We start from the raw sequence: 87718 nt of genomic DNA, 5'->3' as shown, positions 1-87718 counted from the left end.
ATCGGGCGTCCCGGCAGAGGCGGCGGCCGCCCCGGGGACGGCGGGTGGGTCAGCGGTGAGCGGCCTGGGACGCGCTCGGGGTGCCGCTCGACCGCTGGGTCGGGACCGTCGGCGATGTGGATTTCGGCGATGTGGATTTCGGCGATGTGGACGTCGAGGACGATGCGCCGGCCGAGGACGTGCCGTGCGTCGTGGCCGCCGTGGCGCCGCTCGAGGCGCCGAACCAGGAGCCGAACAGCGGTTCCACGTCGATCGGGGTCGGATGGAACGGCAGCGCGCCCGTGCCCGGAGACGGGGACGTGGTGGCGGCCGACGGGCTCGCGGCCGGGCCGGTGGCCTCGCCGCCGTCGGACGCCGACGGGGTCGCCGTGCTGGTCGGGGCCGCTGCGGCGGCGGTACCCGCCGTGGTCGAGGTGCCGGCGCTCGGCGCGATGGAGCGCAGGTCGGTGGGCCCGGTGGTGGGCTGGTCCCGCGGGGTCAGCGAGATGATCGGAATCGGGGCGGTGGTGGGGCTCAGCGCGACCGTGGTGACGCCACCCGATCCGCTGCCACCCGACGAGCCGGAGCCGCCGGTCCCGGTGCCCGCCTGGTCGGCGCTCGGCGCGAGCTCGGCCCGCGGCGGCGAGCTCTGCGTGCGGTCCCGCGACGCCTGGGTCTGCGACGCGCCGTAGGCGAACGTCTCCGTGCTGCCGGTGTACTGGATCCGCGGTGCCTCACCGGCGTTCGGGCCCGCCGCGCCGCCACCTCCATCGCCCCCGAAGGCGACCCCGGCGACCAGGGCTGACAGACCGGCCAGCGAGGCGGTGCCGGCGGCGGCCAGGCGCACCCGCCCGTTGCCGCGCCGGACGGGAGCCCGGTGGGCGCCCGGGACACGCCCGGCCGGCGCATGGTCCCGCGCGGCCGCCGGCGCCGGCCCGCCGCGCCGGGGGCCGGTGGGCATCCGGTTGGCGGTGGGCATCCGGCTGGCGGTGAAGGACGCGCCAGAGGCGGGGCTCACCAGCCGCGAGGAGGCAGCGAACCGGGAACCCCGCTCCCAGGACGTGGCGTCGTGGGCAGGGTAGTCCGACCACCGCTCGTCGCCGAACCGGTCATCGTCGCCGAACCGGGCACCTGCATCGAACCGGTCGTCGTCAAGTTCCTCGTCGTCGAACCGGCCGTCGCGGAAACGATCCTCCGCGCCGAATCCGTCCTCCGCGCCGTACCGTTCGTCCGTGTCGTACCGTTCGTCCGTGTCGTACCGTCCGTCCGTGTCGTACCGTCCGTCTGCTTCGTAGCGGAGATCCGAGTCGTACCGATCATCGTCGAACCGGTTCTCGTCGTGCCGATCCGCGTCGAGCTGGTCGTCGTCAAACTGGTCGTCTTCCAACTGGTCGTCGTCGAGCTGGTCGTCGGCGGTGAACCGGTCGTGTCTCGGCCAGCCCCGCCCGAAGGGCGCCCGGCGGAGCGGATCGGTCGGGTCGTCGCCGCGGCCACGTCGCTGCCGGCCCGCGGAATCGCCGTCCCAGGCCGGCACGGACTGCCGGGCCTGGCGGGCGGTGGTGCTGACCGACAGCGGGCCGGTGAGGGTGTCGAGCTCGCCGGGCGGGGCGAACGGGGGGCGCGGCGGGATCCGCCGCGGGGTCGGCGCGGGGCCGTACCAGCTGGAGTGGTCCGAGACGTCCCAGGCCGCGACGGTCCCCGTGGGGGGCGTCGGGGCGTAGGCGCGGTCGTCGATGCCGGTCGAAGTCGGGGCTTCCAGGCGGCGCGGGGTGGCGCCGCGGGAGTGCCGGCCGGCGGAGTGGCTACCCACGGCGGTCTCCGGTGGGCAGGGACGCTGCGGGACGAGCCAGCCGGGCACGGCTCGCCCGGGAGCGGGGCAGTTGGGAACAGGCCGCCTCGGCGGCATGGACGGTGCCCACCGACGAACGCGGACTGGCCGCGGACCGCGGGCTGAGGGCTCGATGACCCCGCACTACGCCTCCGGCTGCATTGGTGTTGTGAGCCCCCCCGGGCCACACGGCACCCCCACGCGCAACATCACCTTACCTGACCTGGTCGGAGCAGCAAATACCGGACTTATCCGAAGTAACTAGTTATTTGTTAGTGCGAGGGGGATGTTCCGTGGCCGGAACGGCATCGTCGGGTGGTCCACGCCGACCCGCGGCGTGCTGGGTACGGTCCGGCTCGCGTAGATCGTGCACAGCACGCCGTATTCCCGCGGCACCGCCGCGTCCCGCCCCGGGGCTGCCCAGGCGCCCTCGGCCCGGGGCCTTCAACCGGCCTGCAGGCGGGCCTACGGCCGCCTCAGGCCGGTCGCCGCGTCGGTGGCCCGGCCCACCCCAAGGCGGGACCTTCTCCCTCGCGCTGGCCTAGCCAGGACGGTCCGCTGCCCTTCGCCTCCACGCCGGGCGCCCAACCAGCCCTCCCGCCGCGCTGCCGGGCTGGCGGGACCGGGGACGGCAACCGCTTTCGGGTGCCCCCGGCGGTCCCCGAGACGGGCATTCGGGGGCCCCCGAGGGGCCCCGGAATGCCGAAAGGCCGGGGCGGCGTCGATGCGCGCGCCCCGGCCTTCACGCCGGTCGGCTGTTCAATCAGACCGTTCGGCTGACCGAGTGGTCCGATCGGTCCAGCGGGTCCGGGTCGTGCATGCCGGTCGACCGGCGGGTGCCGGCCGGCGGCCGACCGGGAGACCCGGACGGCCAGTACCGGGTCAGTCGATGGTCCAGGTCTCCCCGCCGGAGATCAGCGACATGAGGTCGCCCTCACCCTGCCGGGCCCGGGCATCGCTGATCTGCGTGTTGAGCGCCTCGTCGTACGTGGGTGCATCGACGTCGCGGAAGATCCCGATGGGGGTCACCCCGTGCGTGTCCCCGGTGAGCCGGGACAGCGCGAAGGACTGGCTCGGGTCCGTAGCGGTGGCGTCGTGGACGAGGACCCCGGGGCTGCCGGCGGGTACGACCTCCAGGCTGCCGTCATCCGCGCGGCGAATCGCCTTGTCGCCCTCGGCGCCGAAGACGAGCGGCTCGCCGTGCGCCAGCTTCAACGTCACGTCGTCGCGGCTCGACCGGTCCTTGAGCGTGTCGAAGGCGCCGTCGTTGAAGATGTTGCAGTTCTGGAAGATCTCGACGAACGCGGTCCCCGGGTGCTCCGCCGCGGCGCGCAGCACCGAGGTCAGGTGCGCCCGGTCGGAGTCGATCGACCGCCCGACGAAGGTGGCCTCCGCGCCGATCGCCAGCGACACCGGGTTGTACGGCCGGTCCAGCGAGCCGAACGGTGTCGACTTGGTGATCTTGCCGACCTCGGAGGTCGGCGAGTACTGGCCCTTGGTCAGACCGTAGATCCGGTTGTTGAACATGAGGATCTTGAGGTTGACGTTGCGGCGCAGCGCGTGCAGCAGGTGGTTGCCGCCGATGGACAGCGCGTCGCCGTCGCCGGTGACGACCCAGACCGACAGGTCGGGCCGCGAGGTGGCGAGGCCGGTGGCGATCGCCGGCGCGCGGCCGTGGATGGAGTGCATCCCGTAGGTCTGCAGGTAGTACGGGAACCGTGAGGAGCAGCCGATCCCGGAGATGAAGGCGATGTTCTCGCGGGCGACCCCGAGCTCGGGGAGGAAGCCCTGCACGGTGGCGAGGATGGCGTAGTCACCGCAGCCCGGGCACCAGCGCACCTCCTGGTCGGAGGTGAAGTCCTTGCGGCTCTGCTGGGCCGGCGCGGCCGGCACCAGGTCGAGCAGCCGATTGCTGATTCCGGTGTGATTCGTCGTGACGGTCACTGGTTGATCACGTCCTCCAAGACGCCGGCCAGCTCCGCCGCCTTGAACGGCAGCCCGCGGACCTGGTTGTAGCCGATCGCATCGACAAGGAACTCGGCGCGGATCAGCGTCCGCAACTGGCCGAGGTTCATCTCGGGGATCAGCACCTTGTCGTACGACCGCAGGATCTCCCCGGTGTTGGCCGGGAAGGGGTTGAGATGGCGCAGGTGCGCCTGGGCGACATGCAGGCCCTTGGCGCGGACCCGCCGGCAGCCGGCTGCGATCGGGCCGTAGGTGGAGCCCCAGCCGAGCACGAGCACGCGTGCCTGCCCGGAGGGATCCTCCACCTCCAGCGGGGGGATGTCGTTCGCGATGCCGGCGACCTTGGCCGCGCGCAGGCGGACCATCCGGTCGTGGTTGGCCGGGTCGTAGGAGATGTTCCCCTGCCCGTCGGACTTCTCGATGCCGCCGATGCGGTGCTCGAGACCCGGCGTGCCGGGGACCGCCCACGGCCGGGCGAGGGTCTCCGGGTCGCGCAGGTAGGGCCAGAACTCCGGCCCCTTCGGCCCGGTGTGGTTCGGCTCGGTGGTGAAGGCGACCGTCAGGTCCGGCAGCTCCTCGCGCCTCGGCAGCAGCCACGGCTCGGAGCCGTTGGCGAGGTAGCCGTCGGAGAGCAGGAACACCGGCGTGCGGTACTTCGTCGCGAGCCGCGCGGCCTCGACCGCGGCGTCGAAGCAGTCCCCGGGCGAGCGGGGCGCCACGATCGGCACCGGAGCCTCACCGTTGCGGCCGAACATCGCCTGCAGCAGGTCGGCCTGCTCGGTCTTGGTCGGCAGCCCGGTCGACGGCCCGCCACGCTGGATGTCGACGATGACCAGCGGCAGCTCCAGGCTCACCGCCAGGCCGATGGTCTCGCTCTTGAGCGCGACCCCGGGACCTGAGGTCGTCGTGATGCCCAGCGAGCCGCCGAAGGACGCGCCCAGTGCGGCGCCGATTCCGGCGATCTCGTCCTCCGCCTGGAACGTCCGCACACCGAACCGCTTGTGCTTGCTCAGCTCGTGCAGGATGTCGGAGGCGGGGGTGATCGGGTACGACCCGAGGAAGACCGGCAGACCGGTCAGCTCGCCAGCCGCGATCAGCCCGTAGGACAGTGCGAGATTGCCCGTGATGCGCCGGTAGGTACCGGACCTCATCCGGGCCGGAGCCACCTCGTAGGTGACGGTGAAGGACTCCGTGGTCTCGCCGTAGTTGAACCCGGCGCGGAACGCCGCGATGTTCGCGGCGGCGATCTCCGGCCGCTTCGCGAACTTCTTCTCCAGGAAGCCGACGGTGCCCTCTGTCGGCCGGTGGTACAGCCAGCTCATGAGGCCGAGGGCGAACATGTTCTTCGCCCGTTCGGCCTCCTTCTTGTTGACCGCGCTGCCGGTGCCCTCCGCGGCGTGCACCGCGTTGATGGTCATCGAGGTCAGGGGGACCCGATGCACCAGGTAGGGGTCCAGCGTGCCGTCCGTCAGCGGGTCTGTCGCATAACCCGCCTTCTTGAGGTTTCCGCCCGTGAAAGCGTCCGTGTTCACGATGAGATTGGCGCCGGGAGGCAGGTCCTTGAGGTTCGCCTTCAACGCGGCGGGATTCATCGCAACCAGGACGTCCGGTGCGTCACCCGGGGTGAGGATGTCGTGATCGGAAAAATGTAGTTGGAATCCGGATACACCGGCCGGGGTGCCGGCTGGGGCGCGGATTTCGGCGGGAAAGTCCGGGAGCGTCGACAGGTCGTTGCCGAACGTGGCCGTCTCGCTGGTGAACTGCTCTCCGGTGAGCTGCATACCGTCGCCGGAGTCGCCCGCAAAACGCACGACCACCCGGTCGAGCCGGCGGGTCTCCCTCTCCCTGACCTGCTCAGACACCTTCAGTAACCTCCTCGGGTACCACACCAGCCTACCGGCTGTAGCAATGGGACGCGTGCGGCGTGCCGGGCCGACCGATCGCACGCGGTGGCCCGACGATCAGACCCGAATCTGTTGATCTCGGGGTGCTCTGGCATAGAGTGATTGCCTGTCGACTCTGCGTACGTATGCCCCCGTCCTGGCGGTCGGCTGCTGCCACCCGTGTCCGGGTGGTCGGGATGCGTCGCCCGCCCGATGGGTGCGGGCGGTACGGATTCAATACGCTTCCGCGCCGCTTTCCATACAGCTCTGGCCGGGTGGCCTGTCGGCGAATAGACACATTCGCAACTTTGTTTCGATTACTCCATGTGTGCGACTCGCTATCTTCCGTTGCCACCGCGGTGGGAGCCGCACCACGCAGCGTATCGGTCGCAGGGCACTGGCCGGATGGTGCCGAGGTGCCACCGCGACCGGTGCGGGCGCGGGGGAGCAGCATCGCAGCCATGACCTCCGACCCCCGCCCGGCGCCGGATCCGGGTCCCGGCCGCGGCGCGGGTGCCCCGTGGCAGGCGCGGGGCGCGCACCCGCCCGCGCCGGACGCCGTCGACGGGCCGCCCGCACCGGGTCCTCGGGGTGGGCCCGCCGGGGATCCCGGCCGGCCGGAACGAGACCTCGGCGGACGCGGTCGCCGGGAGACGGTCGGGCTCGTCGGGGCGGGTCGGGCCGGCAGTGCCGTCGTGCTCGCCCTGGCCGCCGCGGGTCACCCGGTGGTGGCGGTGAGCACCCGGTCTCCCGCCGGCCGCGAACGCGCGGCGGGCTGGTTCCCGGGCGCGCGGATCGGCTCGGTGCCGCAGGTGGCGGCGCGGCTGCGGGCGGCCGAGGTGGTACTCATCGCCGTTCCGGACGACGCGATCGCGCCGGTGGCGGCCGAACTCGTGGCCGCGGGCGCCGTGCGGGCGGGGCAGACCCTCGCGCACCTCAGCGGCCGGCACGGGCTGGGTGTGCTCGCCGCCGGCGCGCGCGTGGGCGCGGCCCGGGTCGCACTGCATCCGATCATGACGTTGCCCGGGACGGCGGGGGACCCGGGCGTGTTCACCGGGGTGCCGTTCGGCATCACCGCGGACTCCGGCGCCGAGGCCCGGGCCCGGGGGCTCGTCACCGACGTCGGGGGCATCCCGCTGCTGATCGAGGATGGTCGGCGTGATCTCTACCACGCCGCGCTGGTCCTCGGTGGCAACTTCCTGACCAGCCTGACCGTGGCCGCCCGAGAGACGCTCGCGGCGGCGGGCGTCGCCGATCCGGGTGCCGCACTCGCCCCGCTGCTGCGGGCCTCCCTGGACAACGCCCTCACCGGTGGCTGGCCGGCGGCCACGGGACCGGTCCGCCGGGGGGATCTCGGCACCGTCCAGGCCCACCTACGGGCGCTGGACGCCCTGGATCCCACCGTCGCCGACGTCTACCGGGCGCTGGTGACCTACACGACCGGCGGGCTGGAGCGCGCCGGCCTGCTCGATGCGCCCGTGGCCGACCGGCTGCGCGTGGGCGCGGCCACAGACCCGCAGCGGGCGGCCGGCCAGGACGAGACCGGTGGTCCTGGTCGTCCCGGTGGTCCTGGTCGTCCCGGTGGTCCGGTCGACCCCGGCTGACGCGGCGGGGCGGCGGGGCGGCTGGGGAGGCCGCGGGGAGACATCGGGGAGGCGTCGGGGAGGCATCGGCCACACGGAGGCCGGGAACGTTGGTACGGAGTCCCCGCGTTGAACAGCCGTACCGGCTCGACAGGACGGACAACCGATCGCCATGCCACACCGCCACCTCAACGGTCTGAAGACCGCGCTGCTGCTGGGCGTGCTCTCCGCCGCCATCCTGCTGGTGGGGTCGTTGTTCGGGCGGGGTGGACTGCTCATCGCGTTGGTGATCGCGCTCGCGATGAACGGCTTTTCCTACTTCTACTCGGATCGCATCGCCCTGCGGGCGATGCGGGCCTACCCGGTCACGCAGGTCGAGCAGCCCCGCCTCTACGCCATCGTCGGGGAGCTCGCCCGCAATGCCCGGATGCCGATGCCTCGGCTGTACCTGAGCCCGACCCGCTCGCCCAATGCCTTCGCCACCGGTCGCAATCCGCGCAACGCGGCGGTCTGCTGCACCGAGGGCATCATGGAGCTGATGGACGATCGTGAGCTGCGCGGCGTCCTCGGGCATGAACTCAGCCATGTGTACAACCGCGACATTCTCATCGCCTCGGTCGCCGGCGCTCTCGCCAGCGTCATCGTGTACCTGGCGAATATGGCCCAGTTCCTGGCCATCTTCGGCGGACGGGACGAAGAGAACGGTCCGGGCATCTTCGAGCTGCTGCTGCTGATGATTCTCGGTCCGGTGGCGGCGACGATCATTCAGCTCGCCATCAGCCGGTCCCGGGAGTACCAGGCCGACGAGTCGGGCGCGACGCTCACCGGCGACCCGCTCGGCCTGGCCAGCGCGCTGCGCAAGCTGGAGACGGGCACGTCTGCCCGGCCGCTGCCACAGAACTCGAAGCTGGGCCCCGCGGCCGCGCTGATGATTGCCAATCCGTTCCGGGGCGGTGGTGTCGGTCGGTTGTTCTCGACCCATCCGCCCATGAACGAGCGGATCGCCCGCCTGGAACAGCTTGCGCGCATGAATCCGTATCGGTGACCGGGCACCTGATGACGGTGTTGTCCGCCGTGGCATCGACGTATTACAGTCGAGGACTCAGAGTAGGCTTTTACCGTCGACCGCGTATCGCGGGACGGTAGCCGGGAACGGCGTCGTTCCACGGCCATGACGGCGGCGGAGCGAACCCCCCAGGTTCCGCCGCAGGCACCCCGCCCGAAACCCCCCATCGGGCGGGGTGCGCCGTTTCTGGGTACCGGCCTCAGCGGTAGTTGACGAACTGGAGCGGGACCTCGAAGTCCTCGGCCTTCAGCAGCTGGATCACCCGCTGCAGGTCGTCCCGCTTCTTCCCGGTGACCCGGAGCTGGTCGCCCTGGATCTGGGCCTGTACCCCCTTGGGGCCATCCGTCCGGATCTTCTTTGCGATCGCCCGGGCCTTGTCGTCCGAGATGCCCTGCTGGACGGTCACCGACAGGCGGAACTCCTTGCCCGAGGGCTTGGGCTCGTCGAACGACAGCGCCTTGAGCGAGATGCCGCGCTTGACGAACTTCTCCTGCAGGACGTCGAGCACCGCCTTGACCCGCTCGTCCGTGTTCGCTACGAGCAGAATCGACTCGCCGGACAGGGCGGCCGACGCGCCGGTGTCGCGGAAGTCGAAGCGGGTCCGGATCTCCTTGGCTGTCTGGTTGACGGCGTTGTCTATCTCCTGTGCGTCGACTTTGCTGACGATGTCGAAGGACGGGTCTGCCACGTGCGCGGACCTCCAGTTCGGTTCGGTGCGGGGGATGTCTGGCTGGGCGAGGGTGTCGAGTCGGGCACCGTACGTGTTCATCACGGGCGGTACCCGCCTCGGGGGGTGGCTACTCGCCGTTGTATTCGATCGACGACAGCCTTGCAGGACGGTCCGCCGTCCCGGTGGGCCGGCGGGACCGGTATGCTCCTCTACGAAGGCAGGTTGCCCGAGCGGCCAAAGGGAACGGTCTGTAAAACCGTCGGCTCAGCCTACGATGGTTCGAATCCATCACCTGCCACCATCCCCGGGCTCGACCCGGGACTCGCACTGCCAGTCAGGCCCGGAGCGATGCTCCGGGCCTGACTGCGTTCCGGGCTCCGTTGCCGTGCCCGGATCTGGGCCAACGTCCGTCCGGAGGCAGGTCCGGACCGGGTTATCGTGCGGAGAGTGGAGCTGCGCCATCTCCGGTACTTCGTCGCCGTTGCGGAGGAGCGCCACTTCGGCCGGGCCGCTGACCGGCTGCGGATCTCCCCGCCCACGCTGAGCCAGCAGATCAGAGCGCTCGAACGGCGGGTCGGCGCCCCGCTGCTTGTCCGCCACCCCCGCGGGGTCGATCTCACGCCCGTTGGTCGGGTCCTGCTCGACGGAGCCAGGGAAACCTTGCGCAGGGCCGACGATGCGCTGTTGGCGGCCCGCCAGGCCGCCGGGCTCGCCGAGCCGGTCCTTCGGCAGGGCCTGCTCAACGGCGTGCCGCCCGCGCTGCCCGCGTGGCTGGAGCAGGTGCTGGTCGCGGTGGCGCCAGCCGCCCGCACGGTCCTTCTCGGTGGCACCACGACCGACCAGCTGCGTCGGCTTGCCGCGGGCGAGCTGGATCTGGCCCTGGTCCGTTGTCCGGTGGCCGCGCCAGCCGGCACGCGGGTCCATCGGATCGCCCGAGAGGAACTCGGCGTGCTCATGTCGTCCGGCCACCACTGGGCCGGACGGGCCAGCCTCGACCCAGCCGAGCTGGCCGACGTCGAGCTGGTGCTGTTCCCACGTGAGCTCGCGCCCGGCTTCCACGACGCGCTCGTGGCAGCGGTGCGGGACCTGGCCGGGGCGGTGCGCCTCAGCGCAAGCGCGGTCGGGCACGCCCAGCTGCGCACGACGCTCCCGCTGCGCGCTGCCGCGGTGAGCCTGAGCTCGACGCGCGGGGCAGCGGGCACCGACCTGGTCTGGCGGCCGCTCGATGCCCGGCCGCTGTGGGTGAGCTACGCGCTGGCCTGGCGAAGCGACAACCGTAACCCCGCCCTGCGCGACCTGATCGTCGAGCTCGACCGCCAGGCTGCCCGGTTCCGGCCGAAGCGGGCGCCAGTGGAACGCGGCGGCCTGCTTGTCGGGTACTCGCGGAGCGCCGCACCGCCGACCGGCCTGTGAGCCGCGGGCTAACGGGCCTTCGGCAGCACGACATCGACCGATGCCGCCGGCGGTGGTGGGCTCGGTGCACGGCGCCATTCGGCGCCCCAGAGCAGGAAAGGCCTCCACACGTGCCCGATTCCGCATTTCCGTCCAGACCCACGCCGGGCCGCACCTGCGCGCAGCCAGGGTCCGTCGAGCCCGCCTGGATCCCGGCGGGGTCGCCGCGCCGGCCGCCGGCTACCGACGATCTCACCGCTGCCAGCGCGGCCCCGCGGCCGGAGCGGGTGCTCATCGTCGGCGGTTCATCGGGGATCGGACTCGCCCTGGTCACGACGCTTGCGACCGCAGGCTCGGAGGCCATCCTCGCGGGCCGGTCGGCGCGGCGGCTCGCCGAGGCCGTCGAGGCGCTTGCCGGGCTGCCCGGCCCGGTCCGCGCGGCGGTTGCGGACATGGGTGTGGCGGACGACGTCGCCCGACTGTGCGCCGAAGCCGGCCCACTGGACCACGTCGTGGCGACCGCGGCCGACGTCTCCACCGCCTATGGACCCGTCGCCGCCTTCGACCCGGACCGCGCCCGCGGCCTCGTCGACAGCAAGCTCATCGGTTCCCTGCTGCTAGCCCGACACGCGGCACCACACCTTGCGCCGACCGGCTCGATCACCTTCACCTCCGGCATCGCCGCCTACCGGCCGAGCGCGGGCGGGGCGCTCGTGGCTGGTGTCAACGGGGCGCTGGCATCGATCGCCGCGGCACTCGCCGTCGAGCTGGCGCCGATCCGGGTCAACGCCGTCTCCCCGGGCTGGGTCGACACACCGATCTGGGACGTCCTCGCCGGTGCCGCCCGGCCGCAGACCCTCGATGAGATGGGCCGTCGCCTGCCCGCGGGTCGGGTCGGCCAGCCGGCGGACATCGCGGCGGCCTACCTCGCGGTGATGCGCAACCCCTTCATCACCGGCACCGTGGTGCACGTCGATGGCGGTCAGCGCCTTGTCTGACCCGGGGTGGGGTGGCGCCCTGAGGGACCGCCGGCTGGCGGGGGCGTGACGGGGGCCTGTCGGACTCGCCGCTCAGCGGGCTGCGGCGGCGTCCAGCTCGGCGCGGGTCAGCAGCGGGCGAAGGGTCAGGCCGAGTTCGGCCAGTCGCTCCCGGCCGCCCTCGCTGCGGTCGATCACGCAAAGCACGTCCTCGACGACCGCGCCGTCGTCGCGCAGCACCTTCGTCGCGTCGAGCACGGCGCCGCCGGAGGTGACGACATCCTCGACGAGGACGACGCGGCGGCCGGTGACCTCGCCGCCCTCGGCGATCCGCCGCGTGCCGTACTCCTTGGCCTTCTTGCGCACGAACCGTGTGGGCAGGCCGGTGCGCTGGGAGAGCAGAGTGGCCAGGGGCACGCCGCCGAGTTCGAGCCCGGCCAGGACCTCGGTGCCCGCCGGCACCAGCCCGGTCAGGCCGTCGACGATCGCGGCGAGCAGCTCCGGGTCAGCCTCGAACAAGTACTTGTCGAAATACTCGGTGCTCGTCTTGCCCGACCGGAGCAGGAAGGTGCCGGTCAGATGGGAGGCGGCCCGGACCCGGGCGGCCAGCGCCGCGTTGTCGCTCACGTCAGTGCACTCTAGGGCGCGTATTTGATTGTGACCAAAGGGGGTTCGTTTGCGCTCCTTGGTCCGGATCGTCGAGGCGTAGAGGCGGGGATACGCCATGATCACCGGAGCCGGAGCCGGAGCCGGAGCCGGAGCCGGGGCGTGGTGCGGTTCCGCGGAACACCACGATCGTCGGGTTGGGCCGGGTCGGATAGGACGAGTCAGCCCTGGCGTCGTCCTACGCGGCGGCCCTTGCAGCCCCTCTTCTTCTCTTCTTCCGGTTGGCGGCTTGGTCGGCCTTGCGCCGCCTCGCCCGGGTCGACGGGCGTGCCGGTCCCGCCCGCCGGCCGCCCACACCCGGCGCATCGGGACGTCCGGTGCGCAACCGGCGTTACGGTGCTCCCATGTCGCGATCCGCCGCCGAGCGCCGCCCGCCGGTCCCGGCAGACGGCCCCGGTCCACTGCTGTTCGTCTACGGGACGCTGATGTTTCCCGAAGTGGTCTCGACACTGATCGGCCGGGTGCCGCCGATGGAGTCCGCCGCCGCCCCCGGGTGGCGGGCCGCCCGGCTGCGCGACCGCCTCTACCCGGGACTGGTACGCCGGGTGGCCCGGGACGAGGCGCCGGCCGCGGGCCGGGTGCTCGTCGGCCTCGATCCGAGAGAACGGGCCGTCCTCGACGCCTTCGAGGGCTCGGCCTACGAGGCCGGTCCGCTCGTCCTGGCCGACGGGCGCCCGGCGGCCGCCTACCTCTGGCTGGATGTCGCCGAGGTGACCGCCGAGGACTGGGACGCCCGTGCGTTCGCCGACCGGCACCTCGGCGACTACGTCCAGCGGTGCGCGGCCTGGCGGGCCCGACTAGCCGATCCGGTGCCCTGAGCCGCACAGGCGCGCACCTCCTCCTCCGGCGAGCCGGTCGGCCGCCGCCTCAGCCGCCGCCTCAGCCGTTGACGGTGGGCGGAGGACCCTCGTCACCGCGCCCGGCGCCGCCCGGACCTCCCGGGCCACGGCCGGTGAACCCGCCAGAGCCCGGCTGGACACCCGCGGTCTCCGTGTGCCGGCCGCCGACGCCCGCGCCGCGGCCGGCGGCCTCACCGACGCCGGCTCGGTCGCCCGGGTACGGCTCTCCGTAGCCGCCGCGGGCGGTGTCATAGGTGCAGAGGGCGTAGATCACCAGGATGTCGATCGCGATGATGACGATCGACCAGAACGGGAACGCCGCCATGAAGGCAAGCTGGCCGATCGCGTTGATCGCCGCGATAGCGATGCCGGCCCACCGCGCCGTGTCGTTGCGGATGTAGATCCCGTAGGCGATCAGCATCTCGACGACGCCGACCGCGATCCACAGCCAGCCCCAGAAGTTGGTGTCGGCGTACAGCACGTTCGTGTTGCCGTTGAGGTTGTTCACGACCACCGTGTAGTCGCGCAGGGCCGCGATGCCGTAGATCAGATTGTGGAATCCGACGATGAACATGATCACGGCGGCGAAGGTGAGCCATCCGCTCAGCGGGCGTACCGCCCGGTTTCCTGCCATCTTCATCCTCCCCGTTCGACGCCGGCGCCTCGCCCGGCCGGTGTACCGCCACGCCCCGGTGAGGCGGACCACCGGGATAGGGCGGGGCGCGACCTCGTGGTCGCGGCGGGTGGATACCCGCACCGTACGGTCCGGTGTACACCCGGTAGTCAGAAGGCTACCGTCCGCCACTTAGGTGCGATACCCGCCCCGTGCCGACGTCACCCCTCCCGCCTGGACCCCTCCCGCCTGGACCTCTCCCGTCCGGACTGCTCCCGTCCGGACTGCTCCCGTCCGGACTGCTCCCGTGCGGTCCTGGCCTCGGCCGCCGGCTCAGCCCAGGGCGGGCGGCAGCGTTATGATCTTGTTCGTGGCGGCGTCCCAGCGCAGCCGGCCGTGCTGGAAGGCGCTCTCCCGCCCGCCCGGCACCGAGTACTCGTCGCTCGTGGGCAGGCCGAGGCCGGAGGTCGAGCCGCCGAGGGCGAGGTAGGTCTGCAGGATGCGGCCGTGGACCTCGTGGGCGCCGGTCGACGGGTGCCAGTAGATCCAGCCGCCCTGGAAGCGGGCCTGCTGGCCGCCGGGTGCGCCGGCAATCTCGACGTCGCTCACCGGGCGGCGCAGGAAGCTGTTCGACCCGCCGACGCCGAGGTACTTCGTCGCGATCGGGCCGTGCAGCGCGTGCACCCCGGTGGCGACGGACCAGAAGGCCAGGCCGTTGCCGTACTGCTGCCAACGGCCCCCGCCGCCCGCGGGATTCTCGACACCGACCGGGGCGCCGAGGACGACCTGGGTCGGACCCGCGGCCGCATACCACTTCTCGATCTCGCTGTGGGTGCCGTCCGCCTGCACGGCGAGCGCGGTGGACGTGCAGCACAGCACGTTCATGTCCACGTTGCCGGTGATCCCGGGCACCGCGCCGCCCGAGGTGTACTGCCATAGCGCCCAGTTCGACCAGCCGCCGGGTAGCCAGCCGGGGGTCGCCTGGTCGTTGTAGATCGCGAACCAGAACGGGTACTTCGCGAAGTCGTGGGTGTCCGCCATCTTCCCGGTCCAGAACGACCGGTAGGTGTAGAGGATGGGGATCCGTCCAGTCCGGGACTCGACCTCCTCCAGGAACGCCCGGGTCCAGGCCGCGAGTGCCGTGGGGTCCAGGCCGCCGGTGTCCTCCAGGTCCAGCACGGGCGCGAGGTGCCCGGCCGTGCGCGTGAGCCCGGTGACGGCGATGAAGTGCCGGGCCTGGTCCACGGCGGTCGACAGCGGCTGCGCCGGGCGGGCGTAGTGGTAGGCGCCGACCACCAGCCCGGCCTTCGTGGCGGCGGCGCGGTCGGCGGCGAAGAACGGGTTGGTGTAGTTCGTCCCCTCGGTGGCCTTGATGATCACAAAGCTGAGGCCGGAGGCACGGGCCGCGTTCCAGTCGATCGGCCCGCCGCCCGGGTGCTGCCACGAGGCCACGTCAACCCCGCGTGGCCACAGCGGCGAGGGTGTCGCCCCCTGGGCCATGCCGGTGGTGCCGGACATGGTCAGCGCGACGGCGGTGAGCGCAGCGATGCTCAGCAGCCGCCGGGGCAGCGGGATCGCGAGCGCCGGCCGGGCCGGCCAGCCCCAGCGGCGGTGGGCGGGGCCGGTGTTCGCCCGGCGGAGCGGGACGGCGTCCGAGGAGCGGGTCGGCGCGTGGGTCGGTGCGCGGATCGATGCCTGCGCGGCCACCGCCGTCGGTTGGCCCGGTCGGGCGAACACCGTGCCGGGCGGCAGCGGGGTGCCGGGCCGGATCGGGATGCCGACCGGGTCGGCATCGTCGCCGGTGCCGGGGGTTGTCGGATACCGGTCAGGACGATGCGTGGGACGCATGGGCAACCCTCGGATGCTTGGGAGGCGACGGTCGGGGAGGCTCGTGAGCCGGTTGGCCGCGCCAGGCGGGGCGCACCAACGGGTGTGCCACACGCTAAGCATTCAAGGGATTACTTACAGCTATCAAAGGTGCGGGAGTCCGAGTTATTCGCTACGGACAGTTGCTCCCACCGGCAATCTGCGCATCTTCCGGTCGGAACGGTCGTCGGGTCGGACGCGGCGGCGTGCCAGGGGGCAAGGCCGGCGATCGGGATGTTCTGGGCGTCCGATGGCGGGTAGCGGCCGCTGGGAGCCGGTCCGGGGCGGCGCTCGCATGATCGGGGACGAAACGGGCGGGGGTGCCACCCCAACCGCGCCTGCCGTCGTGTAATCTGAGCACCGCGACCTCGCGCCCCTTTAGCTCAGTCGGCAGAGCGTCTCCATGGTAAGGAGAAGGTCTACGGTTCGATTCCGTAAAGGGGCTCCACGTTCCGGTCCTCGGGCGGGTTCGTGTCCGGGATGGGCGGTTCCGCCGGTTCTCCCGGGTAGGCTTGTGGTCGGGTCTCCGGTCATCCTGGGGACCATCCTGGCGGTGTAGCTCAGTCTGGCAGAGCAAGCGGCTCATAATCGCTGTGTCGCCGGTTCAAGTCCGGCCACCGCTACTATCGGGGTGCGGCGTGCCGTGGCCCCCGTAGGGGCTCGCGGCCTGCCGCGTCGCCCGATCAGTCCAGCACCCGACTCAGGAAGAGGCATCACGCCGTGGCCGCCACTGACGTCCGCCCGAAGATCACGATGGCGTGCCAGGTGTGTAAGCACCGGAACTACATCACTCGCAAGAACCGGCGTAACGACCCGGACCGCCTCGAGCTCAAGAAGTTCTGCCCGAACTGCGGCAAGCACACGGAGCACCGCGAGACCCGCTGACGATGCCCGGCGTCGCCGCTTGGGCCACGCCGCCGTCCGCCGGGTGGGCGCCCGGGTGCGCGTTCGGGATCTGTGAGCCCGTCGCCATCACGTCCTCACAACCGGCCAGGGAGCGCCCTGGCCGGTTGTTTGCGTGTCGATCCTGATCAGGCATGTCGGCCTGGTCGGAGGTGTTGGGATGGCGCCGTGACACCCACTCGTCTACCCGCCCCTCGATGGGTCGGCTTACCAGGTTCGTGGTGGGATGCTGCGTGCCGCAGCCCGTCCGGCGCGTCCGCCGGACCGGCACGGCATCCGAGCCTGCCGCGGACGTCGAGATCGGAGCCGTGATGTCGCTGAACCAGGACTTCGTAGGACGGAATTTCGTCTCGCCCGTCCCCTTCCAGGTCGGACGTGAGCACATCCGACAGTTCGCCCAGGCGATCGGGGACGACAACCCGCTGTACCACGACGTGGAGGCCGCCAAGGCCGCCGGCTACCCCGATCTTGTCGCGCCGCCGACGTTCCTGATCAATGCGATCCCCGGGGCGCTGGGGCTGCCCACCGACGATCCGGCGCTCGGGCTGGACTACGCCCTGGTTGTCCACGGCGAGCAGCGCTTCACCCTGCGCCGGCCGGTGGTGGCGGGCGACGAGCTGATCACCACTTCGACCCTGACCGGCATCCGCGCGGTGGGCCGAAACGAGGTTCTCGTCACCACCTACCGTTACGACACCACCAGCGGCGAGGAGATCGCCGTCGGCACGTGCACCCTGGTCTCCCGCGGAACGGCTCCCCCGCGGGGATGAGCGCGCGTCCCACGGCGCCCGGTCGGGACCGGGCCGCCTGTCCGGCCACACCCCCGGGGCCCACCGGGAGTGCCTCACTCTGAGGGAGAGCAACGATGACGGCGACCATCGGCTATGACGACGTCGAGGTCGGCACCGAGCTGCCGGAACGGCTGTTCCCGCTGCGGCGGGTCGATCTCGTCCGCTACGCCGGAGCGTCCGGGGACTTCAATCCCATCCACTGGAGCGAGCGGGCCGCCGCGGAGGCCGGCCTGCCCGGGGTGCTCGCGCACGGGATGCTGACGATGGCCACCGCCACCCGGCTCGTCACCGACTGGGTCGGGGACCCGGGCGCCGTCCTCGAGATCGGCGTGAAGTTCTCCTCGCCGGTGGTGGTGCCGGACGACGACGAGGGCGCCTCGGTGTCGGTGCGCGGCGTCGTGGAGAAGAAGCTCGACGACAACCGGGTGGTGGTGAACCTCACCACCCGGTGCCGCGGCGAGAAGGTGCTGATGGCCGCCCGCGCCACCGTCCGGCTGAGCTGAGCTGAGCTGAGCCGGACGGGACTGGGCTGCGGGTCGATCAGGCGGCCTCGGCGAGCAGGGCGGACAGCCGGCCCACGCCCTTGACCAGGTCCTCGTCGCTGAGCGCGTAGGACAGCCGGGCGAAGCCCGGGGTTCCGAACGCCTCACCGGGGACGATGGCGACCCCGGCCTCCTCGAGGATGAGCTGGCACAGCTCGGCGCTGGTCGTGGGCGTCCGACCGCGCAGGGTGCGGCCCAGCAGGCCCTCCAGCGAGGGGTAGCAGTAGAACGCGCCCTCCGGCAGCGGGCAGCTCACCCCCGGGGTCTCGGTGAGCATGCGGTGCATCGTCAGCCGGCGGCGGTCGAAGGCGGTGCGCATCTGCGCGACGGCGTCGAGGGGTCCGGCGACGGCGGCGAGCGCCGCGACCTGGGAGACGTTGGCGACGTTCGAGGTCGCGTGGGACTGCAGGTTCGCCGCCGCGGCGACGACGTCCGCCGGCCCGATCAGCCAGCCGACCCGCCAGCCCGTCATCGCGTAGGTCTTCGCGACGCCGTTGACGATGACGCAGCGCTCGGCGAGCCCCGGCACCTGCGCGAGGATCGAGGCGAACCGCGCCTCGCCGTAGACGAGATGCTCGTAGATCTCGTCGGCGAGCACCCAGATGCCGGCCTGCTCGGCCCAGCGGCCGATCTCGCGGACCTCCTCCGGCGTGTGCACGGCGCCGGTCGGGTTCGACGGCGAGTTGAACAGCAGCACCTTCGTGCGCTCGGTGCGGGCCGCCTCGAGCTGCTCGACGGTCACCCGGTAGCCGGCCTGCGGCCCGGTGACGACGTCGACCGGCACGCCGCCGGCGAGGCGGATCGACTCGGGATAGGTCGTCCAGTACGGCGCGGGCAGCAGCACCTCGTCACCCGGGTCGAGCAGCGTCGCGAACGCCTCGTAGACGGCCTGCTTGCCGCCGTTGGTCACCAGGACCTGGCCCGCGGAGACGGTGACGCCGGAGTCCCGGGCCGTCTTCTCGGCGATGGCCTCCCGCAGCTCCGGCAGACCACCCGCCGGGGTGTAGCGGTGCATGCGGGGTTCGCGGCATGCCTTCTCGGCGGCGGCGACGATGTGGTCCGGAGTCGGGAAGTCCGGCTCGCCGGCGCCGAAGCCGACCACGTCCTGCCCCGCAGCGCGCATCGCCTTCGCGGTGGCGTCGACGGCCAGCGTCGCGGACGGGGCGATGCCGCCGATGCGGCTTGAGATCCTGCTCATAGTGCCCATGCTGCCATGGCGTCCGGATGGGCGTCGTGCGCAGGCGGCCGGGATCCGGCGTCCGTGCGGACCGGCGCCGGGGTGGCCGGTGGACCCCGGTGCGCGGGTCCTGCGGACGGCGTCCCGCAGGTCCGATGGACGGTGCCCCGAGGGTCCTGAGGACGGTGTTCGGTGGCCCCTGCGGACGGTCCGCGGCGGGCCGTGAGGACAGTGCCCGGACGGTCTCGCGGACCCTGCGGCGGCTGCCGTCCAGACCGGCTGCGCGGCCGGCGGGCACTCGACGCGATCGGTACGCGCGGAGTCCGGGCGATGAAGGGGTATGCTCGATCCGCTCGGGTACCCATTCCGGTAACCGGCTCATGGGCTGGACTGTGCGCTACGGTGCATATACGCAGCATGCGGGTCGGGTTCGGTCGAGGGGATCCGGGCGTGTCCAAGGGGCGTGGCTCAATTGGTAGAGCACCGGTCTCCAAAACCGGCGGTTGCAGGTTCGAGTCCTGTCGCCCCTGCGCTGTTCGACGGTTGGCTGGTTCGGCGACGGAGTGGGTGGAGTTGAGTGGCAACCGATACCCGTGACGCGGCACCGCGTCCCAGGCGGGCCACGCGTACCGCGGGCCGGCGTCGGTATCGGCCTGTTCAGTTCATCCGCGAGGTCATGGCGGAGCTCCGGAAGGTCGTCTATCCGGGCCGGAGCGAGCTGATCACCTACGTGCTGGTCGTGCTCGTCTTCGTCAGCGTGATGACGGCCTTCGTGGCTAGTCTCGACTTCGGGCTCACGAAGGCGGTCCTCGCGATCTTCGGCTGACGGGTCCGCCAGTCGGCGGGGTCGCGCAGGGCAGACGGACGGGTCCGGGCGGATGATTGACGCCGGCCCGCCAGTCGGTCGGCTGCCGCCCGTTCGGCACCACGCCCGCGCAGCGCCCGCTCCGCGGAGTCCACAGCAGCAGAAGTGTCCACGAGAGAAGGATCGTCCGCGTGTCCCAGTCGCCCGAGCACGCCTCCTCCGAGCAGGGGGAGGCCCTCGCCCGTCTCGATCTCCTCGCGGCGTTCGAGCACGACGAGGTGGCGAGCACGGACGCCGGCGCCGAGCTCGATGACCCCCACGCCGACACCGACGAGTCGGGCGCCGAGGCCACCGCCACCGGTGAGACCGGCCCCAGCGTCAAGGCCGACGCGGCTGGTTCCGTCACCGACGCGGGCTCCGAGCCCGCCGCTGACGACGCGCCCGCGAGCGTCGCGCCGGTCGCCGTGGCCGATGACACCGAGGATGACGACGACCTGCGCCGCGCCATCGAGGACGCGCCGGGCGAGTGGTACGTCGTGCACTCGTATGCGGGCTACGAGAACAAGGTCAAGACCAACCTCGAGACCCGTATCTCCAGCCTCAACATGGAGGACTACATCTTCCAGATCGAGGTGCCCACCGAGGAGGTCCCGGTGGTCAAGAACGGCAAGAGGCAGCTCGTCCAGCAGAAGAAGTACCCGGGTTACATCTACGTCCGGATGGACCTGACCGACCAGTCGTGGTCCGCGGTCCGTAACACGCCGGGTGTGACCGGGTTCGTGGGGCTCACCAACCGGCCCTCGCCGCTTCGTCGCGAGGAGGTCCTGTCCATCCTCGCCCCGGCGGCGCCGAAGGAGAAGAAGGTCGAGACCGTCCGGGTCCAGGAGTTCGAGGTCGGGGAGTCGGTCACCGTCATGGACGGACCCTTCGCCACGCTTCCGGCGACCATCAGCGAGATCAACCTCGACGCCCAGCGGCTGAAGGTGCTGGTCTCGATCTTCGGTCGGGAGACGCCCGTCGAGCTGCAGTTCAATCAGGTCGCGAAGATCTGATCCGGTCCGTAGAACCTCGGTAGGAAGACGAGCACATGCCGCCCAAGAAGAAGAAGATCACTGCGATCATCAAGCTCCAGATCAACGCCGGCAAGGCCACGCCGGCGCCGCCGGTCGGTCCCGCGCTGGGTCAGCACGGCGTGAACATCATGGAGTTCTGCAAGCAGTACAACGCGGCGACCGAGTCGCAGGCCGGCAACGTCGTGCCGGTTGAGATCACCGTGTACGAAGACCGGTCGTTCACCTTCGTCACGAAGACCCCGCCGGCCGCGCGGCTCATCCTCAAGGCCGCGGGGGTGGAGAAGGGCAGCGGGACCCCGCACCGGGACAAGGTCGCCAAGCTGACCCCGGCCCAGGTGCGCGAGATCGCCCAGACCAAGCTCCCCGACCTCAACGCCACGACGATCGAGGCGGCCGAGAAGATCATTGCGGGGACCGCCCGCTCGATGGGGATCACGGTCGGCGACTAGCCTTCCGCCCCCGCCACACCGGACCGACGCCGTGGGAGGGCGGTCGGTGCCGGCCACCGCGGCACGGACGAGATCCGTGCGGCGGCGAGTCGGGCCGATCGTCCGCCGGCACCACGAGGAGACAGCATGAAGCGCAGCAAGGCCTACCGGGCCGCCGCCGAAAAGATCAACCCGGAGAACCTCTACAGCCCGCTGGATGCAGTCCGGCTCGCCCAGGAGACCTCGACCACGAAGTACGACGCGACCGTCGAGGTCGCGATCCGTCTCGGGGTCGACCCGCGCAAGGCCGACCAGATGGTCCGCGGGACCGTCAACCTGCCGCACGGCACCGGCAAGTCGCCGCGCGTCGCCGTCTTCGCCACCGGTGAGAAGGCCGCCGAGGCGAGCGCGGCCGGCGCCGACATCGTCGGCAGCGACGACCTGGTCGCCCGCATCCAGGAGGGCTTCCTGGAGTTCGACGCGACGGTGGCGACGCCGGACCAGATGGCCAAGGTCGGGCGGATCGCCCGTATCCTCGGCCCCCGCGGGCTGATGCCGAACCCGAAGACCGGCACCGTCACGCTGGACATCGGCAAGGCCGTCTCCGACATCAAGGGCGGAAAGATCAACTTCCGGGTGGACAAGCAGGGCAACCTGCACATCGTCATCGGGAAGACGAACTTCACCGATGCCCAGCTGATCGAGAACTACACGGCCGCCCTGGACGAGATCGTCCGAGTGAAGCCCTCGGCGGCGAAGGGCCGCTACCTGAAGAAGGTCACCTTCGCCACCACGATGGGCCCGGGCATCCCGGTCGACCCGAACCGCACCCGCAACCTGCTCGAAGAGGGTGTCCCCGCCTGAGCCCGCCGGCCCCGGGGAACCGAGGCCAGCTCGCACGGAACCCCTTGCCTTTCCACAGGCTTACGTGCCCGTTTCATCCCTGTGGAAAGGCAAGGAATCGTGGACGCGAGATCGTCGCGTACACTTCGTACGAACACGTTTCACACCGAAGACCGCTGGTCGCCGTCGTCGCCCAGGTGGGGGATCCGTTTCCTCGCCCGGGCCGAGCGACGGCCGAAGGCCCGAACTTCCCCGGGCGGCCCGCGCAGGTGACGGAAGCAAGGACCGCGCCAGCTCCGAGGCGGTCGGCGCCGGTGCGCCGTCCTCCCCGCCGATGTCGCTCTTCACGCCCCGTGCGCCTGCGCCGGGGCGTTCGTCGTCTCCCGGGGTTGAACGGATGACCGGCCGACACCCCGAAGGAGCCCCATGGCGAAACCTGAGAAGACCGCCGCGGTGGCGGAGATCGCCGAGGAGTTCCGTGGCGCGACCGCCGCGGTCCTCACGGAGTACCGCGGTCTGACGGTGAGCCAGCTCACCGAGCTGCGGCGCACCCTCGGCGAGGGCGCGCGCTACGCGGTGGTCAAGAACACGCTGACCAAGATTGCTGCGGAGCAGGCCGGCGTCACCGGGATCGACGACCTGTTCGTCGGCCCGACCGCCGTCGCCTTCGTCACCGGCGACCCGGTCGAGGCGGCCAAGGGCCTGCGTGACTTCGCCCGCGCCAACCCGGCCCTCGTGGTCAAGGGCGGCGTCGTCGAGGGCAAGGCGATGACGGCCGACGAGATCCGCAAGCTTGCGGATCTGGAGTCCCGCGAGGTCCTGCTGGCGAAGCTCGCCGGCGCGATGAAGGGGTCGCTGGCCGGCGCCGTCGGCCTGTTCGCCGCCCCGCTGTCGCAGGTCGCCCGGCTGGCCGAGGCGCTGCGCGAGCAGCGGGCGAGCCAGCCCGGCGCCGAGGCACCCGCCGCCGAGGCACCCGCCGCCGAGGCGGCCGAGGCCCCCGCAGAGTAACCGCCCGTCCCGCGGGATGACGGTGGCCGGACCGGCCGCCGCCACCCACGGGGCACCCTGCCCCGGCCGGGCCGGCACGCGCCCAGCCGGCACCACCCACGAGCCACCCCGATCACCGGTCGCCCATCCGGCCGGCCGAGATCATCGCCCCTGACGAGGAAGGAAACGCCATCATGGCGAAGCTGTCGACCGAAGAGCTGCTCGACGCGTTCAAGGAACTGACCCTGCTGGAGCTCTCGGAGTTCGTGAAGCAGTTCGAGGAGACCTTCGGCGTGACCGCCGCGGCGCCCGTCGCCGTGGCCGCGGCGCCGGCCGCCGGTGGCGCGGGCGGCGAGGCCCCGGCCGCCGAGGAGCAGGACGAGTTCGACGTCATCCTCGAGTCCGTCGGCGACAAGAAGATCCAGGTCATCAAGGAGGTCCGGGCGCTGACCAGCCTCGGGCTCAAGGAGGCCAAGGACCTCGTCGACGGGGCGCCCAAGCCTGTCCTGGAGAAGGTTGCCAAGGAGGCCGCGGACAAGGCCAAGGCGGCCCTCGAGGGCGCCGGCGCGTCGGTCACCGTCAAGTAACACCGCCCGTCTTTCGGGTCCGGTCCCGGCGGCGTCTGGCTTGCCGCCGCGGGCCGGTGCGGCCGCTCGACGCGGCCGCGGCGCATCCCGCGTGCCGGGGCACCTCCGAGGTGTCCCGGCACGCGGCGTCTGTGCGCCCGAAACGCCCAGACACGCTGCTACGTAAGCGGATGAGCAGGTCGGGTCGTTCGTGACGTTTTCCGAAGGGGGTTGACGACCTCTGTAGATCGGAGTTCCATCATGTCGCGAACCCTCGTCGGGAAGCAGATGCGGTGCGCTACGTTCTCCCCGCGTGGTCCTGCCACGCAGGTCCTTGCCAGCGGTGTGCCCTTCGGCTACACTGCTAGTTTGCGCTGCCCTTTTCGTCGCATCGGCTCCGCCGACACCGGATCTCCGGTGAGGTCGGGCTCTCTGTGGGGGTCCGGTACGCGCCGCTGGGCGGTCCCGACCATGTCGTCGGTGCCGCGCCCGCGGCGGGTTCCGGTTCGACGTGAAGGCGCGCTGGCCGTGCTGGTGCGTGGCACGGCTGTATGGCAGCCACACCGAGGACTCCGAGCAGACCTTTGCCCGTGCACCGACCCGTTGTTCTCAGCGGACACCGGCGTTGCCGCGCGCTTGCGCCGCGACGGCGCTTTGGCGTGCCCGCAGTCAGCCGAACGCCTGCCGCGATGGATATCTGCGGTTCCGCGGACCGACGGACTCCGGACCGACGGACCCGCTGCGGGACGAGGGCCGACTCCGGCCGCGCGACCGGCCGCCGGGATGCCCGGCGCCGCCGCACCTGTGCGCCTCGCGGTCATCCTCTCACCGGCGGGGCACCCCCCGCCGCTGTTCCCGACAACCGTAGCGAGACACTGATCACCTGACCACCCCCCCGACGGATCCTTGACGTCCGCGACGCCAGCCCGACGATCAGGCCACCCGGAAGGACCACCTTGGCCGCCTCGCGCTCTTCCTCCCGCATCTCGTTCGCTAAGATCATCGAGCCTCTCGAGGTCCCGGATCTCCTTGCTCTTCAGACGCAGTCCTTCGATTGGCTGATCGGTAGTGACGCCTGGGCGGAGCGGGTTCAGGAGGCCATCGACTCGGGCCGGGACGATGTTCCGATCACCTCCGGTCTGGAGGAGGTCTTCGAGGAGATCTCCCCGATCGAGGACTTCTCCGGCTCCATGTCCCTGTCCTTCCGGGACCACCGGTTCGAGCCACCCAAGTACTCCGTGGAGGAGTGCAAGGACAAGGACATGACCTTCTCGGCCCCGCTGTTCGTCACGGCCGAGTTCACCAACAACACCACCGGTGAGATCAAGAGCCAGACGGTGTTCATGGGCGACTTCCCGCTCATGACCCCCAAGGGCACCTTCGTCATCAACGGGACCGAGCGTGTGGTGGTCAGCCAGCTCGTCCGGTCGCCTGGGGTGTACTTCGAGCGCAGCCTGGACAAGGCGTCGGACAAGGACCTGTACTCCTGCAAGGTGATCCCGTCGCGCGGGGCCTGGCTGGAGTTCGAGATCGACAAGCGGGACACCGTCGGCGTCCGGATCGACCGTAAGCGCCGCCAGTCGGTCACCGTGCTGCTCAAGGCGCTGGGCTGGGACGAGGCGCGCATCCTGGAGCGGTTCGGCGACTACCCGTCGATGCGCATCACCCTGGAGAAGGACCACACGGCCAGCCAGGACGACGCACTGCTGGACATCTACCGCAAGCTGCGCCCGGGCGAGCCGCCGACGCGGGAGTCGGCGCAGACCCTGCTGGAGAACCTCTTCTTCAACCCCAAGCGCTACGACCTGGCCAAGGTCGGCCGCTACAAGGTGAACAAGAAGCTCACCCTGGAGATCGCCCACGACGTCGGCGTCCTCACCGAGGACGACATCGTGCGCACGATCGAGTACGTCGTCAAGCTGCACGCGGGCGCGGACCCGGCCGAGTACGAGGTCGACGACATCGACCACTTCGGCAACCGGCGGCTGCGCACCGTCGGCGAGCTGATCCAGAACCAGGTCCGGCTGGGGCTGGCCCGGATGGAGCGGGTCGTCCGTGAGCGGATGACCACCCAGGACGTCGAGGCGATCACGCCGCAGACTCTGATCAACATCCGGCCGGTCGTCGCCTCCATCAAGGAGTTCTTCGGCACCAGCCAGCTCTCGCAGTTCATGGACCAGACCAACCCGCTGGCCGGCCTCACCCACAAGCGCCGCCTGTCGGCGCTGGGCCCTGGCGGTCTGTCCCGGGAGCGGGCCGGCTTCGAGGTTCGCGACGTGCACCCCAGCCACTACGGCCGGATGTGCCCGATCGAGACGCCGGAAGGCCCGAACATCGGTCTGATCGGCTCGCTGTCGACGTTCGCGCGGGTCAACCCGTTCGGCTTCGTCGAGACGCCGTACCGCAAGGTCGTCAACGGCCGGGTCACCGACCAGATCGACTACCTGACCGCGGACGAGGAGGACCGGCACGTCAAGGCGCAGGCCAACACGCCGCTGCAGCCCGACGGCGCGTTCGCCGAGGACCGCGTGCTGGTCCGCCGCAAGGGCGGTGAGGTCGAGTTCATCCCGCCGGACGAGGTCGACTACATGGACGTCTCGCCGCGGCAGATGGTGTCCGTGGCCACCGCGATGATCCCGTTCCTCGAGCACGACGACGCCAACCGCGCGCTCATGGGCTCCAACATGCAGCGCCAGTCGGTGCCGCTGCTGCGCTCCGAGGCGCCGCTGGTCGGTACCGGGATGGAGGCCCGCGCGGCCAAGGACGCCGGCGACGTGGTGGTCTGCGTCCAGGCGGGCGTCGTCGAGGACCTCTCGGCGGACTACATCACCGTCATGCACGACGACGGCACCCGGCGCACCTACCGGCTGGCGAAGTTCCGCCGGTCGAACCAGGGCACCTGCATCAACCAGAAGCCGATCGTGTTCGAGGGGGACAGGGTCGAGGCCGGCCAGGTCATCGCGGACGGCCCGTGCACCGACAACGGCGAGATGGCGCTCGGCAAGAACCTGCTGGTCGCCTTCATGCCGTGGGAGGGGCACAACTACGAGGACGCGATCATCCTGTCGCAGCGCCTCGTGCAGGACGACGTGCTGTCCTCGATCCACATCGAGGAGCACGAGGTCGACGCCCGGGACACCAAGCTCGGCCCGGAGGAGATCACCCGCGACATCCCCAACGTCGCCGAGGAGGTCCTCGCCGACCTCGACGAGCGCGGGATCATCCGGATCGGTGCCGAGGTCTCGCCCGGTGACGTCCTGGTCGGCAAGGTCACCCCGAAGGGCGAGACCGAGCTGACCCCCGAGGAGCGGCTGCTGCGGGCGATCTTCGGGGAGAAGGCCCGGGAGGTCCGCGACACCTCGCTGAAGGTGCCGCACGGCGAGTCCGGCAAGGTCATCGGCGTCCGGGTGTTCTCCCGCGAGGACGGCGACGAGCTCCCGCCCGGCGTCAACGAGCTGGTCCGGGTCTACGTCGCGCAGAAGCGGAAGATCACCGACGGCGACAAGCTCGCCGGCCGGCACGGCAACAAGGGTGTCATCGCCAAGATCCTTCCGGCCGAGGACATGCCCTTCCTCGAGGACGGCACCCCGGTCGACATCGTGCTCAACCCGCACGGCGTCCCGCGCCGGATGAACATCGGCCAGATCCTGGAGACCCATCTCGGGTGGGTCGCCAAGACCGGCTGGCAGGTCGACACCGGCGACGAGGAGTGGAAGGAGCGGCTGCGCGGCATCGGCGCGGACGCCGCCCCGGCCGGAACCAACGTGGCCACCCCGGTCTTCGACGGCGCCCGGGAGGAGGAGATCACCGGTCTGCTCGACTCCACCCTGCCGAACCGCGACGGGGTCCAGCTCATCGGCTCCTCCGGCAAGGCCACGCTGTTCGACGGCCGTACCGGCGAGCCGTACCCGTACCCGGTGGCGGTCGGCTACATCTACATCCTCAAGCTGCTGCACCTGGTCGACGACAAGATCCATGCCCGGTCGACCGGCCCCTACTCGATGATCACCCAGCAGCCCCTGGGTGGTAAGGCGCAGTTCGGTGGCCAGCGGTTCGGCGAGATGGAGGTGTGGGCGCTGGAGGCGTATGGCGCCGCCTACGCCCTGCAGGAGCTGCTGACCATCAAGTCCGACGACGTCGTGGGCCGGGTCAAGGTCTACGAGGCGATCGTCAAGGGCGAGAACATTCCGGAGCCCGGCATCCCGGAGTCGTTCAAGGTGCTCATCAAGGAGATGCAGTCGCTGTGCCTCAACGTCGAGGTCCTCTCCAGCGACGGTGTGCAGATCGAGATGCGTGACACCGACGAGGACGTCTTCCGTGCGGCGGAGGAACTCGGGATCGACCTGTCCCGGCGCGAGCCGAGCAGCGTCGAGGAGGTCTGAGCGGGCGCCGGGGGCCCGGCCCACCCGCCCTGACCGGGCGGCGGGCCCCCGGCGGTCCATCCGACTCCAGCGTCCCGACCGAGAAAGAGAGAGCAGGCGACAGTCTTGCTGGACGTCAACTTCTTCGACGAACTGCGCATCGGACTTGCCACCGCGGACGACATCCGTCAGTGGTCGCATGGTGAGGTCAAGAAGCCGGAGACGATCAACTACCGCACCCTGAAGCCGGAGAAGGACGGGCTCTTCTGCGAGAAGATCTTCGGTCCGACCCGGGACTGGGAATGCTACTGCGGCAAGTACAAGCGGGTCCGGTTCAAGGGCATCATCTGCGAGCGCTGTGGCGTCGAGGTCACCCGCGCCAAGGTGCGCCGTGAGCGCATGGGGCACATCGAGCTGGCCGCCCCGGTCACCCACATCTGGTACTTCAAGGGTGTCCCGAGCCGGCTCGGCTACCTGCTGGACCTGGCGCCGAAGGACCTCGAGAAGGTCATCTACTTCGCCGCCTACATGATCACCAAGGTCGACATCGACGCGCGGCACCGCGACCTGCCCACCCTCGAGGCCCGCATCGGCGTCGAGAAGCAGCAGCTCGAGGACAAGAAGAACGCCGACGTCGAGACCAGGCAGAAGCGGCTCGAGACCGATCTCGCGCAGCTGGAGGCCGAGGGCGCCAAGGGCGACGCGCGGCGCAAGGTCCGCGAGTCGGCCGAGCGCGAGATGCGCCAGATCCGCGACCGCGCGCAGCGCAAGATCGACGATCTGGACCGGGTCTTCGACCGTTTCAAGAACATGAAGGTCCAGGACCTGGAGCCGGACGAGCTGCTCTACCGCGAGCTGCGCGACCGGTTCGGCCAGTACTTCGACGGCGGCATGGGCGCCGAGGCGCTGCAGCGCCGGCTCGCCGACTTCGACCTGGCCGCGGAGGCGGAGTCGCTGCGCGAGACCATCCGCAGCGGCAAGGGGCAGAAGAAGGCCCGCGCGCTCAAGCGGCTCAAGGTCGTCTCGGCGTTCCTGAACACCCGCAACTCCCCGATGGGGATGGTGCTCGACTGCGTCCCGGTGATCCCGCCGGACCTGCGGCCGATGGTGCAGCTCGACGGTGGCCGGTTCGCCACCTCCGACCTCAACGACCTGTACCGCCGCGTGATCAACCGGAACAACCGGCTCAAGCGGCTGCTCGACCTCGGCGCGCCCGAGATCATTGTCAACAACGAGAAGCGGATGCTGCAGGAGGCCGTCGACGCGCTGTTCGACAACGGCCGCCGCGGCCGGCCGGTCACCGGCCCGGGCAACCGCCCGCTGAAGTCGCTGTCCGACATGCTCAAGGGCAAGCAGGGCCGGTTCCGCCAGAACCTGCTCGGCAAGCGGGTCGACTACTCCGGCCGGTCGGTCATCGTCGTCGGTCCGCAGCTCAAGCTGCACCAGTGCGGTCTGCCCAAGCAGATGGCGCTGGAGCTGTTCAAGCCGTTCGTGATGAAGCGCCTGGTGGACCTCAACCACGCGCAGAACATCAAGTCGGCGAAGCGGATGGTCGAGCGGGCCCGCCCGGTGGTGTGGGACGTGCTCGAGGAGGTCATCACCGAGCACCCGGTGCTGCTCAACCGGGCGCCGACCCTGCACCGTCTCGGCATCCAGGCCTTCGAGCCGCAGCTCGTCGAGGGCAAGGCCATCCAGATCCACCCGCTGGTCTGCACGGCGTTCAACGCCGACTTCGACGGCGACCAGATGGCGGTGCACCTGCCGCTGTCCGCCGAGGCGCAGGCCGAGGCGCGGATCCTGATGCTGTCGAGCAACAACATCCTCTCGCCGGCGTCCGGCCGGCCGCTGGCGATGCCCAGCCTCGACATGGTCACCGGCGTGTTCCACCTGTCGACGCTGGCCGAGGGCGCCGTCGGTGAGGGGCGGGCGTTCTCCTCGGTCGCCGAGGCCCAGATGGCCTTCGACGCCCGGGAGATCGCGCTGCAGGCGCGGATCAGCGTCCGGCTGCGCGACACCACCCCGCCGTCGGACTGGGTGCCGCCGGCCGACTGGGTCACCGGGGACGTGTTCAACCTGGAGACCACGTTCGGCCGCTGCCTGCTCAACGAGGCGCTGCCGGAGGGCTACCCCTTCATCAACGCCCAGCTGAACAAGAAGGCCCAGGCCGCGATCGTCAACGACCTGGCCGAGCGGTACCCGAAGATCCAGGTCGCGGCGACCCTGGACGCCCTGAAGAGCGCCGGTTTCTACTGGGCCACCCGGTCCGGGGTCACCGTCGCGATCGAGGACGTCGTCGCGCCGCCGAACAAGGCCGAGATCCTCGACGACTACGAGCAGCGGGCCGACCGGGTGCAGAAGCAGTTCGACCGCGGCTTCCTGTCCGACGAGGAGCGCCGCAGCGAGCTGGTCCAGATCTGGACCGAGGCGACGAACAAGATCGCCGAGGCGATGGAGAAGAACTTCCCGCAGACCAACCCGGTCTACGTGCTGGTCAACTCCGGAGCCGCCGGAAACATGATGCAGATCCGGCAGCTCGCCGGCATGCGTGGCCTGGTCTCCAACCCCAAGGGTGAGATCATCCCGCGGCCGATCAAGGCGAACTTCCGCGAGGGCCTCACGGTGCTCGAGTACTTCATCTCGACCCACGGTGCCCGTAAGGGTCTCGCCGACACCGCCCTGCGGACCGCCGACTCCGGCTACCTGACCCGCCGGCTCGTCGACGTCAGCCAGGACGTCATCGTCCGCGAGGAGGACTGCGGCACCGAGCGCGGCATCCTCACCCGGATCGCCCGGCGCGGCGCGGACGGCGTGCTCGTGCGCGACCGCTACGCCGAGACCTCGGCCTACGCGCGGACGCTGGCCTCCGACGCGGTCGACGAGCACGGCGAGATCATCGTGCCCGCCGGCACCGACGCCGGGGACGTCGCGATCGGCCAGATCATCGAGGCCGGCATCGAGTCGGTCCGGGTCCGTTCGGCGCTGACGTGCGAGTCCCGGATGGGGGTGTGCGCCCAGTGCTACGGGCGTTCGCTGGCCACCGGCAAGCTGGTCGACGTCGGCGAGGCCGTCGGCATCGTCGCCGCCCAGTCCATCGGCGAGCCGGGCACTCAGCTCACGATGCGTACCTTCCACAGCGGTGGTGTCGCCGGTGACGACATCACCCAGGGTCTGCCGCGTGTCGTCGAGCTGTTCGAGGCCCGCAGCCCGAAGGGCAAGGCGCCCATCACCGAGGTCTCCGGTCGAGTGAAGATCGAGGAGACCGAGAAGACCTTCAAGGTCGTGGTGGTGCCCGACGACGGCAGCGAGGAGATCGCCTACCCGGTCTCGCGGCGCTCACGCCTGCGGGTCCGCGAGGGCGACCACATCGAGGTCGGCAGCCAGGTCGTCGACGGTGCCGTCGACCCGCACGAGGTGCTGCGCATCCTCGGCCCGCGCCAGGTCCAGCTCCACCTGGTCGACCAGGTCCAGGAGGTGTACCGGTCGCAGGGTGTGTCGATCCACGACAAGCACATCGAGATCATCATCCGCCAGATGCTCAAGCGGGTGAACGTGCTGGAGTCCGGCGAGACCAACCTGCTGCCCGGCGAGCTGTGCGAGCGGGCCCGGTTCGAGTCGGAGAACCGCCGGGTGGTGGAGTCCGGCGGCCAGCCGGCCTCGGCCCGCCCGGTGCTGATGGGGATCACCAAGGCGTCGCTGGCCACCGAGTCGTGGCTGTCGGCGGCCTCCTTCCAGGAGACGACCCGGGTGCTCACCGACGCGGCGATCAACGCCCGGTCGGACTCGCTCGTCGGCCTCAAGGAGAACGTCATCATCGGTAAGCTCATCCCGGCCGGCACCGGCATCTCCCGGTACCGCAACATCCGGGTCGAGCCGACCGAGGAGGCGCGCGCCGCGATGTACTCCGTCGGTGCGTACGAGGACGGCGGCAGCGTGGAGTACGGCGCGTTCGGCACCGGCTCCGGCCAGGCCGTCCCGCTGGACGAGTTCGACTACCGCAGCTCGGGCGACTTCCGCTGACCCTGCCCTGAGCCGATCCCGCCGGCCCGGTGCCCCCCTGTCCGGGGACACCGGGCCGGCGGCGTTCCACGCCCGGTTCCTTGCCGCGTCCTCGCCGGTTCCTGGCCTTTCCAGAGGGATGTTTCGGGCGAGAAGGCCTCTGGAAAGGCAAGGAAGTCGGGACGGGCCGGGTTGATGCCGAGTGATCGATGAGTTGGGGGGCCTCGTGGCCGACTGGGCCGAGATCCGGCGCGTGCACACGATCTACGAGGACGACGCCGTCCTCGTGCTCGACAAGCCCGCCGGCATCTCGGTCATGGGGGAGCGGCACGACACCGACCTCGTCCGGCTCGCTGCCGACGCCGGCGAGGAGCTGTTCCCCGTGCACCGGATCGACAAGGTCACGTCGGGAGTCGTGCTGTTCGCCAAGGAGCTGCGCTTCCACGGCGACCTGACCAGGCAGTTCCAGCGGCGCACGGTCGGCAAGCGCTATCTCGCGCTGACCCGCACCCGCGGCCTGCCCGCGGCGGGGACCATCGATCTGCCGCTGAGCGTGGGCCGCAAGAACCGGGTCCGGGTGGCCGCGAACCGGGCCGACATCACCGCCTCGCGCCGCCGTCCCGGCGACCTGCTCCCATCCGGCGACCTGCTCGCGTCCGGTGAGGCGCCGGACGGGAGGCACTGGTCCGTCCCGCCTGGTGCGGTCTTCGGCCACGTGCGGACCTATCCCTCGGTCACGACGATCGCCCGGGTCTGGGAGGGCGGCGAACACACCCTGCTCGCGGCGACGCCGCAGACCGGGCGGCGTCACCAGATCCGGGTGCACCTGGCCTGGATCGGTCATCCCATCGAGGGCGATCCCCTGTTCGACCGGGCGCCCGTGACCCGCACCTTCCTGCATTCCTGGCGGCTCGCCTTCGACGCCGCCTGGGCCGGCGGTTCGCGCGTCGAGGTCGAGGCGCCGGTCGGAGCGGACTTCCTCGCCCCCCTCGCCGACCGTCTGCCCGACGGCATCCCCACCGACCCGCTGGAGCACGCCCGGCGTTGAGCCGGGCCGGTGATCCCGGTCGCGATCACCCGTCGGGGTAGGCCGCCTCGCGCAGCTCGCCGTACACCCGGACCAGGTCGGGCAGCTGGTAGTGCGCGTTCAGACCGCTCGGGTTGGGCAGCAGCCAGATGCCGGCCGGGCCCAGGGTCTCCGGCTGCCGACCGACCTGCGCACGGCGCCGGCCGAAGCCGACGCGGTAGGCGGCCAGGCCGAGGAAGGCCACCCAGCGCGGCGAGATCCGCTCGACGAGCTCGGTGAGCCGGGTGACGCCGGCCCGCACCTCGTCGTCGCTGATCTCATCGGCGCGGGCGGTGGACCGGTTGACCAGGTTGGTGATGCTGATGCCGCGGCTGGTCAGCTCCCCGGTCTCGCTGGGGTGCAGCCGGCGCGGGGTGAAGCCGGCGAGGTGCAGGACCGGCCACAGCCGGTTGCTCGGCGTGCCGAAGTGGAAGCCGGTCGCCCCGGACTCCAGGGACGGGTTGATCCCGCACAGCAGCACGGTGGTCCGCGGGGCGACGAGGTCGGGGACCGCGGTGTCGTAGGCGGCGAGCAGCTCGGCGCGGGTCGGCCGGCGCCGGCCGGCACCGGAGTCACCGGGAGCCGCGGAGTCGGATGGGACTGCAGAACTGGGTGGGACTGCAGAACTGGGTTGGGCTGCCGGCGGCTGCCCGCCAACTGCGTCAAACATGTCCTCGTGGACCTCCGATGCCGGTATCGTGCTGTCTCGTACAGCGTGCCAGGACCAGGGCCGCGGAGGTCCGCGGGCCCCGGTGCTCGGCCCGCTGCCTTCGGTGAAGATGCCGGAGTCCGGCCGCCCCGTCGTGCGGGTAGTGGATTGTCGGCTCCGGTGAGCCGGTCCGACGCGGGCCGGCGGTTCCCGGACTATGCGAGGTCCGGGCGTGGCGGCGACCGGGCCGTGTCTCGACGAGTCGGCGGATGCCCGCCGGGCGCCGCCGGTGGTGGTCGGTGCCCATGGGCGGGCCGTGGTCGCGCGAGGGCGAAATTCGTCGGGAGCGGGCTCGGTTGGCTCCGATGCGGTCGAGGTCGTGGGTTTGTGGGGCCGCGGTGTCTGCGTCGGACGTCGTCCGATACCCCGTTCGACACGTGACGCGGCCGTGGAGTACTGTTGGTTCCTGTGGCCGGAGTCCACGTGGCTCCGGCGCGCGTCTTGCACTTCGATGTGGCGCCGTGGTGCCTGGCAGGTTGACGTAAAGTCACCGCCTGGGTGTCCGTCGGCGACTGTCGGGCTCGGTTCCGCGAAGCGGCCGGGCGGGCTGGCGCGCTGTCCACCGCAGTTGGATCAGCCGAATTCACGATCCTCCTCGGGCGAAACGGCGCGACACGCCCGACCGCGTGGGTCGGAGATGCCGGTCGAGGCCACCGCGGTGGCTCGGGTGCGATTCGCAAGAGTTAGCAGGTAGGCCGGCGTACCGGTCTGGTTGCCCAAGGCAGTACGACGAGGCGTCACAGGAACGGGAGCGGCGTTGCCCACGATCCAGCAGCTGGTCCGCAAGGGCCGGCAGGACAAGGTCGAGAAGACCAAGACCCCGGCACTCAAGGGGAGCCCTCAGCGTCGTGGCGTGTGCACCCGCGTCTACACGACCACCCCGAAGAAGCCGAACTCGGCGCTGCGCAAGGTCGCGCGTGTCCGGCTGAACAGCGGGATCGAGGTCACCGCCTACATTCCCGGCGTCGGCCACAACCTGCAGGAGCACTCGATCGTCCTGGTTCGTGGCGGTCGTGTGAAGGACCTTCCGGGCGTTCGTTACAAGATCGTCCGAGGCGCTCTCGACACGCAGGGCGTCCGTAACCGCAAGCAGGCTCGTAGCCGCTACGGCGCGAAGAAGGAGAAGGGCTGATGCCGCGCAAGGGGCCCGCGCCCAAGCACGCCGTCGTGGTCGACCCGGTGTACGGGTCACCCCTGGTGACCGCGCTGGTGAACAAGGTGCTGCTGAGCGGCAAGAAGTCGGTCGCGGAGCGCATCGTGTACGGCGCGCTGGAGGGCGCGAAGAACAAGACCGGCAACGACCCGGTCGTCACGCTCAAGCGGGCGCTCGACAACGTCAAGCCCACCCTGGAGGTGCGCAGCCGCCGGGTAGGTGGCGCCACCTACCAGGTGCCGGTCGAGGTCCGCGCCGGTCGCAGCACGACCCTCGCGCTGCGCTGGATCGTCGGCTACTCCCGGGCTCGTCGCGAGAAGACGATGACCGAGCGGCTGATGAACGAGCTCATCGACGCGAGCAACGGCCTCGGCGCGAGCGTGAAGCGCCGGGAGGACACCCACAAGATGGCGGAGTCCAACAAGGCCTTCGCCCACTACCGCTGGTAGCTCGACATGCCATCTGACGTACGTTCCTCGCTGGCCAGTACCCGCAACATCGGGATCATGGCCCACATCGACGCGGGCAAGACCACCACGACCGAGCGCATCCTCTTCTACACCGGTGTGAACTACAAGATCGGTGAGGTCCACGAGGGCGGCGCCACGATGGACTGGATGGAGCAGGAGCAGGAGCGGGGGATCACCATCACCTCCGCGGCCACCACCTGTATCTGGCGCGACCACACCATCAACATCATCGACACGCCCGGCCACGTCGACTTCACCGTCGAGGTCGAGCGGTCGCTGCGCGTCCTCGACGGCGCCGTGGCGGTGTTCGACGCCGTCGCCGGCGTCGAGCCGCAGAGCGAGACGGTCTGGAAGCAGGCCGACCGGTACAACGTGCCGCGGATCGCCTTCGTCAACAAGATGGACCGGGTCGGCGCGGAGTTCCACCGCTGCGTGGACATGATGGTCGAGCGGCTCGACGCGACTCCGGCCGTCATCCAGCTCCCCTGGGGCGTCGAGGCCGACTTCCGCGGCGTCATCGACCTGATCCGGATGAAGGGCCTCCTCTGGCAGTCCGAGGACAAGGGCGCCTCCTACGAGACCGTCGACATCCCGCGCGATCACCTCGAGGCCGCGCAGGAATGGCGCGACAAGCTCCTGGAGACGGTCGCGGAGAACGACGACGAGCTCATGGAGCTCTACCTCGAGGGTGAGGAGCCCTCCGAGGAGCAGCTCGTCGCCGGCCTGCGGCGCGGTACCCTCGCCAGCAAGATCAATCCGGTGCTGTGCGGCTCCGCGTTCAAGAACAAGGGCGTTCAGCCCATGCTCGACGCGGTCGTCGACTTCCTGCCGAACCCGCTGGACATCGGCGCCACCGTCGGTCACTCCGTCAACGACGAGGAGACCGAGGTCCGCCGGGAGCCCAGCGAGGACGAGCCGTTCTCGGCGCTTGCCTTCAAGATCATGAGTGACCCGTACGTCGGCAAGCTGACCTACATCCGGGTGTACTCCGGCAAGTTGACCGGCGGTTCGCCGGTGCTGAACTCGACGAAGGACCGCAAGGAGCGCATCGGGCGCATCCTGCAGATGCACGCCAACCACCGGGAGGACCGGGACGGCGTCGGTGCGGGGCAGATCGTCGCCGTGGTGGGGCTGAAGAACACCACCACCGGTGACACGCTCTGCGACCCGAACGCGCCGGTGATTCTGGAGTCGATGACGTTCCCGGCGCCGGTCATCCACGTCGCGATCGAGCCGAAGACGAAGGCCGACCAGCAGAAGCTGGGCACCGCCATCCAGCGGCTCGCCGAGGAGGACCCGACCTTCCAGGTCCGTACCGACGAGGAGACCGGGCAGACGATCATCGCTGGCATGGGCGAGCTGCACCTCGACGTGCTGGTCGACCGGATGCGCCGCGAGTTCGGCGTCGAGGCGAACGTCGGCAAGCCGCAGGTGGCCTACCGGGAGACGATCCGCCGCAAGGTGGAGAAGGTCGACTACACCCACAAGAAGCAGACGGGTGGGTCCGGTCAGTACGCCCGGGTGATCATCAACCTGGAGCCCTCCGGCGGCGACGGCGGCGGCTACGAGTTCGAGAACAAGGTCACCGGCGGCCGCATCCCCCGGGAGTACATCCCGTCGGTGGACGCCGGCTGCCAGGAGGCCATGGAGTTCGGCGTGCTCGCCGGCTACCCGCTGGTCGATGTCAAGGTCACCCTCCTGGACGGTCAGTTCCACGACGTGGACTCGTCCGAGCTCGCCTTCAAGATCGCCGGTTCGATGGCGTTCAAGGACGCGGCCCGCAAGGCCGATCCCGTGCTCCTCGAGCCGCTGATGGCCGTCGAGGTGACCACCCCCGAGGACCACATGGGGGACGTCATCGGCGACCTGAACTCCCGCCGCGGGCAGATCCAGGCGATGGAGGAGCGCGGCGGTTCCCGGATCGTGCGGGCGCAGGTGCCACTGTCGGAGATGTTCGGCTACGTCGGTGACCTGCGGTCCAAGACGTCCGGCCGGGCCAGCTACTCGATGCAGTTCGACTCCTACGCCGAGGTTCCCGCGAACGTCGCCAAGGAGATCATCGCCAAGGCGAGGGGGGAGTGACCGCCCTCGTGGCGTGAGCACCTCCTCCACCTGACTACACAGCACGACACCACCCGTCCTTGGAGGGACACCCGTGGCGAAGCAGAAGTTCGAGCGGACGAAGCCGCACGTCAATATCGGCACCATCGGTCACATCGACCATGGCAAGACCACGCTGACCGCGGCGATCACCAAGGTCCTGCACGACGCGCACCCGGACCTCAACCCCTTCACGCCGTTCGACCAGATCGACAAGGCGCCGGAGGAGAAGGCCCGCGGTATCACGATCTCGATCGCGCACGTCGAGTACCAGACCGACAAGCGGCACTACGCGCACGTCGACTGCCCCGGGCACGCGGACTACATCAAGAACATGATCACCGGTGCCGCCCAGATGGACGGGGCGATCCTGGTGGTGTCCGCGACCGACGGTCCGATGCCGCAGACGAAGGAGCACGTGCTCCTCGCGCGCCAGGTCGGCGTGCCCTACATCGTCGTCGCGCTGAACAAGGCCGACATGGTCGACGACGAGGAGATCCTGGAGCTCGTCGAGCTCGAGGTTCGCGAGCTGCTCAGCTCGTACGAGTTCCCGGGTGACGACGTCCCGGTCATCCGCGTCTCCGCGCTCAAGGCGCTGGAGGGTGACAAGGAGTGGGGCGCGAAGCTCCTCGAGCTCATGGCCGCGGTCGACGACTCGATCCCCGAGCCGCAGCGTGACATCGACCGGCCGTTCCTCATGCCGATCGAGGACGTCTTCACGATCACCGGTCGTGGCACGGTCGTCACCGGCCGCGTCGAGCGTGGAATCGTCAAGGTCAACGAGACCGTGGAGATCGTCGGCATCAAGCCGGAGACCACCACGACGACCGTGACCGGCGTCGAGATGTTCCGCAAGCTGCTCGACGAGGGGCGTGCCGGCGACAACGTGGGCCTGCTCCTGCGCGGCATCAAGCGCGAGGACGTCGAGCGCGGCCAGGTCATCGTCAAGCCCAAGACGATCACCCCGCACACGGTGTTCGAGGCGCGCGTCTACATCCTGAACAAGGACGAGGGCGGCCGCCACACGCCGTTCTTCAAGAACTACCGGCCGCAGTTCTACTTCCGCACCACCGACGTGACCGGGGTCGTGACCCTCCCCGAGGGCACCGAGATGGTCATGCCGGGCGACAACACCGAGATGACGGTCGAGCTCATCCAGCCGATCGCCATGGAGGAGGGTCTGCGCTTCGCCATCCGCGAGGGTGGCCGGACCGTCGGTGCGGGCCAGGTCACGAAGGTTCTCAAGTAGTAGCGGCGGGCGGTGGGTCCGGAGCACCCGGGCCCACCGCCCGCATTGCTGCCCGGGCGGCGCGATTGGGCGCCACTCCCGGGCGGCCCGGCTGCCGGCGCCACCGGCTGCCGACGTGGCAGGTAATCCGGCCCGAGCGTCGATCGGTCGACGCGGGACCGGCACGAGACAGCGGTAACCGGCAGATTCCCTCCGCCGGCGGCGGGGCGCGGGCCCCGCGCCACCGGCAGGACGGATCTACGGGCGGTGACCCGGTAGCGGTACCGGCCGGACGAGACAGACAGGACAGGCGAAGCCCACCATGGCGGCACAGAAGATCCGCATTCGGCTCAAGGCCTATGACCACGAGGTCATCGACAGCTCGGCGCGGAAGATCGTCGAGACGGTGACCCGGACGGGTGCGCAGGTCGCGGGACCGGTGCCGCTGCCGACGGAGAAGAACATCTACTGCGTCATCCGGTCGCCGCACAAGTACAAGGACAGCCGCGAGCACTTCGAGATGCGGACGCACAAGCGGCTGATCGACATCCTTGACCCGACGCCGAAGACGGTCGACTCGCTGATGCGGCTCGACCTCCCCGCCGGCGTCGACATCGAGATCAAGCTGTAAGAGGGGCCGGCGCAGTCATGCTCATCCGCAACTACAGAGGGCTCCTGGGCACCAAGCTCGGGATGACCCAGGTATGGGACGCGAACAACCGCGTCGTGCCGGTCACCGTCATCAAGGCCGGACCCAACGTCGTCACGCAGGTCAAGACGCCTGACTCGGACGGGTACTCCGCCGTCCAGCTCGGTTACGGCGAGATCGACCCGCGAAAGATCAACAAGCCGGCCCGGGGGCACTTCGCCACCAGCGGGGTGACGCCGCGGCGCCACCTCGTCGAGCTGCGCACCGCCGACGCCGCCAACTACCGGCCCGGCCAGGAGCTGACCGGTGAGGTGTTCGTCCCGGGGACCGTCGTCGACGTCACCGGCACCTCCAAGGGCAAGGGCTTCGCCGGTGTCATGAAGCGCCACGGCTTCAAGGGCCTGGGCGCCGGGCACGGCGTCGAGCGCAAGCACCGCTCGCCGGGTTCGGTCGGCGGCTGCGCCACCCCCGGTCGCGTCTTCAAGGGCCTGCGCATGGCGGGCCGGATGGGCCACGCGCGCACCACCACGCCGGGCCTGACCATCCACGCCGTCGACACCGAGCGTGGCTTTCTGCTGGTGAAGGGCGCGATACCCGGCCCGGACGGCGGACTCGTCTTCGTGCGCAGCGCGGCCAAGCGCCCGGCGCCCGAGGCGATCGCCCCGGCGGCGGTCGGCGCCGGTGAGGAGGTCTCGGCATGAGCCGGGTGGCGACCGCATCCGATTCGGATGCCACCACCACGCGCACCGTCTCGGTGCACGCGCCGAACGGCGGTGACGGCGGCAGCGTTGAGCTGCCCGGTGGTGTGTTCGACGTGCCGCTGAACGTCCCGCTGATCCACCAGGTCGTGGTCGCGCAGCTCGCGGCGGCCCGCCAGGGGACCCATGCCACCAAGACCCGCGGCGAGGTCCGCGGCGGTGGTCGCAAGCCGTACCGGCAGAAGGGCACCGGCCGCGCCCGGCAGGGCTCACTGCGCGCCCCGCAGTTCACCGGCGGTGGCATCGTGCACGGCCCGACGCCGCGCAAGTACGACCAGCGCACCCCGAAGAAGATGAAGGCCGCCGCCCTGCGCGGCGCCCTGTCCGACCGGGCGCGCAACAACCGGGTCCACGTTGTGTCCTCGCTGGTCACGGGGGAGACTCCGGCCACGAAGGCAGCGGTCACGGCGCTTCGCGCGATCGCCGACACCCGCCGGGTGCTCGTGGTCGCGAGCCGCGCCGACGAGCTGACCTGGAAGAGCCTGCGCAACGTCGCGGCGGTGCACCTGCTCGACCCGGGGCAGCTCAACACCTACGACGTGCTGGTGAGCGACGACGTCGTCTTCACCGAGGAGGCGCTGGCCGCGTTCCTCGCCCGCGACAGCCGGCCGGCGTCGCCCGCCGCGGCCGGGGCGGAGGAGAACAAGTGATTCCCGACCCGCGTGACGTAATCCTGCGACCGGTCGTCTCCGAGAAGAGCTACGGCCTGCTCGACGAGAACGTCTACACCTTCATCGTGCACCCGGACGCGAACAAGACGCAGATCAAGCTCGCGGTCCAGCAGATCTTCAGCGTGCGGGTCCTGCGGGTGAACACCATCAACCGGCAGGGCAAGCGCAAGCGGACCAAGCACGGCTGGGGACACCGGTCCGCGACCAAGCGGGCCCTGGTGAGCCTGGCCCCCGGTGACACGATCGAGATCTTCGGAGGCCCCGGTGCCTGAGCGCGTGCGCCGCGCCGCGGCGGCGGGCCACGGGTCGACGGGCCAGGGACGGTAGGAAGCCATGGGAATTCGTAGGTACAAGCCGACGACGCCGGGGCGTCGTGGCGCGAGCGTGGCCGACTTCGTCGAGATCACCCGTGACCACCCGGAGAAGTCGCTGGTCCGCCCGCTGCACTCCAAGGGCGGGCGCAACGTCCACGGCCGGATCACCACCCGGCACCAGGGCGGCGGGCACAAGCGGGCCTACCGGATCATCGACTTCCGGCGGGACAAGGACGGCGTGCCGGCGAAGGTCGCGCACATCGAGTACGACCCGAACCGCACCGCCCGCATCGCCCTGCTGCACTACGCCGACGGCGAGAAGCGCTACATCATCGCCCCGGTGAAGCTCAAGCAGGGCGACCAGGTCAGCTCCGGCGTGGGCGCCGACATCAAGCCCGGCAACGCCCTGCCGCTGCGCAACATCCCGACCGGCACCGTGGTGCACGCCATCGAGCTGCGTCCCGGCGGCGGCGCGAAGATCGCCCGCAGCGCCGGCGCCAGCGTGCAGCTCGTCGCGAAGGACGGCCCCTACGCTCAGCTGCGGATGCCCTCGGGCGAGATCCGCAACGTGGACGTCCGCTGCCGCGCCACCGTCGGCGAGGTCGGCAACGCCGAGCAGAGCAACATCAACTGGGGCAAGGCTGGCCGGATGCGCTGGAAGGGCCGCCGGCCCACGGTGCGCGGTGTCGCGATGAACCCGGTCGACCACCCGCACGGTGGTGGTGAGGGCAAGACCTCCGGTGGTCGCCACCCGGTCAACCCGAAGGGCCGTCCGGAGGGGCGGACCCGCGCCAACCACAAGTCGTCCGACGCGCTCATCGTGCGTCGTCGCAAGCAGAACAGGCGGCGGTAGTGACCTCACGTACCCGGACCCCGGCCCCCGTGAGCCTGTCGTCCGCCCCCCGTACCCACCGGATCTGAGCAGGAAGGAGGAGACACAGCCATGCCACGCAGTCTGAAGAAGGGCCCGTTCGTCGACGACCACCTGCTCAAGAAGGTGGACGTGCAGAACTCGAAGGGCACCAAGCACGTCATCAAGACCTGGTCGCGGCGCTCCACCGTGATCCCCGACATGCTGGGGCACACGATCGCCGTGCACGATGGCCGCAAGCACGTCCCGGTCTTCATCACCGAGGGCATGGTCGGGCACAAGCTCGGCGAGTTCGCCCCGACCCGGACGTTCCGCGGCCACGTCAAGGAGGACCGGAGGTCGCGCCGTGGCTGACGATCTCGTCGATGGCCTGACCCGGGCCGGCCTGCCGGGCGCCAAGGCCTCGGCCCGCTACGTGCGGGTCTCGCCGACCAAGGCCCGCCGGGTCGTCGACCTGGTGCGCGGCCGGTCGGTCAGCGAGGCGCTGGACATCCTCCGGTTCGCCCCGCAGGCGGCCAGCGAGGACGTGTACAAGGTCGTCGCCAGCGCCGCGGCGAACGCCGAGAACAACCACAGCCTCGACCCCACCACCCTGTGGGTGGGCGAGGTGTACGTGGACGAGGGGCCGACGCTCAAGCGCATCCGGCCTCGCGCCCAGGGCCGGGCCTACCGGATCCGTAAGCGCACCAGCCACATCACCGTCGTGGTGGAGAGCCGGGAGCCGGTCTCCACGGCCGGCCGGGGCGCGAAGACGACAAGGAGGGCCCGGTAGTGGGGCAGAAGGTCAACCCGCACGGGTTCCGGCTTGGCATCACCTCGGAGTTCACGTCCCGCTGGTACGCCGACAAGCAGTACAAGGCGTACGTCGGCGAGGACGTGAAGATCCGCAAGATGATGTCGCGGGGCATGGAGCGGGCCGGTATCAGCCGGGTCGACATCGAGCGGACCCAGGGTCGGCTGCGGGTGGACATCCACACCGCGCGCCCGGGCATCGTCATCGGCCGCCGCGGCGCCGAGGCCGACCGCATCCGCGGCGACCTGGAGAAGCTCACCGGCAAGCAGGTGCAGCTGAACATCCTCGAGGTCAAGAACCCCGAGGTCGACGCGCAGCTCGTCGCCCAGGGCGTGGCCGAGCAGCTCTCCAGCCGGGTCAGCTTCCGCCGCGCCATGCGCAAGGCGATGCAGACCGCGATGAAGGGCGGCGCCAAGGGCATCCGGGTGCAGTGCTCGGGTCGCCTCGGCGGCGCCGAGATGAGCCGGTCGGAGTTCTACCGTGAGGGCCGGGTGCCGCTGCACACCCTGCGGGCGGACATCGACTACGGCTTCTACGAGGCCCGGACGAACTTCGGCCGCATCGGCGTGAAGGTCTGGATCTACAAGGGCGACATCGTCCAGAGCCGGGCCGAGCGCGAGGCGCAGGAGGCGCTGCAGCGTCAGACCCGTCGGGACCGCCCGCGTCGCGGGCCGCGTTCCGGCTCGTCCGGCACCACCCAGGGCGGTACCGACGCCGGTCGCGCCGCGGCGCGCAGCGAGCGCCGGGGGCGCGGCGGCAACGCGCCGGCGCCCGAGGCCGCGCCTGAGACGACCGCACCCGAGACCACCGCGCCCGAGGCCGCGCCGTCGGAGGCCCCTGTGGCCGAGACGACCGCGCCCGCCACCGCCGCGACCGAGTCGGCCGCCACGCCGGCCGCCGCCGCGACGACGGGCACTCCGGAGAAGGCGGAGGAATAGATCATGCTGATTCCCCGGAAGGTCGCGCACCGCAAGCAGCACCACCCCGGGCGGACCGGTGCGGCCAAGGGCGGAACCCGCGTCACGTTCGGCGAGTACGGGATCCAGGCCCTGGAGTCGGCCTACGTGACGAACCGGCAGATCGAGTCGGCGCGTATCGCGATGACCCGCCACATTCGCCGTGGTGGCAAGGTCTGGATCAACATCTACCCCGACCGGCCGCTGACCAAGAAGCCCGCCGAGACCCGGATGGGTTCCGGTAAGGGCTCGCCCGAGTGGTGGGTCGCGAACGTCAAGCCGGGCCGGGTGCTGTTCGAGCTGTCCGGGGTCGCGGAGCCCGTGGCCCGGGAGGCGATGCGGCGCGCGATCCACAAGCTGCCGATGAAGTGCCGTTTCGTGGTTCGTGAAGGTGGTGCGTGATGGCTGTCGCTACCGCGGACGAGCTGCGGGGCCTGTCGGGCGACGAGCTCGTCGACAAGCTCCGGGAAGCCAAGGAGGAGCTGTTCAACCTCCGGTTCCAGGCGGCGACCGGGCAGCTTTCCAACAACCGGCGGCTGCGGGCCGTGCGGCGCGACATCGCCCGGATCTACACGGTGATGCGCGAACGGGAGCTGGGTATCACCGGCGATCCGGCGCTGGTCGCCGGCGCGACGGACGATGACGCGACGCAGTCGGAACGGGCGTGAGGGCAGTGGCAGACGAGACGGCCTCCCAGGAGGCTTCGCAGAACACCGACGCGGCGGGCGCGGACCGCGGCTTCCGCAAGGTCCGCGAGGGCCTCGTGGTCAGCGACAAGATGACCAAGACCGTCGTGGTCGCGGTCGAGGACCGCGTGCAGCACCCGCTGTACGGCAAGACGATCCGCCGGACGAAGAAGGTCAAGGCGCACGACGAGCACGGCACCACCGGTGTCGGCGACCGCGTGTTGCTGATGGAGACCCGGCCGCTGTCGGCCACCAAGCGGTGGCGGATCGTCCAGGTCCTGGAGAAGGCCAAATAGTTTCGGGGCGAGGCAGCCCTCGGGGGCGAGGCAGCCCCCGGCGCCCGGGTGACCGGGTCCGATGCAGTACCGGTTGATCAGCAGTACCGGGTGATCAGGAGCGGAAAGTGATTCAGCAGGAGTCGCGACTTCGGGTCGCCGACAACACCGGAGCACGGGAGATTCTCTGCATCCGGGTGCTTGGCGGCTCTGGGCGTCGTTACGCGGGGATCGGCGACATCATCGTCGGCACGGTCAAGGATGCCCTGCCCGGCGCCGGCGTGAAGCGCGGCGACGTGGTCAAGGCGGTCGTGGTGCGCACCACCAAGGAGCGCCGGCGGCCGGACGGCTCCTACATCCGTTTCGACGAGAACGCGGCGGTGCTCATCCGGGACGGCGGTGACCCTCGGGGCACCCGCATCTTCGGGCCGGTCGGCCGGGAGCTGCGCGACAAGAAGTTCATGAAGATCATCTCGCTGGCGCCGGAGGTGCTGTGACCGTGGCCGCTTTTAAGATCAAGAAGGGTGACACGGTCCAGATCATCACCGGCAAGGACCGCGGCCTGAAGGGGAAGGTCATCCGGGCCTACCCCGAGCAGAACAAGGTCCTCGTCGAGGGCGCGAACCGGATCACGCGACACACCCGCCCCCAGCAGAGCGCGCGGGGCTCGCAGTCCGGGGGGATCGTCACCCAGGAGGCGCCGATCCACGTGAGCAACGTGATGATCGTCGATCCGTCGGACGGACGGCCCACCAGGATCGGGTACCGCATCAACGAGGACGGCACCAAGGTCCGCATCTCCCGGCGCACCGGCGCCGAGCTGTAGGCCGAGCGAGCAGTCGAGCAGTTGGGAATCGAGATCAAATGACTGTGACCACCGAAGACCGGACCACCGGTGCTCGCCCGGTCCCACGGCTCAAGCAGCGGTACCGCGACGAGATCGCCCCGGCGCTGCGGGAGGAGTTCTCCTACCGCAACGTCATGCAGATCCCCGGCGTCGTGAAGGTCGTCGTCAACATGGGCGTCGGAGACGCCGCCCGGGACGCGAAGCTCATCGACGGCGCCGTGCGCGACCTCGCCGCCATCACCGGCCAGAAGCCGGCCGTGCGGCGGGCGAAGAAGTCCATCGCCCAGTTCAAGCTGCGCGAGGGGATGCCGATCGGCGCGAAGGTGACCCTGCGCGGCGACCGGATGTGGGAGTTCCTCGACCGCCTGGTCTCCATCGCGCTCCCGCGCATCCGTGACTTCCGCGGGCTGTCCCCGAAGCAGTTCGACGGTGCGGGCAACTACACCTTCGGCGTGGTCGAGCAGTCGATCTTCCACGAGATCGACATCGACCGGATCGACCGGGTTCGGGGCATGGACATCACGGTCGTCACCACCGCGACCACCGACGACGAGGGCCGGGCGCTCCTGCGGGCGCTGGGCTTCCCCTTCCGGGAGAACTAGACAGATGGCCAAGAAGGCACTGATCGAGAAGTCGAACCGCAAGCCGAAGTACGCGGTGCGCGGTTACACCCGCTGCCAGCGCTGCGGCCGGTCCCGCTCGGTATACCGGGTCTTCGGACTCTGCCGGGTCTGCCTGCGGCAGATGGCGCACCGCGGCGAGCTGCCCGGCGTCACCAAGAGCTCCTGGTAGACGCGAGCTCTGGGTAGACGCGGGAGCTCCTGGTAGACACGGGAGCTCTCCGGTGGCCGGCACGACTTCACCCTCCGCACCACCCCCGCACCTTCACCCGATCGCGGCAGGCCCGGACCACGGCCGCCGGGGCACTCTCCCCGGCGCCGGCGGGAACCGCCGTGAGAAAGGCGTCAAGCCATGACGATGACCGACCCGATTGCGGACATGCTCACGCGTGTCCGCAACGCCAGCCGGGCCTACCACGACCGAGTGGTGATGCCCCACAGCAAGATCAAGACCCACATTGCCGAGATCCTCCAGCAGGAGGGTTACATCTCCAGCTGGCACGTCGAGGACGCAACCTCGGCTGGCGGCGTCGGCCACTCCCTGGTCATCGATCTGAAGTACGGCCCGAACCGCGAGCGTTCGATCGCCGGGATCAAGCGCATCAGCAAGCCGGGCCTGCGGGTCTACGCCAAGGCGACGAACCTCCCCAAGGTGCTCGGGGGACTGGGTGTCGCGATCATCTCCACCTCGTCGGGGCTGCTGACCGACAAGCAGGCGGGCAAGCGGGGCGTGGGCGGGGAAGTCCTCGCCTACGTCTGGTAAGGAAGGCGAGCGATGTCTCGGATCGGGCGCCTGCCCATTCCCGTCCCCACCGGTGTCGATATCACCGTCGAGGGGGCGACCATTACCGTCAAGGGGCCCAAGGGCACCCTGAGCCACGTCGTGGTCGAGCCGATCGCGGTCAACCGGGAGGAGGGTCAGCTCGTGGTGACCCGCCCGGATGACGAACGCCGGTCCCGCTCGCTGCACGGCCTGACCCGCACCCTGGTCTCCAACATGGTCACCGGCGTGACCGCCGGGTACTCCAAGACCCTGGAGATCGTCGGCGTCGGTTACCGCGTCCAGGCGAAGGGCTCCGACCTGGAGTTCGCGCTGGGCTACAGCCACCCCGTCCCGGTCAAGGCCCCCGAGGGCATCCGCTTCGAGGTGCAGACCCCGACCCGCTTCGTGGTCCACGGGATCGACAAGCAGCTGGTCGGTGAGGTCTCCGCGAAGATCCGCGGACTGCGCAAGCCCGACCCGTACAAGGGCAAGGGCGTGCGCTACCAGGGCGAGGTCGTCCGCCGCAAGGTCGGGAAGACCGGGAAGTAGGAGATAGATCATGGCAGTGAGCCTCGGCGCCAGCGCGCGCCGGCGGACCGCGAAGCTCCGTCGGCATGTCCGCGTGCGCAAGAAGGTGGCGGGCACCCAGTCCCGTCCCCGGCTCGTCGTCACCCGGTCCTCGCGGCACATCTACGCCCAGGTCATCGACGACGTCGCCGGCCACACGCTCGCCTCGGCGTCCACCCTGGACGTCACCCTGCGCGGTGGTGAGGGCGACAAGTCCGCCCAGGCACGCAAGGTCGGCGAACTGGTCGCCCAGCGGGCGAAGGCGGCCGGGATCGACGCGGTCGTGTTCGATCGCGGCGGGCGGACCTACGCCGGCCGGATCGCCGCGCTCGCGGATGCGGCGCGCCAGAGCGGGCTGGACTTCTGATGACCGCTGCGCCCCAAGCCACCCAGTACAGCCAGAACAGGGAGATGTTGTAGATGCCAGGCCAGCAGCGCCGCGGCGGCGGGTCCGGCGGCTCGGACCGTCGGGAACGCCGGGACCGGTCGGGCGGCGGCCCGGCCCAGGAGAAGAACGCCTACGTCGAGCGGGTCGTCGCGATCAACCGCGTCGCCAAGGTCGTCAAGGGTGGTCGTCGATTCAGCTTCACGGCTCTCGTCGTGGTCGGTGACGCGGACGGGACCGTCGGCGTCGGCTACGGCAAGGCCAAGGAGGTCCCCGCCGCCATCGCCAAGGGCGTCGAGGAGGCCAAGAAGCACTTCTTCAAGGTGCCCCGGATCGGCTCGACGATCCCGCACCCGGTCCAGGGTGAGGAGGCGGCGGGCGTCGTCCTGCTCAAGCCGGCCTCGCCCGGTACCGGCGTGATCGCCGGCGGTCCGGTGCGCGCCGTGCTGGAGTGCGCCGGCGTGCACGACGTACTGTCGAAGTCGCTCGGTTCGTCGAACCCGATCAACATCGTGCACGCGACGGTGGCCGCCCTGCGTGGCCTCATGCGGCCCGAGGAGATCGCGGCCCGGCGCGGCCTGCCGCTCGAGGACGTCGCCCCGCCGGCCATGCTGCGCGCCCGCGCGGCCGGGGCCGGTGTGTGATGGCCAAGCTGCGCATCACGCAGATCCGTTCGGAGATCGGCGGCACCCACAACCAGCGGGCCACGCTGCGGACCCTCGGCCTGCGGAAGATCAACGCTACGACCGTCCGTGACGACCGTCCCGAGGTCCGCGGGATGATCAGGACTGTGACCCATCTTGTCCGGGTCGAGGAGGTGGACTCCTAGCCATGGCCGAACTGACGAAGACCGACACGGGCGAGGAGGCCGGCTCGGCGCAGACCGAGCGTGGCCGCGGCCTGAAGGTGCATCACCTGCGTCCTGCGCCCGGCGCCCGGCGCAGCCGGATCCGCGTCGGTCGCGGTGAGGGCTCCAAGGGCAAGACGGCCGGCCGAGGGACCAAGGGCTCCAAGGCTCGCAAGCAGGTGCCCGCCCGCTTCGAGGGTGGCCAGATGCCCCTGCACATGCGGCTGCCCAAGCTCAAGGGCTTCAGCAACCCGTTCCGGGTGGAGTACCAGGTGGTGAACATCGCCACCCTGGCCGAGCTGTTCCCCGAGGGCGGCGAGGTCTCCAAGGCCGACCTCGTGGCCAAGGGGGCCGTGCGCGCCAAGTCGCCGGTGAAGGTACTGGGCAACGGCGACATCAACGTCGCGCTGCACATCAGCGCCGACGCGTTCTCGGCATCCGCGCGGGAGAAGATCGCGGCTGCCGGCGGGAGCGTCACCCAGAGTTGAGACCCCCGGCGGGGGGCGGCCTCAGGGTCGCCCCCCGCCCTGCTTGTCCGGGCATCCCACGCAGCAGCCGGCGCGCACCGGCATCAGCTGGTTCTTCCCGGCCACCGCTGCTTACTGGGCGTGATGTCCGGACGAGTGGACCGGGTGTCCTGTTACAGTCGCCTAACCGACGTCGGCCGCCGGCCGCCGTAGGCGCTCCGCACAGGGCAGGATGTCCACTCCCCGTCGGTCCGCAATCCCAGCAGGAGGAGCCGTGCTCACCGCCTTCACGCGGGCATTCCGCACTCCTGACCTGCGCAAGAAGCTGCTGTTCACCGTCGGGATCGTGGTGCTGTTCCGGTTCGGCAGCGTCATGCCGTCGCCCGGCGTCTCAACCCGCGCGGTCAACATCTGCCTCAACAGCGCGAGCGCCGACAGCAGCAACGTCTACTCGCTGATCAACCTGTTCAGCGGCGGCGCCCTGCTCCAGCTGTCCATCTTCGCGCTCGGCATCATGCCCTACATCACCTCGAGCATCATCATCCAGCTGCTCGTTGTCGTGATCCCCCGGCTCGAGCAGCTGAAGAAGGAAGGCAGCTCGGGCGAGCAGAAGCTCACCCAGTACACCCGCTACCTGACGATCGCGCTCGGCGTGCTGCAGGCGACCGGCATCGTGGCGCTGGCCCGCAGCGGGCGGCTCTTCCCGAGCTGCTCGGCCGCCATCATCCCGGACACGAGCCTGTTCCGGGTCGCGACGATCGTCATCACGATGACCGCCGGTACCTCGGTCATCATGTGGATGGGCGAGCTGATCACGGCGCGCGGCGTCGGCAACGGCATGTCTTTGCTGATCTTCACCTCGATCGCGGCGCGGCTTCCCTCCGAGGGCAGCCGGATCCTCCAGGTCGCCGGTGGCGTGGTGTTCAGCCTGGTGATCCTGTTGGGTCTCGCGATCATGGTCTTCGTGGTGTTCGTCGAGCAGTCCCAGCGGCGGATCCCGGTCCAGTACGCGAAGCGGCTGATCGGCCGGCGAATGTACGGGGGCACCTCCACCTACCTGCCGATCAAGGTCAACCAGGCCGGGATTATCCCCGTCATCTTTGCCTCCTCCCTGCTGCAGCTCCCGCAGCTTGCCGGGCAGGTGTGGAGCAACCAGGGCTTCCAGGACTTCGAGCAGAGGTATCTCTCTCGCGGGGACCATCCGCTCTACCTGGTGACGTACTTCGCACTCATCATCGCCTTCACCTACTTCTATGTTGCGATCACCTTCAACCCAACGGAGGTCGCGGACAACATGAAGAAGTATGGTGGGTTCATCCCCGGGATCAGACCGGGCAACCCGACGGCGGAGTACCTCAAACACGTACTTGACCGGATCACCCTCCCCGGCTCGCTGTTCCTCGGGGTGATCACGGTTCTTCCGTTGGCACTGTTGAACCTGACCAAGGACCAGCCGTTCCCGTTCGCGGGCACCTCAGTCCTGATCATGGTGGGGGTTGGGCTGGAAACCGTGAAGCAGATCGAAAGCCAGCTCATGCTCCGCAATTACGAAGGTTTCCTCCGGTAGTGCGCCTCGTACTGGTGGGACCGCCCGGTGCCGGAAAGGGTACCCAGGCCGCGTTCATTGCCCAGGCGCGGTCCATCCCCAAGATCTCGACTGGGGACATCTTCCGAGCGAACGTGCGACAGGGAACCGAACTGGGCGTCAAGGCCAAGACCTTCATGGATGCCGGTGACCTCGTGCCCGACGAGATCACCATCGGGATGGTTCGCAACCGGCTCGCGGAGGACGACGCGGTCAAGGGATTCCTGCTCGACGGGTTCCCCCGCAACGTTCCCCAGGCCGAGGTGCTCGGGCAGATGCTCGACGGGATGGGGACCCGACTGGACGTGGTCCTGGAGCTCGTCGTCGACGACGACGAGGTGGTGCGGCGGCTCTCCGGCCGGCGGACCTGCCGTAACTGCGGCCACATCTGGCACCTCGACTTCGACCCGCCGTCGGTCGAGGACGTGTGCGACCGGTGTGGCGGCGATCTGTTCCAGCGCGACGACGACCGGTCCGAGACCGTGCGCCACCGGCTCGAGGTGTACGCGGACCAGACGTCGCCGCTGGTGGCGTACTACGCCGAGAAGGGCATCCTGATCGGTATCGACGCCACCGGGCCGGTGGACAACGTCACCGATCGGGCGCTCGACGCCCTGCGTCACTACGGAGACTGAGGCACCCGCCGCCCAGCGCCTGCCCGCCCCCGCGGTGGGTGGGGGCCTCGCGGCGGGTGTGGCCGTCGAGGTGGACGCCGGAGATCGGATGCTCGTCCGCCCTGCCGGTACCTCGGCGGCTAGCATCGGATCGGACCAGTACACGGACACAGACCGAGGCGAGAGCGTGGCGCGACGAGAGCACGTCCAGATCAAGACGGCGGCGGAGATCGCCAAGATGCGGGTGGCCGGCCTGCTCGTCGCCAAGACGCTGGCCAGGCTGCGTGAGGCGGTCGCCCCCGGCGTCACTACGGCGGACCTGGACGCGATCGCCGAGAAGACGATCCGCGCCGACGGCGGGATCCCCTCGTTCAAGGGCTACGCGCAGCCGCCGTACCCGGCGTCGATCTGCAGCTCCGTCAACAACGAGGTCGTCCACGCGATCCCGACGCGCAAGCGGGTGCTGCGCGAGGGCGACATCATCTCGATCGACTGCGGCGCGATCGTCGACGGCTGGCACGGGGACGCGGCGATCACCGTCCCGGTCGGCGAGGTGGCCCCCGAGGCCCTCGACCTCATAGCGACCTGTGAGGGCTCGCTGTGGGCGGGCCTGGCCGCCGCCCAGCTCGGCGGCAAGCTCACCGACATCAGCGCCGCCGTCGAGCGGCACATCCGCCCGCATGGCTACGGCATCGTCGACCACTACGGCGGTCACGGCATCGGCACCGAGATGCACCAGCCCCCGCACGTGCTCAACTACGGCCGCCCCGGCCGCGGTATCCGGCTGGTCGAGGGGCTGGCGCTGGCGATCGAGCCGATGATCACCACGGGCTCACCCGAGACGTCCGTGCTCTCCGACGACTGGACCGTCGTGACGGAGGACGGCAGCCTGGCCGCGCACACCGAGCACTCGGTGGCGATCACTCCGCGGGGCCCCTGGGTACTGACCGAGCCCGACGGTGGGGTCGCCCGGCTCGCCGCGCTCGGTGTCGCCTGCGGGCAGCCCGCGGACGCCCCGTCCGGCATCGGCTGAGCCTGTGTTGGCCCTTGACGGATGGGCCACGTACACTCTCCAGTTGGCGGTCTCCTCACGCCGGTGTGCTCCACCGCGTCGATAGCAGTCCTGTTTCGTGGCAGTTGCGGTCGGTGGCAGTGTGGTTGGTGGTCGGGGTTCCCTTTGGGTAATCCGGGCTTCTGACCTGGGTCTTTCCGGACGAATGTCCGGGTAGCTCGACCGGTCGCGGCCGAACCGCCGATTCAGTCGTCGACGTCAGGACAGCGGAGGACATGCCGAAGAAGGACGGGGCCATCGAGATCGAGGGCCGTGTGGTGGAGCCACTCCCGAACGCAATGTTCCGGGTGGAGCTCCAGAACGGTCATCGCGTTCTCGCCCACATCAGCGGCAAGATGCGCCAGCACTACATCCGGATCCTGCCGGAGGACCGCGTCGTGGTCGAGCTCTCGCCCTACGACCTGTCTCGCGGCCGCATCGTCTACCGCTACAAGTAGTCGATCTCCTCCTCATCGCCCGTACCACCACCCATCGCCACGCGCGGCCCGCGGCTGCGCAGGAGGTCCGCAACAGCCGTGAAGGTCAAGCCCAGCGTCAAGAAGATCTGTGACAAGTGCAAGGTGATCCGCCGCCACGGGCGTGTCATGGTCATCTGCGAAAACCTGCGTCACAAGCAGCGTCAGGGCTGAGCTCCTGACGGGTGGGCCTCACCGGACCGGTGGAGCGTGCATGCGCACCACCGGGTCCGGCTTGAGTCCACCGCACCCAAGCGATGTCAGGCGTCCCGCACGGGACGTTCCACCCCCGGTCGGAGGCCGGGGCCCGGTCGGCCCGGAGCCGGTCGGGGCGGCATCGCCCGAGGCCTCCGGTTGCAGGAAGGAAACATCCGTTCATGGCACGCCTCTCGGGCGTCGATCTTCCCCGCGAGAAGCGGGTCGAGATCGCCCTGACCTACATCTTCGGGATCGGCCGCACTCGCTCCCGGGAAACCCTCGCCGCCACCGGGGTCAACCCGGACACCCGCGTCCGCGACCTGAGCGAGGACGAGATCGTCCGGCTGCGTGAGTGGATCGACGCGAACTACCGGGTGGAGGGCGACCTCAACCGGGAGATCAAGCAGGACATCCGGCGCAAGATGGAGATCGGCTGCTACCAGGGCCTCCGGCACCGGCGGAACCTGCCGGTCCACGGTCAGCGGACGCACACCAACGCCCGTACCCGCAAGGGCCCGCGCCGTGCCATCGCCGGTAAGAAGAAGGCCGGCAAGAAGTAGTCAGGGCGCCCGGCGGGCCGCTCGGCCCGCTCTCGGACGACCACTGATCGACGACCTCGCAGACGGAGACCACACGCGAAGATGCCTCCCAAGACTCGCGCTGCCGGCGCCAAGAAGGTCCGGCGCAAGGAAAAGAAGAACGTCGCCCACGGGCACGCTCACATCAAGAGCACGTTCAACAACACGATCGTCTCGATCACCGATCCCACCGGGAATGTGATCTCCTGGGCCTCCGCCGGCCACGTCGGCTTCAAGGGCTCCCGGAAGTCGACCCCCTTCGCCGCGCAGATGGCCGCCGAGAACGCGGCCCGCAAGGCGCAGGAGCACGGGATGCGCAAGGTCGACGTGTTCGTGAAGGGCCCGGGTTCCGGCCGGGAGACCGCGATCCGCTCGCTGCAGGCCGCGGGCCTGGAGGTCGGGGCGATCCAGGACGTCACCCCGACCCCGCACAACGGTTGCCGCCCGCCGAAGCGGCGCAGGGTGTGACCGTGCGGCGTGGCGACCGCGGCCGGGGCGTCCCGGCCGGAGTCGTGGCGTCGCGTTCGAGTTCGCGCCAGGAGACGAGAGAGAAGGACTAGATGGCCCGTTACACCGGCGCGGACTGCAAGCGTTGCCGCCGCGAGAAGACGAAGCTGTACCTCAAGGGCAGCAAGTGCGACACCCCGAAGTGCCCGATCGAGATCCGGCCCTACCCGCCGGGCGAGCACGGCCGGGGCCGCACCAAGGACTCCGAGTACCTGCTGCAGAAGCGCGAGAAGCAGAAGTGCGCGCGGATCTACGGCATCCTGGAGAAGCAGTTCCGGGGCTACTACGACGAGGCGAACCGTCGGGCCGGCAAGACCGGTGACGAGCTGCTGAAGATCCTCGAGTCGCGGCTCGACAACGTCGTCTACCGGGGCGGCTTCGCGCCGTCCCGCGACGCCGCCCGCCAGGCCGTCCGGCACGGCCACGTCCAGGTCAACGGGCGCAAGGTCGACATCCCGAGCTACCGGATCAGCGAGAACGACATCGTCGAGATCGCGCCGAAGGCCCGGGAGCTCACCCCGTTCATCGTCGCCCGGGAGACCGCGGGCCAGGGCCGGGCCGTCCCGGCGTGGCTGGAGGCCATTCCGAGCCAGATGCGGATCCTGGTGCACTCCCTGCCGGCTCGGCAGGTCATCGACACCCAGGTCCAGGAGCAGTTGATCGTCGAGCTCTACTCCAAGTAGAGCCGGACGCCCCCGGGGCGGCGTAAGGGTGGCTCCGGCCACCGGCTCGCCGCCCCGGGGGCGACCTGTCCTCCCGCCACCGGGGCCGGTGGCACCGTGCCCGTCACCGCCGCGCGGCGGCGGAGCACACTGGAGGAGCGACAACCGGTGCCGTGCGCGCCGTCCGGGTGGTTCACCGGGTGGGCGGGCGGGCACCGGGCCCGCGGGTGGCACGGACCGATGTCCCACCCGCCGGCTCCCAGCCCGGGAGCCCGCACCACACGGCGTCATATGGCGGTCGCCGTGGTCGGAAGGACGTACTCATGCTGATCGCTCAGCGCCCCACCCTCGTCGAGGACCCGATCTCCGAGTTCCGGTCACGTTTCGTGATCGAGCCGCTGGAGCCGGGCTTCGGTTACACCCTCGGCAACTCGCTGCGCCGGACCCTGCTGTCCTCCATCCCCGGCGCCTCGGTGACCAGCATCCGCATCGACGGGGTGCTGCACGAGTTCTCCACCGTGCCCGGTGTCAAGGAGGACGTGACCGACCTGATCCTGAACCTCAAGGAACTGGTCGTCAGCTCCGACAACGACGAGCCGACGGTGATGTACCTGCGCAAGCAGGGACCCGGCGAGGTCACCGCGGCGGACATCGCCCCGCCGGCCGGCGTCGAGGTGCACAGCCCCGAGCTGCGCCTGGCCACCCTCAACGACAAGGGCAAGCTCGAGATCGAGCTGACCGTCGAGCGGGGCCGCGGGTACGTCAGCGCGGCTCAGAACAAGCAGGCCGGCCAGGAGATCGGGCGGATCCCGATCGACTCGATCTACTCGCCGGTGCTGAAGGTGACCTACAAGGTCGAGGCGACCCGCGTCGAGCAGCGCACCGACTTCGACCGGCTCATCGTCGACGTCGAGACGAAGCCGTCGATCTCCCCGCGCGACGCGATGGCGAGCGCCGGCAAGACCCTGGTCGGCCTGTTCGGGCTGGCCCAGGAGCTCAACGCCGAGGCGGAGGGCGTGGACATCGGCCCGTCCGCCGCGGATGCGGCGCTGGCGGCCGACCTCGCGCTGCCGATCGAGGAGATGGACCTGACCGTCCGCTCCTACAACTGCCTCAAGCGCGAGGGCATCCACACGATCGGCGAACTGGTCTCGCGCAGCGAGGCCGACCTGCTCGACATCCGCAACTTCGGGCAGAAGTCGATCGACGAGGTCAAGACGAAGCTCGGCGCGATGGGTCTGCAGCTCAAGGACTCCCCGCCCGGATTCGACCCGCGTCAGGCCGTGGACACCTACGGCACCGACAGCTACAACCCGGCGTTCTCCGACCCGTCCGACGACGGCGCGGAGTTCGTCGAGACCGAGCAGTACTGACCTTCACGAGGGCCCCCGCCCACCGGCGGGGGCCCTCGACGACCTCCGGTGGCGCACGCCGCCGTCCTACGGGCGGGCAGCCTGGCGGGACAGTGAAAGGAACGAGGAGCACTCATCATGCCCACGCCAACGAAGGGCGCCCGGCTCGGCGGCAGCCCCGCACATGAGCGGCTGCTGCTGGCCAACCTCGCCACCGCGCTGTTCGAGCACGGCGGCATCACCACCACCGAGGCCAAGGCGAAGCGGCTGCGCCCGTACGCCGAGCGGCTGGTGACCTTCGCCAAGCGCGGCGATCTGCACGCCCGGCGCCGGGTCATGCGCCAGGTCCGGGACAACTCGGTGGTGCACACCCTGTTCACCGAGATCGGCCCGCGGTATGCCAACCGCAACGGTGGCTACACCCGGATCATCAAGCTCGGCAACCGCAAGGGTGACAACGCCCCGCTGGCCCGCATCGAGCTGGTGGAGGCGCTGACCGTCGGCCAGCAGGCCGTCGGCGAGGCCGAGCGCGCGCGCGGTACCCGCTTCGAGGAGCGGCGCAAGCCGACCGGTGCCACCGCCGAGGCCGCGGAGGACCTGGCGAGCGAGTCGCCGACCGCCGCCGCCGTGGCCGCGCAGTCCGCCGAGGAGCAGGCCCCCGCGGCCGAGGAGAAGCCCACGGCCCAGGCGTCCGAGGCCCCGGCGGGCACCGCCGAGACGACGGACGACGACGGTTCGGCCAAGTCGAAGTCCTGACCTCGGCGATCCCTCGTCGAGGGCGCGGCTTGCCACCGCTGCCCGCGTCCCGCCAGTAGCTCCCGCAAGGCCCGCCGCCCATCATGGGCGGCGGGCCTTCGCTGTTCATGTCGCGGCGTTCGGCCCGCCGTCCGGTCCGCCGCGTCGTGCCCCACCGTCACGCCGCCGTACGGGGAGAGACAGATGTCCGATGTCGTGGGATCCGGTCCGTGCGCGCCCCACGCGGTGCCCGGCGCTGCGGCGGACGTGACGGCGATGGCGGCGGGCCTGGTCCGGCTGCGCCTGGACATCGCCTACGACGGCACGCCGTTCGCCGGCTGGGCCCGCCAGCCTGGCCAGCGGACCGTGCAGGGCGACGTGGAGGACGCTCTCATCCGGGTCGCCCGGCTGCCCGCCGTGCGCCTGACGGTGGCTGGGCGCACCGACTCCGGCGTGCACGCCGCCGGGCAGGTGGCCCACGTCGACCTCCCTGCCGACGTGCCACTCGGCGGGCTCGCTCGGCGGCTCAACGGCGTCCTCGACCGGTCGGTCCGAGTAACCGGTCTCGCGCCCGCCCCGGCCGGGTTCGACGCCCGGTTCTCGGCGCTGTCCCGGCGCTACGTCTACCGGATCACCGACGCGGCGTTCGGCGCCGAGCCGCTGCGGCGCTTCGACACGCTCGCCTGGCCGCGGCCGCTGGACGCCCCGGCGATGGCATCGGCGGCGTTGCTGCTGGTCGGCGAGCACGACTTCGCGGCCTTCTGCCGGCGGCGTGAGGGGGCGACGACCGTGCGCACCCTGCTGCGCCTCGACGTGCTGCGCCGCCCCGACGGGGTGGTCGTTGCCGACGTCGAGGCGGACGCCTTCTGCCATTCGATGGTCCGGGCGCTGGTCGGGGCGCTGCTGGCGGTGGGGGAGGGACGCCGGCCGCCGCAGTGGCCGGCGGCGGTGCTGCGCCGCGGGATGCGGGACCCGGCGGTCACCGTCGCCCCCGCGCACGGCCTGACGCTGGTCGAGGTGCGCTACCCCCCGGACGCGGAGCTGGCGGCGCGGGCGGAGGTGACCCGGGCCGTGCGCGTGCCCACCACGCCGTCCGGCTGATGCCTGCCGGGGGAGGCCCTGCCGGCGGGAGGCGCTGTCGGCGGACGGCTCCCACCCTGCCCTGCTGGCGGAGCTAGGTAAGCCGGATTCTCAGCTGCGCGGGCCGCGCCCGAGCACCGCCCGGTCACCCATCGGCTCGGTGGCCAGCGTGGCCAGATCGGTCTGGGCGTTGCGCAACGGCTGGTCGGCTGCCGTGCCCGGGGTGCCGTCGACGTAGGCAACCTGGGTGTAGACGAGGTAGTGCCCGCGGCTCAGCGCGCCGCGCCAGGAGTTGTTCCCACCCGGGCCGGTGATCTGCGCGTTCTGGATCGAGCCCGCCGGAATCGGCAGCGGCACGATGCCGCCGCGGCCCTGGTTGAGCACCTGCGCGCCCTGGGTGGCCGTCGCGCTGGTGTCCAGGGAGAACACGGTGACTCCCGCGAGTACCTGGCGTTCGCCCTGCCGGGGGCGGCTGAGGAACAGCGAGCGCACCACCTGCCGGCAGCGCGGGGCCTTCAACTGGCCGATCAGGTCGCCGGTGAGGTTCGGGCAGCCGGTGTCGAGCTTGCGCGCGAGCCGCTGGTAACCGCGCCCGTCGACAGCGACCGACGGCTCGGGGAAGAACTCGTCGGGGGTCAGCGGATCCGAGTCGACCGCGGCGCTGTCGAGGAAGTTCGCCGGTATCGGCGGCAGCGTGCCCGTTGCGGTCGGTGAGCCGCCGCCCTCGTCCTTCCCGCCGCGCAACGCGACGATCGCCACGGCCGCGACGAGCATCAGGACGGCACCGGCGACGATGGCCAGCAGCCGGCGGGAACCGCCGGCCCGGCCCGCCAGACCGGGCCGCTCGCCGGTCCGCGCCGGGGGAGGACCGGCGTCGGCGTGTTCGCCGCCGCCGTCGGGCTCGTCGGGATACCCGTCCTCGTCCGGGTAGCCGTCGACCGCTGCCTGTTCGTCCAGGTCACCGACGTCGGCCCAGGCGGTCGCGGCGGTCGCGGCGGTCGTGCTGGCCGGGGGAATCCTCGCGGCGAGGGGAAGCGGCTCGGTGCTGGGATTCGGGTCGGTGCGGGGATACGGGCCGGTGCGGGGAGTGATGCCCGTCAGCTGGCCGGGCGCGCCCGACCAGCCCCGGATCGACCAGCCGGTCGGCGGTTCGGACGGCGACTGCTCCGTCTGCGGCCGCGGCGGGAAGCCGGTCCCGGCGTCCGCGGAAGTCCCGGGGCCGGCGCTCGTCGGCGCGGCGTCACCGGCGGCAAGCCGGTCCGACCGCGGTGTCCCGAATTCCGCAGCCTCGCTGGAGGGGCGGGACGCCGGACGTTCGTGGCGACCCGGCCAGGCCGCCGCGGCTGCCGAGGCAGCGCCCGGGGGCGTCCCTGCCGTGCCGGTGCCGTCCGCCAAGCTCGTCAGTGCGGCCGGCCGCTCCGGGGAGGTGATCGGACGCTTCGACGACGACCACTCGGACGACGACCACTCGGACGTTGGCGACTCGGGCGTCGAGGCCTCGGGCGTCGAGGCTTCGGGCGTCGAGGCCTCGGACGAGGTCGACCCGGCCCGGTCCTCCGGGTCCGGGCGCGCGCCGGAGGCGGCGAGGTGGTCGAACGAGAACGCGTAGCTGCGTGGGCCGCCGAACAGTGGATCGTCGCTCGGGGGCGTCCAACCGTCATAGCTGACGTAGCGACCGCGCAGGTCCTGACCTCCGGCCGACGCCGGACTCGACGGGCCGGCCGTGCCGGCGGGAGCCGCCCCGCCATCCCCGGCGGGACCGGACGGCCTGCCGGCGGACCCGGTCGGGTCGTCCGACCGGGCGGGGCGGTCCGGTCGGTCGCGCCGCGGAGTGCCCGACCCCGCGCGCTTCTCGTGTCCCTCGCCACCCAATTCAGTCATCTCGGTCAGAATAGCTAGCTCGCAGGAGGGTGCCAGCCCGCGCGGGGTCATCCCCGCTCGGGCGTACCGCCGCCAGTCCGCCCGATACACTGACCATCCAGCGAGGTTCCGGCAGGCCGGGCGGGTCGGGCACGCGTGGTACGGGGGGCGCGGTCCACCAGCGCTGGCCGGAGCGGGCCGCTCGGCGGTCCGCTCCGATCGCCTGGTAACCTCAAAGACTGCTGCGCGTGACACGTCCCGTCTGCGCGCTCACCATTCTTGACGAGATCTGCCCGGGGCCCTCGTAGTTCCCGGGCGGGATCGTCCGAACGAGAAGGCAGACCTGTGCGCACGTACCAGCCCAAGCCCGCGGATGTCCAGCGTGTGTGGCACGTCATCGATGCCACCGACGTGGTGCTCGGTCGGCTGGCGACCCAGGCCGCCGCGCTGCTGCGCGGCAAGCACAAGCCGTACTTCGCCCCGCACATCGACACGGGCGACTTCGTCATCGTCGTCAACGCCGGCAAGGTCGCGCTGAGCGGGAACAAGCGCCAGCAGGCCCAGTACCACCGGCACTCGGGTTTCCCGGGCGGTCTGCGCAGCACCTCGTACGGCGAGCTGCTCGACACGCGGCCGCAGATCATCATCGAGAAGGCCATCAAGGGCATGCTGCCGAAGAACAAGCTCGGCCGCGCCCAGGGAACCAAGCTGAAGGTCTACGCGGGGCCGACGCACCCGCACGACGCTCAGCAGCCCACCCCGTTCGAGATCATCCAGGTCGCGCAGTAACCGCTGACCTCCTCCAGCCGGTCGGTGGGCGGTGCTGATCCGCTCCGGGCGCCGGCTACGGGAACCACGCATCAACCGAGGAAGGAACGCGACGTGGCTGTCGTGACCGACGTACAGGGCAACCCCCGCGCCACCGGGCGGCGCAAGGAGGCGGTCGTCCGTGTGCGACTGCTCCCGGGCACGGGGAAGTGGACGCTCAACGGGCGGACGCTGGAGCAGTACTTTCCGAACAAGGTGCACCAGCAGCTCGTCAACGAGCCGCTGAAGGCGCTGGACAAGGCCGAGTCGTACGACATCGTCGCCCGGCTGCACGGCGGCGGTGTGTCGGGCCAGGCCGGCGCACTTCGACTCGCCCTCGCCCGCGCGCTGACGTTGGCGGAGGAGGAGTCACGGCCTACTCTCAAGAAGGCCGGCTTCCTGACCCGAGACGCCCGGGTCAAGGAGCGTAAGAAGTACGGGCTGAAGAAGGCCCGCAAGGCTCCGCAGTACAGCAAGCGCTGACCTTGCGTCCTCTTCGCGGGCGCACCCTCGCGGGGGCGTGCCCGCGAAGGGGACGGGTGCCGCCGGTGCGTGCCTCGGTCTCCGCCTGAACCTTCGACTGCATGGGGGACCTCAGTGACGAGGCTCTTCGGTACCGACGGCGTGCGAGGCGTGGCGAACGTGAACCTCACCGCGGAGCAGGCGTTGTCGCTGGCCTCCGCGGCCGTGGAACTACTCGGCGCTCCGGGCGGCCGCTCCACCGAGCCGGTGAGGCATCGGCCGCTCGTCGTCGTCGGTCGGGACACCCGTCCGTCCGGGGAGTTCCTCGAGGCCGCGGTCGTCGCCGGCTTGGCCGCCTCGGGTGCCGACGTCGCCCGGATCGGCGTGGCGCCGACCCCGGCCGTGGCGCACGCGGTTGCCGCCAGCGGCGCGACCTTCGGTGTGGTGCTCTCCGCCAGCCACAACCCCATGCCGGACAACGGCATCAAGCTGTTCGCCGCCGGCGGGCTCAAACTCCCCGACGAGGTCGAGGACGCCATCGAGCGGCGGATGGCGCAACCGCCCGGCCCCCGACCCGTCGGTGCCGACGTCGGGCGAATCCGGGACGAACCGGAGCTTCTCGACCGCTACGCGGACCACCTGCTCGCCGCACTTCCGGTGCGGCTCGACGGCCTGCGGGTCGTCGTCGACTGCGCCCAGGGCGCGGCCTGGGCGCTCGCGCCGCGGGTGCTGCGCGCCGCCGGTGCGGATGTCGTCGCGCTGCACGCCGACGGCGACGGCACGGCGATCAATGACGGCAGCGGCGTCACCCATCTGGACAGCCTGCGGGCGGCGGTTGTCGAACAGGCCGCCGACGTCGGCATCGCCCACGACGGCGACGCGGACCGCTGCCTCGCGGTGGACGCCGCCGGTGAGATCGTCGACGGCGACCAGATCCTTGCCATCTGCGCGCTCGCCATGGCTGAGCGCGGCGAGCTGGCCGACAACACGGTCGTCGTCACCGTGATGTCGAACCTGGGCTTCCGGCACGCGATGCGCGAGGCCGGGATCACCGTCGTGACCACGCCCGTCGGTGACCGGTACGTGGTGGAGGCGATGCGCGCCGGCGGCTACGTGCTCGGCGGCGAGCAAAGTGGGCACGTCGTCTTCCTCGATCACGCCACCACCGGCGACGGGCTGCTGACGGCGCTGCGACTGCTCGGTCGGGTCGCCGAGACCGGCCAGCCCCTCGGCGAGCTCGCCAAGGCCATGACTCGGCTGCCACAGGTGCTCGTCAACGTGCGTGGTGTTGACCGGACCCGGGCGGGCGCCTCGCCCGAGCTGCTGGCCGCCGTCGCCGCTGCCGAGGCCGAGCTCGGTGACGGCGGCAGGGTGCTGCTGCGGCCCTCCGGCACCGAGCCGCTGGTCCGTGTGATGGTGGAGGCGGAGACCGACGCCGTTGCGCGAGACACCGCTCAGCGCCTCGCGGCCGTCGTCCGCGCTGCGCTGCCGGCTCCTCGCTGAACCTGCTCGCTGAACCCGCCGGCGAGGCCACGGCAGGACAACTCGCAGGCCATTCGGCCGGGCACGTCCGCCCGCCCGGGGAACCTGCGTACGCTGAGGCGCATGTGCGGGATCATCGGATACGTCGGTGACCAGTCGGCCCTGGACGTCGCGTTGAACGGTCTGCGGCGCCTCGAGTACCGCGGCTACGACTCCTCCGGCGTCGCGGTCGTCGGCGCCGGGGCCCTGCGGACGGCGCGGCGGGCCGGCAAGCTCGCCAACCTGGAGAAGCTGCTGTCCGAGGGCTCGGAGGCGGATCCGATGCCCGGGACGACCGGGATGGGGCACACCCGGTGGGCCACCCACGGCGGCCCGACCGACGCCAACGCCCACCCCCACACCGACTGCACCGGCGCGATCGCAGTCATCCACAACGGCATCATCGAGAACTTCGCCGCGCTTCGCGCCGAACTGGAGGCGATCGGGCACGAGCTCGCGAGCGAGACCGACACCGAGGTCGTCGCCCATCTGCTGGAGGTCGAGCTGGGTAACGCCGCTGCCGCGCCGGCAGCGGCGGTCCCGGAGGACGTCACCCCCCGACCGACCCGCCCCGGCACGGGTGCCGCGCCCGGCCCCGGCGCGCCGTCCGGCCTCACCGCCGAGCCGGGGGCGCACCCGTTGACCGTGGCGCTGCAGCGCGTCTGCCGCCGGCTGGGGGGGGCCTTCACCCTCGTCGTGCTGCACCGGGACTTCCCCGAGGTGGTCGTCGGCGCCCGGCGCAACAGCCCGCTGGTCGTCGGGCTGGGGGAGGGCGAAGCCTTCCTCGCCAGCGACGTCTCGGCGTTCATCGCCCACACCCGTCAGGCATTGGAGATCGGGCAGGACCAGGTGGTCGAGGCCCGCCGGGACGGCGTCACCGTGACCGACTTCGCCGGCGAGGTCGTCGAGGGGCGCCGCTACCACGTCGACTGGGACGCGAGCGCCGCCGAGAAGGGCGGCTACCCGTACTTCATGCTCAAGGAGATCAACGAGCAGCCGACCGCGCTCGCGGACACCCTGCGGGGCCGGCTGTCCGCCGACGGCGCGATCGTCCTCGACGAGGAGCGGCTGTCCGTCCAGGACTTCCGGGACGTCGACAAGGTCTTCATCGTCGCCTGCGGGACGGCTTATCACGCCGGCCTCATCGCGAAGTACGCCATCGAGCACTGGACGCGGCTGCCCTGCGAGGTCGAGATGGCCTCGGAGTTCCGCTACCGGGACCCGGTGCTGGACCGCTCCACGCTCGTCATCGCGATCAGCCAGAGCGGCGAGACGCTGGACACGCTCATGGCCGTCAAGCACGCCCGCGAGCAGAAGGCCCGGGTGCTGGCGATCTGCAACACCAACGGGTCGACGATCCCGCGGGAGTCCGACGCGGTGCTGTACACCCGCTGCGGGCCGGAGGTGGGCGTCGCCTCGACCAAGACCTTCCTCGGCCAGGTCGCGGCCTGCCTGCTCGTCGGCCTGTACCTGGCGCAGGTGCGCGGCGTGCTCTACGGCGACGAGGTCGCCGCCTACGTCGAGCGGCTGCAGCGGATGCCCGACCTGGTGGAGCGGACGCTGGGCCGGCTCGAACCGATCCGCGAGCTTGCCCGCGGCCTGGTCGACGCCAAGGCCGTGCTCTTCCTCGGCCGCCACGTGGGCTACCCGGTGGCGCTGGAGGGGGCGCTCAAGCTCAAGGAACTCGCCTACATGCACGCCGAGGGCTTCCCGGCCGGCGAACTCAAGCACGGGCCGATCGCACTCATCGAACCGGGCCTGCCGGTGATCGTCGTCGTGCCGTCACCGCACGGGCGTGCGCACCTGCACGACAAGATCGTCTCCAACATCCAGGAGGTTCGGGCGCGCGGCGCGCGGACCATTGTGATCGCCGAGGACGGCGACGTCGCGGTGGAGCCCTACGCCGACCATCTCATCCGCGTGCCGGCGACCTCGTCCCTGTTCGCACCCCTGGTGACGACCCTGCCGCTGCAGGTGTTCGCCTGCGAACTCGCCCTAGCCCGCGGCCTCGACGTGGACCAGCCGCGCAACCTCGCCAAGTCCGTCACGGTGGAGTAAGGCCTTACCCCGTGAAGCGCCTTCGGCGCTTCGCGGGGGCCCCTGGCCTCGGGGTGGCTGCCGCTTTCCGTCAGATCGCCTTCGGCGATCTTTCTGGGTGGGGCGGGGGGCCTTCGGCGCTTCGCGGGGGCCCCTGGCCTTGGGGTGGCTGCCGCTTTCCGTCAGATCGCCTTCGGCGATCTTTCTGGGTGGGGCGGGGGGCCTTCGGCGCTTCGCGGGGGCCCCTGGCCTCGGGGTGGCTGCCGCTTTCCGTCAGATCGCCTGCTGGGCGGAGGGGGGTCAGGCTGAGGGGGCGGCGCCGTGCTGGCGGCCGTGCCAGGCAACCGTGGCCTCCCAGAGGGCGTCGGCGACCGCCTCGTTGTCGTCCGCGGCGTCGAGCAGGGTCTCCACGAGCTCGGCGCGGGGGACGCGGCTGAGAAACACCCGCATCGCGGCGTGTACCGGGTCGTCGGTGAACAGTGAGCCCTCACCGATGATCCCGCCGTTGTCCTCATCGTCGTCGGCGTCCTCGTCGTCCTCGGCGAGGCCCGCCGAGCCGGTGGCGACCAGGGCGACGGCGACCGCGTGGCGGCAGAACGAGCCGGTTGCGCCCTCGGGACACGTGCAGCCGGTGCGCGGCCCGTCGTCGGCCGCCTCCAGGCGGACCTCGTGCGGCCCGTCGTCGTCGACCGTGCCCGACGCGTTCGTGGGGCGGATGCGGAGCTGCTCGACGCGGCCGAGCAGCGCCAGGTTCACCCCTTCGATGAACACGTCGGTACCCGCGCGCTGCGCGCAGGCACGTTCCTCGAAAGCTGCTTCGAGCGGGGTGACGGCGTCCCCGCCGTGCCCGTTCTCTCCGGACACAGAAATGATCACGAGCTAATCCTACGGAATGCGAGCGCCGATCGTACCGGCCAGGTCCAGGGCATCGCCCAGGCCATCTTGTCGTTCGTAGCATCGCGATATATCGTGAGCGTACGTGATGGCGTGCGGGCGACCTCTGTTGGTCGTCCATGGACATGAAAGGAAAGGATCATGACATCCCAAGCGATACCAGGCCCCTGGGGCCGATGGGGGCGCGCAACGGGGTTCGATCCCGCGAGGCTGTCGGAGTTCTTCGAGACGATGGCCGGCTGGGCGGAGCGCGAGGCCCGTGGCTGCGGGACGAAGGACTCGGCGGCCCGCGACCACACCAGCCACACGGCGCGCGGCGGACATGGCGGCGGGCGGCGTGAGCACGGCGGGCCCGGCGAGGGCCGGCCGCGCGGGCGCCGGGGCGGTCCGGGCTGGCCGCCGTTCGCCGGCTTCCCGGGTCCCGGGTTCGGTCCGGGCTTCGGCGGTCCGGGGGGTTTCGGCCGTGGGCCGCGGGTGGGCCGCGGTGACGTCCGCGAGGCGTTGCTGGCCCTGCTTGCCGAGCAGCCGATGCACGGCTACCAGATGATCCGCGAGCTGGCCGAGCGCAGCGGCGGCACCTGGCGGCCGAGCCCCGGGTCCGTGTACCCGGTGCTGTCCCTGCTCGCCGACGAGGGCCTCGTGCGCGCGCAGGAGGCGGAGGGTAGGCGGGTCTTCCACCTCACCGACGCCGGCCGGGCCCACGTCGAGTCCCGGGCGGGGCAGCGCAAGCCCTGGGAGACCGCCGCGGCCAGCGCCGACGACGAGCTGACCAGTCTGCGCTCCCTGGCCTTCGCGGTAGGTGCGGCGGTCGTCCAGGTCGCCCAGGCCGGGGACGACGCGCAGATTGCCGCCGCCCGGTCCCTGCTCACCGAGACCCGCCGCAGCCTCTACCGCATCCTCGCCGGCGACGAGGGCGAGCCGGCGGCCACCGGGAAGACCGACACCGCCGGGAAGACCGACACCGCCGGGAATGACGGCGCCGGGGAGGACAGCGCCGGGGAGGACGACGGTGTCGCGCCGGGCTGGGACGCGAAGCCCTGAACCTGGCCGGGTCCCGCCGGGCCCGCAGGCCCGGCTCCGCCGGCATGCCACCCCTTCGGGCAGGGCGACGCCCTGATCCGAAGGGGTGCGCCCGGTGGCGGCGCGGCCGGGGCGCCGCGAGGGGGCGCGCGCATGCTCGGCCATGGGTCGGCGCGCCGGTATGGGACGCTTGCCCGATGGCGGTGGTGGGTGTCGGCGTCGACGTGGTGGACGTAGACCGCTTCGCCGCGACGCTGTCCCGAACGCCGGGCATCGCGATGCGCCTGTTCACCCCGGCGGAACGCGGCCTGGCCCGACCGGAGCGGCTGGCCGCCCGGTTCGCGGCGAAGGAGGCCGTGGCGAAGGTGCTCGGGGCGCCGCCCGGCCTGGAGTGGCACGACGCCGAGGTCGTCCTGGGCTCGGGTGGGCGGCCGTCGCTGCGGATCCGCGGCACCGTGGCAGCCGCGGCGGCGCGGCTCGACATCGCCTCCTGGCATCTGTCCCTCACCCACGATGGCGGGGTAGCCATCGCGATGGTCGTCGCCGAGAGCTGACCGGCGATCACCCGCGGCCAGCCTCCCGGGCGTGCCGGCCTGCGTGGCCTCGGGGATCCTGCGGCATCGGCCGCTCGGCGCGGGGCAGCATGGCGGCATGCGGAACGCGCACACGGTCACCCAGATCCGGGACGCCGAGGCGGTGCTGCTCGCCTCGTTGCCGCCCGGCACCCTCATGCAACGCGCGGTGTACGGGCTGGTTGCCCATGTCGCCCGCCGCCTCGGCCGGGTCTATGGCGCCCGGATCGTCGTGCTCGCCGGGGGCGGTGACAACGGCGGCGACGCCCTGTGGGCCGGCGCGCGCCTGGCCGCGCGGGGCGCCCGGGTCGATGCGGTCGCACCCGGCCGTGCCCACCCGGAGGGCAGCGCCGCCCTGCTCGCCGCCGGTGGCAGGTTGCACGGCCCCGCCCCGGCCCCCGACGACGAGACGCTGCGCGGGTTGTTCGGCCAGGCCGACCTCGTCCTGGACGGGTTGCTCGGCATCGGTGGCCGCGGCGGCCTGCGGGCGGACCACGCCCGGCTGGCGGCCCTCGCGCCCCCCGAGCGCACCGTGGCGGTCGACGTCCCCAGCGGCGTCGACGCGGACACCGGCGCCGTCACCGGCGCCGCCGTGCGGGCCAGTGCCACCGTCACGTTCGGCACCTACAAGCGTGGCCTGTGGCTGATGCCGGGCGCTGCTCACACCGGACCCGTGGAGCTGGTCGACATCGGCCTGGAACTGCCCGAGCCGGACCTGCGGGCGCTCGACGACGCCGACATCGCCGCGATGTTCCCGGTGCCGGGCCCGGAGTCGTCCAAGTATCGCCGGGGGGTCCTCGGCCTTGTCGCGGGCAGCGACGCCTACCCGGGCGCCGCCGTGCTCGCGGTCGGCGGGGCGCTGCGCGGTGGCGCCGGCTACCTGCGGGTGGTGACCGAGGGCCATGCCGTGCCCGCGGGCCATGCCGTGCCCGAGGCGCCTGACGCCGACGCGACCGCCGACGGGTCAGGGAAGGTGGTCGCCAGCCGGGCGGGGGACTTCGTCCGGCTGGCGCACCCCGAGGCGGTGGTGACCGCCATCCGGGCGGGGGACCGCGTGGCCATGCTCGCCGCCGGCCGGGTCCAGGCCTGGGCGATCGGCCCGGGTCTGGACCCGGGGCCGCCGGTCCGGGAGCTGGTGGCCGCACTGCTCGGGACCGACCTGCCGGTCGTGGTCGACGCGGGCGCCATCGACCCGCTGGCGGAGATCCTCGCGGCCGATTCCGCGGCGCTGCGCGGGCGGGGCGCGCCGGTTCTCGTCACCCCGCACGAGGGCGAGTTCGGCCGGTTCACCGCGGCCGCCCTGGGTTGGGATCCCGCCCGCACGGCGGATGACCTTGCCGCCGACCGCCTCGCCACTGTCCGGCGGGCCGCCGCGGCGACCGGTGTGGTGATCCTGCTCAAGGGCACCCGCACCCTGATCGTGGAACCGGCCGGGGTGGCCTGGGTGAACACGAACGGTTCCGGGTGGCTGGGCACCGCCGGCACCGGAGACGTCCTGACCGGCCTGATCGGCTCGCTGCTCGCCGCCGGGCTGCCCGCCGCCGGTGCCGGGGCCGTCGGGGCGTACCTGCACGGCCGCGCCGCCGAGCGGGCCGCCGTGCCGCTCGCCGCCGGCGACCTGCCCGACCTGCTGACCCGGGTCATCACCGACTTGCTGGCTCCGGGCGGCGGTCACAGCGGGTAGCGTGACCACCATGACCGTGCAGGGGACCGAGGCGTCGGCCAGGAGCGAACCCCGAACGTATGCCGCGGTCGAGCTCGACGCGGTCCGTGACTCGGTGGCCGCTCTCGCGGCCCGCGCCGGCGACGCCGCCACCATGGCCGTCGTGAAGGCCGACGGGTACGGCCACGGCATGATCCCCTGCGCCCGGGCCGCACTCGACGGAGGGGCGAGCTGGCTCGGCACGGCGGTCCTGGAGGAGGCGCTCGCGCTGCGCGCGGCCGGGATCACCGTGCCGGTGCTGTGCTGGCTCGCCACGCCCGGCGAGCGTTTCGCCGAGGCGATCGTGGCCGGCATCGACGTGTCGGCGTCCGCGCCCTGGACCCTCACGGAGATCGCGGCGGCCGCGCGGCAGGCCGGCCGGCCGGCCCGGGTGCACCTCAAGGCGGACACCGGCCTCGGCCGGGCGGGGGCGATGCCCGGCGACTGGCCGGGATTGTGTGACCTGGCCGCGGCGCTGCAGGCCGAGGGCGTGATCGAGGCGTTCGGGGTGTGGAGTCACTTCGCGTTCGCCGACGCCCCCGGGCACCCGACGGTGCAGGCCCAGATCGGGGCGTTCCGGGACGCCGTCGACATCGCGGAGAAGGCAGGGCTGACACCGACCGTGCGGCATCTGGCGAACTCCGCGGCCACCCTGGTCAGCCCCGAGGCCCATTTCGACCTGGTGCGGCCCGGGGTGTCCGTCTACGGGCTCTCGCCCGGCCCGGAGGTCGGCACGTCCGCGCAGTTCGGCCTGCGGCCGGCGATGACGTTGGTCAGCCATGCCGCGCTGGTCAAGCGGGTGCCGGCCGGCACGGGTGTGTCCTATGCCCACCGCTACACCACGGCGCGGGAGACGACGCTCGCCCTGGTACCGCTGGGCTACGCAGACGGCATCCCCCGGGCCGCCACGAACACCGGGGAGGTGCTGTTCGGCGGCCGCCGGCGGCGCATCGCCGGCACCGTCTGCATGGACCAGTTCGTCCTCGACGTCGGGGACGACGAGGTGGTCGCGGGCGACGAGGCGGTGCTGTTCGGTCCGGGCGACCGCGGGGAGCCGACCGCGGACGACTGGGCCGCGGCGCTGGGCACCATCAACTACGAGATCGTCACCCGGATCGGCGGGCGCGTCCCGCGCGTCTACCTCTAGCGTCCGAGGCGACGGCCAGGCCGGTTCTCGCGCCCGTCGACGGGCGTCGGGACCTGCCGGGACCAGCCGGCCCGGGACGAAAGGGCCGGCGGCGGGATCAGCCGCAGCCGCCGGAGGAGCAGCCGCCGCCGGTGGGGGTGCTGCCGCCGAGTGCGCCGCGCTCGATCCGGCGGCGCACCGGGCGGGCGGCGGCCTCGGTGGCGTCCCGCTCGGCCTGCTCGATCTTGGAGCGGGTCGTCAGCGTCAGCATGACCGGGCCGGGAGCGGCCGGCGCCGCCTCGGCGGGCTCCGGCTCCGGCTCGGACTCGTCGATCATCGCGAGCGCGGCGGCCCGCTCCGGGCCGGTCAGGCCGCGACCGGCGTTCACCGGCATGTCCCTGCTCCTGCGCCACGACAGCTTCACGATTTCCGCCTCCGCAACGAAACACCCACCGGTCGGCCGGGCGTCCCGGCCTCGTTCCACGGTAAGGGACGGTGCCCGGCCCGGCCCGGCCTGGCGGCCCGGATGTGACCCGGCCGTGCCGTCGGCCAGCAGACCGCCAAACCACGGGGCCCGGCATGGCACCGCCCCGCGAAGCCGGCCCGCCCAGGGCCGATGGTCCCGTCAGCGGCCGTCCGTCCGACTCGGTGGGACGCGGGTCGCTTGGTGGCTAGAATGGGCTGGGAGTCGCGACTGGCGCACAGAGGTGGAACTGACCACCGGGGAGCGATGAGCGGATCGGTGCCGCGCGTCTGGGGGCCTCCGGCTGGATGAGACCTGCCGGAGGTCAGCATGCATAATCCCCCGCTTCCCGAGCTCACCGTCGCCGATCCCGAGCTCGCCGGGCTCGTCGAGGCCGAGGCCGCCCGCCAGCACGCGTCGATCAGACTGATCGCCTCGGAGAACTACGTCTCCACCGCGGTGCTGGAGGCGTCCGGGTCCGTCCTGACCAACAAGTACTCCGAGGGGTACGTCGGCCGGCGCTACTACGAGGGCCAGCAGGTCGTCGACCCGATCGAGACGCTGGCCGTCGACCGGGCCAAGGCGCTGTTCGGCGTCGAGCACGCCAACGTCCAGCCGTACTCCGGCTCGCCCGCGAACCTGGCGGTCTACCTCGCCTTCGCCCAGCCCGGTGACACGATCATGGGGCTGGCGCTGCCGATGGGCGGCCACCTGACGCACGGCTGGAGCGTGTCCGCGACCGGCAAGTGGTTCCGCAGCGTCCGCTACGGCCTGCGCGCGGACACCGGCCGGATCGACCTGGACGAGGTGCGCGACCTCGCCCGCGCCGAACGGCCGAAGATCATCTTCTGTGGTGGGACGGCGATCCCGCGGACGATCGACTTCCCGGCCTTCGCCGAGATCGCGCGCGAGGTGGGGGCGGTGCTCGTCGCCGACATCGCGCACATCGCCGGGCTGATCGCCGGCGGTGCCCACCCCTCCCCGGTCGGCCACGCCCCGGTGATCTCGACCACCACGCACAAGACGCTGCGCGGCCCGCGCGGGGCCATGCTTCTCTCCGACGCCGAGCACGCCACAGCGCTGGACAAGGCGGTCTTCCCCGGTCTGCAGGGGGGCCCGCACAACCACACCACGGCGGCCATCGCGGTCGCCCTGCGGGAGGCGGCGACGCCCGCGTTCAGCGACTACGCCCACGCGGTCGTGGCGAACGCCCGCGCCCTCGCCGAGGCGCTGGTGGAGCGCGGGTTCGACCTGGTCACCGGGGGCACCGACAACCACCTCATCCTCATCGACCTCACCGGCAAGGACATCGGCGGAAAGCCTGCGGCGAAAGCGCTCGACGCCGCGGGGATCGAGCTGAACTACAACGCGGTGCCCTTCGACAAGCGCAAGCCGTTCGACCCCTCCGGCATCCGGCTCGGCACCGCGGCGATCACCACCCGAGGCCTGACCACGGCGCACATGCCGGTGCTGGCCGGCTGGATCGACGATGTCGTCAAGGCCGCCGGCGCCGGCGACACCGCGACGATCGGCCGCGTGCGCGAGCAGGTCACCGAGCTGGTCAGCGGCTTCCCGATGCCCGGCTTCGCCTGATCGTCGCGGGCTCCCGCGCGTAACCACGCCCCGACCCGCCGGGGCCGGAGCGTGGTTACGCGTGCGTCACGTGACGCCTGCTCCTGGCGCCCAAGCGGTGCATCATCGGTTCAGGGCAGCCCGGAGGAGGGAGCACCGATGGTGAGGACCGTGGGCCCGTTCGCGGGGTCCCGGGCGGCGCGGGCCGCCACGGGATCGGTCGGTGTGGTCGGCGCGGCAGTCGCGGCCGGCCTGGTCGCCGAGCGGCGGGCGATCCGCCGCCGCCGCAACCGGCCGGACGCCCCGCCGCAGCCCGGCCTGGGGCCGATCGGCGGCCGGGTCGCCACGGTGATCGCGGCCGACGGCGTGCCCCTGTACGTCGAGGAGACCGGTCCGAAGGACGCGCCGCTGACGCTGGTGTTCGTCCACGGGTTCTGCGTGTCCGCCGAGTGCTGGGTCCTGCAGCACCGGGCCCTTTCGGATCTCGGCCGGATGGTCTTCTTCGACCAGCGCGCACACGGGCGCTCCGGGCCGTCCGAGGTCGGCAACTGCACCATCGACGTGCTCGCCGACGACCTCTACCGGGTGATCCGCGAGCGGGCGCCCGGCGGGCCGATCATCCTGATCGGCCACTCGATGGGCGGCATGGCGGTCCTGGGCCTGGCCGACGCCCATCCCGAGCTCTTCGACGACCAGATCATCGGGGTGGCGCTGCTGTCGACCAGCGCATCCGAGCTGGCCCAGGTGACCCTCGGGCTGCCCGCCCTGGCGACGGCGGTGGTGCGCCGGGTGCTGCCCGGCATCGCCGTCGGCATGCGGCGCACCTCGGGCCTGCTGGAGCGGGTTCGCGGCCGGGGCAGCGACATGTCGTGGGAGGTGACCCGGCGGATCGGGTTCGGCGCCACCGACCTGCCGCCGTCGGTCGTCACCTTCCTCGAGACGATGGTCTCGGACACCTCGGTCGCGGTCATCGCCGCGTTCCTGCCCACCCTGCTCGACAACGACCGGCTGGCCGCCGCCGCCCGACTCGTCGGGATCCCCACCGTGCTGGTCGTCGGCGACGCCGACCTGATCACCCCGGTAACGCACAGCCGGACAATCGCCGAGATCCTGCCCGAGGCGGAGCTGGTCGTCGAGGAGGACGCGGGCCACGCCATCATGTTGGAGCGGCCCGAGGTGGTGAACGCCGCGATCCGCAGGCTGGTGCAGCGGTCCCTCGCCGAGGTCCCGCTGCCGCTGCCGCGGTCGCGGGCGGGACTCCCGCCCGCCTCGGTCGGCGCCGCCGCGGACGGCGCGCCGCCGGCCGAGCGGGCGGCGGTCGCGGACCGCGACGCCGGCGGGACGGCCGCCTGACCGGCTGACCCGGGCGGAGGGAACTGGCGGGGTTCGAGTCCGGCGGGGTTCGAGTCCGGCGGGGTGCGAGCGAGGAGGCGATGGGCGTGAACGCCGCACGGCAGCGCGACGTGGTCGTCGTACCCACGGCCGACCGGATGCGGGACTTCGGCGCCCGGTTGGCGGCGTTGCTGCGCCCCGGCGACCTGCTTGTGCTCTCCGGCCCGCTCGGCGCGGGCAAGACGGTGCTCACCCAGGGAATCGCCGCCGGGCTCGGCGTGCGCGAGACGGTCACCTCACCGACGTTCGTGCTCGCGCGGATCTACCCGGACGGCCGGATCCCGCTCGTGCATGTGGACGCCTACCGGCTCGGCGGGGTGGCCGAGGTCGACGACCTCGACCTCGACGCCGACGCCGACAGCTCGGTGACCGTCGTCGAGTGGGGCGCCGGGCTGGTGGAGGGGCTCGCCCAGGACCATCTGGAGATCGTGCTCACCCGGCCCACCGCCGACGAGGCCGGCGAGACCAGGACGGTCCGCCTCGTCGCCACCGGCCCGAGCTGGGTGCGTCGGCTGCGCGACCTCGCCGCGGACTGACCGCACCGCCTGCGCCGGGCCGCGGTGGGGTGGGTACCCGTCGTGGCCGATACGGCGGTCCGTAGTCTGGACGAGTGCTGGTGCTGGCCCTCGACACATCCACGGCCGCGTGCGCGGTGGCGCTCGCCGAGCTGACGGCGTCCGATACCGCGCGGCCGGTGAGCACGGCGGGCGGCGGTCCCGCCGGCCCGGGCGTGCACGTCTGGCCCCGGGGAAGCGTGGTCACCGTCGATGCCCGCCGCCACGGGGAACTGCTCGCGCCGTCGATGCGCGCCGTCCTCGACGAGGCGGGCGCGCGGCCGACGGACCTCGCGGCCGTCGTCGTGGGGGCCGGTCCCGGCCCGTTCACCAGCCTGCGGGTCGGCATGGTGACCGCCGCGGCATTCGCGGACGCGCTGGACATCCCGGTGCACGGCGTCTGCTCGCTCGATGGGATCGGCGCGGCCACGGCCGGCTCGGTCGGCGTGGTCACCGACGCCCGCCGCCGCGAGGTCTACTGGGCCCGCTACGTCGCCGGGGTGCGGGTGGGCGATCCCGCCGTGGGCCGTCCGGCGCAGGTCGCGCAGACGTTGCGGGAGCTCGGCGTCGACGCCGTCACCGGACCCGGCCGGGCGCTGTACCCGGAGCCGTTCGCCGGGTTCGCAGCCGTCGCCGACGACGCGGCGGACGCGGGCGACGGCGCGGGCACGCCGGAGGGTGGCTACCCGCGCCCGGAGCTGCTCGTCGGCCTCGCCGGGGCGGACCTGCTGGCCGGTCGCGTCCCCGGCGTTCTCGCCCCGCTCTACCTGCGGCGACCGGACGCGGCCGAACCGCACGTGCCGAAGCCGGTTAGGGCGTGACGCGGCCGCACCCCCACGGCGCGCCGACCGAACCGGACCAGGACCAGGACCAGGACCAGGACCAGGATTTGGACCAGGACCTGGTGCTCGCCCCGATGCGCTGGTGGCACGTCGCGACCGTCGCCGAGCTGGAGCCGACCGTCTTCGCCACCGACCCCTGGACCGCGGAGCTGTTCTGGTCCGAACTGGCCCAAGGCGACCGGCGGCGCTACCTGACCGCGCTGTGGCGGCCGCAGGGGGTGGCCGAGCACGACCTGGCGGCGATCGTCGGCTACGCGGGGCTGGCGCTCGCCGACGACGGCGCCTACATCCAGACCGTCGGCGTCGTGCCCCGGATACGAGGCCGTGGCATCGGCGCCCGGCTGATGATCGCCCTGCTGCGCTACGCGCGCCAGGCCGGGGCCCGGTCCTGCGGGCTGGAGGTCCGCACCGACAACCACGCCGCGCGGGCGCTGTACAGCCGGCTCGGCTTCGTCGACATCGGCGTGCGCCGCGGCTACTACCAGCCCTCCGGCGGCGACGCCTACGTCATGCGGGCCCGACCGATCGACACGGTCGGGTACGCCACGCTGCTCGACGAGGTCGAACGGGCGCTGCCCGGCCGGGTGCGCCTGGAGCCGTGACCACCGGCTCGCGCGGGCGCCCCCGGCCAGTCGCGGTGACTCAGGCCGCCGCCCGTGCCCGAGCGGTGGCCTCGCCGGCGGCCCGGCTGCGCTCGTAGAGGTCGGTGAAGTCGGCCAGCGCCGGGGTGACCGGGGCGAGCGTCATCTCCACCCGGATCAGCTCGACGTCGGTCGCCCCGAGCGACTCGAGGACATGAGCGACGAAGGGGAGCTGGTGGTCCCAGCCCTCCTTGGGAGTGCCCACCGCGTACGAACCGCCCTGGGTGGCGATGACGGTGACGCGGCGACCGGCGAGCACCGACTGCTCCGGTGGCTGACGCACGGTGCGCCCGATCAGGATCACCTGGTCCACCCACGCCTTGAAGGCCGACGGCACCGAGTAGTTGTACATCGGCAGCGACAGCAGGAGTTCGTCGGCCGCCTCCAGCTCGACGATCAGCTCCTCGCGCAGCTTGACGCCCTCGGCCTGCTCAGGGGTGTGCTGCTCGGGCGGGGTGAAGCCCGCCGACAGCGTGGCCCAGTCCAGGTGCGGCGGGGGCGTGAGGGCTAGATCGCGGTAGGTGACGGTGCCCTCGGGGCGGGCGGCGCGCCAGGCGTCGATGAAGGCGGCGGCCAGTGACCGGGAGGTCGAGCCCTCCTGGGCCAGGCTCGCGTCGACGTGCAGCAGGTGGGGCATTGCGGGGCCTCCGTAGTTCCACGGTCATCAGATCTTGAGATCTTCTTTCGTCGCGAAGATCTGTATAGAGACTATCTGATACATAAATCGTCTCTGCACGCACCTATCTGAAGAGAGATTGCTCTGACTGGGACGGGTACCCTGGACGAGTGAGCGACGCCGCAGCGCCCGCGGAGCGCGAGGCCGAAGCCGACGTCCTGCCCGACGACCTCGGACAGGACCTGGGCTGGCTGCTGGGCCAGGTGCAGTACGGCTACCTCGCGGCCTCCGCCGCCGCGGTCGGCGAGCTGCCGGGTGGCCTGCGCGCGCTGCACGTCCTCGGCGCCGCCGTCGGCGGCGAGGCGCGCAACCAGATCGAGGTGGCCCGCCGGTTCGGCATCGACCGGACGGTGATGGTGCGCATCGTCGACGATCTCGAACGGGCGGGCCTGGTCGAGCGCCACCCCGACCCGGCCGACCGGCGCGCCCGCATCATCACCGCGACCGCACAGGGTGCGCGGCTCTACGCGGCGACCCAGGAGGACCGCCGCCTCGTCGACCAGCACGTGCTGGCCGGGCTCGAGCCGGCCGAGAGGGAGCGGTTCGTCGAGCTGCTGCGCCGGATCGCCGCGCGCCTGCTGGCCGTCGATCCCACCCATGGCGCGGCCGCCTGCGACGCGGCCCGGCGGGAGATCGAGGCGCACGATGCCACCGGGTGCCCTCCGGGCGATGACTACGCCGCGGGCGGCGACCGCGCCGAGCGGGCGGGCGCCGCCGGCTGACCGCGTTCGGCACGGCGAATGGACCCGGGCCGCGAATGGACCTCAGCTTGCGGGTGGGTCCCGGCTGCGGGTGGCTCCGGGCTCAGCGGGGCGGGTGGATCTGATGGAACGGCCAGGCCTGCGGGGCACCGGCGACCAACCCGTCGGGTGGCGCGGGCAGCGGGGCCGCGGCTGGCCCCTCGATGGTGCTGGCGGGGTCGACGTGGGCGGCGGTCACCGCGTCCGCGTCGGCCGGCGGCGCATCGGGCAGTCGGAGGATCACCACGACGAGGTCGCCCCCCGGTTGGCGGCTGAGATATACCTCACCCTCGCGTCCGGCGAGGGCGTCGATCGCCCAGTCCCGCAGGTCTTCCAGGCGGCCGGGCGTCGCCCTGGCCTCCCACATCCAAATCATGTCCGGGTCCCATCCCTCGTGGCCGAAGGTGGTCGGGGCCGGTTGCGCGGCCGCGCGCCGGGAACGGGCCGGGCGGGTTCGCGCGGCCGGCGCGGCCGGGCGGGCGGTGCCCGGCTCCCGGCCGTCTTGACAGATCCGACCTTGTTGGTTGACGTGTGTGGTGCGGGTGCTAAGTTGGCACTCGGCACGTGAGAGTGCCAGCGACAACAGGCGCCTGTTCACCCGCGACGGCAGGCCGCCAGGGTCGCTCTCTCATCCAGCGCAGGAAGGGGGAGGTCGATCGTGACGACCGCCACCAAGGTTGCTATCAAGCCTCTCGAGGACCGCATCGTCGTACAGCCGTCCGACGCCGAGCAGACCACCGCGTCCGGCATCGTGATCCCGGACACGGCCAAGGAGAAGCCCCAGGAGGGCACCGTCCTCGCGGTCGGTCCGGGTCGGTTCGAGGACGGCAAGCGCGTCCCGCTCGACGTCAAGGTCGGCGACGTGGTGCTCTACAGCAAGTACGGCGGCACCGAGGTCAAGTACTCGGGCGAGGAGTACCTGGTGCTCTCCGCTCGCGACGTCCTCGCGATCATCGAGAAGTAGACCGCTCGCCGGTAGCAACGCAAGGGGCGCGCCCCGCTGGTGGCCGCCCGGTTTCCGCCGGGCCCGTCGGCGGGGCGCGCTCTTGCGGTTTTCCACCGGTCATCGGTGTCGGGAGGACAACCAGGTATGCCGAAAATTCTCACGTTCAACGAGGACGCCCGCCACGCGCTCGAGCGCGGGGTGAACGCGCTGGCCGACGCGGTCAAGGTGACGATCGGCCCGCGTGGGCGCAACGTCGTCATCGACAAGTCCTACGGCGCGGCGACGATCACCAACGACGGGGTGACGATCGCGCGGGAGATCGAGCTGGCCGACCCGTACGAGAACCTGGGCGCCCAGCTTGCCAAGGAAGTCGCCACCAAGACCAACGACGTCGCCGGTGACGGCACCACCACGGCGACGGTGCTCGCCCAGGGGATGGTCCGCTTCGGCCTCAAGCAGGTGACTGCCGGGGCCGCGCCGCTGTCGCTGAAGCTGGGCATCGAGGCCGCCGTCGAGGCCGTCTCCGCCGCCCTGCTGGAGCAGGCGATCGAGGTCAGCTCCAGGGAGACGATCGCCCAGGTCGCCGCCATCTCCGCCCAGGACACTCGGGTCGGGGAGCTGATCGCCGAGGCGATCGACAAGATCGGCAAGGACGGCGTCATCACGGTCGAGGAGAGCCAGACCCTCGGGCTGGACCTCGAGCTGACCGAGGGGATGCAGTTCGACAAGGGCTACATCTCGCCGTACTTCGTCACGGACGCCGACTCGCAGGAGGCCGTCCTCGAGGACGCCTACGTCCTGCTCTACCCCGGCAAGATCGCGGCACTGAACGAGCTCCTGCCCGTCCTGGAGCAGGTCGTGCAGGAGCGCAAGCCGCTGCTGATCATCGCCGAGGACGTCGAGGGCGAGGCGCTGTCCACCCTGGTCGTGAACTCGATCCGCAAGACCTTCCAGGTCGTCGCGGTGAAGGCGCCCGGATTCGGGGATCGCCGCAAGGCGATGCTGCAGGACATCGCCGTGCTCACCGGCGGCCAGGTGGTGGCCGGTGAGGTCGGGCTCACACTCGACGCGGTGACCCTCGCCGACCTCGGTCGGGCCCGGCGCGTCGTGGTGGACAAGGACACCACCACCATCGTCGACGGCGGCGGTGAGGCCGACGCGGTCGACGATCGGGTGCGCCAGCTCAAGGCGGAGATCGAGACCAGCGACTCCGACTGGGACCGCGAGAAGCTCCAGGAGCGGCTCGCCAAGCTCGCCGGCGGGGTCGCGGTCATCCGCGTGGGTGCCGCCACCGAGGTGGAGCTCAAGGAGAAGAAGCACCGCCTCGAGGACGCCGTGTCGGCCACCCGCGCGGCGATCGAGGAGGGCATCGTCGCCGGCGGCGGCGCCGCGCTGGCGCACGTCACCTCCGTCCTCGACGACGGCCTCGGCCGTACCGGGGACGAGCTCGCCGGCGTCCGGATCGTGCGCTCCGCCCTCGACGCCCCGCTGTCCTGGATCGCGCGCAACGCGGGCCTGGAGGGCGCGGTCATCGTCGCCAAGGTCAAGGATCTCGAGCCGCGCCACGGTTACAACGCGGCGACCGGCGAGTACACCGACCTGATCGCGGCCGGCGTCGTCGACCCGGTCAAGGTCACCCGTTCGGCGGTGGCGAACGCCGCGTCGATCGCGGCGCTGCTCATCACCACCGAGGGTCTCGTCGTCGAGAAGCCGGCGGAGTCGGAAGGCGACCACGCCCACGCCCACGGCCACGGGCACGGGCACAGCCACCCGCAGGGCCCCGGTTTCTGACCTGAGCCGTCCAGCGGGGCCCGGCCGGGCGACACTCCAGCCGGCGCCCCGCCCGCGACAGCGAAGCGGCCCGGCCGGACCCCGTTCAGGGGCCCGACCGGGCCGTCGTCGTCCCGGGCACCTGTCCGGCGGCGGGCTGTCCGGTGGGCGACGGCTGCCGCCGCGCGCCACCCGAAAGGCTGGGTGGAACAGGGCCCCGGGCCCGCTCACCCGTCGCGGGTGATCGGCACGACCGGGATCGGAAGTCCGGCCATGTCGGCACCCGACCGCCGGGCGGGTCAGCAGGCCGGTGCGAGCCCCGGCCGGGCGGGGACGCGGCGAGCCGCCCCCCGCCGCGAGCGGCCGGTGAGAATCGCCTCCCGTTCCGACTCGCTGAGCCCGCCCCAGACGCCGTAGGGCTCCCGGGCGGTCAGTGCGTACTCCCCGCAGGCGCGAATGACCGGGCACCGGGCGCAGATCGCCTTGGCCGCGGCCTCGCGGGCGGCCCGGGCCGGTCCGCGTTCGCCCTCCGGGTGGAAGAAGAGTTCGGTGCTCTCCCCGCGGCACGCGCCATGCAGCTGCCACTCCCACTTCTCCGCGCCGGGCCCTGGAAGTCGTCGGACGTCGGTCATCGGCCTGAGCCCCCCTTTCGACCTGAGCGGCAAGCGCCGCGGGCTCACCGTAGTACTGGTCACCCTCTCGGTGATCTTGAAAAATTCACCCGGGCGACCCCGCGCCGTCTGCCGTCAGGTCCGGTGTGCCGAGCTGGCACAGCCCCGCCCGGACGCGGCGCGGGTCCACGGGCCGTCCGGCAGTTCCGCGGCCGGGCCGACCCCTCCCGATCGGTGCGACCGGCTGCCCGGACGGGTCCCGGGCCGGGAGGGACGTCGAGTCCGTGGATCCGGCAGATAACTTCGTGGACGGTGATTCGCCTACCCCGGCGATCGCCTGGTCACACGGCCATGCCGGAACATCGCAGGTGGGCGCCGGATTTGGGGTCGCCGCGGGCCTACCGCGCGCCGGCCGATCCCCGGCGCGGGCGAGCATCACCGGACGAACAGGACGACCACGATCGGGTGTGCGGGAAGCGTGGCAGGTCGGCCCCGGCTGGCAGGGACGTGCCAATGAGCGGGGGTGGTGCCGGTCGCCGGCTCGAACTGTCCGGGAAAGGACAGTCCGGCCTGGCCCGAAAGTCGTAGTGGCGGCGCGCCGACGGGGCGGGCGGCGCCGCTGGGACGGCGCCCAGAGCCCGGCGCGACCGCCTCGGCCGACGGCTCCAGGGGCTCAGACAGCCCATGGGATCTTCCCGGGGAGGGGGCCCGTACGGCGCAGGCGAGCCGCGGCGGCCCAGCGGCGCGTCAGGGGCACGCCGCCGCAACGCCCGCGGCAGCGGTGGGCGGGGGCGGGCGACGGCGCAGTGAAACCCAGGCGCCCCGATGGCGCGGCCTGGGCCGCGGGCGGCCTCCAACTCCGCCCGCGGAGCTCCTGCGCCGGCCGGGACGCGGCCGGGCGCTCAGCGGGAGTCTGCCTCCGAGGCGGCGGATGCCTCGTAGACGCCGTCGGCGAAGCCGCGGGCGTACTCCCAGCTCACATAGCACGACGGATCAGGAGAGAAGGCCGGCTCGTGGACGCGCGTCCGCCCCTCGTTGAGGAGGTTGCGCAGGTTGCCGGCAAGCAGTTCCCAGTCGAAGTAGTGGGGCTCGGCGCAGCCCTCGCAGTCGACGACGAGGCCGCGGTAGCCGCGCGGCTCGAGCAGCGTGCGGAAGACGTCGAGGTCTCCCAGCTCGGCGAGGACCTCTTCCCGCTCGTGCAAGGACAGCGGTTCGAGCAGGTCGAGGTCGTCGACGGAGTCGAGGCGCGCGAGCTCGGCGGCCGGATCCTCGGGGTCACCCGCGAAGGGGTCGACAGGCTCGTCGCTCACGTCGACCACGCTACGCTTGCCCGGACTGCTTAGTGGTCCCGATCAGGAGTCTCGGCACCGTTGTGCGGTGCTTGTGGACAGGTCCGTGTAGGTCCGTCTCCTGTTGCTCAACCCACGTGGTGCCGGCTGGCCGGCGGAAGTCCCCACGCTCCCCGTGCTTCCGGCGGGTCCGCCGCGATCTCCGTCACGCCGCAACCGCCCATAAGCGCCGCCGACCTCTACGATGGTGTACATGCCGCCACCCGGCGACCGGCTCGCCGGCAACGGGTCGATGCCCCGTTTCGCCTGGTGGGCGGCCGGGCCGGCTGCCCACCAGGCGCCCGGCGGGGCCGTGGCCGCCGGGCGGGTCCCCAGCGCCGCGGCACCGGTCAACGCGGAACGGAAGGTGCCATGAACGCTCCCGTCGCCACCGATCACTCCACGTCGGCTCCCCTCGCGTCGGCTCGCGCGACGTCAGTGGGCGGCTCGACCGATTCCCAGGTGGACCTGCTGGGAGCCGATGCGGCGCCGGTGCCGCCGAAGCTGGCGATGCTGGGCCTGACCTTCGACGACGTCCTGCTGCTGCCGGCGGCCTCCGATCTCGTGCCCGCCGAGGCCGACACCACGACCCGGCTGTCGCGTTCGATCTCCCTCGCCGTGCCCCTGGTGTCCTCCGCGATGGACACGGTGACCGAGGCGCGGATGGCGATCGCGATGGCGCGCCAGGGCGGCGTCGGGGTGCTGCACCGCAACCTCTCGATCGACGAGCAGGCGCAGCAGGTCGACATGGTGAAGCGGTCCGAGTCCGGGATGATCACCGCGCCGGTGACCTGCGGGGCGGAGGCCACCCTCGAGGACGCGAACGTGCTCATGGCGCGCTACCGCATCTCGGGTGTACCGGTGACCGAGCCGGACGGCCGGCTCGTCGGCATCGTGACCAACCGCGACATCCGCTTCGAGCGGGACTACTCCCGCCGGGTGTCCGACGTCATGACGCCGATGCCGCTGATCACCGCGCCCGTCGGCGTGTCGCCCGATGACGCGCTGGGGCTGCTGCACCGCCACAAGATCGAGAAGCTGCCGATCGTCGACGACCAGGGCCGGCTGCGCGGACTGATCACGGTCAAGGACTTCACCAAGCGTGAGCAGTACCCGCACGCCACCAAGGACGCCGACGGCCGGCTGATGGTCGGCGCCGCGATCGGGGTGGGCGAGGACGCCTACAAGCGGGCCCAGGTCCTCGTCGCGGCGGGGGTCGACTTCCTCATCGTGGACACCGCCCACGGCCACCAGCGGGCGGTGCCCGACATGGTCCGCCGGATCAAGACCGACATCCCGACCGGGGCCAACGGCCGGCCGCTGGACGTGATCGGCGGCAACGTCGCGACCGGCGCGGGCGCGGCGGCGCTCATCGCCGCGGGCGCGGACGCGATCAAGGTCGGCGTGGGTCCCGGTTCGATCTGCACCACCCGGGTGGTCTCCGGGGTCGGCGTTCCCCAGGTGACGGCGATCTACGAGGCGTCCCGGGTCGCCCGCGAGCACGGCGTGCCGGTGATCGGGGACGGTGGCCTGCAGTACTCCGGCGACATCGCGAAGGCCATCGCGGTCGGGGCGGACACGGTCATGCTGGGCAGCCTGCTCGCCGGCGTCGACGAGAGCCCGGGTGAGCTGATCTTCATCAACGGCAAGCAGTACAAGGCTTACCGCGGCATGGGGTCGCTCGCCGCGATGCGTAGCCGGGGCGGGGCTCGTTCCTACTCGAAGGACCGCTACTTCCAGGACGACGTGCTCTCCGACGACAAGCTCGTCCCGGAGGGCGTCGAGGGCCAGGTGCCCTACCGCGGCCCGCTCGCGGCCGTGGCGCACCAGCTCGTCGGCGGGCTGCGGGCCGCGATGGGGTACACCGGCTCGCCGACCATCCGGCGGCTGCAGGACGATGCGCAGCTGATCCGGATCACCTCCGCCGGCCTGGTCGAGAGCCATCCGCACGACATCCAGATGACCGTCGAGGCGCCGAACTACAACTCCGGGCGCTGACCTGGGGACGCGCCGTGCCTGCCCGTGGTGGTGGCACGGCCCGTCCGGCGACCGTCCGTCGCACCCGCGCGGCGGAGGTGGCCCGGCTCCGGCCGATCGTGGCACCGTGTCCATCCCGGCCCCGGTCGAGGCCGTCCCGAGGCGGGTCGACCGCGGTCCCGCCCGCCGTCGCCCCTGGTCGTCCCGGGCGCCGGTGATCCGGCGTGCCGATCGGCGGTGAGGCAGGGCCCGGCCGGCGGCGGTCCCGGCTCCGGTCGGTGGTGGGCCCGGCAGGCCGCGGCCGGCAGCGGCCACCCGGGCGGTGGGGTGGCGGGGCGGCGCGGGCGATGCAGCAGGTACGTCAGTGTCCGGCCGGCGCGAGGCCGCCGGCCCAACCAGGAGGCGCCAGCAGTGGCAGAGGTCGAGATCGGTATCGGCAAGAACGCGCGGGTCGCGTACGGTCTCGACGCCGTCGGCATCGTCCCGTCGCGTCGGACCCGTGACCCGCAGGACGTCTCACTGGCCTGGGAGATCGACGCCTACCGCTTCGACCTGCCGCTGGTGGCGGCCGCCGCCGACGCCGTCACCTCGCCGGAGTCGGCGATCGCGCTCGGCCGGCTCGGCGGGCTCGGCGTCCTGCACGTCGAGGGGCTGTGGACCCGGTACGAGCAGCCCGAGAACCACATCGCCGAACTCAGTGAGATCGGCGCCAAGGAGGGCCCGCAGTCGGCGACCGAACGGCTGCGCGCGCTGTACGAGTCCCCGGTGCGTCCGGAGCTCATCACGCAGCGTCTCGGCGAGCTGCGCGACGCCGGGGTGGTCGTCGCCGCGGCGCTGCGCCCGCAGAAGGTCCGGGCGCTGAGCCGGTACGTGCTGGCGGCCGGCGTCGACCTGCTGGTCATTCACGGCACGGCGGTGTCGGCCGAGCACCAGTCCCGACGCAGCGAGCCCCTCAACCTCAAGCAGTTCATCGGCGAGCTGGACATCCCGGTGCTGGTCGGTGGGTGCGCGTCGTTCTCGACCGCCCTGCACCTGATGCGGACCGGCGCCGCCGGGGTCATCGTCGGCGTCGGCTCGGGGCTGGGCGACCGGACCCATGACGTGCTCGGTGTCGGAGTCCCGCTCGCCACGGCGATCGCGGATGCCGCGGGAGCCCGGATGCGCTACCTCGACGAGTCGGGCGGCCGCTACGTCCACGTCGTCGCCCATGGCGACCTGCAGACGGGCGGTGACGTCGCGAAGGCGATCGCCTGCGGCGCCGACGCGGTCATGGTCGACGCGGCGCTCGCCGCCGCACACGACGCGCCGGGGCAGGGCGGGATGTGGCCGATGGACGTGCTGCACTCCGATCTGCCGCGCGGCCGGTGGGCGCCGGTCACCCCGACGGGCACCCTGGCGCAGATCGTCACAGGGCCCGGCGCGGCCACCGGAACGGGCCTGCTCAACCTGGCCGGGGGCCTGCGGACCGCGATGGCGACGACGGGGTACGCGACCCTCAAGGAGTTCCAGAAGGCCGAGATCATGGTGACCGCCGCCTCCTGACCGGCCCGGGTCCGCTGCCGCCCGTGGTGGCCGCGGCCGTCCCGGCGGGCGATCGGCCGCGCGGTGAGCCGATACCCGACTCAGGCAGAACAGTCCATGCCCCGACGGTGGCGGCGGTACCCGGCCGATCCCGACCGGCGGTGGACATGGCACCCTGGGAGCGTCCGTCTCCGGCACGAAGGACGACAGATGCGCCTCGACGAGCACGGCCGCTGGGTCAGCGATGACGGCGCCTACCTCTGGGATGAAGCCGCCCAGACCTGGCAGCCGTCATCTGCCGTGCCGCCGGCCAGCTCCGGCGGCGATGCGGCGCGGGCGCAGACGGCCGGGTCCGGTGCGGCGGCACAGGGGCGGGCGGGCGGTACCGTCGACGCCGTCCCGCCCGGCGGCGGGGATGCGCGCACCGGCGGCATCCCCAGTGCCGCGACGGCGGGCCTGCCGGCTCGCCCAGGTCCGGGCGGTGGCCCTGACGCGGCCGGTTCGCCGGGCGATGGGCGTGGCGCCGCCGCCCCGGCGCGGCCCGCGGCGCTCGGATCTCCAGCCGTGGTGCGGCACGAGTTCCGGCCGGGAGCATCCCGTCCCGACGGGTCCGTCGCGGCCGATCCGCCGGCTGGTGCCGGCTCGTCGACTGGTGCCGGCCTGACCGGTGACGCCCGCACGACCGGTGGTGCGAGTTCGGCGGGTGGCCTCGGCGGGAGCGGTGGTGCCGACTCGGCTGCTGCCGGCGGTGCGGTGACGGGCGAACTGGCGTCCTACAGCGGCACCGGGCAGTTCGGCCGGTGGGCGCTGACGGGCACCGCGCCGGCGGCAGATCCGCATGACTCGAGCACCCCGCCCCACGTGACCGCCCCGACGGCGGCCACCGGGGTGACCCCGGCGGGCGTCGCCGGCTCCGGGGCGGCCGGGCCCGCCGGCGTCCCTGGGGGCTGGGGCGACTCCGACTCGACGGGCGAGATCCGTCGCTTCTCCGCGGCGGGGGGCGTGGGCGCCCCCCCGGCGCGGGCGGCCGGCGTGGCGCACTGGGATGACGACCTCGACGACGAGCCCGACCGCGACAGGGAGCTCGCCGGCGCCAGGGGACTCGACCGCGACAGGGAGCTCGGCGCCGAGCCCAAGCCCGGCTGGGCGCCGGCGGGACCGCGCAGGCCGGCGCCGGCGGTGGACCGCCAGGCCGCCGCGGGCGGGCTGGCAGGTCGGGTCGGTGGGTTCCTCCGGCAGGCGCGCGAGCGTCCCCCGCTGCTGATCGCGGCCATCGTTGTGCTGGTCTGCGTGGGCCTTGGCGTCGCGGGATTCCTCGCCCTCGGCGGGGGCGGCTCGGACGGCGGGTCGTCCGCGGGCGCCACGGCAGCCGGCAAGGGCCATTACACCAAGGACGTCCGTGAGGCGTACCTCAGCTCCTGCCTGGACGTCAGCAACGGCAACGAGGGCTACTGCACCTGCACGCTGGACAAATTGGAGTCCACCTACACGGAGGAGGAGTACAAGCGGTTCAACGCCAGCGTCCAGTCGGAGTCGTCGCGGCGGATCGTGCGCGAGATGTACGCCGCCTGCCGTGACAAACGATGACCGCAACCCGTGTACAGTGGTCAGACGGAGCTATTACCACATATTCTTCCGGGCTCATGGGCGACCAACCAGAGAGCTATTGCTTTCTTGTCGGCCATACGGTAGGACGTCCATCACGCATAGCCACACGGTCACGGCGAGGTGGTGCACGGTGCCGCATGCCGGGATCTCACCTCTCCGAGCGGCGCTGCTCCCGACCGACTGATCTGGCTGGGTGCGGGTTGCGACGACACGGTTCCGACAATGCACGTCCACACGATGGCTGCCCACATCGTGCTGATCTGGGGGGCAGGAGATGCCGCCCGATGACCATGCACCGTAGCCCCGCGAAGGGACCCGAGGGCCGTCTGTCCCCCGTCCCGGCCACCCGCGCCCAGCGGCGGGTGACAGCCCGGTGACGACCCACGATGCCGACATCAACGGGCCGGTCGTGCCAGCTCCGCCGCGCCGTGACGACGACTTCTTCGCCGTCGAGCGGGTCGGCGAGCCCGAGCCCCGCCCCTCCGCCGCGCCGCCCCCGGCGTCCTTCGCTCCGACCCCTTGGCCGCCGCAGTCACCCGCGCCGCAGTCCCCCGCGCCGCAGACCGCCGCCGCGGTGCCGCCCGCCGGGCCGCCGCACCGCGCCGATCCCTTCGATGTCACCAGCACCTGGGACGGTCCGGCGCCGCGGGCCGGCGGTGGCCCTTCGGCGATCTCCGTGACGCCCCCGGTCGACGCGGCCCCGCCGACCGGCTCCCGGCCGATGACCAACCTGCCGTCGATGTCACCACCGGCGCCGCCCGCACCCGTGGGCACCGGGCCGGCCGCCGCGCACGCCCGACCGGGCGCCGACGTCGACCGGGCTGGCCCGCCGGCGGTCGGTGGTCGGCCTGGGCCAGGTGGCCAACAGGCGTTGGCTGGTCAGCAGGCGTTGGCTGGTCAGCAGACACGGGGTGGCCAGCAGACGGCGGGCGGCCAGCAGGAGTGGGACGGCCCGCCTTCGGACTCGGTGCGCGTCGGTGGCTCGCCGCGGCCCGCCGCGCCCGCCGGCGGCTACACCGACCCGTTCACCGGTGGTTTCCCGATCTCCGCCCGCCCGGTCCCCGCGACCGGGCCCCGGACCGGTCCGACGCCGCTGTCATCCCAACCACAGGCGCCCTACCCGGTCGTGGCACCGCGGCAGGCCGCCTACCCGCCGGCCGCGCCCACAGGCTCATCGGCGCCCACAGGCTTTTCCGCGTCCGCGGCCTCATCCATGCCCGCACCCGCGCCGCCGGGAACGGCCG

Annotated in this window: 89 protein-coding genes, 4 tRNA genes, 1 pseudogene and 1 riboswitch; of the genes and pseudogenes, 78 read left to right on the top strand and 16 right to left on the bottom strand. The window is 71.7% G+C overall.

Annotated features, from left to right (window positions below):
* Positions 1-49: 49 nt before the first annotated feature.
* The 3 genes from FRAQA3DRAFT_RS18425 to FRAQA3DRAFT_RS18415 form a co-directional block, all read right to left on the bottom strand.
* Entirely contained in the window at positions 50-1789 is a 1740-nt protein-coding gene (locus FRAQA3DRAFT_RS18425; protein ID WP_009740557.1) for a hypothetical protein, read from the bottom strand.
* A gap of 900 nt (positions 1790-2689) precedes the next feature.
* On the bottom strand, positions 2690-3751 hold the full coding sequence (locus FRAQA3DRAFT_RS18420) for a 2-oxoacid:ferredoxin oxidoreductase subunit beta (RefSeq protein ID WP_009740556.1): 1062 nt from the start codon (positions 3749-3751) through the stop codon (positions 2690-2692).
* Entirely contained in the window at positions 3748-5634 is a 1887-nt protein-coding gene (locus tag FRAQA3DRAFT_RS18415; RefSeq protein WP_009740555.1) for a 2-oxoacid:acceptor oxidoreductase subunit alpha, read from the bottom strand. Before FRAQA3DRAFT_RS18415 ends, FRAQA3DRAFT_RS18420 begins: the two co-directional genes overlap by 4 nt.
* Positions 5635-6116: 482 nt before the next feature.
* On the opposite strand from FRAQA3DRAFT_RS18415, the gene FRAQA3DRAFT_RS18410 reads away from it, so the two are divergent.
* Both FRAQA3DRAFT_RS18410 and htpX read left to right on the top strand, forming a co-directional pair.
* Positions 6117-7259 carry a Rossmann-like and DUF2520 domain-containing protein gene (locus FRAQA3DRAFT_RS18410; RefSeq protein WP_009740554.1) on the top strand — a complete coding sequence of 381 codons (1143 nt, stop codon included), beginning with the start codon at positions 6117-6119 and terminating at the stop codon, positions 7257-7259.
* 151 nt (positions 7260-7410) lie between these two features.
* Positions 7411-8283, top strand: a complete 873-nt coding sequence (gene htpX / locus FRAQA3DRAFT_RS18405) for a zinc metalloprotease HtpX (RefSeq protein ID WP_009740553.1) — start codon at positions 7411-7413, stop codon at positions 8281-8283.
* A 220-nt stretch (positions 8284-8503) separates the two neighbouring features.
* Here htpX and FRAQA3DRAFT_RS18400 read toward each other — a convergent pair whose 3' ends face one another.
* The gene (locus FRAQA3DRAFT_RS18400; RefSeq protein WP_035923074.1) at positions 8504-8992 is read right to left on the bottom strand and encodes a YajQ family cyclic di-GMP-binding protein; all 489 of its coding nucleotides are present in this window, start codon (positions 8990-8992) and stop codon (positions 8504-8506) included.
* 198 nt (positions 8993-9190) lie between these two features.
* Here FRAQA3DRAFT_RS18400 and FRAQA3DRAFT_RS18395 point away from each other — a divergent pair.
* The 3 genes from FRAQA3DRAFT_RS18395 to FRAQA3DRAFT_RS18385 all read left to right on the top strand — a co-directional run bounded on the left by FRAQA3DRAFT_RS18395 (position 9191) and on the right by FRAQA3DRAFT_RS18385 (position 11364).
* A tRNA-Tyr gene (locus tag FRAQA3DRAFT_RS18395) sits at positions 9191-9275 on the top strand.
* A 137-nt stretch (positions 9276-9412) separates the two neighbouring features.
* On the top strand, positions 9413-10387 hold the full coding sequence (locus FRAQA3DRAFT_RS18390; RefSeq protein ID WP_009740551.1) for a LysR family transcriptional regulator: 975 nt from the start codon (positions 9413-9415) through the stop codon (positions 10385-10387).
* A gap of 266 nt (positions 10388-10653) precedes the next feature.
* Positions 10654-11364, top strand: a complete 711-nt coding sequence (locus FRAQA3DRAFT_RS18385; protein ID WP_035921134.1) for an SDR family oxidoreductase — start codon at positions 10654-10656, stop codon at positions 11362-11364.
* Positions 11365-11436: 72 nt separating this feature from the next.
* Here FRAQA3DRAFT_RS18385 and pyrE read toward each other — a convergent pair whose 3' ends face one another.
* Positions 11437-11970, bottom strand: a complete 534-nt coding sequence (gene pyrE / locus FRAQA3DRAFT_RS18380; RefSeq protein ID WP_035921133.1) for an orotate phosphoribosyltransferase — start codon at positions 11968-11970, stop codon at positions 11437-11439.
* 383 nt (positions 11971-12353) lie between these two features.
* Here pyrE and FRAQA3DRAFT_RS18375 point away from each other — a divergent pair, with 383 nt between their 5' ends.
* Complete coding sequence (locus tag FRAQA3DRAFT_RS18375) at positions 12354-12827, top strand: gamma-glutamylcyclotransferase family protein (protein WP_035921131.1); 474 nt, start codon at positions 12354-12356, stop codon at positions 12825-12827.
* A gap of 61 nt (positions 12828-12888) precedes the next feature.
* Here FRAQA3DRAFT_RS18375 and FRAQA3DRAFT_RS18370 read toward each other — a convergent pair whose 3' ends face one another.
* Positions 12889-13482 (bottom strand): hypothetical protein, encoded by a 594-nt coding sequence (locus FRAQA3DRAFT_RS18370; RefSeq protein WP_009740547.1) that lies wholly within the window; start codon positions 13480-13482, stop codon positions 12889-12891.
* Positions 13483-13794: 312 nt separating this feature from the next.
* On the bottom strand, positions 13795-15309 hold the full coding sequence (locus tag FRAQA3DRAFT_RS18365; protein WP_009740546.1) for a GH25 family lysozyme: 1515 nt from the start codon (positions 15307-15309) through the stop codon (positions 13795-13797).
* A gap of 390 nt (positions 15310-15699) precedes the next feature.
* Here FRAQA3DRAFT_RS18365 and FRAQA3DRAFT_RS18360 point away from each other — a divergent pair.
* The 5 genes from FRAQA3DRAFT_RS18360 (at position 15700) to FRAQA3DRAFT_RS18340 (ending at position 17524) form a co-directional block, all read left to right on the top strand.
* Positions 15700-15775 (top strand) — tRNA-Thr (locus FRAQA3DRAFT_RS18360).
* 101 nt (positions 15776-15876) lie between these two features.
* Positions 15877-15950: transfer RNA gene (locus FRAQA3DRAFT_RS18355), tRNA-Met, on the top strand.
* A 130-nt stretch (positions 15951-16080) separates the two neighbouring features.
* A complete protein-coding gene (rpmG, locus tag FRAQA3DRAFT_RS18350) occupies positions 16081-16212 on the top strand; it encodes a 50S ribosomal protein L33 (RefSeq protein WP_070131962.1) in 132 nt (43 codons plus the stop codon).
* Between the two features lie 329 nt (positions 16213-16541).
* Entirely contained in the window at positions 16542-17000 is a 459-nt protein-coding gene (locus FRAQA3DRAFT_RS18345; protein WP_009740544.1) for a MaoC family dehydratase N-terminal domain-containing protein, read from the top strand.
* A gap of 95 nt (positions 17001-17095) precedes the next feature.
* On the top strand, positions 17096-17524 hold the full coding sequence (locus FRAQA3DRAFT_RS18340; protein ID WP_009740543.1) for a MaoC family dehydratase: 429 nt from the start codon (positions 17096-17098) through the stop codon (positions 17522-17524).
* A gap of 37 nt (positions 17525-17561) precedes the next feature.
* Here the strand turns inward: FRAQA3DRAFT_RS18340 and FRAQA3DRAFT_RS18335 are convergent, their stop codons facing one another.
* Positions 17562-18770: a pyridoxal phosphate-dependent aminotransferase gene (locus tag FRAQA3DRAFT_RS18335; protein ID WP_009740542.1), complete on the bottom strand. Its 1209-nt coding sequence runs from the start codon at positions 18768-18770 to the stop codon at positions 17562-17564.
* A gap of 427 nt (positions 18771-19197) precedes the next feature.
* Here FRAQA3DRAFT_RS18335 and FRAQA3DRAFT_RS18330 point away from each other — a divergent pair.
* From FRAQA3DRAFT_RS18330 to FRAQA3DRAFT_RS18285, 10 genes are all read left to right on the top strand, one after another.
* Positions 19198-19270: transfer RNA gene (locus FRAQA3DRAFT_RS18330), tRNA-Trp, on the top strand.
* 47 nt (positions 19271-19317) lie between these two features.
* Entirely contained in the window at positions 19318-19566 is a 249-nt protein-coding gene (secE, locus tag FRAQA3DRAFT_RS38825) for a preprotein translocase subunit SecE (protein ID WP_035921129.1), read from the top strand.
* A 170-nt stretch (positions 19567-19736) separates the two neighbouring features.
* Positions 19737-20597, top strand: a complete 861-nt coding sequence (gene nusG / locus FRAQA3DRAFT_RS18320) for a transcription termination/antitermination protein NusG (RefSeq protein ID WP_009740541.1) — start codon at positions 19737-19739, stop codon at positions 20595-20597.
* 35 nt (positions 20598-20632) lie between these two features.
* On the top strand, positions 20633-21067 hold the full coding sequence (rplK, locus tag FRAQA3DRAFT_RS18315) for a 50S ribosomal protein L11 (RefSeq protein ID WP_009740540.1): 435 nt from the start codon (positions 20633-20635) through the stop codon (positions 21065-21067).
* A gap of 126 nt (positions 21068-21193) precedes the next feature.
* Positions 21194-21910, top strand: a complete 717-nt coding sequence (rplA, locus tag FRAQA3DRAFT_RS18310; RefSeq protein WP_009740539.1) for a 50S ribosomal protein L1 — start codon at positions 21194-21196, stop codon at positions 21908-21910.
* A gap of 405 nt (positions 21911-22315) precedes the next feature.
* Positions 22316-22897: a 50S ribosomal protein L10 gene (gene rplJ / locus FRAQA3DRAFT_RS18305; RefSeq protein WP_009740538.1), complete on the top strand. Its 582-nt coding sequence runs from the start codon at positions 22316-22318 to the stop codon at positions 22895-22897.
* Positions 22898-23070: 173 nt separating this feature from the next.
* The gene (gene rplL, locus FRAQA3DRAFT_RS18300; RefSeq protein ID WP_009740537.1) at positions 23071-23463 is read left to right on the top strand and encodes a 50S ribosomal protein L7/L12; all 393 of its coding nucleotides are present in this window, start codon (positions 23071-23073) and stop codon (positions 23461-23463) included.
* 935 nt (positions 23464-24398) lie between these two features.
* The gene (rpoB, locus tag FRAQA3DRAFT_RS18295) at positions 24399-27824 is read left to right on the top strand and encodes a DNA-directed RNA polymerase subunit beta (protein ID WP_009740536.1); all 3426 of its coding nucleotides are present in this window, start codon (positions 24399-24401) and stop codon (positions 27822-27824) included.
* Positions 27825-27929: 105 nt separating this feature from the next.
* Entirely contained in the window at positions 27930-31820 is a 3891-nt protein-coding gene (locus FRAQA3DRAFT_RS18290; RefSeq protein ID WP_009740535.1) for a DNA-directed RNA polymerase subunit beta', read from the top strand.
* Between the two features lie 205 nt (positions 31821-32025).
* Positions 32026-32847, top strand: coding sequence for an RluA family pseudouridine synthase (locus tag FRAQA3DRAFT_RS18285; RefSeq protein ID WP_009740534.1), 822 nt, complete (start codon positions 32026-32028; stop codon positions 32845-32847).
* Between the two features lie 25 nt (positions 32848-32872).
* Here the strand turns inward: FRAQA3DRAFT_RS18285 and mug are convergent, their stop codons facing one another.
* The gene (gene mug, locus FRAQA3DRAFT_RS18280) at positions 32873-33535 is read right to left on the bottom strand and encodes a G/U mismatch-specific DNA glycosylase (protein WP_009740533.1); all 663 of its coding nucleotides are present in this window, start codon (positions 33533-33535) and stop codon (positions 32873-32875) included.
* A gap of 796 nt (positions 33536-34331) precedes the next feature.
* On the opposite strand from mug, the gene rpsL reads away from it, so the two are divergent.
* From rpsL to truA, 36 genes are all read left to right on the top strand, one after another.
* Positions 34332-34706 (top strand): 30S ribosomal protein S12, encoded by a 375-nt coding sequence (gene rpsL, locus FRAQA3DRAFT_RS18275; RefSeq protein ID WP_009740532.1) that lies wholly within the window; start codon positions 34332-34334, stop codon positions 34704-34706.
* Positions 34706-35176, top strand: coding sequence for a 30S ribosomal protein S7 (gene rpsG / locus FRAQA3DRAFT_RS18270; protein WP_009740531.1), 471 nt, complete (start codon positions 34706-34708; stop codon positions 35174-35176). The genes rpsL and rpsG overlap by 1 nt, the downstream gene beginning before the upstream one ends.
* Before the next feature lie 6 nt (positions 35177-35182).
* Positions 35183-37279 carry an elongation factor G gene (gene fusA, locus FRAQA3DRAFT_RS18265; RefSeq protein ID WP_009740530.1) on the top strand — a complete coding sequence of 699 codons (2097 nt, stop codon included), beginning with the start codon at positions 35183-35185 and terminating at the stop codon, positions 37277-37279.
* A gap of 73 nt (positions 37280-37352) precedes the next feature.
* On the top strand, positions 37353-38546 hold the full coding sequence (gene tuf, locus FRAQA3DRAFT_RS18260; RefSeq protein ID WP_009740529.1) for an elongation factor Tu: 1194 nt from the start codon (positions 37353-37355) through the stop codon (positions 38544-38546).
* Between the two features lie 301 nt (positions 38547-38847).
* Positions 38848-39156 (top strand): 30S ribosomal protein S10, encoded by a 309-nt coding sequence (rpsJ, locus tag FRAQA3DRAFT_RS18255; protein ID WP_007514815.1) that lies wholly within the window; start codon positions 38848-38850, stop codon positions 39154-39156.
* Positions 39157-39173: 17 nt separating this feature from the next.
* A complete protein-coding gene (gene rplC / locus FRAQA3DRAFT_RS18250) occupies positions 39174-39875 on the top strand; it encodes a 50S ribosomal protein L3 (RefSeq protein WP_009740528.1) in 702 nt (233 codons plus the stop codon).
* Positions 39872-40582 (top strand): 50S ribosomal protein L4, encoded by a 711-nt coding sequence (gene rplD, locus FRAQA3DRAFT_RS18245; RefSeq protein WP_009740527.1) that lies wholly within the window; start codon positions 39872-39874, stop codon positions 40580-40582. The genes rplC and rplD overlap by 4 nt, the downstream gene beginning before the upstream one ends.
* A complete protein-coding gene (gene rplW / locus FRAQA3DRAFT_RS18240) occupies positions 40579-40875 on the top strand; it encodes a 50S ribosomal protein L23 (RefSeq protein WP_009740526.1) in 297 nt (98 codons plus the stop codon). The genes rplD and rplW overlap by 4 nt, the downstream gene beginning before the upstream one ends.
* Before the next feature lie 61 nt (positions 40876-40936).
* Positions 40937-41770 (top strand): 50S ribosomal protein L2, encoded by an 834-nt coding sequence (rplB, locus tag FRAQA3DRAFT_RS18235; RefSeq protein WP_009740525.1) that lies wholly within the window; start codon positions 40937-40939, stop codon positions 41768-41770.
* A 90-nt stretch (positions 41771-41860) separates the two neighbouring features.
* Complete coding sequence (gene rpsS / locus FRAQA3DRAFT_RS18230) at positions 41861-42142, top strand: 30S ribosomal protein S19 (RefSeq protein WP_009740524.1); 282 nt, start codon at positions 41861-41863, stop codon at positions 42140-42142.
* On the top strand, positions 42135-42560 hold the full coding sequence (rplV, locus tag FRAQA3DRAFT_RS18225) for a 50S ribosomal protein L22 (RefSeq protein ID WP_009740523.1): 426 nt from the start codon (positions 42135-42137) through the stop codon (positions 42558-42560). Before rpsS ends, rplV begins: the two co-directional genes overlap by 8 nt.
* On the top strand, positions 42560-43519 hold the full coding sequence (gene rpsC / locus FRAQA3DRAFT_RS18220) for a 30S ribosomal protein S3 (RefSeq protein WP_009740522.1): 960 nt from the start codon (positions 42560-42562) through the stop codon (positions 43517-43519). Before rplV ends, rpsC begins: the two co-directional genes overlap by 1 nt.
* Positions 43520-43522: 3 nt before the next feature.
* Positions 43523-43939 (top strand): 50S ribosomal protein L16, encoded by a 417-nt coding sequence (rplP, locus tag FRAQA3DRAFT_RS18215; protein WP_009740521.1) that lies wholly within the window; start codon positions 43523-43525, stop codon positions 43937-43939.
* Entirely contained in the window at positions 43936-44205 is a 270-nt protein-coding gene (gene rpmC, locus FRAQA3DRAFT_RS18210) for a 50S ribosomal protein L29 (RefSeq protein ID WP_035921123.1), read from the top strand. Before rplP ends, rpmC begins: the two co-directional genes overlap by 4 nt.
* Positions 44206-44210: 5 nt before the next feature.
* Positions 44211-44519 carry a 30S ribosomal protein S17 gene (gene rpsQ, locus FRAQA3DRAFT_RS18205; RefSeq protein WP_198287186.1) on the top strand — a complete coding sequence of 103 codons (309 nt, stop codon included), beginning with the start codon at positions 44211-44213 and terminating at the stop codon, positions 44517-44519.
* Between the two features lie 107 nt (positions 44520-44626).
* Positions 44627-44995 carry a 50S ribosomal protein L14 gene (gene rplN / locus FRAQA3DRAFT_RS18200; RefSeq protein WP_009740518.1) on the top strand — a complete coding sequence of 123 codons (369 nt, stop codon included), beginning with the start codon at positions 44627-44629 and terminating at the stop codon, positions 44993-44995.
* Positions 44996-44997: 2 nt separating this feature from the next.
* Positions 44998-45324, top strand: coding sequence for a 50S ribosomal protein L24 (gene rplX, locus FRAQA3DRAFT_RS18195; protein WP_035923070.1), 327 nt, complete (start codon positions 44998-45000; stop codon positions 45322-45324).
* Between the two features lie 38 nt (positions 45325-45362).
* The gene (gene rplE / locus FRAQA3DRAFT_RS18190; RefSeq protein ID WP_009740516.1) at positions 45363-45947 is read left to right on the top strand and encodes a 50S ribosomal protein L5; all 585 of its coding nucleotides are present in this window, start codon (positions 45363-45365) and stop codon (positions 45945-45947) included.
* A gap of 4 nt (positions 45948-45951) precedes the next feature.
* Entirely contained in the window at positions 45952-46137 is a 186-nt protein-coding gene (locus FRAQA3DRAFT_RS18185; RefSeq protein WP_009740515.1) for a type Z 30S ribosomal protein S14, read from the top strand.
* 180 nt (positions 46138-46317) lie between these two features.
* Positions 46318-46728, top strand: a complete 411-nt coding sequence (gene rpsH, locus FRAQA3DRAFT_RS18180; protein ID WP_009740514.1) for a 30S ribosomal protein S8 — start codon at positions 46318-46320, stop codon at positions 46726-46728.
* Positions 46729-46740: 12 nt separating this feature from the next.
* Positions 46741-47277, top strand: coding sequence for a 50S ribosomal protein L6 (gene rplF / locus FRAQA3DRAFT_RS18175; protein ID WP_009740513.1), 537 nt, complete (start codon positions 46741-46743; stop codon positions 47275-47277).
* Between the two features lie 10 nt (positions 47278-47287).
* The gene (gene rplR, locus FRAQA3DRAFT_RS18170) at positions 47288-47662 is read left to right on the top strand and encodes a 50S ribosomal protein L18 (protein WP_009740512.1); all 375 of its coding nucleotides are present in this window, start codon (positions 47288-47290) and stop codon (positions 47660-47662) included.
* Positions 47663-47715: 53 nt separating this feature from the next.
* The gene (gene rpsE, locus FRAQA3DRAFT_RS18165) at positions 47716-48324 is read left to right on the top strand and encodes a 30S ribosomal protein S5 (protein ID WP_009740511.1); all 609 of its coding nucleotides are present in this window, start codon (positions 47716-47718) and stop codon (positions 48322-48324) included.
* Positions 48324-48509, top strand: coding sequence for a 50S ribosomal protein L30 (gene rpmD / locus FRAQA3DRAFT_RS18160; RefSeq protein WP_009740510.1), 186 nt, complete (start codon positions 48324-48326; stop codon positions 48507-48509). Before rpsE ends, rpmD begins: the two co-directional genes overlap by 1 nt.
* Positions 48510-48511: 2 nt before the next feature.
* Complete coding sequence (gene rplO / locus FRAQA3DRAFT_RS18155) at positions 48512-49015, top strand: 50S ribosomal protein L15 (protein ID WP_009740509.1); 504 nt, start codon at positions 48512-48514, stop codon at positions 49013-49015.
* A 253-nt stretch (positions 49016-49268) separates the two neighbouring features.
* The gene (secY, locus tag FRAQA3DRAFT_RS18150) at positions 49269-50561 is read left to right on the top strand and encodes a preprotein translocase subunit SecY (RefSeq protein ID WP_009740508.1); all 1293 of its coding nucleotides are present in this window, start codon (positions 49269-49271) and stop codon (positions 50559-50561) included.
* Positions 50561-51214, top strand: coding sequence for an adenylate kinase (locus FRAQA3DRAFT_RS18145; RefSeq protein WP_009740507.1), 654 nt, complete (start codon positions 50561-50563; stop codon positions 51212-51214). The genes secY and FRAQA3DRAFT_RS18145 overlap by 1 nt, the downstream gene beginning before the upstream one ends.
* A 166-nt stretch (positions 51215-51380) precedes the next feature.
* Complete coding sequence (gene map / locus FRAQA3DRAFT_RS18140; RefSeq protein WP_035923069.1) at positions 51381-52226, top strand: type I methionyl aminopeptidase; 846 nt, start codon at positions 51381-51383, stop codon at positions 52224-52226.
* A gap of 254 nt (positions 52227-52480) precedes the next feature.
* On the top strand, positions 52481-52702 hold the full coding sequence (gene infA, locus FRAQA3DRAFT_RS18135) for a translation initiation factor IF-1 (protein WP_006541558.1): 222 nt from the start codon (positions 52481-52483) through the stop codon (positions 52700-52702).
* A gap of 78 nt (positions 52703-52780) precedes the next feature.
* On the top strand, positions 52781-52894 hold the full coding sequence (rpmJ, locus tag FRAQA3DRAFT_RS33330) for a 50S ribosomal protein L36 (protein WP_009740505.1): 114 nt from the start codon (positions 52781-52783) through the stop codon (positions 52892-52894).
* A 203-nt stretch (positions 52895-53097) separates the two neighbouring features.
* Positions 53098-53478: a 30S ribosomal protein S13 gene (gene rpsM / locus FRAQA3DRAFT_RS18130; protein ID WP_009740504.1), complete on the top strand. Its 381-nt coding sequence runs from the start codon at positions 53098-53100 to the stop codon at positions 53476-53478.
* Between the two features lie 81 nt (positions 53479-53559).
* Positions 53560-53964 (top strand): 30S ribosomal protein S11, encoded by a 405-nt coding sequence (gene rpsK, locus FRAQA3DRAFT_RS18125; RefSeq protein WP_009740503.1) that lies wholly within the window; start codon positions 53560-53562, stop codon positions 53962-53964.
* A gap of 92 nt (positions 53965-54056) precedes the next feature.
* Positions 54057-54686: a 30S ribosomal protein S4 gene (gene rpsD / locus FRAQA3DRAFT_RS18120; RefSeq protein WP_009740502.1), complete on the top strand. Its 630-nt coding sequence runs from the start codon at positions 54057-54059 to the stop codon at positions 54684-54686.
* A 302-nt stretch (positions 54687-54988) separates the two neighbouring features.
* Positions 54989-56038 (top strand): DNA-directed RNA polymerase subunit alpha, encoded by a 1050-nt coding sequence (locus FRAQA3DRAFT_RS18115; protein ID WP_009740501.1) that lies wholly within the window; start codon positions 54989-54991, stop codon positions 56036-56038.
* 117 nt (positions 56039-56155) lie between these two features.
* On the top strand, positions 56156-56773 hold the full coding sequence (gene rplQ / locus FRAQA3DRAFT_RS18110) for a 50S ribosomal protein L17 (RefSeq protein WP_009740500.1): 618 nt from the start codon (positions 56156-56158) through the stop codon (positions 56771-56773).
* Between the two features lie 255 nt (positions 56774-57028).
* On the top strand, positions 57029-57853 hold the full coding sequence (gene truA / locus FRAQA3DRAFT_RS18105) for a tRNA pseudouridine(38-40) synthase TruA (RefSeq protein WP_035923068.1): 825 nt from the start codon (positions 57029-57031) through the stop codon (positions 57851-57853).
* Between the two features lie 90 nt (positions 57854-57943).
* Here truA and FRAQA3DRAFT_RS18100 read toward each other — a convergent pair whose 3' ends face one another.
* Entirely contained in the window at positions 57944-59713 is a 1770-nt protein-coding gene (locus tag FRAQA3DRAFT_RS18100) for a hypothetical protein (RefSeq protein ID WP_232291654.1), read from the bottom strand.
* Positions 59714-60037: 324 nt separating this feature from the next.
* Here FRAQA3DRAFT_RS18100 and rplM point away from each other — a divergent pair, with 324 nt between their 5' ends.
* From rplM to glmS, 4 genes are all read left to right on the top strand, one after another.
* On the top strand, positions 60038-60481 hold the full coding sequence (gene rplM / locus FRAQA3DRAFT_RS18095) for a 50S ribosomal protein L13 (protein WP_009740497.1): 444 nt from the start codon (positions 60038-60040) through the stop codon (positions 60479-60481).
* Between the two features lie 93 nt (positions 60482-60574).
* A complete protein-coding gene (rpsI, locus tag FRAQA3DRAFT_RS18090; RefSeq protein ID WP_009740496.1) occupies positions 60575-60982 on the top strand; it encodes a 30S ribosomal protein S9 in 408 nt (135 codons plus the stop codon).
* A 114-nt stretch (positions 60983-61096) separates the two neighbouring features.
* Entirely contained in the window at positions 61097-62464 is a 1368-nt protein-coding gene (glmM, locus tag FRAQA3DRAFT_RS18085; protein WP_009740495.1) for a phosphoglucosamine mutase, read from the top strand.
* A gap of 102 nt (positions 62465-62566) precedes the next feature.
* A complete protein-coding gene (gene glmS / locus FRAQA3DRAFT_RS18080) occupies positions 62567-64540 on the top strand; it encodes a glutamine--fructose-6-phosphate transaminase (isomerizing) (RefSeq protein ID WP_009740494.1) in 1974 nt (657 codons plus the stop codon).
* 279 nt (positions 64541-64819) lie between these two features.
* On the opposite strand, the gene FRAQA3DRAFT_RS18075 is transcribed toward glmS, so the two are convergent.
* Positions 64820-65395 carry an SWIM zinc finger domain-containing protein gene (locus FRAQA3DRAFT_RS18075; RefSeq protein ID WP_009740493.1) on the bottom strand — a complete coding sequence of 192 codons (576 nt, stop codon included), beginning with the start codon at positions 65393-65395 and terminating at the stop codon, positions 64820-64822.
* 159 nt (positions 65396-65554) lie between these two features.
* Between FRAQA3DRAFT_RS18075 and FRAQA3DRAFT_RS18070 the strand changes: the two genes are divergently transcribed.
* From FRAQA3DRAFT_RS18070 to alr, 4 genes are all read left to right on the top strand, one after another.
* Complete coding sequence (locus FRAQA3DRAFT_RS18070; RefSeq protein WP_009740492.1) at positions 65555-66454, top strand: PadR family transcriptional regulator; 900 nt, start codon at positions 65555-65557, stop codon at positions 66452-66454.
* 176 nt (positions 66455-66630) lie between these two features.
* The gene (locus tag FRAQA3DRAFT_RS18065) at positions 66631-66987 is read left to right on the top strand and encodes a holo-ACP synthase (RefSeq protein WP_009740491.1); all 357 of its coding nucleotides are present in this window, start codon (positions 66631-66633) and stop codon (positions 66985-66987) included.
* 97 nt (positions 66988-67084) lie between these two features.
* Complete coding sequence (locus FRAQA3DRAFT_RS18060) at positions 67085-68689, top strand: NAD(P)H-hydrate dehydratase (RefSeq protein ID WP_035923067.1); 1605 nt, start codon at positions 67085-67087, stop codon at positions 68687-68689.
* A 10-nt stretch (positions 68690-68699) separates the two neighbouring features.
* Entirely contained in the window at positions 68700-69854 is a 1155-nt protein-coding gene (alr, locus tag FRAQA3DRAFT_RS18055; protein ID WP_009740489.1) for an alanine racemase, read from the top strand.
* Between the two features lie 97 nt (positions 69855-69951).
* Here the strand turns inward: alr and FRAQA3DRAFT_RS18050 are convergent, their stop codons facing one another.
* Positions 69952-70227 (bottom strand): hypothetical protein, encoded by a 276-nt coding sequence (locus FRAQA3DRAFT_RS18050; protein WP_009740488.1) that lies wholly within the window; start codon positions 70225-70227, stop codon positions 69952-69954.
* 286 nt (positions 70228-70513) lie between these two features.
* A riboswitch (ZMP/ZTP riboswitch) is annotated at positions 70514-70599 on the top strand.
* A 27-nt stretch (positions 70600-70626) separates the two neighbouring features.
* Here FRAQA3DRAFT_RS18050 and glyA point away from each other — a divergent pair.
* The 5 genes from glyA to rimI all read left to right on the top strand — a co-directional run bounded on the left by glyA (position 70627) and on the right by rimI (position 75258).
* The gene (glyA, locus tag FRAQA3DRAFT_RS18045) at positions 70627-71889 is read left to right on the top strand and encodes a serine hydroxymethyltransferase (RefSeq protein WP_009740487.1); all 1263 of its coding nucleotides are present in this window, start codon (positions 70627-70629) and stop codon (positions 71887-71889) included.
* 138 nt (positions 71890-72027) lie between these two features.
* Positions 72028-73221, top strand: a complete 1194-nt coding sequence (locus tag FRAQA3DRAFT_RS18040; protein WP_009740486.1) for an alpha/beta fold hydrolase — start codon at positions 72028-72030, stop codon at positions 73219-73221.
* Between the two features lie 80 nt (positions 73222-73301).
* Positions 73302-73796, top strand: a complete 495-nt coding sequence (tsaE, locus tag FRAQA3DRAFT_RS18035) for a tRNA (adenosine(37)-N6)-threonylcarbamoyltransferase complex ATPase subunit type 1 TsaE (RefSeq protein WP_369809368.1) — start codon at positions 73302-73304, stop codon at positions 73794-73796.
* Between the two features lie 74 nt (positions 73797-73870).
* Positions 73871-74635, top strand: a complete 765-nt coding sequence (gene tsaB, locus FRAQA3DRAFT_RS18030) for a tRNA (adenosine(37)-N6)-threonylcarbamoyltransferase complex dimerization subunit type 1 TsaB (protein ID WP_035921114.1) — start codon at positions 73871-73873, stop codon at positions 74633-74635.
* Positions 74632-75258, top strand: coding sequence for a ribosomal protein S18-alanine N-acetyltransferase (rimI, locus tag FRAQA3DRAFT_RS18025; protein ID WP_009740483.1), 627 nt, complete (start codon positions 74632-74634; stop codon positions 75256-75258). Before tsaB ends, rimI begins: the two co-directional genes overlap by 4 nt.
* A 40-nt stretch (positions 75259-75298) precedes the next feature.
* On the opposite strand, the gene FRAQA3DRAFT_RS18020 is transcribed toward rimI, so the two are convergent.
* The gene (locus FRAQA3DRAFT_RS18020; protein WP_009740482.1) at positions 75299-75934 is read right to left on the bottom strand and encodes an FMN-dependent NADH-azoreductase; all 636 of its coding nucleotides are present in this window, start codon (positions 75932-75934) and stop codon (positions 75299-75301) included.
* Positions 75935-76083: 149 nt separating this feature from the next.
* Between FRAQA3DRAFT_RS18020 and FRAQA3DRAFT_RS18015 the strand changes: the two genes are divergently transcribed.
* Positions 76084-76695, top strand: coding sequence for a MarR family winged helix-turn-helix transcriptional regulator (locus tag FRAQA3DRAFT_RS18015; protein WP_009740481.1), 612 nt, complete (start codon positions 76084-76086; stop codon positions 76693-76695).
* An 82-nt stretch (positions 76696-76777) separates the two neighbouring features.
* Here FRAQA3DRAFT_RS18015 and FRAQA3DRAFT_RS18010 read toward each other — a convergent pair whose 3' ends face one another.
* Positions 76778-77080, bottom strand: a complete 303-nt coding sequence (locus FRAQA3DRAFT_RS18010) for a hypothetical protein (RefSeq protein ID WP_157467464.1) — start codon at positions 77078-77080, stop codon at positions 76778-76780.
* Positions 77081-77368: 288 nt separating this feature from the next.
* On the opposite strand from FRAQA3DRAFT_RS18010, the gene groES reads away from it, so the two are divergent.
* Positions 77369-77677 carry a co-chaperone GroES gene (gene groES, locus FRAQA3DRAFT_RS18005; RefSeq protein ID WP_035921112.1) on the top strand — a complete coding sequence of 103 codons (309 nt, stop codon included), beginning with the start codon at positions 77369-77371 and terminating at the stop codon, positions 77675-77677.
* Positions 77678-77803: 126 nt separating this feature from the next.
* Complete coding sequence (gene groL, locus FRAQA3DRAFT_RS18000) at positions 77804-79450, top strand: chaperonin GroEL (protein ID WP_009740478.1); 1647 nt, start codon at positions 77804-77806, stop codon at positions 79448-79450.
* 278 nt (positions 79451-79728) lie between these two features.
* On the opposite strand, the gene FRAQA3DRAFT_RS17995 is transcribed toward groL, so the two are convergent.
* Together FRAQA3DRAFT_RS17995 and FRAQA3DRAFT_RS17990 are read right to left on the bottom strand one after the other, a co-directional pair.
* Complete coding sequence (locus FRAQA3DRAFT_RS17995) at positions 79729-80061, bottom strand: WhiB family transcriptional regulator (protein WP_009740477.1); 333 nt, start codon at positions 80059-80061, stop codon at positions 79729-79731.
* An 881-nt stretch (positions 80062-80942) separates the two neighbouring features.
* Positions 80943-81359 (bottom strand): DUF5319 domain-containing protein, encoded by a 417-nt coding sequence (locus tag FRAQA3DRAFT_RS17990; RefSeq protein ID WP_009740476.1) that lies wholly within the window; start codon positions 81357-81359, stop codon positions 80943-80945.
* Positions 81360-81582: 223 nt separating this feature from the next.
* Here FRAQA3DRAFT_RS17990 and FRAQA3DRAFT_RS35215 point away from each other — a divergent pair, with 223 nt between their 5' ends.
* From FRAQA3DRAFT_RS35215 to FRAQA3DRAFT_RS36140, 5 genes and pseudogenes are all read left to right on the top strand, one after another.
* Positions 81583-81744: a hypothetical protein gene (locus tag FRAQA3DRAFT_RS35215; RefSeq protein WP_157467462.1), complete on the top strand. Its 162-nt coding sequence runs from the start codon at positions 81583-81585 to the stop codon at positions 81742-81744.
* Positions 81745-81878: 134 nt separating this feature from the next.
* The gene (gene guaB, locus FRAQA3DRAFT_RS17985; protein ID WP_232292136.1) at positions 81879-83366 is read left to right on the top strand and encodes an IMP dehydrogenase; all 1488 of its coding nucleotides are present in this window, start codon (positions 81879-81881) and stop codon (positions 83364-83366) included.
* Positions 83367-83756: 390 nt separating this feature from the next.
* Positions 83757-84887 (top strand): GuaB3 family IMP dehydrogenase-related protein, encoded by a 1131-nt coding sequence (locus tag FRAQA3DRAFT_RS17980; protein ID WP_009740473.1) that lies wholly within the window; start codon positions 83757-83759, stop codon positions 84885-84887.
* A gap of 189 nt (positions 84888-85076) precedes the next feature.
* Positions 85077-86453 carry a hypothetical protein gene (locus FRAQA3DRAFT_RS17975; RefSeq protein WP_009740472.1) on the top strand — a complete coding sequence of 459 codons (1377 nt, stop codon included), beginning with the start codon at positions 85077-85079 and terminating at the stop codon, positions 86451-86453.
* A gap of 394 nt (positions 86454-86847) precedes the next feature.
* A pseudogene (locus tag FRAQA3DRAFT_RS36140) lies at positions 86848-87718 on the top strand (hypothetical protein); the annotation flags it as partial.

This window comes from Frankia sp. QA3 (assembly GCF_000262465.1).
GTDB lineage: Bacteria > Actinomycetota > Actinomycetes > Frankiales > Frankiaceae > Frankia.
The sequence above is the reverse complement of the archived record's forward strand: the minus strand, read 5'-3'. Positions and strand labels throughout refer to the sequence as shown.

Coding starts and splice junctions, on each gene's coding strand:
- FRAQA3DRAFT_RS18050 (WP_009740488.1), bottom strand. CDS start 70,227: ATGCCGGTGAACGCCGGTCGCGGCCTGACCGGCCCGGAGCGGGCCGCC.
- rplD (WP_009740527.1), top strand. CDS start 39,872: ATGAGCCGGGTGGCGACCGCATCCGATTCGGATGCCACCACCACGCGC.
- rpmG (WP_070131962.1), top strand. CDS start 16,081: ATGGCGTGCCAGGTGTGTAAGCACCGGAACTACATCACTCGCAAGAAC.
- infA (WP_006541558.1), top strand. CDS start 52,481: ATGCCGAAGAAGGACGGGGCCATCGAGATCGAGGGCCGTGTGGTGGAG.
- rpsS (WP_009740524.1), top strand. CDS start 41,861: ATGCCACGCAGTCTGAAGAAGGGCCCGTTCGTCGACGACCACCTGCTC.
- FRAQA3DRAFT_RS18410 (WP_009740554.1), top strand. CDS start 6,117: ATGACCTCCGACCCCCGCCCGGCGCCGGATCCGGGTCCCGGCCGCGGC.
- rpsE (WP_009740511.1), top strand. CDS start 47,716: ATGCCAGGCCAGCAGCGCCGCGGCGGCGGGTCCGGCGGCTCGGACCGT.
- rpsK (WP_009740503.1), top strand. CDS start 53,560: ATGCCTCCCAAGACTCGCGCTGCCGGCGCCAAGAAGGTCCGGCGCAAG.
- FRAQA3DRAFT_RS18060 (WP_035923067.1), top strand. CDS start 67,085: ATGCGGAACGCGCACACGGTCACCCAGATCCGGGACGCCGAGGCGGTG.
- FRAQA3DRAFT_RS18185 (WP_009740515.1), top strand. CDS start 45,952: ATGGCCAAGAAGGCACTGATCGAGAAGTCGAACCGCAAGCCGAAGTAC.
- rplJ (WP_009740538.1), top strand. CDS start 22,316: ATGGCGAAACCTGAGAAGACCGCCGCGGTGGCGGAGATCGCCGAGGAG.
- truA (WP_035923068.1), top strand. CDS start 57,029: ATGGCGGCGGGCCTGGTCCGGCTGCGCCTGGACATCGCCTACGACGGC.
- FRAQA3DRAFT_RS18115 (WP_009740501.1), top strand. CDS start 54,989: ATGCTGATCGCTCAGCGCCCCACCCTCGTCGAGGACCCGATCTCCGAG.
- rplA (WP_009740539.1), top strand. CDS start 21,194: ATGAAGCGCAGCAAGGCCTACCGGGCCGCCGCCGAAAAGATCAACCCG.
- FRAQA3DRAFT_RS18100 (WP_232291654.1), bottom strand. CDS start 59,713: ATGACTGAATTGGGTGGCGAGGGACACGAGAAGCGCGCGGGGTCGGGC.
- rplK (WP_009740540.1), top strand. CDS start 20,633: ATGCCGCCCAAGAAGAAGAAGATCACTGCGATCATCAAGCTCCAGATC.
- FRAQA3DRAFT_RS18370 (WP_009740547.1), bottom strand. CDS start 13,482: ATGGCAGGAAACCGGGCGGTACGCCCGCTGAGCGGATGGCTCACCTTC.
- groL (WP_009740478.1), top strand. CDS start 77,804: ATGCCGAAAATTCTCACGTTCAACGAGGACGCCCGCCACGCGCTCGAG.
- guaB (WP_232292136.1), top strand. CDS start 81,879: ATGCTGGGCCTGACCTTCGACGACGTCCTGCTGCTGCCGGCGGCCTCC.
- fusA (WP_009740530.1), top strand. CDS start 35,183: ATGCCATCTGACGTACGTTCCTCGCTGGCCAGTACCCGCAACATCGGG.
- FRAQA3DRAFT_RS18070 (WP_009740492.1), top strand. CDS start 65,555: ATGACATCCCAAGCGATACCAGGCCCCTGGGGCCGATGGGGGCGCGCA.
- rplE (WP_009740516.1), top strand. CDS start 45,363: ATGACTGTGACCACCGAAGACCGGACCACCGGTGCTCGCCCGGTCCCA.
- rplL (WP_009740537.1), top strand. CDS start 23,071: ATGGCGAAGCTGTCGACCGAAGAGCTGCTCGACGCGTTCAAGGAACTG.
- FRAQA3DRAFT_RS18345 (WP_009740544.1), top strand. CDS start 16,542: ATGTCGCTGAACCAGGACTTCGTAGGACGGAATTTCGTCTCGCCCGTC.
- FRAQA3DRAFT_RS18335 (WP_009740542.1), bottom strand. CDS start 18,770: ATGGGCACTATGAGCAGGATCTCAAGCCGCATCGGCGGCATCGCCCCG.
- FRAQA3DRAFT_RS18065 (WP_009740491.1), top strand. CDS start 66,631: ATGGCGGTGGTGGGTGTCGGCGTCGACGTGGTGGACGTAGACCGCTTC.
- tsaE (WP_369809368.1), top strand. CDS start 73,302: ATGGGCGTGAACGCCGCACGGCAGCGCGACGTGGTCGTCGTACCCACG.
- rpsJ (WP_007514815.1), top strand. CDS start 38,848: ATGGCGGCACAGAAGATCCGCATTCGGCTCAAGGCCTATGACCACGAG.
- alr (WP_009740489.1), top strand. CDS start 68,700: ATGACCGTGCAGGGGACCGAGGCGTCGGCCAGGAGCGAACCCCGAACG.
- rplQ (WP_009740500.1), top strand. CDS start 56,156: ATGCCCACGCCAACGAAGGGCGCCCGGCTCGGCGGCAGCCCCGCACAT.
- FRAQA3DRAFT_RS18020 (WP_009740482.1), bottom strand. CDS start 75,934: ATGCCCCACCTGCTGCACGTCGACGCGAGCCTGGCCCAGGAGGGCTCG.
- rplC (WP_009740528.1), top strand. CDS start 39,174: ATGCTCATCCGCAACTACAGAGGGCTCCTGGGCACCAAGCTCGGGATG.
- rplR (WP_009740512.1), top strand. CDS start 47,288: ATGGCAGTGAGCCTCGGCGCCAGCGCGCGCCGGCGGACCGCGAAGCTC.
- FRAQA3DRAFT_RS17975 (WP_009740472.1), top strand. CDS start 85,077: ATGCGCCTCGACGAGCACGGCCGCTGGGTCAGCGATGACGGCGCCTAC.
- rpmD (WP_009740510.1), top strand. CDS start 48,324: ATGGCCAAGCTGCGCATCACGCAGATCCGTTCGGAGATCGGCGGCACC.
- FRAQA3DRAFT_RS18375 (WP_035921131.1), top strand. CDS start 12,354: ATGTCGCGATCCGCCGCCGAGCGCCGCCCGCCGGTCCCGGCAGACGGC.
- FRAQA3DRAFT_RS17995 (WP_009740477.1), bottom strand. CDS start 80,061: ATGACCGACGTCCGACGACTTCCAGGGCCCGGCGCGGAGAAGTGGGAG.
- FRAQA3DRAFT_RS18040 (WP_009740486.1), top strand. CDS start 72,028: ATGGTGAGGACCGTGGGCCCGTTCGCGGGGTCCCGGGCGGCGCGGGCC.
- glmS (WP_009740494.1), top strand. CDS start 62,567: ATGTGCGGGATCATCGGATACGTCGGTGACCAGTCGGCCCTGGACGTC.
- rplF (WP_009740513.1), top strand. CDS start 46,741: ATGTCTCGGATCGGGCGCCTGCCCATTCCCGTCCCCACCGGTGTCGAT.
- rpsM (WP_009740504.1), top strand. CDS start 53,098: ATGGCACGCCTCTCGGGCGTCGATCTTCCCCGCGAGAAGCGGGTCGAG.
- rplB (WP_009740525.1), top strand. CDS start 40,937: ATGGGAATTCGTAGGTACAAGCCGACGACGCCGGGGCGTCGTGGCGCG.
- rplO (WP_009740509.1), top strand. CDS start 48,512: ATGGCCGAACTGACGAAGACCGACACGGGCGAGGAGGCCGGCTCGGCG.
- FRAQA3DRAFT_RS18010 (WP_157467464.1), bottom strand. CDS start 77,080: ATGTGGGAGGCCAGGGCGACGCCCGGCCGCCTGGAAGACCTGCGGGAC.
- rpsH (WP_009740514.1), top strand. CDS start 46,318: ATGACGATGACCGACCCGATTGCGGACATGCTCACGCGTGTCCGCAAC.
- htpX (WP_009740553.1), top strand. CDS start 7,411: ATGCCACACCGCCACCTCAACGGTCTGAAGACCGCGCTGCTGCTGGGC.
- rpsD (WP_009740502.1), top strand. CDS start 54,057: ATGGCCCGTTACACCGGCGCGGACTGCAAGCGTTGCCGCCGCGAGAAG.
- FRAQA3DRAFT_RS18365 (WP_009740546.1), bottom strand. CDS start 15,309: ATGCGTCCCACGCATCGTCCTGACCGGTATCCGACAACCCCCGGCACC.
- glyA (WP_009740487.1), top strand. CDS start 70,627: ATGCATAATCCCCCGCTTCCCGAGCTCACCGTCGCCGATCCCGAGCTC.
- FRAQA3DRAFT_RS35215 (WP_157467462.1), top strand. CDS start 81,583: ATGCCGCCACCCGGCGACCGGCTCGCCGGCAACGGGTCGATGCCCCGT.
- mug (WP_009740533.1), bottom strand. CDS start 33,535: ATGTTTGACGCAGTTGGCGGGCAGCCGCCGGCAGCCCAACCCAGTTCT.
- rpsG (WP_009740531.1), top strand. CDS start 34,706: ATGCCGCGCAAGGGGCCCGCGCCCAAGCACGCCGTCGTGGTCGACCCG.
- FRAQA3DRAFT_RS18340 (WP_009740543.1), top strand. CDS start 17,096: ATGACGGCGACCATCGGCTATGACGACGTCGAGGTCGGCACCGAGCTG.
- rplP (WP_009740521.1), top strand. CDS start 43,523: ATGCTGATTCCCCGGAAGGTCGCGCACCGCAAGCAGCACCACCCCGGG.